This window comes from Nocardioides islandensis, assembly GCF_015352455.1.
Classification (GTDB): domain Bacteria; phylum Actinomycetota; class Actinomycetes; order Propionibacteriales; family Nocardioidaceae; genus Nocardioides; species Nocardioides islandensis.
Genome location: NZ_JADKPN010000018.1, coordinates 1 through 98504 on the forward strand (window position 1 = coordinate 1; position 98504 = coordinate 98504).

A 98504-nucleotide genomic window follows, 5' to 3' on the forward strand; every position below is an offset into this window, starting at 1 on the left:
CCTCGACCAGCGGTCGGCGTGGTCTCGTGACGGGGCTTCGTCCCTCCTCGACCAGCGGTCGGCGTGGTCTCGTGACGGGGCTTCGTCCCTCCTCGACCAGCGGTCGGCGTGGTCTCGTGACGGGGCTTCGTCCCTCCTCGACCAACGGATGTGACGGGACTTCGTCCCTCCTCGACCAGCGGAGGCGGAGGGCGCGAAGTCCTTCCGTAAGCAGCGAGCACGTGAACCCAACTGCCTCGACCGGGGTCGACACGGCTGGCAGCATGCCGCCATGTCCCTGGTCGCGCGCGAGGTGGAGCTCGGGGCGATCCGGCGGCTGGTGGCGGGGGAGCCGGGGGAGGGCGTGCGGGCGCTGGTGCTCGAAGGAGCGCCCGGGATCGGCAAGACCAGCCTCTGGGAGCAGGGGGTCGCGTGGGGGCGTGAGCACGAGCGACGGGTCCTGGTGGCGCGCAGCAGCCAGGCGGAGACGGGGCTGTCGTTCGCGGGGCTGATCGACCTGTTCGACGGGGTGGACAGCGACGAGCTGGACGCCGTACCCGGGCCGCAGCTGCGGGCGCTCGAGGTCGCGCTGTACCGCGCCGACCCGGGCGACCGGCCGCCCGAGGCACAGGTGATCGCGCTGGCCGTCCTCGCGGCGCTGCGACTGCTCTCCGAGCACCACCCCATCGTGGTGGCGCTCGACGACGTGCAGTGGCTGGACAGCACGTCGGAGGAGGCGCTGGCGTTCGTCGCCCGCCGGCTGCGCAGGGAGCGCGTCACGTTCCTGATGACGCGCCGGCCCGGCCGGCGTACCGCGCTCGAGCGCGCTCTGCCCGACGACCACGTCGACCACATCGTCGTCGGCGGGACCACGTTGGCCGGGACCCGCGAGATCCTCGCGACCCGGCTCGGGCTGCGGTTGCCGCACCACCTGCTGCGCCGGGTGCACGAGACGACGGCCGGCAACCCGCTGTTCGCGCTCGAGCTCGGGCGTCAGCTGGCCACCCGCGACCCCGGCACGCTCACCGGCAGCCTGCCGATCCCGGACCACGTGGACGACCTGCTGGGGGTGCGCGTGGCCGACCTGGAGAGGCCCGTACGCCGCCTGCTGCTGGCCATCGCCCTGGAGCCCGACCTGAGGGTGTCCCAGCTGCGCGAGCACGCCGGCGGAGCCGCCCTCGACGGCGGGGTCGAGGCCGGTGTCGTGACCGTCGACGGCGAGCGGGTCCGGGTCGCGCACCCGCTCATCGCCGCGGCCGCCCAGCGCCAGGCGAGCCAGGAGGAGCTGTGGGAGCTGCACCGCCGCATCGCCGACGTCGTCGCCGAGGAGCACCGCCGGGTCCTGCACCTGGCGCTGGCCACGCCCGAGGCCGACGAGGCGCTCGCGCGCCGCCTCGACGTCGCGGCCGCGGTCGCGTCCGCCCGCGGCGCCACGCGGCTGGCCATCGACCTGGCCGCCCACGCGTTGCGGTTGACGCCGCCTGACGTGGTGGACGACGACCGGGTGCTCGCGCTGGGCCAGCACCTGCACGACGCGGGGGAGAAGCAGCGGCTGACCGACCTGCTGGGCGAACGGGTCCTGGCCCTGCCGCCCGGCGCGCCGAGGGTGGCGGCGTACACGATGCTGACCGAGGGTGTGGTCACCGGCAGCGACGAGATCAACCAGCTGCTGGAGAAGGCGCTGGCCGAGGCCGGCGACGACCCGCGGCTGCGCGGTCTGGCGCTCGCGTTCCTCGCCGAGAACGAGGCGGTCGTCGAGGTTCAGGGGCTCGAGCGCGCCGACGCCCGCGCCAGCGAAGCGGTGGCTCTGAGCGAGCACGGCACGCTCGACGAGCAGCGCACCGCGATCACCACGCTGACCTGGACCCAGGCGCTGCGCGGTCATCCGGTCGACCACCTGCTGCGGCGGCACCAGGGTCTCTCGGCCGACGGCACCTACCTGGCCCGTCACCCCCAGCGGGTCGCCGGTCAGCGGCACGTCTGGCGGGGCGAGCTCTCGGTCGCCCGACAGCTGCTGACCGACTTCCGGGACGCCTCGGAGCAGTGGGCCGATGCCTACGCGCATGGCCGACTGCACCTCTGCGAGCTGGAGCTGCGCGCGGGCGGCTGGGACGAGGTCGAGCGGATGCTCGACGAGTGGGCGCAGTCGACGGACAGCGCGTTGCTGCAGTGGCCGATGTACGAGCGCTGCCGCGGCCTGCTCGCCGCGGGGCGGGGCGACGTCGAGGAGGCGCGTCGCTGGGCCGGCCGCGCTCGCGACATGGCGGAGCAGACCGGCGTGCGCTGGGACTGGCTGGAGTCGAGCCGTGCCCTCGGCCAGGCCGCGCTGCTCGCCAAGGACCTCCCGGAGGCCGTGCGTCACCTCGGCGCGGTGTGGGACCACACCGTTCGCGAGGGCGTGCTCGACCCCGGCGCCTTCCCGGCCGGCCCCGACCTGGTCGAGGCACTCATCGAGAGCGAGGACGTCGACGGGGCGCGGCGCGTCAACGACACCCTCGCCGACCGGGCCGGCCACCAGGACCATCCCTGGGCGCGTCACGGTGCCCGGCGCGGTGCGGCGCTGCTCGCCGTCGCCGAGAAGGGGTACGACGACGACCTCGGCGAGGACCTGGCGGCGGTCGCGGCGGCGTACGGCGAGCTCGGCCTGGCCTTCGACGAGGCCCGTGCCGTCCTGGCCCTCGGCCGGGCCCAGCGGCGCGCGAAGAAGTGGGGCGCCGCGCGCGAGACGCTCGAGCGAGCGGTCGCGGTCTTCGACGAGCTGGGATCTCCCGGCTGGGCCGACGACGCGCGCGCCGAGCTGGAGCGGTCCGGTGCCCGGCGGTCGGCGACCGAGGGACTGCTGACCGCGACCGAGCGCCGGGTCGCGGACCTCGCCGTCGAGGGCCTGACGAACAAGGAGATCGCGCGCACCCTCGTGGTGACCGTCAACACCGTCGAGTTCCACCTCCGCAACACCTACGCGAAGCTCGGCATCCGCTCACGGGTGCAGCTGGCGGCCGCCCTGCAGGGCACCGACGACCAGCAACCGTAGGGGCCTTCGCACGTCCCTTCCTGGGGTCGCCCTACGGCATTTCCTCGGGTACTCCGTGGTTTCGGCGCGCCCGTCCTCCCCGCGACCGTTGAGGCAAGCAATCCACAGGCCCAACGAGAGAACAGGCACCACCATGACGATCACCACCACCGACTACCGCGCACTCCGCGACAAGCAGCAGCAGGTCTGGAGCAGCGGTGACTACAACAAGATCGCGGCGATCACCGTCCCGGTCTCCGAGCACCTGGTCGAGCACGTGGGCGTCGAGCCCGACATGCGCGTCCTGGACGTCGCGACCGGCACCGGGCACGTCGCCCTCGCCGCCGCCCGCCGGGGCGCCGAGACGTTCGGCATCGACTACGTCCCCGAGCTGCTCGACATCGCCCGCCGCCGCGCGGCCGCCGAGGAGATCGAGGTCGAGTTCGCCGAGGCCGACGCCGAGAGCCTGCCGTACGCCGACGCGTCGTTCGACCTGGTCCTGTCGGCCATCGGCGTGATGTTCGCCGCCGACCACGCCCAGGCCGCCCGCGAGCTGGTCCGGGTGTGCAAGCCCGGCGGCCGCATCGCGCTGGCCAGCTGGACGCCCGAGGGCTTCGTCGGCGGCATGCTCGCCACCGTCGGCCGCCACGTGGCGCCGCCGCCCGGCGCGCAGCCGGCCACCCGCTGGGGCATCCAGTCCGTGGTCGCCGACCTGCTCGGCGACCAGGTCACCGACGTCACGTCCGTGACCGAGCGCGTCCGCCAGCGGTTCGGGGCCGCGGAGGACTTCGCCGACCTGTTCCTCACCTACTACGGGCCGACCTTCTCCGCCGCGCAGCGGCTGGACGAGGAGGGCCGGGCAGCGCTCCGCGCCGACCTGGTCGCCCTGGCTCGCTCCTTCGACCAGCACTCGGACTGGGACGACGACGAAGGCGTCGTCCTGGACTGGGAGTACCGCATCGTCACCGCCACCCGGCGCTGACTCCACCTCGAGAAACCAAGGAACTGTCATGAACAGCAGCAAGACCCACCGCATCCGCTTCGTCCTGCTCCTCGCCGCCGGGATGGTCGTGGCCAGCGCCGCCACCGCGGGCGCCGCGGACCTGCTCACCGGCCAGGACGTCAAGAACGAGTCGCTGACCGGCCGCGACGTCCGCAACGGCACCATCTCCGGTGCCGACGTCAGGGACGGCTCGCTCACCAAGGACGACTTCAGCGGAACGCTCGCAGGCCCGCAGGGTCCGCAAGGCCCCGAGGGCCCGGCCGGACCGAAGGGCGCGACCGGCGCGACCGGCGCCCAGGGACCGATCGGTCTGCCCGGCCAGACCGGCCAGCAGGGACCGCCCGGCATCAGCGGCCTCGAGTACGTCGTGACCGGCAACAGCGTCGCCGGGAAGGCGACCGAGTTCTGGCAGGCCGACTGCCCCGCGGGCAAGAAGGTCCTCGGCGGCGGCGTCTCCAGCACCGAGCCGACCCTGGTCCTGGTGCGCGAGAGCGCGGCCCTGGACTTCGGTGCCGGCTGGTACGTCGGGGTCTACAACGACAAGGCCACCGCGCAGAACAGCTTCGCCTGGGCCGTGTGCGCCACGGTCCAGTGACCGGGCAGTGACCCACCAGAACCACAACTGAATACCGGGGGGACCGCCGTCGGGCTGGTCCGGCCGCCAGGGGGGTGCGGCCGGACCGGCCCGATCGGCGTACCTCGGGTCACCGGGTCACGTGACGGGACTTCGTCCCTCCTCGACCAGCGGGATCAGGCGAGCAGGCGCTCGGTCCAGCGGGGCTCGTACGCCGGGTGGGCGCCGTACCCGTAGAGCAGCAGCCGCAGCTCGCCTCGGTCCGGCAGCCGGCCGGCGGCCAGCCGGCGCAGCAGCGCGTCGATCGCAGCCACCTGGACCGCCATCCCGGGCCGGCCGCGCGCCCAGATGCGGGCCAGGTCCTCGGTCAGCCGGTCGGTCAGGAAGTCCAGCAGGTCGTCGTCAGCCATCGTGCTCATCCCTCGCGAGCTCGTCGTGGTGACCGGGACAGGTCGTCCCGGCGGGAAGGCAGGTCTTCGGACTCGTGGGCGTGTCCCGGAGGACTCCTACTGGACGTCGCTTCCCAGGTCCCGTGGACCCAGTGCCTGTGACGCCGGTCGTTCCCACTCACCGCTGCGGGGCAGTCCCGGTCTCTCACCGGGTTCCCTCTTGCGAGGACCGGTCTCACGACCGGTCCAACCTTCGTGGCGGTGAGTCTAGGTGCACTGGTCCGGACCGGGCGCAGGCGCTCGCAGCGGTGGCTCGGCAAAATCTCGGCGGGTCTTCGGGAGTCGCCCATGCGGTGCCGGACGGCGTGTCAGCATGAGCGCGGCTCCCGACGACCCCCCCACGCACGGGAGCCGGAGGCGGGGGCGGACGACCCCGATCGAACTGGCCGGGTCACCCGCCCTCGCCTCACCTTCTAGCCGGCCGCGGACTTCTCCGGCGCCCCGTCGTCGTCCTGCTGGCGGGTGAAGAACGAGATCCGGCCGTCGGCCTCCATCACGGCGTACTCGATCTCGGCGGTGTGGCGGATGCCCTCCTCGCGGGCGGCGACCAGCAGGTCGGCGAGCCCGAGGCGTTGCGTGCGCATGTTGGCCTCGACCGGCCGGCCGTCCTGGAACACCACGAGCGCTCGCCCCGTGACCAGCGGCCGCACCCGCGGGAACCGCCACTGCACCCACGACAGCGAGAGCGTGAGCAGGGCGAAGGTGCCCACCGCCAGCATGCCGCCCGTGAGGGAGTAGTCCTGCTGGGTCACGGCCTGCTGCACGAGGTCGCCCATGGTGACGTAGAGCAGCAGCTCGAAGGTGCTCAGCTCCCCCAGCGTGGACCGTCCGACCGCCCGGGTGACGACCCACAGGAAGACGAAGACGACGGCGGCGCGGACGACGAGCTCCATCAGCGGCCTCCCGACCTCATGGCTGCCACCGGCGACGTCACGGGAGCAGCCTGGTCCGGAAGTCGACCGACGCCACGGTGCGGCCGTCGGCGGTGACGACGCCCAGGGTGCCGGAGCGGCCCTGCTGGCTCGCGGGCTGGATGTAGGCGTCGTAGGAGAGCACGAAGGTGTCGCCGCCCGGCGCGTCGAAGGTGAGGTAGAGCGTCTGGCCGTTGCGCACGCTGGAGGACGCGTCCGGGTGGAAGCCCTGGGTCTCGTAGATGTCCAGGTAGTCGCCGGTCAGCGCCAGCGTGATCGTGTCGGCGAAGCCGCCGTCCGCGGTGACGGTCACCTCGAACGGCACGTCCAGGCCGCTCCGGGCCACCGAGGCGTACCGCAGCGAGAGGTGGTAACCGTCCTGCGCGGCCGTCGCGGTGGTCGTGTGCACCCCGAGGTAGCCGCTCAGGCCGACCAGCACGAACACGAACAACGCGGCCAGCACGACACGGCGACCCCAGATCGCGCGGGCCGGGTCGATGCCCTCGAGGCCGCTCAGCGTCGAACCGGGCACCTCCACCCTGCCGGTGTAGCACCCCGCACGGGGTCACCCGGCGGGACACGCCGCGCGGCTGCGCGCTGCACGCTCGCGCTCGAAACCGGGCCGACCTGTCGGCTCCTCAGGCCACGGACCAGACGCCCGCAACGGCGGCGACCGCCGCGGCGAGGCACCGCAGCCTGTCGACCAGCTGCAACCGGCGCACGAGCGCAGGGTCGCGGTCCTGGAGCCGGCTGTGCAGCGGTCCGGCGAGAGTGGCGGTCAGCCCCGTCGCGGCAAGGGTGCCGGCAGCCGCGACGGCGAGCGGGACCGGTGCCAGGTCACCCGGGTGCACCAGGGCAGCGGCGCAGACCGCGACGGCCCCGGCGTACACGACCACGACCACGGGCGTGATCCGACGGGCGTGGGCAGCGTGGGCCGCTCGCCAGCCATCTGCGGGCACCGCGGCGAGCGCCGGGTAGACCACGAAGGTGACCGTGACCTGGAAGCCTGCGTGCAGAGCCAGAGCCCCCACGAACACGGCTCGCCAGGCGTCCCCGTCCACGTCGGCAGGGTAGACGTGCGGGCCGGAGCCGCTCGGGTCCGCCTCCTATGCTGGAGCGACACGACCCGGACAGGGGACACCCGATGACCACCAGGACCGGCGCCCCCGCGGCCGCGCCGATCGCCCTGATCGGAGCCGCCCACCCCGGACCCACGGTCGCGGTCACCACGGTGATGACCGTGCTGGCCGTCGCGCTCGGGCAGTCGGCCGACCGGGTGGTCCTGGTGGCGCTCGCGGTGCTCACCGGCCAGCTCAGCATCGGCTGGAGCAACGACCTCGTGGACGTACGCCGCGACCGCGAGGTCGGCCGCGAGGACAAGCCGCTCGCGACCGGTGCGGTGTCGACCCGGACGGCCACGATCGCCTGCGGCACCGCCGTCGTGCTGACCGTCGTGCTGTCGCTGGCCTGCGGACTGCTCGCGGGCGTGGTGCAGCTGGTCGGTGTCGCGGCCGGCTGGGCCTACAACCTGGGGGTGAAGGCGACGGTCTGGTCGTGGGCGCCGTACGCCGTCGCGTTCGGCGGCTGGCCGGTGTTCGTGTGGCTGGCGGGCGACCCCGGCTCCCCGCCACCGATCTGGCTGCCGGTCGCGGGCGCGTGCCTCGGGGTCGGCGCCCATCTCCTGAACGTGCTGCCCGACATCGCCGACGACGCGGCGACCGGCGTGCGGGGGCTTCCTCACCGCCTGGGCGCCGCCCGCCTGCCGGGTGCCGCACTGCTGGTGCTGCTGGCCGGGACGGTCACGGCTCTCGTGGGTGCCGACGCCCCGCTCGTCGCCGTGGTGGCCACGCTCGTCGCCGTCGGCGCTCTCGGTGTCGTCGTGCTGCGCGGTCGTGGGCGGGCGCCGTTCGCGGCCGCCGTCGGGATCGCCCTGGTCGACGTGGTGCTGCTGGTGGTCGCCCTGTGAATGGGCCTGTGACCTCGTGGGACCTGGTCGTGGTCGGCGCCGGGCCGGCGGGCTCCGCGGCTGCGCTCGGCGCGCTGCGGGAGGACCCGTCGCTGCGCGTGCTGCTGCTGGACCGCGCGTCGTTCCCCCGCGACAAGAGCTGCGGGGACGGCGTCGCCCCGCACGTGCTCGACGTGCTCGGGTCCGTGGGCGCGGCCGACGTCGTCGACGGCTGGGTGCCGCTGCGGCACCTGGAGCTGGCCCGCGGCACGACGCGGGTCGAGGGACCGATGGCGCGCGAGGTGTACGTCGTGCCGCGCGAGGTGTTCGACGCACGCCTGGTCGAGCACGCCCAGCGCGCGGGCGCGGTGCTGGAGCGGCGCCGGGTGCGGGAGGTACGGGTCACGCCCGAGGGTGTCTGCCTCGACGGCGAGCTGTCCGCGCCGGTCGTCGTCGGTGCCGACGGCGCGCACTCGGTCGTGCGACCCGTGCTGGTCGGGGACGGGCGGGAGCCCCGGGCGATCGCGATCCGGGGGTACGCGCCGACCGCCGCGCACCGCGTCGGCAAGCAGGTCATCCGCTACGGTCCGCGCGCCCAGCCGGCGTACGCCTGGGCCTTCGACCGCGGCGACGGCTGGAGCAACGTCGGGTACGGCGAGCTGTTGCCCGGGCCCTCCAGGGGAGAGTCGCCCAGCCGCGCTCTGCTGCTCGACCAGCTCGAGGAGCTGTTGCCCGGCACGGTCGCCGACGGCCAGCAGTGGAAGGGCCACCACCTGCCGCTCTCCGGCTGGCGCTGGCGCCAGCCCGACGGACCGGTGCTGCTGGCCGGGGACGCCGCCTCGCTGGTGAACCCGATGACCGGCGAGGGCATCTACTACGCGGTCGCGACCGGCGTCCTGGCCGGGCGATCGGCCGCGCGGGCGTTGGCCGGCGGGTCGCCCGAGGATGCGGGGGCCGCGCACCGCGCCGCCGTACGTCACCTGCTCGGCCGGCACCTCAAGCACACCTGGACTGCCGCCCGGCTGTCGCGGGTACCCGCCGTCGTCGACGCCGGCATCCGGGCCGCCGCCCGGGACCGGCGGTCCTTCGACACACTGGTCGAGCTCGGCCTCGGCGACGGCCGCATCGGCCCACGCCTCGCCGGCGGTCTCGCCCGGCAGCTGATCCGTCCCCACCGCGAGGAGCACCATGCCGATCCTGTCCGTCCGTAGCGCCCTGCCGGGCCATCGCTACCCGCAGGCGCAGCTGACCGACGCCTTCGCGGGGCTGGTCACGCGCGGGGGCCTCGACGAGGCGGTGCTGCGGCGCTTCCACCGCAACGCGGGCGTGGAGTCGCGGCACGTGGTGCTGCCGTTGGAGGAGTACGCCGAGCTGGGCGACTTCGGGGCCGCCAACGACCGCTTCATCGAGCACGCCGTCGAGCTGGGCTCGCGGGCGCTCGAGGACGCGCTGAAGGCGGCCGGCCTGACGCCCTCGGACGTCGACATGGTCGTGTCGACGACGGTCACCGGCCTGGCCGTGCCCTCGCTGGAGGCCCGGATCGCGTCCCAGGTCGGACTGCGGCCGGACGTGAAGCGGATGCCGCTCGTCGGCCTCGGCTGTGTGGCCGGTGCGGCCGGGATCGCACGTGTGCACGACTACCTGCTCGGCCACCCCGACGACGTGGCCGCGCTGGTCGCGGTCGAGCTCTGCTCGCTGACGGTGCAGCGCGACGACGTGTCGGTGCCGAACCTCGTCGCGAGCGGCCTGTTCGGCGACGGGGGCGCGGCCGTGGTGATGGCCGGCAGCGCACGACGTACCGGCCCGGTCGACGTGGTGGCGACGCGCAGCCGGCTGTACCCGGACTCCGAGCGCACCATGGGCTTCGACGTGACGGGCGGGGGTCTGCGGATCGTGCTCGACGCCGAGGTGCCGGTGCTGGTCGAGAGGTACCTGCGCGGCGACGTCGACGAGTTCCTCGCCGACCACGGCCTCACGCGCGGCGACCTCGGGTGGTGGGTCTGCCATCCCGGCGGTCCGAAGGTGATCGAGGCGCTGGAGTCGGCGCTGGAGCTGCCGCGGTCGGCGTTGCAGCTGACGTGGGACTCGCTCGCGCGGGTCGGCAACCTGTCGTCGGCCTCCGTGCTGCACGTGCTCGAGGACACGCTGCGCGACCGGCCGCCGGCTCCCGGGTCCTACGGGATGCTGCTCGCGATGGGTCCCGGCTTCTGCTCGGAGCTGGTGCTGCTGCACGCGACGGCGGCCTGAGCCATGGCCTCCCTGACTGCGTTCACCGTCCTCGTCGCCCTCGTGGGCGTCGAGCGGCTGGCCGAGCTCGTCGTGTCGAAGCGCAACGCGGCCTGGAGCTTCGCGCGTGGCGGCGTGGAGTCGGGCTTCGGGCACTACCCGTTCATGGTCGTGCTGCACACCGGCCTGCTGGTCGGCGCGCTGGTCGAGGCCTGGGTGGTGCGACCGTCCGTGCCGTCGGTCCTGGCGTGGGTCTTCGTGGTCCTGGTGCTGCTGTCGCAGGGGCTGCGGTGGTGGTGCATCACGACGCTCGGGTCGCGCTGGAACACCCGCGTGATCATCGTGCCGGGGCTGGCGCCGGTGACGGGCGGGCCGTACCGCTGGCTGCGCCATCCCAACTACGTCGCGGTCGTCGTCGAGGGCGTCGCCCTGCCGCTGGTGCACCTGTCGTGGGTGACGGCGCTGGTGTTCACGGTGCTCAACGCGTTCCTCCTCCGCGTCCGGATCAGGGTCGAGGACGAAGCGCTGTCCACGTTGCCGGTGGCATCCCGTGCGTGATCTCGTCGTTGCCGGGGGAGGGCCGGTCGGGCTGGCCACCGCGCTGTACGCCGCCCGTGCCGGGCTCGACGTCGTCGTCCGCGAGCCCCGGCCGGTGCCGGTGGACAAGGCCTGCGGAGAGGGGCTGATGCCCTCGGCCGTCGAGGACCTCGAGGCCCTGGGCCTGTCCCTGCCCGGCGTGCCCCTGACCGGCATCCGGTACCTCGACGGGCGGCGTTCGGTCGACGCGCCGTTCGCCGCGGGGCCGGGACGCGGGGTTCGTCGAACCGCCCTGCACGCGTCACTGGCCGCGGCCGTGGCCTCGGCCGGGATCCCGGTCGAGCCCTGTGCGGTCTCGGTGGTGACCCAGTCGTCCGACGGGGTGGTCGTGGACGGCTCACCGTTCCGCCACCTGGTGGCCGCGGACGGTCTGCACTCGCCGGTACGTCGGATGCTCGGCCTCGAGGCACCTCGCCGAGGTCCGCGCCGGTTCGGGCTGCGCCGGCACGTCGCCGTCGAGCCGTGGACGTCGTACGTCGAGGTGCACTGGTCGCCGCACGCCGAGGCGTACGTGACGCCGGTGGCCCCGGACTGCGTGGGGATCGCGGTGCTGGCCTCGGACGGGGGTTCCTTCTCGTCGCAGCTGTCCGCGTTCCCGTCACTGGTCGCCCGGGTCGCCGACGCCTCGGCGTCGAAGGTGCTGGGTGCGGGCCCGTTGCGGCAGCGGGTGACCCGGCGGGTCGCGGGGCGCGTGCTGCTGGTGGGTGACGCGTCCGGGTACGTCGACGCGCTGACGGGTGAAGGCATCGCGCTCGGGCTGGCGCAGGCGCGGGCGGCGGTGGCGGCCATCGTCTCCGGTGACCCCGCGTCGTACGAGCGCGCGTGGCAGCGCCTGTCGTGGCGGCACAACCTGCTGACGTCGACGCTGGTGTCGGTGTCGTCGCGCCCGGTGCTGCGTCGTGGCCTGGTGCCGGCGGCGTCCGCGCTCCCCGTCGTGTTCCGGGCCGCGGTCAACGAGCTGGCGCGGCCGGCATGACGTCGCCCGAGCAGGTGGTGCTGCTGGCCGAGGACGGTACCGCGGTGGGTACGGCGGACAAGGCGACCGTGCACCACGCCTCGACGCCGCTGCACCTCGCGTTCTCGTGCTACGTGCTCGCGGACGACGGCTCGTTGCTGGTGACGCAGCGGGCGTTGGCGAAACGCACGTTCCCCGGCGTCTGGACCAACTCGTGCTGCGGGCACCCGTCGCCGGGGGAGTCGCTGTCGTCGGCGGTGGTCCGGCGGGTGGCTCAGGAGCTCGGACTCGGGCTGAGGGACGTCCGGCTGGTGCTGCCCGGGTTCCGGTACGTCGCGGAGATGCCCGACGGCACCCGCGAGAACGAGATGTGTCCCGTCTTCACCGCCCGCGCGGTCGGCTCGGTGGAGGTGGACCGGTCCGAGGTCGAGGCCTTCGTCTGGGAGCCGTGGCCCGAGTTCCGCGCCGCGGTTCTGTCCGGCGCTCGTGACGTCTCCTCCTGGTGCCGTGAGCAGGTCGCCCAGCTCCCGGAGGACCTCGCGTCCGCTGAGTCTCGGCCGTTCTCCGAGCTCCCGCCTGCCGCGCAGGTGTAGCGCCGCCGCTGGTCGAGGAGGGACGAAGTCCCAGCTGGTCGAGGAGGGACGAAGTCCCGTCACGAGGCCTCCGCAACCACCGCTGGTCGAGGAGGGACGAAGTCCCGTCACGAGACCTCCGCAACCACCGCTGGTCGAGGAGAGACGAAGTCCCGTCACGAGACCTCGGCTCGGCCGCCGCAGGGGTTGCGGTGGTGAAGAACGAATGGGGTGGCCGGTCGCCGTAGGTGGGGGCGGTGGCCAGCTGGAGGCCGTGCCCGCTGGCAGGTCCGCCGATGGTCGACCGCTGTGGTCACCGCCCGAAACATCACCCGGATCGGTCTAGGTCGAGGAGGGACGAAGCCGTGCCGCTCGCTGGTCGAGGAGGGACGAAGTCCCGTCACGAGACCTCCGCTCACGCTCCGCGTGGGGTGCGGCTCGTCAAGAACGAACAGTGGTGGCTGGTCGCCGTAGGTGGTGCCGGTGGCCAGCTGAAGGCCGTGCGCGCTGGCAGGTCCGCCGATGGTCGACCGCTGTGCTCACCGCCCGAAACAACCTCCCCAAAATAGTTGGCCAGATTCACGGAATCCCTTGTGGACAGAGGGTTCTGAGGCCCGACCACTGTCGGTGGTCGATGCTTGTATTGATCCATGTCCAGCACGTACGCCGCCCCGCTCGATGCGGTCGAGCACGCGCTGGACGACCTCGCCACCATCGCTCCGGACTACCGCAGCACCGGTGAGAAGAAGGACGCGCTCATCCGGCTCTCCCGGATCGTGGCCCGGGTCGAAGCCGAACGGATCCGGATCCTCGCCGTCTCCGAGGACATCGCGGTCGAGACCGGGGCCCGGTCCACCGCCCACTGGCTCGCCGCCGAGACCCGCGACGGCATCGGCCAGGTCCGCCTCCGCGAGAAGCTCGCCCGGGATGGAGGCGAGCCGATCACGGCCGCGATGGGTGAAGGTGCGGTGAACGTCGCGCAGGCGCGGGAGATCGTCGACGCCCTCCAACGCCTCCCCAAGAACCTCGACCCCGAGCTCCGCGCCAAGGGCGAGGCCTATTTGATCGGAGAGGCCGCCCACTTCGGACCACCCGAGCTGCGACGCCTCGGGGCCAGGCTGCTGGAGGTCATCGCCCCCGAGGACGCCGACGAGGCGGAGTACCAGCGACTCCTGGCCGAGGACCGCCGCGCCCGAGCCGTCACCCGGCTCACGTTCCGCGACCGCGGCGACGGTTCGGGAGACCTCCACGCCCGGATCCCGATGCCCGTCCTGAACCGGCTACGGACCTACCTGGAGTCCTACACCTCGCCCCGTCGTGGACCGGTCGGCGGCGTGCTCGGGGACGAGGTCGACCAGCTGCCCGCTCCGCGGCGTCGTGGTGAGGCGTTCTGCGCCCTGCTGGAGAACCTCCCCGCCAACGCCCTGCCCAAGCACGGCGGCACCGCCACCAGCGTGATGGTGATGATCACTCTCGACGCGCTGCGCTCGGAGACGGGCCTGGCCGAAACGACCACTGGCGACACCCGGACCGCAGACCACGTCAGGAGGCTGGCCTGCCAGGCCGGCATCATCCCCGTCGTCCTCGGCGGGAAGGGCGAGATCCTCGACCTCGGCCGATCCAAGCGCCTCTTCACCGGACCCCAACGCAAAGCCATGGCCCTCCGCGACCGTGGATGCACCGCCGACGGCTGCACCATCCCCGCCGCCTGGTGCGAAGCCCACCACCACCAACAACCCTGGACCCAGGGCGGGAAGACGAACCTCGCCGACGGCAAGCTCCTCTGCCCCTTCCACCACCACCGCGCCCACGACCCCGCCTGGCAGACCCACCACCACGCCAACGGATCCACGACCTTCTACCGGCGGACGTGAGAGGCTCAGCCCATGGCCGGACATCGGGTCGAGGCGTCGAGGTACGTGGCGCTGGCGCCCGAGGCGGCCTACGACCGGCTGCTGGCGACGCCGCTGCCGGAGATCTTCTGCCGGAGGTACGCCGCCTTCCCGGCCATCTCGGCGGTGCCCGACCAACCGGCGGACTGGGGGATCCTGGGCCAGGTGCGCACGATCGAGCTCGCCGACGGCGGGCGGATCCGCGAGACCCTGACGATCGTCGAGCGGCCGCACCGGTTCGGCTACGTGCTCGACGACATCCAGGGCGCGCTGCGGCCCTTCGTCCGGACGGTCGACGGGGAGTGGTCCGTGACGCCGGAGGGCGAGGGGTCGCGCATCGGGTGGACGTGGACGTTGCACCCGAAGAGGTCACCGGCGCGGCTGACCATGAGCGTCATCGGTCGGATGTGGAAGGGGTACGCCGACCGGGCGCTCGCCGAGATCGACAAGATCCTGACCGACAGCCGCTAGGCCCGCCCGTCGTCCTCCCCGGCGCGCCACCCCGCGAAGGCCTCCAGCAGGTGCGTGCGGGCAGAGACCGAGATGCTCTCGGCCGGCAGCGACCCGAGCAGCGTCATCGTGGTGCGGAACTGGTCGAGGTACCGCTCGCAGCCGGGACAGAGCTCCATGTGCCGCTCGAACTCGGCGCGGTCGCCCTCGGGCAGGTCGCCCTCGAGATAGCTGGTGACCAGCTCGACGAACTCCTGGCACCTCATCGCGCCACCTCCAGCTCCGAGGAGTCGGTGAGGTACCGCTCCAGGTGCGCACGTACCGTGCTCCGGCCGCGGTGCAGCAGCACCCGCTGGTTGCCCGGGCTGATGTCCAGCAGCGTGGCCACCTCCTCCGCGGACTGTCCGTCGAGGTCGCGCAGCGAGACCACGACGCGCTGTCGCTCGGGCAGCGCGGCGACCGCGCGGCGTACGACGTCGAGCACCTCGCGCGAGAGCAGCGAGTGCTCCGGCCACTCCTCGGGGAAGGCCCGCCACCCGCCGGGGTGCGGGTCGCCCGGACCCTGGAACCTCGTGGGGTCCACGCTCGGTGAGTCCTCGTCGTCGGAGACGAGGCTGGCGAACGGGACCGTACGGCGCTCGCGGACACCGCGGGTCTTCGCCTGGTTGAGCAGAATCTGGTACACCCACGTGCGCAACGAGGACTCCGCCCGGAACGACGGCAGACCCCTCAGCACCGCCAGCCAGGTCTCCTGCACGACCTCCTCGGCCACGCTCTCCGACGGCACGTGCGAGCGCGCCAGCCGGAGCATCGATCCCGACCAGCCGTCGACGAGCGAGGCGAAGGCGGTCTCGTCACCGGCCAGCAGCGCCTCCACGAGGTCGCGATCGCCGGCAGACACGGTCGCAACGTAGCGCTCGGTGAGCACGAGCGTCACGACCGGTACTCGGGATTCTCCCAGTCGAACCGCGTGCCGGCGTTCCACTCCGACCGCTGGTTCCCGTACCCCGGTACGCCGCCGGCCTCCTTCAGCAGCTTGGCCAGGTGCAGGAGGTTCCACGTCATGAACGTCGTGTTGCGGTTGGTGAAGTCGTTCTCGGGGCCACCGCTGCCGGGGTCGAGGTACGACGGCCCGGGCCCGGCCTCGCCGATCCAGCCGGCGTCGGCGTTGGGCGGGATCGTGTAGCCGATGTGCTGGAGGCTGTAGAGCACGTTCTGCGCGCAGTGCTTGATGCCGTCCTCGTTGCCGGTGATGATGCAGCCGCCCACGCGGCCGTAGTACAGGTACTGGCCCTTGTCGTTCAGCTCGCCCGAGTGCGCGTACAGCCGCTCGATGAGCACCTTGGTCTGCGAGGAGTTGTCGCCCAGCCAGATCGGGCCCGCGACCACGAGGATGTCGCTGGCGATGATCCCCGGGAAGAGGGACGGCCAGTCGTCGTTCTCCCAGCCGTGCTCGCGCATGTCCGGCCAGACACCGGTGGCCACGTCGTGGTCGACCAGGCGGATCTCGTCCACGTCGACGCCGTGCTTGCGCATGATCGCCGCGCTCGCGTCGACCAGGCCCTGGGTGTTGCTCACCTCGGGGCTGCGCTTGAGGGTGCAGTTGACGAAGGTCGCGCGCAGGCCGGAGAAGTCGTGCCCAGAAGTCTGCTCGTCGGTCATGCCGCTGAGTCTGCGCAGACGGCCCGGCGTTACACATCCCCTCGCGATCGGACGTCAGCAGTTCGTCACAACCCGATCCCGTAACGACGGGCGGTCCCGCACGACGAAGTGGGCCGAGGCCATCCGGCCCTCCACCGTTGAAAGGACATCCCATGCGCACCTCCGCCCTCGTCCCGGCTCTCGCCCCAGCAGTCGCCTTGGCTGCCACCGCCGTCCTCGGCCTCGGCGGCACCGCCCAGGCGGCGCCGGGCGGCATCGTCGGGCACGTCTACGAGCCCACCAACGCCGCGGCCGGCAACGCCGTCGCCGTCTTCGACCGGTACGCCGACGGCTCGCTCGAGCCGGCCGGCTCGGTCGCCACCGGCGGGCTCGGCGCCGGCGCCTCGCTCGCGTCGCAGGGGGCGATCACCCGCGACGGCGACCTGCTGTTCGTGGTCAACGCCGGCGACGACTCGGTCTCGGCCCTGTCCACCGACGGTGGCCTGGCGCGGACCGACACCATCGCCACCGGCGGTGACCGGCCGGTCAGCGTGACCGTCCGCAACGGCATCGGCTTCGTGCTCAACCACGACTCCGACACCGTCACCGGGTTCACCTACAGCCGCTCCGGCGACCTCACCCCGGTGCCCGGCGCTACGCGCGCTCTGACCCCGAAGGCCGGCGGCGGCCTCACCGACGCGGCCCAGCTGCAGCTCAGCCCGGACGGCCGGACCCTGGTCGTGACCGAGCGCTCGGGCACGATCGACACCTTCGACGTGCGCGGCGGCAGGCTCGGCGACGCCACGTCGCACCCGTCCGCCGGTGCCGTGCCCTACGGCTTCGACTTCGACCGCCGCGGCACGCTCGTGGTGTCCGAGGCGTCCGGCTCCGCCTCGTCGTACCGTCTGGCCGCCGGGTTCCGGGACGTGACGGAGGCCCTGGTCGACACCCAGGCCGCGGCCTGCTGGCTGGTCGTGTCGGGCGACTACGCGTGGGTGGTCAACGCCGCCAGCGCGTCCGTCTCCACCTACCGCATCGCCCACGACGGCTCGCTGACGCTGGTCGACGCGGTGGCCGCGACCACCGGCGCCGGCCCGACAGACGCGGCCGTCTCGCCCGACGGCGGTAGCCTGCACGTCCGGATGCGCGACGGCTCGGTGTCCTCCTTCGCGATCGGCGCGGGCGGCACGCTGACCTCGCTCGGCTCAGCGTTCGAGGCCACCACGTTCGGTGTGGCCGGGCTGGTCGCCGACTGATCCGGGGACCCGCCTGACAGGCTGGAATCCATGAGAGTGCTGCTGACCGGCGCCGCCGGGTTCATCGGGTCGGCGGTCGCTCGCCAGCTGGGCGTCGAGGGGCACGAGGTCGTGCCCCTCGACGTCGTGCTGCCCCAGGCCCATCGCGTCGACCCCGACGTCCCCGGCCTGCACCGCCTGGACGTCCGCGACGCCGAGTCCTGGGCCGACCTGCTCGACGGCGTCGACGCGGTCTGCCACCAGGCCGCGCTCGTGGGCGCGGGCGTGACCGTGGCCGACCTGCCGTCGTACGCCGCCCACAACGACCTCGGCACCGCGGCGCTGCTGGCCGCGATGGCCGACCGTGGGGTCACCCGGCTGGTGCTGGCCTCGTCGATGGTCGTGTACGGCGAGGGGCGCTACGCCTGCCCCGAGCACGGCGTCGTCGCCCCGCCGCCGCGGGCGCTGGCCGCCCTGGACGCCGGCGACTTCGAGAACCACTGCCCGACGTGCGGGCGCCCCCTCGGCTGGGAGGCCGTGGACGAGTCGGCGCGGCTCGACCCGCGCAGCTCGTACGCCGCGAGCAAGGTCGCCCAGGAGCACTACGCCGCCGCGTGGGCCCGGCAGGCGGGCGGGTCGGTCGTGGCCCTGAGGTACCACAACGTCTACGGGCCGGGCATGCCGCGGGACACGCCGTACTCCGGCGTCGCGGCGATCTTCCGCTCCTCCCTCGAGCGCGGCGAGCCGCCGCGCGTCTTCGAGGACGGTGGGCAGGCCCGCGACTTCGTGCACGTCGAGGACGTGGCCCGCGCCAACCTCGCCGCCCTCGGGGCGGTGACCGACAGCGAGGGCTTCGCGGCGTACAACGTCGCCTCCGGCTCGCCCGTGACCATCCTCGAGGTCGCGCGCCTCGTCGCGCGCGGGACGGGAGCCGACGTCGAGCCGGTCGTCACCGGTGAGTACCGATCAGGCGACGTCCGCCACGTCGTCGCCTCGCCCGCGAGAGCCCAGCAGGGCTTGGGGTTCCGGGCCTTGATCGGTCCCGAGGAAGGCCTCCCGGCCTTCGCCACCGACCCGTTGCGGCCCTAGCTCACCAACCCGTCGCGAGCAGGTGCTGCACGAGCAGCGCGACGACCACCTGCACCGCCAAGCCACGTCGCCGCCACGACTCCGGCAGCAGCGCGCAGCCGACCAGCAGCCACGGCACGAACGGCAGCCAGATCCGCTCCACCTCGGCCCGGCTCATCTGGGAGACGTCGGCAGCGGCGACCATGGCGACACCGCCTGCGACGAGAAGCCACACCGACCGGGTTGCCGCGATCGGGCGGCGGGACAGCGTGTGCGCGACCCCGGCGAACGCCAGCGGGCCCGCGCTGAGGGCGAGCGCCGCGAGGTTGCCCCACATCCAGTACGCCGCGGGACGGTTGTGTGCGACGCCCGCCCAGTAGCGGTCGTGCAGGACCGGGAGCGCCTCCCACCAGGAGTAGCCGAACGGCACGAACGCCAGCACCACGGCCAGCGCCGCAACGGCAGCGGGCACGAGCGGCCGCCAGGTACGGGCGACCACGAGCACCGCCAGCGCCAGCAGGGCAAGGAGCGGCAGGCCGTAGGAGCACATCACGCACCAGCCGAGGAGCAGGCCAGCGAGCACGGACCACAGAAGGGATCGACGGACCGCGCCCAGCGCCAGCGCGCACAGGCCCCAGGCCGCGAACGCCGCGAACATCGCGTCCGCCGACACGCACTGCCACACCGCGGCGGGACCGATCACCAGGAACGGCGCGGCCTTCCGTGCGGCGTCCTCGGCGTCCAGCACGCGCAGCGTCTGCATGACGGCGACCGCGGTGGACGCGGCCAGCACGGTCACCACGAGCCCGGCCGCCAGCCCGCTGCCGAGCCCCAGCCGCACCATCACCACGAACGACGTCAGGGCACCGGGCGGGTGCCCCGCGATGTGCACGGGCCACTGGCCTCCGGGGGCGTCGACCGGGATCCGGCTGACGTACTCGTCCAGCGTCGCGGGCAGGTCCGTCGTGGCCCGTGCGGTGTCGAGGTACTCGTAGGAGGAGTCGAGGATCTTGCCGATCCCGTCCGGCCCGTCGACGAGCGCGAGCGAGAGCATCCAGGCGAGCCCCGCGGCGTACGACGCGAGCAGCAGGCGGGCCCAGGTGATCCGGGTGGCCAGGTCGACGGCGTACCGGCACGACAGCACCGCGAGGACCACCGCCGGCACCGTGCCCCCACCGACCCGTGGGTCCCACTCGGCGTGAAGGGGCGGGAACCACCGCACGTGGACGTCCCAGTCGAGGACCGCCGGCAGGGCCATGCCGAGGGTCGCGAGCAGCAGGGCCAGGCCCAGCCCGGCCCAGGCGGCTCTGGACGTCCGGGGCACGGCCCGAGCGTAGGCGTCAGGACTTCGTAACCGCCGGGGCCACCGGTACACGGGTGGCCGTCCCTACGGTGGCAGGCATGGATCTCGACCCGGCAGACGCAGGGGCGTGCGACCTCGTGCTGCCGTGTCGCGACGAGGGGCCCGCGCTGCGCGCGCTGCTCCCGCGCGTGCCCTCGGCGTACCGCGTGATCGTGGTCGACAACGGCTCGACGGACGACACCGCCGACGTGGCTCGCGACCTCGGCGCGACCGTCGTGAGCGAGCAGAAGCCCGGGTACGGCGCCGCGGTGCACGCCGGGCTGGAGGCCGCGACCGCGCCGTACGTCGCGTTCATGGACGGCGACGGATCGTTCGACCCCGACGACCTGGCGCCGCTGCTCGCGGACGTCCGTCACGGTCGGGCCGAGATCGCGGTCGGCCGCCGCCGCCCGGTGGGCAGCGGCACCTGGCCCTGGCACGCCCGCGCCGGCAACGCGCTCGTCGTGGCCTGGCTGCGGCGGCGGATCGGGCTCCCGGCCCACGACATCGCACCGATGCGGGTGGCCGGCCGGGAGGCGCTGCTCGCGCTCGGCGTGCGCGACCGCGCCTTCGGCTACCCGGTCGAGCTGCTGCAACGCGCCGTGGCCGCCGGCTGGCGTTTCGCCGAGCACGAGGTCGGGTACCACCCGCGCGCCGAGGGCACGCGGTCCAAGGTCTCCGGCTCGGTGACGGGCACGCTGAAGACGGCCCGCGACTTCGCCCGGGTGCTGCGATGAATACCCCACGAAGTCGCTCGGCTCCCCCGCTGCGCTCCTCCGCCTCACGACTTCGCGGGGACCCCAAGAGCAGCGCCAACGTTCTGCTGGTCGCCAAGGCGCCGGTCGCCGGGCGGGTCAAGACCCGGCTGGCCGCGACCGTCGGCGCGGACCGGGCGGCCGCGCTGGCCGCGGCGGCCCTGCTCGACACCGTGCGTGCCTGCGTCGCCGCGGTGGGTGCGGCTCGTTGCCGCCTCGCCCTGCACGGCGACCTCGGCACGGCCGTGGACGGCGACCGGCTGACCGAGGCCGTCGCCGGATGGACGGTGCTGCCGCAGCGTGGCGACGGGTTCGCCGAGCGGCTGGCCCACGCGCACCTGGACGTGGCCGGCGACGGACCGGTCGTGCAGATCGGCATGGACACCCCGCAGGTGACGGCCGAGCACCTGTCCGGGCTGGCTGACCTGCTCGACGAGCACGACGCCGTGCTCGCCGACGCCGAGGACGGCGGCTGGTGGGCCCTCGGCCTCTCGGACCCGCGTCACGGGGCGCGGCTGTCGGAGGTGCCGATGTCGGAGCCGACGACGGGCGCGTCGACCCGCCGGACGCTGGAGCGGGCCGGCCTGGGCGTCGTACGGGGTCCGCTGCTGCGTGACGTCGACACGGCCGAGGACGCCGAGGCGGTCGCTCGCCGGTGTGCACCGGACTCGGAGTTCGCCCGGGCGTGGGAGCGGCTGCGATGACCGACCAGCACCCGGTGTCGACGGTGTTCACCGAGGCGTACCGCGTCGGCTCGTGGAGCGGCGTGATCGACGGGGACGACGCCGTGCTCGACCTCTGCGCCGGCCCGACGCTCGACGTGGGGTGCGGTCCGGGCCGGATGACGCACCTCCTCGCCGAGCGCGGTGCCATCGTGCTCGGCATCGACGTCGTGCCCGAGGCCATCTGGCGCACCCGCGACCGCGGCGCGGTGGCGATGCTGCGCGACGTCTTCGACCGCGTGCCGGCCGAGGGGCGGTGGGGGACCGTGCTGCTGGCCGACGGCAACCTCGGCATCGGCGGCGACCCGTGCCGCCTGCTCACCCGGCTGCGACACCTGCTCGCGCCCGGTGGCCTGGTGGTCGCGGACGTGGCGCCGCCCGGCACCGGCGTGCGCACGGGCACCGTCCGGCTGACGGCCGGCGGCCTCACCTCCGAGCCGTTCCCGTGGGCCGTGGTCGGCGCGGACGCCGTGGACGAGGTGGCCCGCGACGCGGGGTTCGCCACGACGACCCGGGACATCGGGGGGCGCTGGGTCGCCGTGCTGGAGGCCGACGCCGCATGAGGTCCCTCGCTCACCCGCCCCTGCCCGAGCAGCGCGACTTCCCGTCGCGGCTGCACCACCCGCGCGTCGCCGCGCGCCTCGGCGCGTGGCTGGGCATCTGCTTCTTCGTCGCCTTCGCCACCGGGCTCGTCAGCCACCTCGCGCAGCAGCCCGACAGCTGGCTGCCGAGCCGGCCGGTCTGGGGGTACCGCGTCACGCAGGGGATCCACGTCGCCGCCGGGACCGCGTGCGTGCCGCTGCTGCTGGCCAAGCTGTGGACGGTCTACCCGCGGTTCTGGATCCGACCGCCGCGTCAGCTCCGGGAGCTCGCCCTGCACGGCGCCGAACGCGCCTCGATCGGCGTGCTGGTCGCGGCGGCGGTCTTCGAGCTCGCGACGGGGCTGGCGAACGTCACGACCTGGTACCCGTGGTCGTTCTCCTTCCGGCCGACGCACTTCGCCGTGGCCTGGGTGGCGGTGGGCGCGCTCGTCGTGCACATCGCCGTCAAGCTGCCGGTCGTGCGCGCGGCGCTGGCTCCGGCGGCCGCCGACGAACCGGAACCGCCCGGCGAGGGACTCTCGCGCCGCGGACTCGTGCGCACGGCGGGCGTCGCCTCGGTCGCCGCCGTCGTCCTCACGGCCGGAGGCACGGTGCCGTGGCTGCGTCGGGTGGCGGTGCTCGCCCCGCGGTCGGGCACCGGCCCGCAGGGCATCCCGGTCAACAAGTCGGCGCACGCCGCCGGCGTGACGGCGACGGCGACGGACCCGGCGTACCGGCTCGAGGTCAGGTACGGCGAGACCTCGGTCTCCCTGTCCCGTGACGACCTGCTGGCCATGCCGCAGCAGACCTCCGGTCTCCCCATCGCCTGCGTCGAGGGCTGGAGCGCGCACGGCGAGTGGACCGGCGTCCGGCTGCGCGACCTGCTGGACGCGGTGGGTGCGCCGCGCGGCCGGTCCGTCGAGGTGTCGTCGCTGCAGGAACACGGGCCGTTCCGTGTCACGCACCTGCCGCACCAGTACGCCGACGACGACCTCACCCTGCTCGCGCTGGCCCTCGACGGCGAGCCGCTGTCGCTGGACCACGGGTTCCCGTGCCGCTTGATCGCCCCGAACCGCCCCGGCGTGCTGCAGACCAAGTGGGTCCGGTCGCTGGAGGTGCCGGCATGAGGATCCGCATCCTGCTGGGCGGCCTCGGCCTGGCCGTGGCGGCGTACGGCGCCTGGCTGCTGCTCGGCGACGACCTCGCCGACCTGGTCACGATCGCCGTCTGGCTGGCGGCCGGGGTGGTGCTGCACGACTTCGTGCTCGTACCTCTGACGCTCGGTGTCTCCTGGCTCGGCCTCCGCGTGCTGCCCGGCGGCAGCCGGGCGGCGGCCTCGGCCGGCCTGGTGGTCCTCGGGACGCTGACCGTGCTGGCCGTGCCGGTGCTGGGCCGGTGGGGGGCCAACACCGACAACACCACGATCCTGGACCGCCACTACGGTCTGGGGTGGCTGGCGGTCGCCGGCCTCACCATCATGGGTGTGCTGCTCGTCCTGGTCGCGAAGAGGAGGTCCGGTGGCCCGGGTGCTCGTCGTCGATGACGACCCGACCGTCCGCGAGGTCGTGGTGTCCTACCTGCGCGCTGCCCAGCACGAGGTGGACGAGGCCGCCGACGGCGAGTCCGTGGCCGGCCTGATGCGCGATCGTCCGGCCGACCTGGTCGTGCTGGACCTGATGCTCCCGGGCATCGACGGGCTCGAGGTCTGCCGGCGGCTGCGCCAGGTCAGCGACGTACCCGTGATCATGCTGACCGCGCTCGGCTCGGAGACCGACCGCGTCGTCGGGCTGGAGCAGGGCGCCGACGACTACGTGACCAAGCCGTTCAGCCCGCGCGAGCTGGTGCTGCGCGTCGAGTCGGTGCTCCGGCGTGCGGGGGAGCGGACCACCACCGAGCAGGGCCGGCTGGAGGACGGCGACCTCGTCGTCGACCTGGCCCGGCACGAGGTCACGCTGGACGGGCGGGTGCTGTCCCTGACCGCCCGGGAGTACGACCTCCTCAAGTTCCTGCTTGCGCACCCCGGCACGGCGTACTCGCGCGAGGAGCTCCTGCAACAGGTCTGGGGCTGGTCCTTCGGCGACCAGTCGACCGTCACCGTGCACGTCCGCCGCCTGCGGGAGAAGGTCGAGCGCGACCCGACCATGCCGGAGCGCCTGGTCACCGTGTGGGGTGTCGGCTATCGGTGGGAGCCCCGTGCGGGAGGCACGCAGTGACCCACGACCAGCTGGCGATCATCGGCATCGGCGCCGCCTGGGCCGGCTCGGTCGGCGTGCTCGGCCTGGCGGTCGCGTACGCCGCGCGGCACCGGTCGTTCCGCTGGCAGATCGGCGTGGTCGGCGTGACCGCCGTGCTGGCCGTCGTGGCCGGCGTGGTCGGCACGGCACGAGCCATGTTCCTCTCCAACCACGACCTGTCGGTCGTCCTGTGGGTGGTCGTGGTGGCCGGGGTGGTGGCCATCGCGGTCTCGGCGATCGTCGGGATGGCCTTCGCGATGTGGTCGCGCTCGATCCGCGACGACGCCAAGCGGTTCGGGGACAGCGGACACTTCGAGGCCCGCTCCCGGGGACCCGCCGAGCTCCAGCAGATCTCCGACGAGCTGGCGATGACCGCCGAGCGGCTACGGGAGTCGCGCGCCCGCGAGCAGCGTCTCGAGGAATCCCGGCGCGAGCTGGTGTCGTGGGTCTCCCACGACCTGCGCTCGCCGCTCGCGGCCCTCCGGGCGATGACCGAGGCGCTCGAGGACGGCCTGGCCGACGACCCGTCGCGCTACCACCGGCAGATCCGCGCCGAGGTCGACCGGATGGTCCGGATGGTCGACGACCTCTTCGAGCTGTCGCGGATCCACGCCGGCGTGCTGGCCCTGAACCTCCAGCCGGTCGCGCTGGGCGACGTGGTCAGCGAGGCCCTGGCGGGCGCCGACCCGGTGGCCCGCGCCGGCGGCGTCCGTCTCGGTGGTCGCGTCGACGACGGGCTGTTCGTCACCGCCGACCCCGCCGAGCTGTCCCGGGTCGTGTCGAACCTGCTGATGAACGCGATCCGGCACACGCCGGCCGACGGCGTCGTCGAGGTCACCGGCAGGGCGGTGGACGACGGCATCGAGCTCAGCGTGACCGACGGCTGCGGCGGCCTGTCCAGCGAGGACATGGCCCGCGTGTTCGACGTGGCCTGGCAGGGGAGTGCGGCGCGTACGCCGGCCGCCGACGACCCCCGGACGCCGGTCGCCGGTCGCGGAGCCGGTCTGGGTCTGGCCATCGTCAAGGGCATCGTCGAGGCGCACCGCGGCCGCGTCGCGGTCGCCAACCACGACCCCGGGTGCCGGTTCGTGGTGACGCTGCCGACCTAGCGGTCAGGTGAGGCGTTCGAGCCGACCGCGCAGCTTGGCGGCCCGGTGCGCGTTCCCGGTGAGGGCGACGTACTGCTCGCCGAAGATGGCCAGCAACGCGTCGTCGAGACGGCGGACCGCGCCGGCGGGGTAGTTGTAGCCCATCCGCCGGTGGACGTCCTCGCCGTCGACCGAGTCCAGCAGGACGTCGAGCTCGTCGAGCGAGGTGATGCCGAGCTCCAGCAGCAGACCGGCGATCCAGCTGTAGTGGTCCGTGCGTGACCAGCTGGCCTCGGCGTACTTGCCGGTGAGGTACGTCGTCAGCTCCTGGGTGCCGATGCGCGGGTCGCCGGGGTCGGCGTTGGGGCGGGCGTCGCTGGCGGTCTCCTGGAGGCGGTCGCGGATCGCGCTGAACTCGCGGTCGGCGAGCTCGAGCAGACCCGCGGCCAGCGTGAACCGGCGGTCGAGGTCGGCGGAGTGCTCCAGCGGGACGGTGCCCTTGTAGCGGATGTCGTGCTCGAACTCCGCCCACGCGTGCTGGAGCACCGTCCGCACCTGGACCGACGCGCGACGGCCGGCGAGGTTCTCGTGCGGCGGCTCGGGAGTGCCGGCCGGCGTGATCACCAGGTGGCGGCTGGCGTAGCCCCAGTGGCCCTTCTCCGCCGTCTCCTGCCCGAGGTCGCGGTCGTCGAGAACCTCGAACTGGTCGGAGAGCAGGTCCACGGCCGCCCGCACGTCGTCGCCGAGGTAGGTGATGACGCGCAGCCCGATCTGGTCGGTGATCTCCTCGAGCGGGTCGGCGTACTCCGGCTCGCCGTCCACCTCGCGCAGTGCCTTGGCGGCGAACGACACCACCGTCTTGGTGCGCCCCGTGACGCTCAGGTAGTTGATGCCGGCGTCGTCGAGCACCGAGGTCAGCAGCTCCAGGAACCCCTCGGTGGCCTCCTGGAGGGCCGGTCGCAGCGCGGCGTACGTGCGGATCGCCTGCCGGGCGGCGTCGGGCGTGGTCGTCGGCACGCCGCCCAGCCTGCCGTACTCGGCGCCCAACGGCTCAGCGGCGGGGCGCCAGGGTGAGCACCTCGGCGCCGTCGTGCGTGATGGCGATGGTGTGCTCGCTGTGGGCCGTGCGGCAGCCGGTGGCGCTGCGCAGCGTCCAGCCGTCGGCGTCGGTGACCAGCTCGTCGGTGTCCGCCATCACCCACGGCTCCAGGGCCAGCAGGAGGCCCGGCCGCAGGCGGTAGCCCCGGCCGGGGCGTCCGTTGTTCGCGACATGGGGGTCCTGGTGCATCGTCGAGCCGATGCCGTGCCCGCCGAACTGGGTGTTGACGGGGTACCCGGACTCGGTGAGGACCGTCCCGATGGTGTGCGAGATGTCGCCGATGCGGGTGCCCGGGCCGGCGACGGAGATCGCCTCGGCGAGTGCGCGCTCGGTGACGCCGATCAGCGCGGCGTTCTCCGGGAGCCGGTCCTCTCCGACGACGAAGCTGATGGCCGAGTCGGCCGCGACGCCGTTCAGCGACACCGCGAGGTCGAGGGTGAGCAGGTCGCCGTCAGCCAGCGCGTGGTCGTACGGCCGGCCGTGCAGCACGGCGTCGTTGACGGACGTGCAGATGTAGTGGCCGAACGGTCCGCGCCCGAACGACGGCTCGTAGTCGACGTAGCAGGACTGAGCGCCGGCCTCGTCGATCAGGCCGTGCGCCCATGCGTCGATCTCCAGCAGGTTCGTCCCCACGGTGGCGCGTTCCCGGATCGTCTGCAGGATGTCGCCGACGAGCGCGCCGGTGTCGCGGGCGCGCGCCAGCCGGTCGGCGTTCAGGATCTCGATCACGCGCGCTTGTCGGGGGCATAGGCCATGGGCGCCGCCAGCAGGGCTCGGCGCAGCCGGATGTCCTGGAGGATCTCGCGGGGGATCGGCCACCCCAGGCTCTCGAGGTCCTCGGCGTAGGCCTCCAGGGCACCGAGCGTGAGCCCGCGACGGTAGGTGAGCTCGAGCGAGCTGACGCCGGCGCGCACCCGCACGTCCTGCTCGTCCTCGCGCGCGGTGACGACGGCGGCGAGCCGGTCGGGCAGGCCGAGACGGCAGCTGAGGTCCCGCGGCGAGATCGGTCCGGAGCGCGTCATCGGGCAGCCTCTCCGCCGTCGGAGGTGAGCATCCGGATGGCGGCTCACGTACGGCGACTGAGGCCAAGGTACGCCGGTCGTGGGTATGTGCGCTTTCGTCTCCCTGAGACCCCGTGTGTCAGACTTGCTGCGTCGGCTCGGTCCGTTCTGTGGCGAGCCCGATGATTCAGTGTCCTTGGCTGTCGGCTGTGGCATCGATTCCCACCGCGCAGGACACCATTCACCGGCTGGAGCATTCCATGGGCGACCTGCCCCGTCTCCTTTCGGCACCTCGTCGGACCCGCACGGTGCGGGACCCCGACGCACGCTCTTGAAAGGAGCACACCATGGTTGAAGGAACCGTCAAGTGGTTCAACGCTGAGAAGGGCTTCGGCTTCATCGCGCAGACCGACGGTCCGGACGTCTTCGTCCACTACTCGGAGATCGCGGGCCAGGGGTTCAAGAACCTCGAGGAGAACCAGAAGGTCGAGTTCGACGTCGCCCAGGGCCCCAAGGGTCCCCAGGCGATCGGCGTCCGCGCCGTCTGATCCCGGATCCAGGAAGGTCCGCCGAGCACGGCTCGGCGGACCTTTCGCATGTGTAGCAGGATCCCCAGGGTGAAGAAGTACGTGCTCTTCGACCACGACGGCGTGCTGGTGGACACCGAGCGCTGGTACTTCGCGGCCGGAGCGCGCGCCCTGGCGGAGGTGGGGGTGACCCTGGACCAGGACCAGTACCTCCGCGACATGAGCCGGGGACTGGGCACGTGGGCGGCGGCCAGGGCCGCGGGCGTCGACGAGCAGACCATCAGCCGTCAGCGCGAGCGGCGCAACGCGTACTACCAGGAGCACCTGCGGACCGAGGCCATCGAGATCGACGGCGTCGTCGAGGCGCTCGCCGAGCTGGCGGCGTACGTCCGGATGGCCGTCGTCACGACGGCGCGACGCGTGGACTTCGACCTCATCCACCGGGACCGCCCCATCAGGCAGTTCATGGACTTCGTCCTGGCCCGCGAGGACTACGTGCAGGCGAAGCCGCACCCGGAGCCCTACCTGACCGGCCTGATGCGCTTCGGAGGCACCCGCGAGGAGACCCTGGTGGTCGAGGACTCGTCGCGAGGGCTGGGCTCGGCGGTGGCCGCCGGCATCGAGTGCGCCGTCGTCCACCACGACTTCACGCAGACCCAGGACTTCTCAGGGGCTGCCCATCGCATCGGCTCCCTGGCCGAGCTGAAGGACATCGTGCTCAGCTGAGACCGGACGGCACCCAGCCGCGGGTGCCGACCAGCGTCGCGGGGTTCTTGCCGGGCGGGTTGAGCGAGTACGCCCGCAGCTCCGACCAGTCGAAGAGCGACCTGACCGCCTCGAGCGAAGCCGGCTCGACGCGCTCGAAGGCCTGCACGGCCACCAGGAGCGGTCGGCCCGCCAGGCCGGCTTCGAGGTGGTCGACGATCTCGCCCACGGGGGGAGTGGTGCGGCCCAGGTCCAGGCCGGTCGCCGGGTCGAAGGCGTGTCCCCAGGGCGGCCCCACGAAGAGGACCACCACGCCGTCGGTAGGCACGTCGAGGTCGTCGAGCGCGTCGGCGTAGCTGCCGTTGCGGACGTCGATCGGGCGTCCGACCAGGTCGAGGTTGTGCCGCGTGTGCCGCCAGATGACCGGGTCGAGCTCGACGCCGACGGCGAGCGCGTCGGGGAGGGCGCGGTGCATCCAGTACAGCGTGTTCGCCGAGCCCGCGAAGGGGTCGAGGACCAGCGTCGTAGGCTCGGGCGCCGTGCCGGCCACCTCGGCGACGTCGGCGGCGATGAGCTCGGAGAGGCTGTCGCGCGTGCACTCGACGACCGTTCGGCCGAGCAGCCGGATCCCGCGCTGGTACCACTCGCCCGGGGTCATGCCGTACAGCGAGATCGCGTCCGGGTCGGCGAAGGTCGCGGCGCCGTAACGGTGCACCTGGTCCAGGTCCAGCACCGATTCCCGCAGCGGTCCGAAGAGCACGTGGTTCCGGTCGAAGACCGCCGGCTCGTCCCGGCTCCCGGAGTGCACGTCGACCATCCTGACGTACGCCGCCACGTTGTCGTGAAGCTTTGGGCAGACGGTGGCACGATGTCGTGATCGGGAGCGAGCTGGTGACTGTCTGGGAGAGGACTGGGGGTTCCTTCGATGACGTCCGATCTCCGTTCGATCCAGGGCCTGATCGAGGATGTCCGCGCCGTCATGGACTCGGACACGGCCACCCTCCTTGTGCTCGACGAGACCGGCACGGTGCTGGAGCCTGCGGCATCGTCCGGCCTGGGTCGTCGCTGGCGCGGCGCGACCCATGTCCGTGTCGGCACGGGATTCGCCGGGAAGGTCGCCGCGCAGCGGCACCCGGTGGTCCTGGACCAGGTCGACGAGCTGACCGTCGTCAACCCCATCCTCCGGGACTCCGGGATCCGGCGGCTCCTCGGCGTCCCCGTGTTCGGACCTGAGGGGCTCCTGGGGGTCCTGCACGTCGGGAGCATGGGGGCGCGCGTCTTCGATGCCGGCGACACGGCACGCCTGGAAGGGCTCGCGGCCGACATCGGGCAGCGGCTCGCGGAGCTGAGCAAGGACGACGCCCATCTCGCCGCCCTCACCCTGCAGCGCAGCCTGCTGCCCGCTGCTCCGCCGTCGATCGAGGGTCTCGACGTGGCCGTCCGCTACCTCCCGGCCGAGGGCGACCTCGGCGGCGACTGGTACGACATCTTCGTCCTGCCCAACGGCAAGGTCGGACTCGTCATGGGCGACGTCGAGGGTCACGGTCTGCACTCCGCCGTGGTCATGGGTCGTCTGCGGAGCGCGCTCCGCGCCTATGCGCTCGAGCACGACGACCCGGCCGAGGTGCTGAGCCGGCTGGACCGCAAGCTGTGCCACTTCGAGGGCGGGACGACCGCGACCGTCCTGTACGCCGTGGGTGCGCCGCCCTACGACACCATGCTCGTCTGCACCGCCGGCCACCCGGCGCCGTTGATGGCGCGCAGCGGACAGTCCGAGGCCCAGGAGGTAGCCGTACCGCCGGGACTCATCCTGGGCTTCAACCCGGAACAGGAACGCCAGAGCCACCAGCTCACCCTCGAGCCCGGAGCCGCCCTCGTCCTCTACACCGACGGCCTCGTGGAGCGGGTCGGCCGGCCCGGCACGAACCCGGACGGGTGGAGCGAGCGCCACTCCCTCGTGCGCCGTTCCTTCCGGAGCGACCAGGACGCCGAGACGATCTGCACCCACGTCATCGCCGCAGGACTGGGCGACGAGAGCGTCGAGGACGACGTCGCGGTGATCGCCCTGCGCCGGATCGGCTGAACGCGTCGGGGGTGCGCGGCCGCCCGGTGGGTACTGCCCACGAGGGACCGTCCCGAACGCGAGATCAGGAGCGAGCCGATGACCTCCTCGGACCAGAGCACGCTAGGCCTCGACCGCACCGAGGCGACCACGCCGGCCCCCGACGACCCGCGCAAGCCGGACGACCCGACGGACCTGCACCGACGGACCTGGACCTATGTGGTGCGGAAGGTGTGGCGGGAGTTCGGGGACGACCAGTGCACCGACCTCGCGGCCGCGCTCACCTACTACGCCGTGCTGGCCCTCTTCCCCGCGGCGATCGCCCTCAGTGCGGTGCTCGGCCTGGTGGGACAGTCACCGGAGAAGTCGGTGCAGACGGTCCTCGACGTCCTCTCACCGCTCGTCTCGCAGGACACGTTGGGCACCATCAGGCCGGCGCTCCTGGAGCTGGCCGGGTCCCAGACGGCTGGGCTCGCCCTCGTGCTGGGCCTCGTCGGTGCCCTGTGGTCCGCGTCGGGCTACGTCGGTGCGTTCGGGCGGGCCATGAACCGCATCTACGAGATCGGTGAGGGACGCCCCTTCTGGAAGCTGCGTCCGACCCAGCTCCTCGTGACGCTGCTCGCCATCCTGCTCGTGGCGGCGGTCCTGGTGATGCTGGTCGTCAGCGGCCCGCTCGCCCAGTCGATCGGCGACCAGATCGGGCTCGGCAACCAGGCCGTGCAGGTCTGGGACATCGCCAAGTGGCCGGTGATGGCGCTGGTGGTCGTCCTGATCGTCGCGATCCTCTACTACGCCACGCCGAACGTGCAGCAGCCCAGGTTCCGCTGGATCTCGGCCGGCGCGGCCGTGGCCATCCTGATCTGGCTCGCGGCCTCGGCGGGCTTCGCGTTCTACGTCGCCAACTTCGCGTCGTACAACAAGACCTACGGCTCGCTCGCCGGCGTGGTCGTGGGTCTGGTGTTCCTGTGGCTCACCAACGTGGCCCTGCTCCTGGGTGCCGAGATCGACTCGGAGATCGAGCGTGGGCGTCAGCTGCAGGCCGGCATCGCCGCGGAGTCCGAGCTCCAGCTCCCCGCACGCGACACGCGGAACATCGAGAAGGCCGCCCAGAAGCAGGCGGACGACGTCGCTCGGGGCCGGCGCCTCCGTCGGGGAGTCGGCCGGCGTCGCAGCGACCGCTAGCGGGTCACGCGGCGTTCGCGCTGTCGGCACCTTCGGGTTGGTCGACGAGGTGTCGCAGGCGAGCCAGGATGTGCCGGATGGTTCGCGACACGTGGGACTGGCTGATGCCGAGGTGGCGACCGATCTCGCTCTGGCTGCGCTCCTCGACGAACCACATGCGTAGGACGTCGTTCTCGGCCGACGTCAGCTGGGCCAGGGCCGGGGCCAGGACCGCACGCGCTTCGGCGGCGTCGAACGCGCGGCTCGTCGTGCTGTCGACGAGGCGGTCCACACCGCGGAGGTCGTCGACACCGGGCACGGGCGAGTCCAAGGAGGTGGGGGCGAAGCAGCCGCGCACCTGGACGGCCTCGCGCACGGCCTCGACGGTCACGCCGAGGCGTGCGGCGATCTCGATGTCGTCCGCCGTGCGCCCGCTGCGGGGGTCGATGCGGAGCTGCTCGCGCTCGACGCTCGGTTGCAGCTCCTGCACCGGTCGGGGCGGCCTCACCATCCACCCGTAGTCCCGGAAGTACCGCTTGATCTCCCCGGTGATGCACGGCACGACGTAGGACAAGAAGTGGTGCCCCCCGCGCGGGTCGTACTGGTGCGCCGCTCGCACCAGCGCGAGGCAGGCCGCCTGCTCGAGGTCCTCCAGTGCACAGCCGCGGCCGCGGTACCTGAACGCGATGCGATGCGCGACGGGGGTGTTGAGCACGACGATCTCGTTGATGAGTGCGGCGCGTGCGTCGTCGTCCAGCTCCTGGTCGCCTCCGTGGAGACGACGCATGAGGTCGTCGGTCAGCTCCTGACGACGTGCGCGGGTGGACACCCGCGTCGACGCGTCGTGGCCGGAGACGGAGGGGGCCGTGTGCATGAATCATCCTTGAAGTCGATGGGTGCGCCATCGAGGTCTCGGATGGTGCGACATCTGCGATGTCGTCGCAGGACGAGCCTACGGCGGTTTCCGAGGACGTCCTACGCCCGAGCGGGTGTGATGACATGGCCCCAGCAGGCGGGGTGCTCATCGGCCGCCGTCGCTCGGTGCAGCTGTCCAGGAGTCACCTCGACGTCGAGGACGGTCGTCCGTCGATCCCACCGAGCACGTCGTGGGCGACGTCCAGGAGGCGCCGCCGGGACGTCCGGGCCTGGGCCCGCATCAGCTGGAACGCGTGGTCCGGGGTGCTGCCCTGGAGCTGTGCCAGCGCACCCTTCGCCTGCTCGATCACCACGCGACTGTCGAGTGCTCCTTGCAGCTGGTCACTGAGCCTCTCGGCTCGGGAGATGCTGCGCTCCTGGATGATCGCGATCGTCGCGATGTCGGCCAGCGCCTGGACGATGCTGACGTCGTGCGGTTCGAACACGGTGTGGTGACGACTGAACAGGTTGAGAGCGCCGAGCCGCTGTGTCCGCAGGCGCAGCGGGAAGGCGTGGACGGAGCGCAGGCCCGCGGCCTCTGCCCCGGGCGCGAACACGGGCCAACGACCGCCCGCGCTGGACAGGTCGGCGTTGACCACAGGGGCGCCCGAGACGAAGCAGTCCAGGCACGGACCCTCGGAGTTCTGGAGCTGGAGGAGCTCGAGCATCTCGCCGGTGTGGTTGGAGGCGGCCATGAACCGCAGGACGTCCTGGTGGTCGGCGAGCAGGAGTCCGACCGCGTCGGCCCCGCTCACCTGCGCGGCTCGCTCGGTCAGGTTGTGCAAGAAGTCGACGAGGTCGAAGTCGTCCACGAGGGTGTCCGCGGCCTCGATGAAGAGGTCGGTCAAGCTCTGGATCGAGATCATCCGCGGGTCACCGGTGCTCGTCCCTGCCGACCATCGTGGACGGCCAGGCGACGTGGTCGTGCTGCACAGCCCAGACGACCGCCTGCATGCGCCGTGACACGCCTATCTTCCGATAGGCCGAACGGATGGAGGTCTTGACGGTGTTGACACTCAGGTAGCTGTGGTCGGCGATCTGGCGGTTGGTGAACCCGGCCGCGATCAGCGAGACGATCTGCCCCTCCCGCACCGTCAGGCTGTGGGCCCGCGACGCGCCGTTCGAGACGGTCCGGAGCCGCTGGGCCGGGTCCGGTGCGTCGAGGCTCACCCATCGTCCGGCGTGGATGCCCTCGAGCCCGTCCACCAGGACGTCGACGTCCAGTCCCTTGGAGAGCCAGCCACGCAGGGGCCAGCCGGCGGCCTTCAGCCGATCGGGCCCGGACAGCCCCGAGGCGGCCGCCCAGGTGTAGACGACGACCCCGTCGGCGGACATCGCGTCCAGGAGGTCGGCGACGTCGGTGATGTCGTTCAGGTGGAGGTGGGGGTCGACGAGCACCAGGTCGGCGTCCGCGAGACCATCGACCACCGACACGCGGTCGGCGTACGAGCGCAGCAGCCTCCGCAACCCGAACGTCGACAGCGGGTCGCCGTCGGCGAGTCCGACGGTCAGCCTGCCCTCTCGCCCACCACGCATCGTGCGCTCCTCCGTCGGCACCAGAGCGGCGAAGAATTGGTGCACGAGGTTGTCGCAAGCAGTCCCCGTGTCGCGATCTTCTCGCCGCGCCACCGGGGTCCGGGGTGACACCACGTCGTGTGGGTACTCCGAGAGTACTCGGCACCGGCGCGCGCGTCGCTCTCCCGGCAGGACGGGAAGCGTGGACCTAGGGTGGCGGGAACCGAACCGACGTACGTCCACGACAGGGGCCACGATGGGGAGCTCGCTGGACAGCATGCGCACCGAGCTCAACACGGCTGTCAGCGGCGCAGCGCCCGGCATCCCGGCCGCCACGGAGCTGTGCCTGGCCTGTGTCGGACTCCTCGGGGTGGACGGGGTCGCCGTGTCGATGGTGCACGAAGGTGCGTCCCGAGGGACGTTCGGCTCCAGCAACGCGGCCAGCCGGCGCCTCGACGAGTACCAGTTCACGTTCGGAGAAGGCCCGTGCCTGGACGCCGTCTCCACTCGCGACGCCGTGCTGGCTCCCGACCTGGACTCGTCCGAGGAGCACCGGTGGCCGGCCTTCACCGGGGCCGTCCTGGATGAGGGGATCCACGCCGTCTTCGCGTTGCCGATCATGGTGGTGTCCCTGTGCGTCGGGGCACTCGACCTCTTCCGCGCCGGACCAGGACCGCTCGCGGGAGAGCAGCTCGCGGGGGCGCTGATCGCCGCCGAGCTGGCGTCCGCACCGCTGCTCGACATCATGGCGACCGCCAAGGACGCGCAGGGCCTCGACGACGACCTGTTGTCGGAGGGGGAGGCCGGCTGGGGGAGCCTCGCCGAGCTGGACCGCATCGAGGTCTACCAGGCGACCGGGATGGTGATGGCGCAGCTGCAGGTGGACGCCACCGAGGCCCTCGTGCGGCTGCGTGCGCACGCCATCGCGACCGGCCAGACCGCGAGCCAGGTGTCATGGGCGATCGTGGAACGACGCCTGGTCCTGGAGCGGGACGATGATGGCAGCGGCAGGAGGACACCATGACCGGCACGGGCAGCGACCACACGAGCACTCGGGAGCGCGACATCATCCGGGCGTTCGTGGACCTCTCCAACGAGCTGGTGGACGAGTACGACGTCGTCGACATGCTCGTCCGGCTGACCACCAACTGCGCGGGCCTTCTCGACATCGAGTCGGCGGGCCTCCTCCTGGCCGACCCGCGCGGCGTCCTGCACCTGGTGGCGTCGTCCTCGGAGCGCGCCCACCACCTCGAGATCTTCCAGCTCCAGCGCGACGAGGGTCCGTGCCTGGACTGCTTCCACACCCGTGAGGCCGTCGTCGTCCCGGACCTGGCGGCGGAGGAGGAGCGCTGGCCGCAGTTCTCGCGGGCTGCCCGCAGCGTCGGCTTCCAGTCGGTGCATGCGCTGCCGATGCGTCTGCACGACGCCGTGCTCGGAACGCTGGGGCTGTTCGGTGACGACCCGGGCCGGCTGGAGGACGACGACCTGGCGCTCGCGCAGGCACTCGTGCACGTGGCGAGTGTGGCCATCGTGAACGAGAAGTCGGCCGCCGACAGGGCGACGGTCAACTCCCAGCTCCAGCTGGCCCTGACCAGCCGCGTCGTGGTGGAGCAGGCCAAGGGCGTGATCGCCCAGGTGGGCTCGCTCGCGATGGACGATGCTTTCGCGGTGCTGCGCCGATACGCGCGCGACGAGGGGCGCAAGCTCAGTGACGTCGCCGCGGACGTCGTCGCCCGCGAGCTGTCCGGTGACGTCGTCCTGGCCCACGCTCGGGCTGTGGCGCTCCTGCCCTGAGGCCGGCGGGACGGCGGGCGCCACCCCCAGGCGCTGACCGGCGTCGAGGCATCAGCGATGGGCCCCCCGGGTACCGTCGGATCAACATCGCTCCGTGACCCCGAGCGCTCCATCCGAGCACGCTCCGGAGGTCCGCGATGAGCGGCACGACGTCCAGCAGTCTCCCGCCGCGGACCAGGCCGGCCGCGGCGGGCGCCGGCTCCTACACCGAGCTGGCCGCCCGCATCCGTTCCAGCGGGCTGATGCGCCGCCGGTACGGCTGGTACTGGAGGCGGATCGGTCTCACCGTCCTCGCGTTCGTGGGGATCTGGGTCGGCGTCGTCCTGGTGGGGCACTCCTGGTGGCAGCTGGTCCTGGCCGCCGCCCTCGGGGTGGTGGTGACCCAGTTCGGGTTCCTGGGCCACGACGCCGCGCACCGCCAGATATTCGTGTCGGCGGCCTGGAACGACTGGACGGCCCGCCTGCTGTCGGGAGTCTTCGCCGGGCTCTGCCTGGGCTGGTGGAAGGGCAAGCACGCCCGCCACCACGCGGACCCCAACAAGGAAGGGCGCGATCCCGACATCGCCGCCGGCGCGCTGGCGTTCACCGCCGACGTGGCGGCGTCCCGGTCGCACGGCGGCGCGGGCTGGTTCGTGCGCCGGCAGGGCTGGCTGTTCTTCCCGCTGCTCACCCTGGAGGGGCTGAACCTCCACCAGGCCGGCCTGCGCCACGTGATCGCCGACAGGGGCGTGCCGCACCGACGGCTCGAGGTCGCGCTCGTCTCGACCCGCCTCGGCCTGTACGTCGCGGCGCTGCTGTGGCTGCTGCCGGTCGGCCACGCGGCTGCCTTCTTCGGGGTCCAGATGGCGGTGTTCGGCGTGTGCCTGGGCGGTTCCTTCGCGCCCAGCCACAAGGGCATGCCGATCGTGCCGAAGGACATGCACATCGACTTCCTGCGCCGGCAGGTGCTGATGTCGCGCAACGTCCGCGGGGGCACGGTCGTGGACGTGGCGATGGGGGGACTCAACTACCAGATCGAGCACCACCTCTTCCCGAGCATGCCCCGCCCCAACCTGAAGGACGCGCAGCCGATCGTGCGGGAACACTGTCGCCGCCAGGGCGTGGCCTACACCGAGGCCGGACTGTTCGAGTCCTACGGCATCGTCGTGCGCTACCTCAACGACGTCGGCCTCAACGCCCGCGGCCCGTTCGAGTGCCCGCTGGCGAGCAGCATGCGCTGACGATCCCGGTCCGGATGGCCCGTACGCCCTGGGGCCGTGGGGCTGCGGGGTCCGCCGCTGGGTACCCGGAGCCCATGTGGTTCCTGGGCCTGCTGATCGTGATCGCGCTGGTGATCTGCTCCCGGCCGCTGCCGATGCCGCCGCGTCACCGGGCCGAGAAGGCCGTCGCTCCACGCTCCGCCGAGTAGGCCGGAGCGGGACGTCGCCCCACGCACACCGCCCCCGCCCTGTGGGGGCGGGGGCGGCAGGTCGTGCAGTGTCTAGCGGGTGGTGCGGGTGTCGTCGTCGTAGAAGTCGCGGCTGCCGGACTTGGCCAGACCGCGGCTGACCAGATAGCCGACGGCCATCAGCGTCACGTAGAACCACGCGTCCTGGGCCCCGAACTCGTCGGAGACCTGGGCCGCGACGAGGACGGCGATGACGCCGGCCACGAGGACGATGAGCTCGGAGGTCTTCACCGAGGCCTTGGTCTCGGTGCTGATGCGCCGGTCGGCGACATGGGTCTTCTCGGCCGACTGGGTGGTGGAGTAGGTGGTGTTCGACATGGTGGAGCTCCTTGCTCTGGTGACCGGGGCCGTTGCCCGGCGGGAGGCGGCGCGTCGCGGTCGGCATCGGTGATGCCTCGTGCATTCGTCACCCGGTGGGCGGATGGCCCGACAGACGTGGGTGGTGCGTCGACTCGCTGGTTCCAGTGTGTCCGGGGGCAGGGGTATGTCACTACACCCTGGCGGGGGAGCGGACGAGCTCCGTCACCGTGACAGCCGACGCGCAACGGTGAGCCAGACGTCCGGGTCGACGACCATCCCCAAGTGGGTCGACCGGACCTCGACGTGGTCGACGTGGAGGGAGTGGCGGTCCAGGCAGCTGCGCCAGCTGACCACTCCGTCGCGGCGGCTGAGGACCACGGTGATCGGCACCTGCAGCGGATCGGTGCGGTCGCGACGCTCGGCGTACGACGCCAACCGGTCTCCCTCGTCACGTCGGACGAACCGCGCGCCCGCCGTGTGGGCCGTGCCGCCGACGACGGGCGTGCCGAAGGTGACCAGACGCCGGACCGCCTCGGGGTGGCGTCGTGCGACCTCGCGGGCCACGACGCCGCCCAGGCTCCAGCCCACCAGCGCTACCGGTCCTGCCGCATCCGCACGCTGGAGCACCAGTCGCTCGAGCCGGCGCACGTCGCCGCGCACGTCGCCGCGGTTGCGTCCGAACCCCCAGCCGCGTGCGTCGTGACCCAGGCTCGCGAGGTACCTCCGCAACGGCGTCATCAGTGACTCCGGCGCCGCGAAGCCCGGCACGTCGATCACCGGCGCGCCTTCCCACGGAGCTCGGGGCGCGGCCCGGAGGCGTCGTCGGGCCACCGCCAGCCGGTAGCCCTGGCCGGCGGCGGTGAGCTCGCCGAAGCCGAGACGGAGAGCAGGAGGCCCTGACGCGGCGGGATGGTCCTCGGGCGCGATCAGTCGGGTGCGGTCGCTCCAGCCGAGGAGGCCGGTCAGGTCGGCAGCGGTCACCGCTACGACGTACCCAGCACCACCGGGGGTCAACCCGCGATCCCGGTCACACCCGTTCCAACCCGCGACACCGGGTTCACCCGCACAGGTGGTTCTTGCGCTGGGCCGCAGAAACACCGGCCGAACCGGGGCTGCCGACCCGAGGGCGGGTACCCCGAGGACTCACCACACATGGAGGAACCAATGACCACCACCCCAGGTATCCACCGGGACGACACCGCTCCTTCCACGACGACCGAGGAGGGCAGGAAGGTCGCCGGAGTCGCGGCCGAGGAGGCCCAGCACGTGGCCGGCGAGGCCAAGGACCAGGTACGCCGCCTGGTCGACGAGACCCGCGACCAGGCCCTCGACCAGGCCACCACGCAGCGCGACCGGCTGGTCGACACGCTCCGCACCTTCGGCGACGACCTCGACACGATGGCCTCGAACGGCGGGACCTCCGGTCTGGCCGCCGAGGTCGCCCGCCAGGCCGCCGACCGGGTGCGCTCGTTCGGCAGCAGTCTCGACGGCCGTGAACCCGGCGAGATCCTCGACGACCTGCGCGGCCTCGCGCGGCGCCGGCCCGGGATGTTCCTGCTCGGCGCGCTGACCGCCGGCCTCGTCGTCGGCCGGCTGGCCCGCGGCGCGGCCTCGTCCTCGGGCGACCACGCCGGCCCCAGCACGAGCGACGTCACGGCGGAGCACCCCGTCATGACCACCTCGAGCACGACGTACCCGACCGTCGACCCGCTCGCGACGAACGTGCCGACCTCCTCGACGTTCGAGGAGCCTGCGGTCTACCAGGACGCCCCGCGATGAGTGGGCCGGACATCAGGACCGGGGGCGCACCGGGCCAGGACCGCAGCCTCGGCGAGATCGTGCACGACATCGCCGGCGACCTGAGCACGCTGGTGCACCAGGAGCTCGACCTCGCCAAGACCGAGATCAAGCAGGAGGCGGCCCGGGCGGGCCGCGGAGCAGGTCTGCTCGGCGGTGCCGGCGTCGCCGGCCTGCTGACCCTGATCTTCGCGTCGCTGGCGCTGACCTACCTGCTGGACAACTGGCTGCCTGCCGAGGCAGCCGCACTCATCGTGGCCGCGATCTGGCTGGTCGCCGCCGCAGTGCTCGCGTCATCGGGCCGCAAGGCCCTCAAGGAGACCAACCCCGCGCTGCCCGAGACGCAGCGCTCACTCAAGGAGGATGCCCGATGGGCCAGTCAACAGAAGAGCTGAACAGCGAGATCGCCGGCACGCGTCAGGCCCTGTCGTCCGACCTGGACGCGTTGCAGGACAAGGTGAGCCCGAGCGCGATCATCGAGCGCCGCAAGGCCGAGGCCCGCGGACGCCTGTCCGGCATCAAGGACAGCGTGATGGGGAGCAGCAGTGCAGCGACCTCGTCGGTCGGCGACACCGCCCACGGCGCCGTGCGGTCGGCGGAGAGCTCGGTGCAGGGGAGCCCGCTCGCCGCGGGCCTCGTCGCCTTCGGCACCGGCCTGCTCGTGGCCGCTCTCGTGCCGGCCAGCGCCACCGAGGCGAAGGCCGGCCAGAAGCTGGTCGACACCGCCAAGGAGCACGGCCAGCCCGTGGTCGACCAGGCCAAGGCCGCCGGCCAGGAGCTCGCCGAGGGTCTGAAGGGCCCGGCCACGGATGCGGTCCAGGAGGTCAAGGACACCGCCCAGCAGTCGGCCGGGCGGGTCCAGGACCAGGGCCAGTCGTCGGTCGAGAACGTCCGGTCCGACCACCAGGTCTGACCGCCCCGAGCCGTACGCCGGCCCCCACGGTCGGCGTACGGCTCAACCGGCTCCGGCAACGTCACTCTCACGCCACCGTCATCGGATCGAGGTATGTCATGGCCAGCCCCGCTGACGGGTACTCGTCACCTGTGGGGAAGACCGGTCCGTTGAGGATCTGCCTGATCGCCTCGAGCCGCTTCCCGATCAGGGAGCCGTTCGCCGGCGGGCTCGAGGCGCACACCTTCGCCCTCGCCGGCGAGCTGCACCGGCGTGGCCACGTCATCTCCGTGTTCGCAGCACCCGGCTCCCGCCTGGGGTTCCCGGCCGATGAGCTGGGCGTGTCGTCCTTCCGCCAGAGCGCGGCGGCGCGGGCCGACGTGGGCGCCCCGCCCCAGCGCTGGATGGAGGAGCATCACGCCTACCTGGGGCTGATGCTGAGGCTCGCGTCCCACGGCGCCCGGGACTTCGACGTCGTGGTCGACAACAGCCTGCACCACCTGCCCGTGGCCATGGCGCCGGCCGTCCCCGTCCCGATGGTGACGATCCTGCACACCCCACCCCTGCCCTGGCTCGAGTCCGCCGTGGACGTGGCGGGGTCGACGGGCACGTTCGTGGCGGTGAGTGCCGCGATGAGCCGCGCGTGGGCCCACGCGGTGCCCTCGACGACCATCCGCAACGGGGTCGACCCGGCGCGCTGGACGCCGGGGCCGGGCGGACCCGACGCGGTGTGGTCGGGCCGGATCGCGCCCGAGAAGGCCCCTCACGAGGCGCTGGACGCCGCCCTGCTGAGCGGTCGAGCGATCACCCTCGCGGGGCCGGTCATGGACCGTGGCTACTTCGACGCCGAGATCGGCCCTCGCCTGGGGCCCCGCGCCAGGTACGCCGGCCACCTCGACCACACCGCCCTCGCCCAGCTGGTCGGAGCGTCCGGCGTGGCCCTGGTGACTCCCACCTGGGACGAGCCCTTCGGGCTGGTCGCGGCCGAGGCGATGCTGTGCGGCACACCGGTCGCGGCGTACGCCCGCGGGGGACTGGTCGAGGTCGTCGCACACGAGACCGGCCGACTGGCAGGCGCGGACGACGTCGAGGGCCTGGCCCTGGCTGTCGACGCGGCGGCTGCACTGGACCGCGTGGCCGTGCGTGCGCACGCCGAGTCGGTGCACGGTCTCTCGCGGATGGTCGATGAGTACGAGCGGCTCTTCGGCGACATGCTCTCCGGGCAGGCCGCCGCATGATCGGCTACTACGTGCACCACGTCGGAGCCGGGCACCTGAACCGGGCCCGCGCCGTCGCCGAACGGAGCCGGGTCACGGTCACGGGGCTGTCGTCCCTCGCCGAGCCAGCGGACTGGCCGGGTCCGTGGGTGCGCCTCGACCGCGACGACCTGGCCGAGACGCCGGCCGACGTCACGGCCGGCGGCCTGCTCCACTGGGTACCCCTGGAGGACACCGGTCTGCGCCACCGGATGTCCGCCATCTCCGCCTGGATCGCCGCGGAGCGACCTCGGCTGGTCGTCAGCGACGTCTCGGTGGAGGTGGCGCTGCTGGCCCGGCTGCACGGCGTGCCGGTCATCTCGGTGGTTCTCCCCGGCGACCGGGGGGACCCGGCCCACCGCGCCGGCTTCGCCGTCAGCAGCGGACTGGTGGCCGCCTGGCCCCGACGTGCCGTCGGCATGGTGCGAGGACTGACGTCGGCGGACCAACGCCGGCTCCAGCACCTGGGCGGGCTCTCCCGGCTCCCGGTCGCTGGCATCAGGCCTGCGGCGGGAAGCGCCCGGACGGTGCTGGTCCTCTCGGGCCGTGGAGGCGGGCATCCGAGCAGGGACGAGGTCGCCGCCGCGGCCGCCGATGCGCCCGAGTGGCGCTGGCGGGTGCTCGGCGGCTCGGGCCAGTGGAGCGACGATCCCTCCGGAGCGCTGGCGGCTGCCGACGTCGTGGTGCTGCAGGCCGGGCAGAACGCCGTGGCCGACGTGGCGGCCAGCCGACGACCCGCGGTCGTCGTGGCGGCCGAGCGCCCGTTCGGCGAGCAGGTCGCCACCGCCTCGGTGTTGGAGGGGGACTCCTGGCCGTGCCGGGTGCTCCCGACCTTCCCGTCGAGCGGGTGGCCCGCCCTTCTCGACGAGGTCGCCGCCCTGGACGGGTCGACGTGGAGCGCGTGGTGCGACGGCGACGCCGCCGACCGCTTCGCCGGCTACCTCGAGTCGTTCGTCCTGGCGCCGGCGGGCCGGTCATGACCCCCCGGGTCGCCGTGGTGACCATCGCCCACGGCCGGCACCGACACCTCGAGCGCCAGCACGCGTCCCTGGCAGCGTCGAGCGTGCTGCCCGAGATGCACGTGGTCGTGGCCATGGACGACGTCGTCCTCGAGCGCTGGCGTCCGGATGGTCCGCTGAGGACGCAGGTGCTCCGCAGTCCCACAGGTCGGCACGGCCTGCCGCTCGCAGCCGCTCGCAACCGTGGCTTCGAGCACGCGATCGCCGCCGGTGCGGACGTGGTGATCGGGCTCGACGTCGACTGCCTGGTCGGCCCGCGCACGGTCGCCGGCTACCGCGACGCCGTACGCGACCAGCCCGACGTCCTGTGGTCGGGCCCGGTCACCTACCTCCCTCGCGAGGCTCGCGAGTGCGCCCTCGAGGACCTCGCGGAGCTCGACGCCCCGCACCCGGCCCGACCTGCGCCCCGACCTGGTGAACGCACCCTCGACGGCAACCCCGACCTCTTCTGGTCCCTCTCGTTCGCGGCGCACGCCACCGGATGGGCGGCGGTGGGCGGGTTCTGCGAGGAGTACGTCGGGTACGGCGCCGAGGACACCGACCTCGGGTGGTCGTGGGCGGCGTCCGGCCGCTCGCTCGGGTGGGTGGGGGACGCCCGCGCCTATCACCAGCACCACGAGAGCGAGAACCCTCCGGTGCAGCACCTCGACGACATCGTGCGCAACGGCGAGGTGTTCGCCCGGCGATGGGGTCGCTGGCCGATGGAGGGCTGGCTGGCCCAGTTCGAGCAGATGGGCCTGGTGTCCCGCGAGCCGGACGGGTCGTGGGTTCGGACCGCGAGCGAGGCAGCCCGATGACCGAGCTCCTCACCGCGCGCGCGACCGGATCGCGCCAGGTCGTGGTCGCCTCCGTGCCCTCCGGCCACGTGTACGTCCGGCACCTCGCCGCCGAGGACGAGTCCCAGGTACGCCGGCTGCCGGATCCCGATCCGGCCGACCCGCAGCGCTCGGCGGAGCAGGCCTGGTGGCCGCCGGTCATGCTCGACCCTGCGTGGATCCGCGCGGCCGAGTTCGACGTCTTCCACCTCCAGTTCGGGTTCGACGCCTGGAGTCCCGACCGGCTCCACGAGGTGGTCGCGGCACTCCGAGCGCGCCGCAAGCCCTTCGTGTACACCGTGCACGACCTGCGCAACCCGCACCACGAGGCCCGCGAGCTGCATGACGCCCAGCTCGACGTGCTGGTGCCGGCGGCGGACGCACTCGTCACCCTGACCGACGGCGCGGCCGCGGAGATCCTGCACCGGTGGGGGCGCGCGGCCCACGTCGTACCGCACCCACACGTCGTCGACCTGGATCTGATGGACACGATCCGCGCACGGCACGTCGCTTCCTCTGGCGCCCCGCGGGTCGGCCTGCACGTGAAGAGCCTGCGGTCGGGGATGAGCCCCGAGCGGCTGCTCCCGACCCTGCTGCAGTTCGCCGCGGCGACTCCCGGCGCCGTGCTCCAGGTCAACGGGCACCGGGACGTCCTGGAGCCGACCGGCGCCCGGTACGACGAGGCGCTGGCCAGGCGGCTGCGCGCGGCGGCCGACGACGGCCTGGTCGACCTCCGCGTGCACGACTTCATGTCCGACGACGAACTGTTCGACTACCTCGCCTCGCTCGACGTGTCCGTGCTGCCCTACCGCTTCGGGACGCACTCGGGATGGCTGGAAGCCTGTCGTGACCTGGGCACCACCGTGGTGGCGCCCAGCTGTGGGCACTACGCCGACCAGGGGTCGGTCGTCACCTACGAGCACGACGAGGACCGCTTCGACGCCGCCTCCCTGCACCGGGCCCTGCAGCAGGCTGTGGCCCAGCCCGGCCTGGGTGCCATGACGGCGGGAGAGCGGCGGGCCCAGCGCGCTGGGGTGGCCGCCTTCCACGTGGGGCTCTACCGGGAGCTGATGGAGCGCACCCGCCGTTCCGGCGGCTGACCCGGGTCAGCGCGGCCGGATCGGGTACCGCTTGCCCATGACTCCTTCTTCGAGCTCCGCCGCCCGCGGGCGGTCGCCCCGGTGAGCCGCAACGTACGCACGGTCGCGGCCACCCCCTCGGCGGTGTGGCAGGTGCTGTCGGACGGATGGCTCTTCCCGGTCTGGGTGGTCGGCGCCTCGCGGATGCGTGAGGTCGACGGCCACTGGCCGGAGGTCGGGGCCAAGCTGCACCACTCGGTGGGGATCTGGCCGGCCCTCATCAACGACAACACCGAGGTGCTGGAGGCGCTGCCCGACCACCTGCTGCGGCTGCGGACCCGGGGGTGGCCGGCCGGCGAGGCGGAGGTCGTCCTCCGCCTCGAGGCCGTCGGCGCCGGCACCCGGATCACCCTCGACGAGGACGCCGTCCAGGGGCCCGGGTCCTTCATGCCTCGCGCCCTGCGCACCCCCGCACTCGCGTGGCGCAACACTGAGACGTTGCGACGGCTGGGCTTCGTCGTGGAGAACCGACAGGAGGGCGCGGCGTGAGGGCGCTGACGTGGCAGCCGGTGACGAGCCTGGTCGGCCGGTGACCTCGCCGAGCTACGACGCCGTGGTGGTCGGCGCCGGGCCCAACGGCCTGGTCGCCGCCAACCGGCTGGCCGACGCCGGCTGGTCGGTCGTCGTGCTCGAGGCCCAGCCCAGCGTCGGCGGCGCGGTCCGCAGCGACCGCGACGTGCACCCGGCCTTCGTGCACGACACCTTCAGCTCCTTCTACCCGTTGGCAGCCGCGTCGCCGACACTCACGTCGTTCGACCTCGAACGCCACGGTCTGCACTGGCGGCACGCGCCCGCCGTGCTCGGTCACCCGCTGCCGGACGGGAGCTGGGCGCTCCTGCACCGCGACCGGGAGGTCACGGCCGGCCTTCTCGAGGGGCAGCACGCCGGCGACGGTGACGCCTGGCTCGCCCTCTGCGCCACCTGGGACCGGATCGGCAGCCAGCTGGTCGAGGGACTGCTGACCCCGTTCCCACCCGTACGGGTCCTGCCACGCCTGGCCCTCGGGCTCCGACGCGCCGGCGGACTCGGCACGGTGCGGTCGCTGCTGACGCCCGTGGAGTCCCTCGGGAGGCAGCTGTTCGGCGGTGTCCACCCTCGTCTCCTGCTGGCGGGCAACGCCGGCCACGCCGACATCCCGCTGGACGCTCCCGGGTCCGGCCTGATGGGCACGCTGATGTCGATGCTCGGTCAGACCGTCGGGTTCCCCGTGCCCGAGGGTGGCGCCGGCGCGCTGGCCTCGGCCCTGGCGGACCGGTTCACGGCGCTGGGTGGCGAGATCCGGGTGGGGAGGACGGTCGAGCGGGTGCTGGTCGACGGGCGCCGGGCCACCGGCGTGCGCACGGCGGACGGCGAGCGGTACGCCGCGCGGCACGCCGTCATCGCCGACGTGGTCGCGCCGCGCCTCTACGGCGGGCTGGTCCGGCCCGAGGACCTGCCGCCGAGCGTGCTGCGCTCCATGGCGCGCTTCGAGCTGGACCCGGGCACGGTCAAGGTGGACTGGGCCCTCGACGGCCCCGTGCCCTGGGCGTCGCCGCCGCCGTACGCACCCGGCACCGTGCACGTCGCCGACTCGCCCGAACAGGTCGCCGAGACGTTCGCGCAGATCGCCGCCGAGCACATCCCGGCCGACCCCTTCCTGCTGGTCGGCCAGATGTCGACGGCCGATCGCACCAGGTCCCCGGCGGGCACGGAGTCCCTGTGGGCCTACACGCACGTCCCGCAGGGCACTGCGGGCGACGCCGGTCGCGAGGGCATCCGCGGCGTCTGGGACGACGACGACTGCCAACGGTTCGCCGATCGCATGCAGGCCCGTCTCGAGCGACTCGCGCCCGGGTTCGGCAGCAAGATCCTGGCCCGGCGCGTGCTCGGGCCGCGACAGCTCGAGGAGCGGGACGCCAACCTGGTGGGCGGGGCCATCAACGGGGGGACGGCCCAGCTGCACCAGCAGCTGGTGTTCCGACCGGTGCCCGGGTGGGGTCGGGCGGAGACCCCGATCCGGGGGCTCTTCCTCGGGTCGGCGTCGGCCCACCCGGGCGGAGGCGTGCACGGCGCCTGCGGCAACAACGCCGCCCGCGCTGCGCTCGCGCACCGTCGGCTGCGGCTGGGCCGGCGCTGATCCCACCCGCGGGACTGGCCGCGCGCGTCCTGGGTACCCGGAGGACCTACTCGACCTGGAGGTCCCATGCCTGCGTCCCGCCCCCGCACCACCGCGTCCACCGACGCGATCGTCCTGCTCAAGAACGACCATCGCGAGATCAAGAAGGTCTTCGCCGACTTCCAGCGGCTCGGCGACGGTGCCCTGAAGTCCAAGCAGCGCCTGGTGGACAAGATGATCGAGCTGCTCACGGTGCACACCTACATCGAGAACGAGGTGATGTACCCGCGGGTCCGCGCCCTGCTGCCCGACCTCGAGGACGACATCCTGGAGTCCTACGAGGAGCACCACGTCGCGGACGTCCTGGTCGTGGAGCTGGCCGGCATGTCCGCCTCCGACGAGCGCTTCACCGCCAAGACGACGGTGCTCATCGAGAACGTCACCCACCACATCCAGGAGGAGGAGGACGACTGGTTCCCCCAGGTCCGCAAGGGCCTCGGGCGCAAGGCCCTCCAGGAGATCGGCCAGGAGATGGCCGATGCCCGCAAGTCCGCACCCCGCCGGCCGTCCCAGCCGAGCGCGTTGAAGAAGACCGTCGACGCCATCATCGCCTGACGGCGGGAGACACGTGCGCACCCGCCGGCCGGGTGAACCTCAGCCGGGGCGCTGCGCGGCGTCCATCAACGGTTTCGCCAGCACGCCGTGCAGGAGGACCGAGGCCACGACGGTGAAGGCGACGGTCGACCACAGCCAGTCCTGTCCGAGCTCCGGGGCCTGGCCGGCGGCGTACGCGAGGTAGTAGATGGAGCCCACACCTCGCACGCCGAAGAACGCGGTGGCCCAGCGTTCGCGTCGGTCCAGGCCGCCCACCTCGTGGTCCGGCCGACGCCGCGCCGACAGGGCGAGCAGCGCGGATCCGGGCCGGACGACGAGGAGCAGCGCCAGGCCGATGCCCACCCCGCGCCAGTCGAGGCTGCCGAGGAGCCCACGGGTGAGCGCGATGCCCAGGACCAGGAGGATGAAGAGGGTCAGCAGTCGCTCGAGCCGCTCGACCACCTGGTGCATGGCCGCGTGGTAGTCGTGGCTCCGCTCGGCCGAGCGGAACGTCATCGCGCAGGCGAAGACCGACAGGAAGCCGTATCCGCCGGCCACGTCGCCGAGCCCGTACGCCGTCACCAGGGCGGCGACGGCCAGCAGCGACTCGCCGCGCTCGGCGACCCGCAGTGAGTCCCGGCGGGAGCGGAACGCCACCCGCGCGAGGAGCCAGCCGACGCCGATGCCGACGAGCACCCCGACGACGACCTTGCCGACCAGGTACCAGCCCAGCCACTCGGCCCACCAGCCGGAGATCGAGCCCTGGGTGGCGAGCAGGATCGCCAGGTAGACGAACGGGAACGCCAGGCCGTCGTTGAGGCCGGCCTCGGAGGTCAGGGCGAAGCGGACGTCGTCCTGCTCCACCTCGTGCTCGCCGGTGCTCGGTCCGGCGACCTGGACGTCGGAGGCCAGCACCGGGTCGGTGGGTGCGAGGACGGCGCCGAGCAGCACCGCGGCCGCGGGCGCCAACCCCGCCGCCCATCCCAGGAGTGCCACCGCCGCGATCCCGATCGGCATGGCGATCACCAGCAGCCGCCAGGTCGCCGACCACCCGCCGTACGTGGACCGGCGCAGGAGGTGTAGCGGTCGGTCCAAGGCCAGCCCGACGCCCATCAGCGCCACCAGGACGGTCACCTCGGTGACGTGCTCGATGACCGCGCCGTTCGACTGCGGGTCGAGGGGGAGACCGTCCGGGAGCGGGGTCAGCCCGAGCAGCAGGCCGACGCCGACCAGCACGATCGCCGGCGAGAGCGGCCAACGGCTCAGGAGGTCCGGCAGGACCACCGCCAGCAGCAAGGAGAGCCCCGCCACGACGTAGGTCAGGTCGGCACTCATGGCACCACGGAGTACCCGGTATCCGGCACGTCATGCCGGCACCATCGCTCTGCGTGGATCCGGTCAGGCCGCAGGGCCTCCCACCCGCACCCGGTCGTCGGTGACGGGTCGGGTGGCCGGCTCGGTGACGATGCCGTGGCGGACCGCCCAGAGCACGGCCTGCGACCGAGAGCGTGCCTGGATCTTGCGGTACGCGGCGCGGATGTAGGTCTTGATGGAGTTCGTGCTCAACGACAGGGTCTCCGCGATCTCGTGGTTGGTCAGGCCGGCGGCGATGAGACCGATGACCTCGTGCTCGCGTGGTGTGAGACCCACCTGCCGGGCGGCCGAGGAGTCGTCCGCGACCTTGCGTACGACGGTCTCGCCCGAGGCCACAGCGCGCAGCGCGTCGGCGAGCTCGTCCGCGGGGAGGAGCTTGGACACGCAGCCGGCGGCCCCGTGGGCCAGCGCGATCGCGACCATGTCGTCGGGCAGCTGCCAGGAGTAGACGACGACGCGTCCTCCGGCCGGCCTTCCGACCAGGCGGTCCAGGGTGACTTCGGACAGCGGCAGGCGGGCGAACGTGTCGTGCAGCGTCACGTCCACGAAGGTGGCCAGGCCCCCGCCGGGGCTCGGCGGCACGAGCGCCAGGTCGTCGTACGGCGCCAGCATCGCCGCGAGGCCGAGGGTCACCAGCTCGGGCTCCTCGGCGACCGCGACCCGGACCGGCGTCGCGGAGGGCTTCGTCTGCGTCATGGCGACGAGGTACCCGTTCGGGCGAATCCGATTCCCGCACCCCGGGCAAGACTGGCCGGATGGGGAGCGTGCGGGTCGGCATCTCGGGATGGCGGTACCCGGGGTGGCGCGGTGACTTCTACCCGCGCGGCCTCCCGCAGCGACGCGAGCTCGAGTACGCCGCCGGGCGGCTCGGGACGGTCGAGATCAACGGCTCCTTCTACTCCCTGCAGCGGCCGGACTCGTACCGGCGCTGGCGCAGCGAGGTGCCCGGCGACTTCGTCTTCGCGGTGAAGGGCGGCCGGTACATCACCCACCTGAAGCGGCTCCGGGACGTGCACACGCCGCTGGCCAACTTCTTCGCCTCCGGCGTGCTGGCCCTGGGTCCGACGTTGGGTCCCTTCCTCTGGCAGCTGCCCGAGCGGTTGGCCTTCGACCCCACGGTGCTCGACAGCTTCCTGAGCCTGCTCCCGCGGACGACGGTCGAGGCCGCGAGCCTGGCCGCCCACCATGACGAGAAGGTGCCGGACGAGCGGACCGTGCTGGAGGCCGAGGACGACCGGCCGCTGCGGCACGCCTTGGAGTTCCGCCACCCGTCGTTCGCATCCGAGGCGGCGTACCGGGTCCTGCGCGAGCACGGCGTCGCCGTCGTGGTCGCCGAGTCGGCCGGCCGGTGGCCGCGGGTCTTCGAGGTGACATCCGACCTGGTGTACGTGCGGCTGCACGGCGACCGGGAGCTCTACGCCAGCGGGTACTCGCCACGTGCGCTGGACGAGTGGGCGGAGCGCTGCCGTGCGTGGGTGGCCGACGGGCTCGACGTGGTCGTGTACTTCGACAACGACGCGAAGGGCTTCGCGCCGCACGACGCGGTCGCGCTGCAGCGGCGACTGACGTGATGGACGGCTGGTCGTGCCCCGCGTGGGTACGTTCGAGGCATGAGCGCATCGGACCCGAACGACGTCCAGGAGTCCACACCCGGTTCGTCCGGTCCCGAGCGGGCCGAGGGAGGGATGGGCGTCAGCAGCGAGCGGACCGGGTCGACCGGTCCCGGCCAGCACACCACCGACGGGCTCAGGGACACCTCGACCGACGACTCCGACGTCCCGCGCGAGGACCTGCCGCCCGAGCAGCGCCCCGACGTCGATGAGGAGAACCCCGTGGGGATCGAGCCGAAGGCGGGGTATCCCTCGCTGGACCCGCGCAGCGACGCCTGAGCCCGGGGCTCAGTCCTCCCAGGGCGGGGAGTCGTCCATCTTGGCGTAGTACTTGGCGAGGTGGCTCTTCACGCGGTCGCGGTCCCGTGCCGGGAGGTCGACGCCACCGCGACCGCCGACCATGACGTTGCCCGCGGCCATCACGCCGCGCGGTACGGCGACGAGCTTGCCGTCGACCACGTCGGCGACGAGCAGCTTGTACGCCGTGAAGTTCTGCTGCTTGTCGGCGTCGTACCAGACGTGCGCGTCGCGGTACTTCTGGTTCGGCTCGTCCTCGGCGCCGGCCCAATGACGCACCCGCTTCTCGGCGGCGTCCCCGTCCCACTCGCGGTCCCTGTCCGCCAGCGGCAGGTCCTGGAAGCCGGTCACGGCCATGTCGATCTCCTTTCAGGCATCTCCTGCCAGTACGTCTCCGGCCTCAGACGCGGGGCAGGACCTCGCGCCCGTAGAACTCGACCATCGCCTGGTGGTGCGGGCCCATGTTGGCGACGTACAGCTCGTCGTACCCCGCCTTCTCGTACTCACGGACCTGCTCCAGGTGCGCCTCCGGATCCTTGCCCGCCACCACGGACTCGCGGGTGCTCTCCTCGGTGACCAGCTGCGAGGCCTGCTCGAAGTGCTTGGGGGATGGCAGCACCTGGGCGAGCTCGCCCGGCAGGCCGCTGTTGGCCCAGAGCCGGTGCGCGTGCGCGACGCCCTCGTCGACCGTGTCGGCGTACGCCACCTTGGTACCGGCCTGCGCGGGCTTGCCGCCCGTCGCCTCCTTGAAGCGCTGCACCAGCTCGGGGTCCGCCTGCGTGGAGATGTACCCGTCGCCGATGCGGGCGGCGACGTCGGTGGCCTTGGGGCCGAAGCCCGACACGTACACGGGCGGCGGCTCGTCGGGGAGCGTGTAGATGCGCGCGTGGTCGACCCGGTAGTGGGTGCCGGTCCGCGTCACGAAGCCGCCCTCCCACAGCTCCCGCATCAACGCGACCGCCTCCTCGAGCATCTCCAGACGGGTGTCGATGGACGGCCAGACGTCGCCGAGCACGTGCTCGTTGAGGGCCTCGCCGGTGCCGACGCCGAGGGTGAACCGACCGTTGGTCATCACGGCCGCGGTGGCGGCCGCCTGCGCGACGATCGCCGGGTGGATGCGCACGGTCGGGCAGGTGACGGCCGTGGTCACCGGCAGGGAGCACGCCTGGGAGATCGCGCCGATCACCGACCAGACGAAGGGGCTCTGGCCCTGCTCGTCGTTCCACGGGTGGAAGTGGTCGCTGATCCAGAGTCCCTCGAACCCGGCGCGCTCGGCGGCCACGGCCTGGGCGACCAGGTCGGCCGGTCCGTACTCCTCGCAGGACAGGAAGTATCCGATCTTCACGCGCCGGATGTACCCAGGTGGGTGACTCCTATCCGTGCCCGGCGGTCACGAGTGGGAGGCCTTGCCACCCTGGCGGCCCGCCTTCTTCTTCTGCGCGGTCGTGCCGCCCTGGCTGCTGTCGCTCTTCTTCGTGGACTTGCCACCGTGCTTCGACGCGTCGGGGGAGTTGGCGATCCTGGCCGCCCGTTCCTTCGACATGCCCTTGTCCTTGAGAGCCTCGTACTGCTTCTCGTTCTTGACGTGTGCCGCCTTGCCCGGCATCGCGCACCTCCTCGGATGAAAGAGGTCCCGTACCCCACTCACGCAGAGGCATGCCGACCTGACAGAATCCGAGCAGCGGCCGCCAGGCTGCGACTACGAAGGCTCAAACAACGGGCCCGCGGTCTTGATGCACGACTGAGGGCACGTGACGCCGACGGGACGCGACATGACGTTGTTGGCCCGCGCAGCGCGGGACATCCATGCGGCGGCGACGCCCGCCGAGCAGCTGGCCGTCATCGTCGCCAGCGCCGCGGAGGCCCTTCCGGGCATCGACCACGTCGGCATCTCCCGGGCCTATGCCGACGGGCGCCTGGAGACCGTGGCCGCCAGCGACGACCTCGTGCGTCGGTTCGAGGAGCTCGAGCGCAAGCACGCCGAGGGGCCGTGCATGTACGCCGCCCTGGACGACGCCGTGGTGAGGTCGGTGCCGGCGCGGTTCGAGCAGCGCTGGCCGGCGTACATCAAGGATGCGCTCCAGTTGGGGCTGAAGGCCCAGATCGGCATGCGGCTGCACACCGACGACAACGAGATGGCTGCGCTCAACCTGTACTCGACGACGACCGAGGAGCTCACCGGCGAGACCGAGGACCTCGCCGAGCTCTTCGCGGCGTACGCCGCCATCTCCCTTGGTCGCACGATGACCGAGAGCCACCTCAACTCCGCCCTCATCACGCGCCGGGTCATCGGCCAGGCCACCGGGATCATCATGGCCAGGTTCAAGGTCTCCGACGAGCGAGCCTTCAGCTACCTGACCCGGCTCTCCAACAGCCGCAACGTCAAGCTGCGTGAGATCGCCGAACGGATCGTCAGCGAGGCCAACGACGAGGCCAACGACGAGGCCCACGACGAGGCCCACGACGGGGCCTGACGACGGGCTGACGACGGGCTGACGACGGCATTGACGACGGGCCCGAGGCGACGTCGGCGACCCCTGAGCCTCACCCGGCAGGGCGTAGTGGGTCGCGCGTGGACCGGGCTAACTTCGAGGAACGCCCTGGGGTCGCCACCCGACCCCGACTCCGGCTCCTGACGAACCTCCTGCTCGAACAGCGCGGCAGGACCGCCCCGTGACCCGAGGGAACACATGTCCCGCCTGGACGACGTCGGCCGTGCACCCTCCGGCCGAGCACCCCACACCTGCACCACCGTCGACAAGGTCAGTGCTGTCGACGACGCCGAGCGTCGTCGGCTGACCGACGAGGCGTTCGCCCGTTGTCACCGCCCGGGCGTCGACGCCGAGACCCGCCGGCAGGCCATCGACCAGGTCGTGTTGAGCAACGTCGGCGTGGCTCGCGGCCTGGCCGCCGCCCACCGTGACAAGGGCGTGCCGCGCGAGGACCTCGACCAGGTCGCGTACACCGCCCTCGTGGCGGCCGCGCAGCGGTTCCGCCCCGGCGAGGGCCGTGACTTCTTGTCGTTCGCGGTGCCCACCATCCGTGGCGAGCTGAAGCGCCACTTCCGGGACTACGGATGGACCGTGCGTCCGCCACGACGAGTCCAGGAGATCCACCTCCAGGTGCTGACAGCGCGCGACGCGCTGGCGCAGCGCCTGGATCGGGCACCCACGCCGCACGAGATCGCCAGCGAGCTCGGGGAGTCCGACCTCCACGTGGCCGAGGCCCTGCGACTGGACGGATGCTTCGCCCCGTCCTCGCTCGACCAAGCCGTGGGAAGCGGCGACGGGACGCTCGGCGACCTGCTGCCCGAGGCTGAGGAGCACGTGTACGACGCGGCGGACGCGCGCGTCATGCTCGGCCCGGCGATCCGCAGGCTCGGGCGCCGGGACCGTGACGTGCTGCGCATGCGCTTCTTCGAGGGGCTCACCCAGCAGGAGATCGGCGAGCGGCTCGGCGTCACCCAGACGCAGGTGTCGCGCATCCTCACCCGGATCACCGGCGAGCTGCGCAAGGCCGTGACACGTGAGGAGGACAGGGAGACGGTGCTGGCCGGCTGAGCGTGGATCCCTGTCGCGGGGGCACAGGGCACCGGAGCCGAGGTGGTGGTCCGTCTGCACGCCGCCGGTCCGGGCGCCGAGGTCGAGATCCGGGCGTTCAGCGCACGTGCGGCAGCGTCATCACGAACCTCGTGCCCCGCTCGTCCGTGGCCGGGACGTACTCGACCTCGCCGCCGTGGCGACGGGCGATCAACCGCACGAGGTACAGGCCCAGCCCGCTGGCCCGGTTCGGGCCGGCACTGGCGAACATGTCGAACAGTCGTGGCGCCAGCTCCGGTGGGATGCCCTCGCCGCGGTCGGAGACGGTGATCCGGACGGAGAGCTCGTCGGAGCTGACCGACAGGCTCACAGGCGGACTGCCGTGCCGCACGGCGTTGTCGAGGAGGTTGTCCAGGGACTGGCCGAGGCGCACGGCGTCGACCAGCAGGACGACGTCGGTCGGTTCTCGCAGCTCGATGTCTGCGCCCGGGTGGAGGTTCCTGGCCCGTGCGACCGCTCCGGCGAGGATCTCGCTCAGTGTCGTCTCGACGAGCTGCATCTCCAGCCGTTCGGCGTGCAGGCGGGACGCCGTCGTCAGGTCGCGGGCCAGCCGGTGCAGTCGTTGGGCGCTGGAGCCGATGCCGTCGATCGTCTCGTCGCGCTCGTCGGCCGAGAGCGTCGGCCACGACGAGCGCAGCAGGCGCGCCGACCCGTCGATCACGGCGGTGGGGTTGCGCAGCTCGTGCGCGGTGAGGGCGAGCACCTCGGTCTGCCGGGCGATCAGCTCCTGGCGCTCACGCTCGGCGTCGCGCTGGTCGGTCCGGTCCCGGGTGACCTTGGCGAACCCCCGGTGCTGTCCCCGGTCGTCGTACACGGGGGAGATCACCACGCTGGCCCAGAACCTGGTGCCGTCCTTGCGCACCCGCCAGCCCTCCTCGGCCAGCTGGCCGTCGGCCAGCGCCGTCTGCAGGTTGCGCTCGGGGTGCCCGTCCTCTTGTTCCTCGGGGAGGTAGAAGACACGGAAGTGCCGGCCGATGATGTCGTCGGCGGCGTAGCCCTTGATGCGGGCCGCACCGGCGTTCCAGCTGATGACCTGGCCGTGGACGTCGAGCAGGAAGATCGCGTACTCGCGGACGCCGCGCACCAGCAGCCGGAACCGCTCCTCGCTGCGCCGCAGGTCCTCCTCGGCCGCGCGCTGGTCGGTGACGTCCTGGACCTGGGCGAAGACGTAGAGGAGGCGTCGCTCGCTGTCGCGGATGGGCGCGAGGGTGACCATGACCCTCCCGGGACCGCGGGCGCCTTCCGGCAGGTCGTGCTCGAAGGACGCCTGCTGCCCCCCCGCAGCGAGAGCCTCCAGCTCCCGGTCCAGGTCGTCGCCGTGGCCGCTGGCCAGCTGGCCGTAGTCGACCCCGACGAGCTCCATCGGCGTGGCCCTGAACAGCGTGGCCAGCGCCTGGTTGGCGCGCACGATCCGTCCGGCGATCGTCAGGGTCGCCATGCCGATCGCGGCCTGGTCGAACAGCTCGCGGAACGACGCGACGTGCTCGTCCAGGACGGCCTGGCCCTCGTGGAGCGCGGCCTCGTCGGCGGCAGCCTCGTCGTCGAGGAGGCGCAGTCGAGAGGTCGGGCGGGCACCGGCCGGTACCCGGTCCTGGAACAGGCCGGCCAGCCGCGCCGGGATCTGGTCGAGAGGCGTGGACTTCTCGACGAAGGCGGCGGCGCCCAGCTCGCGCGCACGTGCGGCGAGGCGCACGTCCTCGAAGCCGCTGAACATCACCACGGCCGTGTCCGGACACAGCGCGACGATCGCGGGCAGAGCCTCCAGACCGTCCATCCGCGGCATGGAGGTGTCGAGCAGCAGCAGGTCCGGCCGGTGCCGGTACGCCAGCGCGATGGCCCGGTCGCCGTCGCCGCACTCCGCGACGACCTCGAACGAGCCCGCCGCCTCCAGCGCTCGACGGAGCAGGCGACGTACGTCGGCCGAGTCGTCGACGAGCACTACGCGCACCCGTGTGTCGTCCACACCCCCACTGTGCCCACCCGGGACGGTCCGATGCGCTGGACGGGGAGGTGCAGGGGTATTGCGCCACACCCTGGAGGTGGGATAATCCATCCACCTTCGACGAGCCCTGGGCGGCCCGAGCGCCCACTCACGCAGCCGAAGCATCGACCGTCCGGGCCCGTCGGCCCCGCATCGTCGGGGCCCCGTTCCTCTGTCACCAGGCGCCCCCAGGGGTGAGGTCCGCGTGCGAGCGCCCTGCCATGGTCGAGGGAAGGAGGGCCGACGATGGTGGGAACCAGGCACGCACGCGTGGTCGTGGTGACGGGCGCCTCGGCAGGCGTCGGGCGGGCCACGGCCATCGAGTTCGGACGCCAGGGCTGCGCGGTCGCCCTGCTGGCGCGCGGAGCGGTGGGACTGCGTGCGGCGTGCGACGAGGTGCGCGCGGCGGGTGGCACGGCGACGTACGTCGAGGTCGACACCAGCGACGGGCGGGCGGTCGAGGCGGCGGCCGACCGTGTCGAGCGCGAGCTGGGACCGATCGACATCTGGGTCAACGTGGCCTTCACGTCGGTCTTCGCGCGCTTCGTCGACATCGAGCCCGACGAGTTCGAGCGCGTCACCGACGTGAACTACCACGGGTACGTCAACGGGACGCGGTCCGCTCTGCGCCGGATGCTGCCTCGCGACGCCGGGGCGATCGTCCAGGTCGGCTCGACGCTGGCCTACCGAGGCATCCCGCTCCAGTCGGCGTACTGCGGCTCCAAGCACGCCACCCAGGGTTTCCACGAGTCGCTGCGCACCGAGCTGCTGCACGACGGCAGCAAGGTGAAGGTGACCATGGTCCAGCTGCCCGCGCTCAACACGCCGCAGTTCGCCTGGGTCCGGTCGCGACTGCCCGACCAGGCCCAGCCGGTGCCGCCGATCTACGAGCCCGAGGTGGCGGCTCGCACGATCGTCTGGGCGGCCGAGCACCCGAACCGGCGTGAGTACTGGTGCGGCGAGACCACGGCGCTGACCCTGCTCGCGAACGCCGTCGCCCCTGGGCTGCTCGACCGGTACCTCGGCCGCACCGGCGTGAAGGCGCAGCAGACCGGGCAGCCACGGGACCCCGACGATCCGGACAACCTGTGGGAGCCGTTGGACGGCGAGGGTGGTCGCGACTTCGGGACCCACGGCGCGTTCGACGACCGTTCGAAGGCCCACTCCCCGCAGGCGTGGGCGTCCCGGCACCACGGGGCGGTCTTCTCGGCTCTCGGTGCCATGGCGGCCGTGGGGCTGGCCGGCCTGGCCCGGCGCGGACGCTGAGGAGACGACGTGCGCATCACCGAGACCAGCGACCTGTGGTGGAAGACCGCGGTCGTCTACTGCCTGGACGTGCAGACGTACATGGACTGGGACGGCGACGGCATGGGCGACCTGCAGGGCCTCGCCGAGCGGATCGACTACCTGGCCGACCTCGGCGTCACCTGCCTGTGGCTGATGCCCTTCTTCCCGACCACCGACCGCGACGACGGCTACGACATCACCGACTACTACGCCGTGGACCCGCGGCTGGGCACGTTCGGGGACTTCGTCGAGGTCGTCCGCACCGCCCGCGACCGCGGCATGCGGGTGATCATCGACCTGGTCCTCAACCACACCTCGGACAAGCACCCGTGGTTCCGCGCGGCCCGGCGCAGCCACACGTCGCCGTACCGCGACTTCTACGTCTGGCGCACCGAGGAGCCGCCGGACACCTCGGCCCAGGTCGTCTTCCCCGACAAGGAGGACAGCCTGTGGCAGTACGACGACTCCGCCGGCGCCTGGTACTTCCACCGCTTCTACCGCACCCAGCCCGACCTCAACATCACCAACAGCCGGGTGCGCGACGAGATGCTCAAGATCATGGGCTTCTGGCTCGAGCTGGGCATCTCGGGCTTCCGCGTCGACGCCGTGCCGTTCCTCATCGACCCCGAGGGCGTGGATGCCGAGACCAAGCGCGCGTTCGGTGACCCCCACGACCACCTACGCGAGCTGCGGTCCTTCCTGGAGCGGCGCGTGGGCGATGCGGCCCTGCTGGGCGAGGTGAACCTGCCCTACCCCGACCAGCGCGCGTTCTTCGGCGGTGACGACGCCGACGAGCTGACCATGCAGTTCGACTTCATCGCGATGCAGAACCTCTACCTGTCGCTGGCGCGCCAGGACGCCCGTCCGCTGGTCCGCGCGCTGAAGCGAAGGCCACGGACCGCTCGCGAGTCGCAGTGGGGGACGTTCGTCCGCAACCACGACGAGCTCACCCTGGACAAGCTGAGCGACCAGGAGCGGGAGGAGGTCTTCGCCGCCTTCGGCTCCGAGCCGAGCATGCAGCTCTACGGCCGCGGGCTGCGGCGCCGGCTGCCGCCGATGCTGGACGGCGACCCGCGCCGGCTGCGACTCGTCTACAGCCTGCTGTTCTCGCTGCCCGGCACGCCGGTGCTGTTCTACGGCGAGGAGCTCGGCATGGGGGAGAACCTCGACATCCCCGGCCGGCTCGCCGTCCGCACCCCCATGCAGTGGAGCAACACCCGCAACGGCGGGTTCTCCGACGCCGCGCCCTCACGGCTGCGACGTCCGCTGACCGAGGGCGGCTACGGTCCGGCGTACGTCAACGCCGCGGACCAGCGCACCGACCCGGACTCCCTGCTCCAGTTCATGCGCCTGCTCATCCGGCGCTACCGCGAGTCGCCGGAGCTCGGCTGGTCGACGTTCCAGCCCCTCGACCAGCCGCACCGAGACGTCCTGGTGCACCTGTGCGAGGTCGACGAACGGCGTCTGGTGGCCGTGCACAACCTGGCCAACGAGGGCCGCACGGTGCCCTTCACCGTGGAGGGGTGTGCCGAAGGAACGGTCCTCACCGACCTGCTCGAGGACGGCTGGTCGACGCGAGCAGGACGGGGTGGAGGCGTCGAGCTGTCGCTGGAGCCGTACGGCTCGCGCTGGCTGCGCGTGCTGGTCGAGGGCGATCGGCGCCTTCCGTAGGACGGGCCGGACGATGGCGCCGACACGACCGTCGTCACCGAACACGCGACCCGCCCGCCCTGCGGTGTGATGATGTGCCGGTGGACGGCGTGACGGGCCAGGACTGGGTGGATCCTGGCTTTCTCGAGTCCGTCGCCGACCCCGTGGTCGTGGTCGATCCACAGGGCGTGCTCGTGTTCGTCAACGAGGCGGCCAGGCGGCTCATCGGCCTCCGGCACGACCGCCCGTTGGGCATGCCGGCCGCCGAGGTCTTCGTCGAGGCGGCCGAGCGGGAAGCCTTCGAGGAAGTACTCCGATGGGTGCTCGGCGGGACGGCCTGGCAGGGCCCGATGGCCGTCGTGGGCCGCGACGGCCACCCCGTCGACGCCGAGGTCAGCTGCTCGGTCATGCGGCGAGGCGACGAGGTCGTCGGACTGGTGTGCCTCTTCACCCACCTCGGCGACACGCACAGCCGCGACCACACGGCCCGGAAGCTGGCCAAGCGACTCACCGCCCTCGCCAAGGTGGCGGCGGAGCTCGCCGTGGCCGAGGACCTGGAGACGGTCGCCGAGGTGGTCACGTTCGAGGCCGCCCAGGCGGTCGGTGCCACCGTGGGTTCACTGTCCCTGCTCGTCGACCCGGACACCCTGGAGCTGGTCGGGTTGCACGGCGGACGAGAGGGGGCGGCGGCTCGGTGGAGGCGGTTCTCGGTGCACGCCAACACCCCCGCAGGCGACGTCGCCCGGTCCGGTGAGCGACTGGTCCTCATCGGCCGCGACGCGATCGAAGCGAGGTACCCCGACCTGGAACGAGCGGCCGAGGGAGAGCGCAGCATGCTGCTGCTGCCCTTGCGCATGACCGGCCGCACGACCGGGGTGATGTCGTGGTCCTTCCCTGGACGGCGTCGTCTGGACGACGCCGAGATGGAGTTCTACGGCGTGCTCGCGGACTCGTGTGCCCAGGCGGTGGAGCGCATCCGAGCCCAGCAGGCGTCGGCGGAACAAGAGGCTCGGGTGCGGTTCCTGGCGGACGCGACCAGCAAGCTCGCGGAGAGCCTGGACTACCAGAGGACCCTCGCGGAAGTCGCGCGGATGGCCGTCCCGGCCTTCGCCGACTGGTGCGCGATCGACCTGGTCGACGATGCGCGCCTGCGCCGGCTCGCCGTCGAGCACGTCGACCCCGAGAAGGTGGCCATGGCCCTCGAGGTCGAGCGCCGGTTCCCGGCCGGACCGGAGGAAGGAGGCGCGTGGGCGGTCATCCGGAGCGGCGAACCGCTCCTGCTGCCCGAGGTGACGGACGAGATGATCGCGCCGGCCGCCCGGAGCGACGAGCACCTGCGCCTGCTGCTGGAGCTCCAGCTGCGCAGCGTCGTCATGACCCCGCTGATCGCGCGCGGGACGGTGCTGGGGGTGATGACCTGGGTGATGGCCGAGTCCGGACGCCACTACCAGCAGCTCGACCTCGACTTCGCCACGGACCTGGCCCGCCGCGCGGCCATCGCCATCGACAACAGCCAGCTCCACACCGACACGCTCGAGGCGGCCACCCGGCTGCAGGCCGCGGTCCTGCCGCAGCTGCCCGGCTCGGTGTCCGGGTGGGAGATCGCCTCCCACTACAGCCCGTCGGGGCGCACCGAGGTCGGCGGTGACTTCTTCGACGTCGTGCCTCTCGACGGCGATCGCGTCGTGGTCTTCGTCGGTGACGTGATGGGCCGTGGTGTCCGAGCCGCTGCGGCGATGGCCCAGATGCGCTCGGCCGTCCGCGCGTACGTCGCCGACGACCCCACGCCCCATGTCGTCTTCGCCAAGCTCGACCGGCTGTTCGCCTTCTACGACCTCGACCAGCTCGTCACCATGGTGTACCTCCTCGCCGAGGGGCAGTCGGTCCAGGTGATGGTCGCCGGCCATCCACCCCCGGTCCTGCTCCGCCAGGACTCCGGAGCCGAGCAGGTTGCGACCGTCCCGGGACGCCCGTTCGGAGCGGAGCCCGTCGAGCGTGTCGCCACGACCTTCGAGCTCGCCGACGGCGACGTCATCGTGGCGTTCACGGACGGCTTGATCGAGCGCCGTGGCGAAGCCATCGACGTCGGGGAGCGGCGCCTGCTCGAGGCGTTGACGGCACGGCGCGACTGCCGGCTGGCCGAGCTGCTCGCCAAGGTGGTCGCCGACGTCCAGGACATCACCCGCGACGACGACGTGGCAGCACTGGCCCTCCGACGCAGCGGCCACCATGGGTGACGGCGCCGTGCAGCCACGCCGGACCGTGACTCGCCGGCTGGCCCGGGACCAGGCCGCCATCGTCGACGCGCGACGGATGGTGGTCGAGCAGCTCCGGGACTGGGGCATCGCCGAGGAGCTCATCGACGAGATCGCCCTGACCGCCCACGAGCTCGTCGCCAACGCCTTCGTCCACGCCGTCCCCCCGGTCGACCTACGCATCATCCACGCCGGCTCGGAGCTCATCGTCGAGGTGGATGACCGGTCCCCGGATCGCCCGCAACGGCGATACTCGGCGCCGGACGCCGAGCACGGGCGTGGCCTCCAGGTCGTCGAGGCGCTGGCCACCCAGTGGGGGTCACGTCTCCACCCGACGACCAAGACCGTCTGGTCATCGCACGACATCCCCACCGAGTGAGGGCACACATGGGTCTGGCTGTCAGTACTGAGCGACATGGGGACGCCACCGTGGTCCGGCTCGAGGGCGAGTTCGACCTGTACGCGAGCGCCGAGGTGCGGCAGGCCGCCGATCCCGTCCTCGAGGACGGGGACCACCTGCTGGTCGACCTGACCGGGGTGACCTTCCTCGACTCGAGCGGACTCGGCACGCTCGTCGGGCTGCAGAAGCGCGCCAAGCTCGCGGATGCCCGGATGACCCTGTGCGGGCTGTCGCCCCGGCTGTACAAGATCTTCGACGTCACGGCTCTGCGCGCTGCCTTCACGTTCCTCCCGGAGGTGCCCGCGCTGGAGGAGCGGGAGCCCGGGGGAGGCGCGCCTACTTCCTGACCTGGACCGTGGTCGTGACTCTTGCGCGGCGCACCGTGGGACCGCCCCTGTAGACGACCTTGACCTGGTGCTCGCCCTTGCCGAAGTCGAGGAAGCGGGCGACGACGGTGCCGGCAGTGATCGGCACCGTACGACGAGGGCGCTTGTCGATCTTGACGAGGAGGTCGCCGGGCAGCGGGCCCACGACCCCGGGTGCGGTGCCGGTCACCGTGACCCGGATCCGGCCGCGTCTCGCCCAGGCCCGGACCTGGAGCAGGGCCTGGGTCTCCACGGGAGCGGTGGGGTCGAGGAACTGGCTTGCGGCGACGTACCCGGTGCGCTGGAGGTCGACGCGCACCGAGATCTGCTGACCGAGGTCCTCGGGGGCCACGACGCGGCTGCTCAGCGAGGGGTCGTCGCCGGTCGGCACGCCGTTGCGCATCCAGGTGTAGGTGACGGTGGCGTCGGGCGGTGAGAAGACGCCCGGCGTCACGGTCAGCGTCGCGCCCACGAGCGGGTCGCCGGCCATGGCGAACGGCGTGGTGATGGTGACGGGCGGCGTCTGCGCGGCCTGGATCCGCTCCGCGACCTGGCGACGTATCTCGCCCAGCTGGTCGTAGAGCAGCTGCCCCGGACAGGCCGTGTCGTTGGTGTCGCGATGCCCGTCGATGACGGGCAGCACCACCACCTCGTGCGCGGCGAACCGGTCGCTGCCCTCGGAGGTCACCGCGATGCTCCCCAGGGCGTCCCGCCCGTACATCGACAGCTTCCAGGCGGCGAGCTGCACCACCGCCGTCAGCGTCTCGGTGCTCGGGGCGACCGCCTCGTAGTTGCCGATGACCGCGATGCCCGTCGAGGTCGCGTTGAAGCCCAGCGTGTGGGCACCCCTCACCGGCCTGGCCGCGCCGCCCGCCCGTCCCACCCATGCGCGCCCGAACCGGTCGACGAGGAAGTTGTAGGCGATGTCGGACCAGCCCAACGAGTGGGTGTGGTAGCGGTAGATGCCCCGGAGCAGGGCGGGCACGTCGTCCTCGGCGTAGTCGTTGCTGTTGGCGGTGTGGTGGACGTGCACCTGCTCGATGGTGGTGTCGTAGCGCGGTCCGCCGTTGCGCCACGACTCGTCGGCGCCCCACACCGCGCGCCCCGACATCGCCGGCCGTGCGACGACCGTCATCGCAGCATCGGTACGGCGGAGCGGGTCGGCCGACAGCGCATCGGTGTCGCGTCGGCGGGGGTGCAGGAGCACGAGGGTGAGCCCGGCCGGCCGGTGGCCGTGGGCCTTGATGCGCACCCCGTCGGCGGGTCCGATCCACAGCAGCTGGGTCCCGGAGCGGCCGTGCCACTCCGGGTCGTCCTCGTCGGGGAGGTCGTGCAGCACCGGGACCGTCCGCCATGCCGACCACGTGCCGTCTCGGCGGGAGCTGACCTCCAAGCTCGGCGCCTCGGCGTCGCGGGGCCAGACGAACCCCACCATCGAGTGCGTCGTCGTCGGCAGTCGGGCCGACAGCCACCGGCCGTGGCCCACCTTCGGCAGCAAGTCGTCGCCCAGGGTCACCTCGAGGGCGGCCACGTCCGACCCCCCGTCGGCGCTCAGCTGGAGTCGGGGGAGGCCGGTGAAGTCCCCGCCGGCCGGACGGTCACCGGAGAGCAGGCCGGTCCGCGCCGCCACCGCCACGCCACCGACGCCCGCCGCTCCCGCCACAAGGGCCCGGAGCAGCGCGCGGCGTCGTGGCAGCTGGTCCGGCATCCGTCCAGAGTGCGGCAGACGACCGTCCGCACGTGGACGACCCGCCGGGCGGGTCGTGCCTCCCCGCGTGTTCGCCCTGGACGAACACCGGGCGGCTCCGGAACACGTCGACGGACCGGGGGGTTGAGCGCACATGACTCAAGTCTCCGAAGGGGAGGGCAACGTGTCCCACGAGAGCCTCCCCGTCCTGTTCGTCGCCGACGTGGTCGTGCTGCCGGGCATGGTGGTCCCGCTCGAGCTCGACGAGTCGTCACGGGCCGCCATCGACGCGGCCCGCGCGAGCAGTGAGGGCCGGCTCCTGATCGCCCCGCGCCTGGAGGACCGCTACGCGTCGTACGGCGTGATCGCGTCCGTGGAGCGGGTCGGCCGCTTCAGCGGCGGGAGTCCCGCAGCAGTTCTCAGGGCCGAGCGTCGCGGCCGCATCGGGACCGGTGTCTCAGGGCCGGGGGCAGCCTTGTGGGTCGAGGTCGAGCCCGTCGACGACCACGTCAGCGACCGCGCCCGTGAGCTCGCCGAGGAGTACAAGCGGTTGGTGGTCGCGGTGCTGCAGCGACGCGAGGCCTGGCAGGTCATCGACTCGGTCCACCAGATGACCGATCCCAGCGCGATCGCCGACGCCGCCGGGTACGCGCCGTACCTGTCCATCGATCGCAAGCGGGAGCTCCTCGAGAACCCGGACGTCGAGTCGCGTCTCGAGGCCCTGATCGGCTGGACGCGGGACCACCTGGCCGAGGCCGAGCTCACCGACAAGATCGGTGAGGACGTCCGCGAGGGCATGGAGAAGAGCCAGCGGGAGTTCCTGCTGCGCCAGCAGCTCGCCGCGATCCGCAAGGAGCTCGGGGAGGGCGAGCCCGACGGAGCCGACGACTACCGCAGCCGGGTGGAGGCGGCCGACGTCCCGGACGCCGTGCGCGAGGCCCTGACCCGTGAGGTCGACAAGCTGGAGCGCTCCAGCGACCAGAGCCCGGAGACCGCCTGGATCCGGACCTGGCTCGACACCGTGCTCGAGCTGCCCTGGAGCGTCAGGACCGAGGACTCCACCGACGTGCTGGCCGCCCGCGCCGTGCTCGACGCGGATCACCACGGCCTCGACGAGGTCAAGGAGCGGATCGTCGAGTACCTCGCCGTCCGGAGCCGCCGCGCCGAGCGCGGGCTCCAGGTCGTCGGTGGCCGTGGCTCCGGTGCCGTGATCCTGCTCGCGGGTCCGCCGGGAGTCGGCAAGACGTCGCTGGGTGAGTCGGTCGCGCGCACGCTCGGCCGGACGTTCGTCCGCGTCGCCCTGGGCGGCGTCCGCGACGAGGCCGAGATCCGTGGCCACCGCCGCACGTACGTCGGTGCGCTCCCCGGCCGGATCGTGCGGGCGATCAAGGAGGCCGGCTCGATGAACCCGGTCGTCCTGCTCGACGAGGTCGACAAGGTGGGCTCGGACTACCGGGGCGACCCCGCTGCGGCGCTGCTCGAGGTGCTCGACCCGGCACAGAACCACACGTTCCGCGACCACTACCTCGAGCTCGACCTGGACCTGTCGGACGTCCTCTTCATCGCCACCGCCAACGTGGTCGAGCAGATCCCGTCCGCACTCCTGGACCGGATGGAGCTGGTCACCCTCGACGGCTACACCGAGGACGACAAGGTCGCCATCGCCCGCGACTTCCTGCTGCCCCGGCAGCTCGAGCGCGCCGCGCTGACCGCCGACGAGGTCACGATCACCGACGCGGCGCTGCGCCAGATGGCCGCCGACTACACGCGCGAGGCCGGCGTACGACAGATGGAGCGCCTCCTCGCGAAGGCGCTGCGCAAGGCCGCCACCCGTCTGGCGACCGGTGCGGAGCGGGTCGACATCGACCTCGCCGACCTGAAGGATCTGGTCGGACGGCCGCGGTTCACGCCGGAGGCCCATGAGCGCACCTCGGTGCCCGGGGTTGCCACCGGGCTCGCCGTCACAGGACTCGGCGGTGACGTGCTCTTCGTCGAGGCGTCCGCGCACGACGGTCCGGCCGGCCTGACCCTGACCGGACAGCTCGGCGACGTGATGAAGGAGTCCGCGCAGATCGCGCTCACCTTCGTCCGCAGCCACGCGGCCGATCTCGGGGTCGACCCGGCTCTCCTGGACCGGGCGATCCACGTGCACGTGCCCGCAGGGGCGACACCGAAGGACGGCCCGTCCGCGGGTATCACCATGGTGACCGCACTGGCCTCACTCGCCAGCGGCCGTCCGGTGCGTTCGGAGGTCGGGATGACCGGCGAGGTCACCCTCAACGGCCGCGTGCTGCCGATCGGCGGGCTGAAGCAGAAGCTGCTCGCTGCCCAGCGCAACGGCCTGACCGAGGTGTTCGTCCCGCAGCGCAACGAGCCGGACCTCGACGACGTACCGGCGGACGTCCTGGAGGCGCTGACCGTGCACCTGGTGGGCGACGTCCTGGACGTCGTGCGGGGAGCACTGGCGCAGGAGGACGTGGCGACCGCCGCGGCCTGACTCGCCCGGCCTGACTCTCACGGGCTGGCTCTACGCTGCGCTCATGGTGCACCTGCTCCTGGTGGAGGACGACGAGGCCATCCGGCGCAGCCTCTCGCGCGGCCTGGTCGAGCAGGGCGCCACGGTGTCGACGGCCGGCACGGCGGTGGAGGCGATCCAGGCGTTGGCCGTGGAGAAGCCGGACGCCGTGGTGCTGGACCTGGGTCTGCCGGACCTGGACGGCGCCGACGTCCTGGCGCTGATCCGGGCGCAGAGTGACCTGCCGGTGCTCATCGCGACCGCGCGGGACGGTGACCGCGAGATGGTGCGTCTGTTGGACGCCGGGGCGGACGACTACCTGGTGAAGCCCTTCTCCGCGGCCCAGGCGATGGCACGTGTCCGGGCGGTCCTGCGGCGGGTGGCGGGGGAGGAGCCGGAGCAGGGCCGCGAGGTCGTCGTCGGAGGCTTGGTCGTGGACGTGGTGGCGCGCACCGTGACGCTCGACGGGCGGGAGCTGGAGCTGAACCGCAAGGAGTTCGACCTGTTGCTGGCTCTGGCGTCCCGGGCCGGGCAGGTCGTCTCCAAGCGCCAGCTGTTGGCGGAGGTGTGGCAGCAGCCCTGGGGTGGAGCCGACCGGACCGTGGACGTCCACCTGTCGTGGCTGCGCCGCAAGCTGGGGGAGACGGCGGCCGAGCCCCGGTACCTGCACAGTGTGAGGGGAGTGGGCGTGAAGCTCGTCGACCCCCGGGCGGACGCCGCCGAGTCGTGACCCTGCGCGCTCGTGTCCTGAGCCTGGCCGTCGGGGCGGCGACGGTGGTGCTGGTGCTGTTCGCCGTTCCCCTGTGGCTGCTGGAGCAGCGTGCCGCCTCCTCAGACCTGGAGGACGCGGCGACCGTGGCGGCCCGCGGGGTCGCCGACTACGTCTCGGCCGGTGGCAGCGGGAGCTCGCTGCGGGCCTACGTCGAGCGGGTCGATGGCCGCGAGGACGTGGTACAGGTCGCGGTCGTGGACAGCGCAGGCACGACGTACGGCCCGGACCTCCCGGGAGCGAGCGCGAACGCGAAGCAGCCGCTGCCGGGTGGCCGCGAGTCGGACGGTGACCGCGACCAGGACGGGTTCCTGCCGACGTCCGGGGTCGACGTGGACCGGGTGGCCGGGGGACGCCTGGTGCGCATCGGCGTCACGACCGACGACGGTCCGGCCGTCGTGCTCGCCTACGCCGCCGATGACGAGGTCACCGCCGTGGTGACCCGTCGCCTGCTCCCGCTGGGCGCGGCGGCGCTGCTGGTGCTGCTGCTGGTCGGCGCGGCGGCCGAGTTCGTCTCGCGGCGCCTGGTCCGCGACCTCGACCGGACCGCCGACCTCGCCGACACCATCGCCGAGGGCGATGCCATCACGCGCATCCCGGAGACAGGACCGCCCGAGGTACGTCGCCTGGCCGGCGCCTTGAACGAGCTGGCCGGCCGCATCGACGAGCTGCTCGCCGCGGAGCGGGAGACGGTGGCGGACATGTCGCACCGGCTCCGTACGCCGCTGATGGCCCTGCGCCTGGACGTCGAGGCGCTGCCACCGGGTGAGGTCGCGGTCGAGCTCGAGCAGCACGTGACGACGCTCGAGCGCACCCTGACCGCCGTCATCGACCAGGCACGCCGCTCGCAGCGCGAGGGCATGCGGGCGGTGTGCCTGCCGTCGCCGGTCGTCGCGGCCGCAGTCGAGTTCTGGAGGCCCCTGGTCGAGGACCAGGGCCGGTCGATGGCCGTCGACGTGGTCCAGGACCTGCCGCAGGTGCACTGCGCCGGTGACGACCTCCGCGCGGCCGTGGACGCGCTCGTCGAGAACTGCATCGCCCACACGCCCGACGGCACTCCGGTCGAGGTCCGTGCGCTCCTCGGCGGCACCGGCGCGGCACGACGGGTCGTGGTCGAGGTCCGCGACCGCGGACCCGGGCTGCCGACCGGAGCCCTGCGGCGCGGCCGGAGCGACCGAGGCTCCAGCGGCCTCGGTCTCGACATCGCGCGCGGTTGCGCCCGATCGTCCGGTGGCGACCTGGTCGTGGAGCCCGAGCAGGTCGGCGAGGACACCTGGACCGTCGTCCGACTCGAGCTCGGGCTGGCGGGACAGGCGGCACACAGGCGCATTTGACCCGGATTTGAGGTGCGGTTGGGGGAGGTTTGAGTCGGGCGGAGCGACTCTCGTCCCATGAACTCCCGCACCGGCATCCTCGCCCGGGCCCGGATGGCCACCCTCGGTCTGGTCGTCGCGGCCGCCTCGGCCACCGGCGCCCTCACCGTGGCCGCGTCCCAGGCGACCGGGGCGGCCCAGGGCACGGTCGTGAACGGCGCGACGACCACGACGAGCGGCTCGGGTTCCCACACCAGCACCGGGCGCGGCAACGGCGCCGGCGGCGGCAGCGGCTCGTCCCAATCCCAGTCCCAGTCCCAGTCCCAGTCCCAGGCGCAGTCCCAGCCGGTAGCGGGGAGTCATTCGTCATGAGCTCGGTGCAGTGGCGGGACTGGTCGTGCACGGTGCGTGTGGTGCTGGCCGACGGCCGGGACCCGCACGAGGCCCCGGCGAGCGACACCGCCGACCGTGTGCACGTCGTCGTCCGCGACCTGATGCGCGCGGTCGAGCTCTCGGTGAGCCGCTTCCGCGAGGACTCCGACGTGTCCCGCGTCAACGACCGCCCCGGCGTGCTGGTCCCCGTCCGTCCGATGACCGTCTCCCTGGTCGAGCTGGCCCTGAGCGCCGCGTCCGCGACGTCGGGGGCGTGCGACCCGACGGTCGGCCTCCACGTGCGCGCGGCCGGGTACGACGACGACATCGGCCAGGTCCGGCGCCGAGACCCCGCCGCCGTCCTCCCGTCGCTCCAGGTCCGCCGGGCGGACTGGACCGAGGTCCGGGTGGACCCCGAGCTCGGCCGGGTCGGCGTACCGTCCGGCCTCGCCCTCGACCTGGGGGCAACGGCCAAGGCCTGGACGGCCGACGAGGCCGCCGCCCGCTTGGTCGCCGCGACGGGGTACCCGGCGCTCGTGGCCCTGGGCGGGGACCTTGCGGTTGCCGGCGACGGCCCGTCGTGGCCGGTGCTGGTGAGCGAGCACGAGGGCCGGCCCGGCCAGGTTGTCACGGTGACGTCCGGCGGTCTGGCCACCTCCTCCACGGCCGGCCGGCGCTGGCTGACGAGTGCGGGGGAGCAGCACCACCTGATCGACCCGGCGACCGGGCGACCCGCCCGAGGCCCGGTCCGCACCGCGTCGGTGCAGGCCGACTCCTGCCTGCGGGCCAATGCCCTAGCCAGCGCCGCGATCGTCTGGGGTGCCGACGCCCAGGAGCGGCTCACCGGGTCGACGAGCCGGCTCGTCTTGACCGACGGCACCGTCCTCACGACCGGCGCCTGGACCGAGGACGTGGCGGCATGACGCTGTGGTTCCTGGCCCGCGCCGCCGGCTTCGTGGCCCTGATCACCGCCACGGTGACCGTGTCGCTGGGTGCGCTCGGTGCCGCCGCCCGGCCGACGGGTGGCCGCGTGGACGCTGCCCACCTCGACCGTCGCGTGCTGGCCCAGCTCGTCCATCGTTCCGCCGCTGTCCTGACGCTGGCCATGCTCGCGCTGCACGGCGTGCTCCTGGTGGTCGACCACTACGTCGCGGTCTCCTGGGCCGGCGCCCTCGTCCCGTTCACCGCGGGGTACCGCGCGGTCGCTCTCGGCCTGGGCACCCTGGGGCTGTACGGGTTCCTGGTCGCGGCGGGCACCGGTGCACTGCGCGGTCGACTGGTCGCGCCCAGCCCGCGCGCTGCCCGCATGTGGCGCGGGGTGCACCTGTCGGCGTACGCCGCCTGGTTCCTCGCCATGGGCCACGGCATCCTCGCCGGCACCGACACCGGTCAGCGGTGGGCACTCGCCCTGTACGTCGGGTGCGCGGGTGCGGTCACCGCCGCCGCAGCGACGCGGTGGCTGGCGGTGCTGCGGCACCGACGTTCCCCGTTGCCTCAGGCACGTCGCTGGGCCACCCCGCCGACGGGAGCGTGGCGATGACCACGACGCCGTTGCGAGGTGCAGGAACCCATGTCGACACCTGGCCGCCCGTCTGGGTGCTGGGCGCCGCCCACGTGCTCGCGGGCACGTCCGGCGGCCGGCTGGACCTGTCCGCGCACCGCGAGACCCACGGACTGCCTCGTCGTCGCGACCGCGACGAGCTGGTCCGGGACGCTCAGGCCGTGCGGCTCGTGGGTCGCGGCGGGGCCGCCTTCCCCGTGGCCACGAAGCTGGCCGGCGTCCCGGTCGGCAGCCGCACCCACGTCCTGGTCAACGGCAGCGAGGGCGAGCCCGCGAGCCACAAGGACCGAACCCTGATGCGGCTCGCCCCGCACCTCGTCCTCGACGGCGCCCTCGCCGTGGCGCGGGCCTTGGAGACCAGGCGGGTGACGGTCGCGGTCGGGGACGCCGCGTCGTACTGGTCCCTGCGCAACGCCCTGGACGAGCGGCCCGACGGCGACGGGGTGCGTGTCGCGTCGCACCGGCACGGGTTCGTCGGGGGCGAGATCCGGGCGGTGGCCCGGGCGATGTCGGGAGACGTGGCCCGGCCACCGGGCCGGCGTGTCCTTCCCACCGTGCACGGTGTCGACGGCCGGCCGACGTTCGCCTCCAACGTCGAGACGTTCGCCCAGCTCGCCGTCCTGCTCGGGCGCGGCGTGGACGCCTTCGCCTCGGTCGGGGACCCGGACGAGCCCGGGACCACGCTGCTGACGCTGATCGGCGACGTCGATCACCCAGGAGTGGTGGAGGTGCCCACCGGGTTGCCGCTCTCGGCCGTCGTCGGTGAGCGGGTCGGCCCGCTGCTGGTCGGGGGGTACCACGGCACCTGGATCGCCGGACCCGGCGACCTCGTGCTGAGCCGGCCGGCCCTCCGCACGGCCGGAGCCCCGCTCAACGCCGGCGTGCTGGCCCGCCTGCCCCACGACACCTGCGCACTGGGCGAGGTCGCGGCCGTGAGCCGCTGGCTGGCCGGCGAGTCGGCGGCACAGTGCGGCCCGTGCTTCTTCGGGCTGCCCTCGATGGCCGACTCCGTCGGCCGCCTGTGCGCGGGGGAGGACGTGCGCTCCGACATCGCGCGCCGCGTGGGTCTCCTGCCCGGACGAGGTGCCTGTGCCCACCCCGACGGATCCGCCGCCTTCGTCCGCTCCGCCCTGGCGGCCATGCCCGACGAGGTGGACGCCCACCTCCGCAACCGCGGCTGTGGCCGACCGGTCAGGCGCGCCCTCCCGGTCGGGGTGAGGGCGGCATGAGGCTGGAGATCGACTGGACCCGGTGTGACGGTCACGGACTGTGCGCCCGGCTGCTCCCCGAGCGCATCGGTCTGGACGACGCCGGCTTCCCGGTCCTGGGCGACCGGATGGTGGAAGGCGACGACCTCACCCACGCACGGCGGGCCGTGAGCGCCTGCCCACGCCTGGCCCTCAGGCTCGAGCGCGCCCCGACACCCGCACCCCGCTGAAACGACCGCACCCGGACGAAAGGGATCAACCAACGTGTTCGACCTCATCAACGGCCTCCCCGTGCACGCCCTCGTGGTGCACGCCGTCGTCGTGCTCCTGCCCCTCGCCTGCCTGGGCACCCTGGCGATCGCCGTGAAACCGGCCTGGCGCCGGCGGTACGGCGTGCTCGTGGTGGCGTGCGCGGCCGCGGCCACGGTGCTCATCCCGGTGGCGACCTCCAGCGGCGAGGCCCTCGAGCACCGCGTCGGCAACCCCGGCGAGCACGCCGAGCTGGGTGACCAGCTGATCTGGTTCGCGATCCCCCTCCTCGTCACGTGTGCGGCGCTCGTGTGGCTGGACCGACGCGCGCGTGCGTCCGGGCACGACTCGGCCGACCGCGTGGACACGCCCGCCGATCCGAAGCGAAGGACGTTGACGATGGCGGTCGCCGTCCTCGCCGCCGTCGCGTCGCTGGCCACCTCGGTGCAGGTCTACCGGGTCGGTGACTCCGGCGCCCGCGCCGCATGGGGCAACCGGGTGTCGGCCGGGTCCTGAGCCCACGGCCGCCCGCCTGTCGTCTCAGCAGGCCCACATCTCGTGGCCGTCGACCAGCGTCCGGGTCACCGCGAAGTCGTCGTCGAGCACGATGACGTCCGCGGCTGTCCTCGGGCGCAGGGTGGCCAGGTCCTCGCGCCCGATCAGCCGTGCCGGCGTCGTCGTCGCGGCGCGCACGGCCTCGGTCCACGGGATCCCGATGCCGATCAGGTTGCGGACGGCCTTGTCCATCGAGAGGACGCTGCCGGCCAGGGTTCCGTCGGGCAGACGGGCGGCGTCCTTCGAGACGATGATCGTGCGGTCGCCCAGCCGGAACTCACCCGTCGACCTCGGCGCCGCTGCGATGGCGTCGGTGACGACGGCGAGCCGTCCGCGAGCCGCCCGCCACGCGAGCAGCACGGACTCCCGCGACAGGTGGACGAGGTCGGGGATCAGCTCCACGGTCACGTCCTCGCGGGTCATGGCCACGGCCGAGATCCCGGGATCGCGCGAGCCGAACCGTCGCTGCGCGTTGTGCAGGTGGGTGACGGAGCGGGCCCCCGCGTCGAAGGCCTCGTGGGCAGTGGCGGCGTCGGCGTCGGTGTGGCCGATGGAGACGAGCACGTCGTGCTCGAGCAGCCACCGGAGCAGGTCGAGGCCACCGGGCAGCTCGGGCGCCATCGTCATCGTCGTCACGACGCCGCCGGCGCACAGCCGCTCCGCCACGGCGAGGTCGGGAGCGATGATCCAGCGCTCGTCGTGGGCGCCCTTGAACGTCGGCGAGATGAACGGCCCCTCCAGGTGCGCGCCGAGGACCCTGCAGCGCACCTGTGGCTGGGCCTTGGCGACGACGTCGATCGCGTCGACCAGGTCCTCCACGGGGGAGGTGACCAGGGTCGGCTGGAACGCCGTGACCCCGGTCGACAGCAGCACGTCACCGGCGTGCCGGTAGCCGTCCACGTCGGCGGCGAGGAAGTCCACGTCACCGAAGCCGTTGACCTGCAGGTCGACGTACCCGGGTACGGCGACACCGGTGCGGCCGGCCGGCGACACCCCGACCGAGGTGATCAGGCCCTCCTCGATCTCGACGTCACCGTGGACGACCTCGCCGTCGACGAGTGCGGATGAGACTCCCAACCTGGTCATGACAGCCCCTTCATGAGGTCACAGCAGAGGCACCTGCTGCCGGTAGTGCTTGAACAGGTCCGCGTTCCGCTCGGCTCCGCCGGCGACGTTGGAGGAGGTGAAGATCGGCAGCTGGACGCCCTTGTCGGCGGCCAGGTCGGCCAGCCGCACCAGCAGCAGGTTCCAGATGTAGATCCCGCAGAGGGACGAGAGCCCAGCGGTGGTCGCGCCGTCCGCGGTCGGGTACGCCGCGTCGCCGTACGGCACGAGGGTGTCGATGACGAAGTCGGCGACGGCGTCGATCTTGTGGTCACCGCGCAGCGGGGCCTGGGTGAGGTGCGGCATCGAGACCACGGCGACGACGGGCGTGCCGTTGGTGTGCAGCTCGTCGGCCAGCTCCACGGGGACGGCGTTGACGCCGGAGTTGGAGAACACGAAGGCGAGGTCCGAGGGCGTGGGGTGGTAGCGGTCGACGAGGATCCGGGCGAACCCGGACGTCTTCTCGGCCAGGGAGCTGTCCTCACCGCCGTGCAGCGGGAGCAGTCCCGGGTGGTACAGCGGCTGCACGCAGGCGAGCCCACCCGCCCGGTAGAAGGACTCGAGCATCAGCGAGATCGAGTGACCGGTGCCGCCGACGTAGATGAGCCCGTCGGAGGAGATGACGTCGAGCATCTTGGCCGCGACGCGGTCCAGGACCTCCTCGTTCGTCTCGGCCACCCGGGCCAGGTGGGAACGCATGTGCTCAGCGAACTGGCGTGCGGACATCTTCGATCACCTCGTTCAGGACAGCCACGGCGTCGCCGTTCGACGTCGCGGCACGGAGCTTGTCGCCGAGGCCGTCCGCGAGCCGGTGCGCCAGCGCGGACAGCATGCCGGCGTGCGCGTCGTGGTCAGGGGAGGCGAAGGCGAGGACGACGTCGACCGGGTCGTTGGCGGCGTGGCCGAACCGGACGGGGACGGCGAGGGTGACGGCCGTCAGCGCGACCGCGCGCGCCCCGTCCTCCGGACGCGCGTGTGCGAGAGCGACGCCGGGAAGGGCCACGATGTACGGGCCCTGGTCACGCACGATCTGCACGCACCGGTCGGCGTACGCGGGCGTCGCCGCGCCCGTGTCGACCAGCAGCTGGGCCGCCGCATGGACTGCGTCGGCCCAGTCGCCGGCCGTGACGTGCACCCGAGCCCCGACGGTGGGAGGAGTCTGCGCGTCCCCCCATCCCGCCGAGCTCAGGCCGGCCAGGATCTTCTCCCGCATCTCGACCTTGTCGATGAAGTTGTCGACGGTGACCACGATGGGGACGCGGCCGTCGACGAACTCACTGGTGTGCATGCTCTGGCCGATCAGCATGTCGGCCGGCATGCCGCGTGCTGACGAGACGTCCGTGGCCAGGACGTGGGCGCGGAGACCCAGGGCCTTGAAGACCTCCTCGGCGGTCATCCGCATGATCAGGGACGTTCCCATCCCTACGCCGCAGACGGTGATGACCTCGAGGTCCTCGTCCACGCCCTTGCGTCCTGGCATCGGACTCACCTTCCTCGTCAGACGTGGTGCAGCTCACGCTGCTCGGACGGAGCGGCTGCGACGGGCTTCTGCCCCTTGAACCGCTTGTACAGCGAGTAGCCGCCGTACGCGACCGCCAGGCAGAGCAGCCAGCCGAACACCGTCACGAACCCCTGGTAGCCGTCGGCGAAGCCGAACGGGTGCCGGACGAAGAGGATCGCCCAGTTCACGATGTACCAGTCGGGGTCGGCGAGGGTCGCCATCTGCGGCCCGGTGTTGGTGAGCAGGTGCCAGGTGATCGCCTGTCCGAACCCGAGGAACAGGCCGTTGGCCGCGCCACCCGCGACAGCGCCCGGCCAGCCTCCGTGCTTGTTGCCGAAGACACCGGCCGCGCCGCCAGGGAAGAACAGCATGATCATCGGCGGCACGAGCACGAACCCGCCGAACCAACCCAGAGCGGGGAACAGCCACATCAGCACCAGGAAGACAGCGGTGCTCGACAGGAAGCCGATCATCACCGCGGTGGGCGAGTACGGGAACACCGTCGGGCAGTCCAGAGCCGGCCGCGTACCCGGGATCAGCTTGTCGCTGATTCCCTTGAACGCCGGGACGATCTCGGCGAGGAACATCCGCACGCCGAACAGCAGGATCGCGATACCGGCGGCGAACCGCAGCGCGGACACGATGGCCCACACCCACGGGTTCATGGTCGCGCTGTACGTGTCGGCCTGGGCGTTGTAGACCGCAGGGTCCGCGAACGCCATCGACACCAGCATGATCGCCATGATCACGACGGCCGTGCTGACGTTGACGTCCTTGAAGAACGACAGCCAGCGAGGCATCTTCAGCTTCTCGGTGTCCTGCTTCTCGGGGTCACCGATCTTCTCGCCGATCGCCGCGCCGATGTAGGCCGCGGAGGCGCTCGTGTGTCCGTAGCCCCAGTCCTGGGACCCGATGACACGCTCCATCTTCTTCTGCATCACGATGGGCTGGATCGTCCAGTACGTGGCGACGATCGCCGACCCGATCAGGATCATCGTCCACTTGCCCATGCTTCCCCAGCCGGCCGTCAGCGAGGCCGTGACGACCACGCTCATCCAGAACATGAGGTGACCGGTCAGGTAGACGAACTTGAGCTTCAGCACGCGGACGAGAAGCAGGTGCATCAGGAACGCGACGGTGATGACCATCGCGATGACGGACCCCTTGTCGGCCATGAACTCGTCGAGGGTCACCCCTGATGTCGGGGGTTCCTTGCCGAAGGCACTCGCGGTGATCGCCTGGAAGGCGCTGAGGCCCCCGACGAACACCCCGATGCCGATGAACATCGCGTAGACGCCGACCGTCGCCCGGATGGCGCCCGAGAGAATCTCCTCGAACCGCTTCTTCTGCAGAAGCAGCCCCACCACGACGATGAGTCCGATCAGGATCGCGACCTCGTTGAACACGTTGTTGGCGATCCACTCCAAAGTCTTCTCAAATCCGTTCACAGACGCCACCTCCCAGCAACACGCAGAAGACTCCTACTGCGATCGTGGTGGCCCGGCGCGGTCCGGGTGCAGAGTCCAATAGCCCCAGATCCTGGGCAGTTCGTCCCCCGGACACCACAAGGCCCCGGACACCGCTGCGTCCGGGGCCGAGGGTCCTCGGCATCCGGGAGTGCGCGAGGTCCTCAGGAGTACGCCGTCAGCTCCTCGGAGCGGTACGGACGGGTGGGCTCCACCGAGCGCCTGCCCGGGACGGCCAGCTCGGGCGTGACCAGGACCGGCGAGCTCGCGTGCGCGATGGCCGCGCGGACGACCGGGCCCAGGTGGCTCGCCAGGGGGAGGCGGTGGTGCCGGCGCCCCATGACCACGAGGTCGGAGGTCCGGGCCGCATCGAGGATCGCCTCGACGGGTGGTGCGTGCCGGATCTCGACCGAGACGCTCACGTCGGGGAACTCCGCGCGCAGCGACCTCAGCACCGGTTCGAGCTCGGCGCGGCTGCGGGCGGCCCAGTCGCTGCGCATCGTCTCGTCGACGACGGCCACGTCGAACCCGGAGGCGAGCCACCAGGCATGCAGCACGACCAGCTCCTGGGACCGCGTGCGAGCCTCCTCGAAGGCGATCCGCAGCAGGCCGGGTGCCTCCACCGGGTCCTGCACCGCCGCCGTGACGACCGTGGAGGACCCCGGTGTCCAGCCTTCGGGAACGGAGACGACGGGGACGTGGGCCCGTCCCGCGACACCCTGGACGATCGACCCCGTGACGAAGCGGTGGAGGGGGTTGAACGCACGGTGCTGGAGCACCAGCATGCGGTCGCCCACCGTCCCCCGGACCAGGTCGTCCACCACCCAGCCGTCGTCGATCAGGTGCCCCGTGACGGACACGTCGTCGCCTGCCAGGTGGGCAGCCGCGGCGAGGGCCTTGTCGAGGACCTCCCTGGAGGCTTCCATCGCCGCGCCGTACCCGCCGGCGTAGGCCTGGACTCCCGGCAGCTGGAGCACGTGGACCAGGTGGACCGGTCGCCCGGTACGCCGCGCCTCGATCACGGCGTACTGCAGGGCTGCCTCTGCGCCGTCGACACCGACGGCGACGACGATGGCGTCGCGTGCGACGTTCATGTCGGGTTCCTCTCTGTGCGGTGGGCCCAGGCCCGGCTCAGCGCTTGATGACGACCTTCAGGGCCTTCGTCTCGGCCGCACGGCCGAACGTGTCGTAGGCGTCGAGGACCTGCTCGAACGTGAACCGGTGGGTGGCGAAGTCCTCGGCTGCGAGCTTGTGCTGGGCGACCAGCTTGAGCAGCATCGGCGTGGTGTTGGTGCTGACCAGCCCGGTCGTGATGGAGAGGTCCATGATCCAGAGGTCCTGGAGGGCCAGCTCGACGGGAGCGCCGTGCACGCCCACGTTCGCGACCGACCCGCCGGGACGGACGATCTTCGTGCACGCGTCGAAGGTCTGCGGGATGCCCACGGCCTCGATCGCCACGTCGACGCCGAAGCCGTCGGTCATGGCCTTGACCTGGTCGATCCAGTCCGCGTCGCCGTTGTTCACCACGTCGGTGGCGCCGAACGCCTTGGCCTTCTCGAGCCGGTTGGCGTCGAGGTCCAGCGCGATGATGCGGGCGGCTCCGTAGAGGCTCGCGGTCATGATCGACGCGAGCCCGACCGGTCCGGCACCCACCACGGCGACGACGTCGCCGGGCTTGACCTTGCCGTACCGGACGCCGATCTCGAACCCGGTGGGCAGGATGTCGGACAGCATGACCGCCGCCTCGTCGCTGACGCCGGCGGGGAGCTTGTAGAGGGAGTTGTCACCGAACGGCACCCGGACGTACTCGGCCTGGGTCCCGTCGATGAGGTGCCCGAGGATCCAGCCGATGCCGGAGGCGCCCTCGTCGGCCAGGCAGTGCGCGTACAGGCCCTGGTGGCAGTAGGAGCAGCTGCCGCACGAGCAGATGCAGGAGATCAGCACGCGATCGCCGACCTCGACCGTGGAGACGGCGGAGCCGACCTCGGTGACCGTGCCCACGCCCTCGTGGCCCAGGATGCGTCCTTCGGCGACGGCCGGGACGTCTCCCTTGAGGATGTGCAGGTCAGTACCGCAGATCGTGGTCGTGTCGACCCGGACGATGACGTCCGTGGGTTGCTGGATCTGGGGGTCCGGCACCTCTTCCCACGCCTTCTTGCCAGGGCCGTGGTACACGAGCGCCTTCATGACTGAGTCTCCTTCGTCTCGACGGCCGCGCTGCGATGACCGGCATCCGCTGACCACGTTCAGTCTTCGCCGGCGGCGTGGGCCCGTGGAGGGCCGAAGGTCCCGAGCGCCACCTGCAGACGTCCCGACGAGAGCGCCGTACCCCCTAGGGCTGACTGCGTCGCGGGTCCGGGTGCAGGCGGCCGGGGTCGGGCACCGCAGCGGGGACGTCGCCGAGCGTGACGAGGCGATCGACCAGGTCGAGCCCGACGTGGGCGTGGGTGATCCAGAGGACGGCCCGCTCACGAGACCCCGAGAGCACCTCCTCGGCGAGGGCCAGCGCGGTCGGGTGGTCGAGGTGGGCGGTCGGCTCGTCGAGCACGAGCACGGGGTGGTCGGCCAGCAGGGACCTGGCCAGGCCGATCCGGGCGCGTTCGCCGCCCGAGACTCCGGCGTGCCCTTCGCCGATCCACGCGTCGAGTCCCTCGGGAAGGGAGTCGAGCCATCCGCCGAGGTGCGCCCGTCGTAGCGCGGCTTCGACCTCGTCGTCGGTGGCATGGGGCCTCGCCAGCCGGACGTTCTCGACGACCGTCGTGGCGAAGACGTGGGGGTCGTCGTCGACCAGTCCGACGCGGCTGCGTACGTCGTCCAGGGAGATCGAGCGAGCGCTGACCCCGCCGACGTCGACGACGCCCTCGGCCGGGTCGAGGAACCGCAGCAGCAGCGCGGCCACCGTGCTCTTGCCCGTCCCCGAGGCTCCGACCAACGCCACTCGCTCTCCGTGGCGCACCGTCAGGGAGGCGGGGGTCGTGAGGGGGCCGTGTGGCTCCCACCGGGCCCGCGCCGAGACGAGCGCCACGTCCGACGAGGTCGGGATGCCGGTCGCCACGGTGTCGCGCACGGCAGGCGCCGTGGTGGCCAGGCGGTCGAGTCGTGCGGCGGCCGCGGCGGTGCGGACCGAGAGGGCGCCGGCATCGGGGACGGCCGCGGCGACGTCGGCCAGAGCCAGGGGTACCAGCACCAGGAGCGCGAGCATGGGGGCCGACAGCTCGCCCGCGCGCAGACCAGGGGCACCGACGGCGGCCGTCGCCGCCATCGCGGCGCCGCTCGTGACCAGCACCAGGGCGCGGGCCGCACCGAGCCAGGTGGCCGCGCGGCGCCCGGCGGAGCCGAGTCGGTCCGCGACGGCCGCGATCCTGGCGGTCGCGGTGTCCGTGGCCTGCCACATGCGCAGCTCGGTCGCCACCTGGGCGGTGTCGAGGACGGCGGTGGAGAGCTCGGCACGGGCCGCCACCAGGTCGCGCTCGGCCCGACGCGCGCCGAACCGGGCGAGGTACCAGCCGCCCGCTCCGGCGACCAGCGCGCCGATGCCGATCGCACCGGCAGCAGCCGGGAGGACGAGCGCAGCGACGGCGGCGGCCAGTGCGGCAACCAGGACGTAGGAGCGGACGGGGGCGCGCACGCGGAGCTCGCGGTCGACCTCGCAGTCCACGTCGTCGACGATGGAGCTCAGGACGTCACCCCGGCGGCGGCCGAGCCGGGCGGGCACCAGGGGGACGACCGCGTCGTAGACCTGGACCCGCCGACGCGCGAGCATCCTCAGGGCCGAGTCGTGCGACCGCACCCGCTCGACGTACCGCAGCACGGGTCGCGCCAGTCCGAAGGTGCGGACGCCGACGATCGCCACCAGGAGCGTGAGGACCCCGGGGCGGGTGGAGGCCTGGACGATCAACCAGCCGGCGGTGGCCGTCAGGGCGACACCGGACGCGGACGCCAGGGCACCGACCAGCGTGCTGGCCCAGAGCGGCCACGGATCCCGGGAGACCGGCTCCGCCGGTGCCCGAGGCGGCGTCGGTGCGGCCGCGCGCGGCTCCGAGGGGGCCGGTGGTGCGGAGCCTTGCGGGGCGGCGGGCCGTCCGAGCTCGAGCGTCCGATCCGCCAGCGCCACGATCGCGGCACGGTGGGCGACCACGACGACGGCCGACTCGCGACCGAGCTCGACGATCGTGTCGGCGATGACCCGCTCGGTGAGGTCGTCGAGATGGGCGGTGGGCTCGTCGAGCAGCACCCAGGGCCGTTCGGCGAGGACCACCCGCGCCAGGGCGAGTCGCGCCCGTTCCCCGGCCGAGAGCGTCGCCCCGTCCTCCCCGAGGACGGTGTCGATACCCCGAGGAAGGGCACGCACACGCTCTTCGAGCGCCACCCGTCGCAACGCCTCCCAGAGCCGGTCCGCATCGGCGAGCGGGGCCGCCAGCCGCAGGTTGTCGGCCACCGACCCCTCGACGAACACGGGCCGCTGGGGGAGCCAGGCCACCTGCTCCTGCCACAGTCGGCCGCCCACGCGACGCCCACCCGACAGCAGCCGGCCGTGCGTGGGCTCGACCAGGCCGGCCAGGGCGGCGAGCAGGGTCGACTTGCCGCAGCCGGACGGTCCGGTGACGACGGCGACGCCCCGAGCGGACAGTGTCGTGTCGAGCGGCGCGAGTGCTGGGGTCGCGCGGCCCGGGTAGGTGACGCCGAGATGGTCCACGACGAGGTCGGCGCCCGGCGCCGCGGCGCCACCGTCCTCCGCAGCCGGCTCGTGCTTCGCCTCGAGCAGGGCGTGCGCCGCCTCGAAGGTCGCCACGCCCTCGGCGGCCGCATGGAACTCCGCACCTACCCGCCGCAGCGGCCAGTAGGCCTCGGGCGCGAGCAGCAGCACCACCAGCGCGGTGTGCAGCCCCAGCGAGCCGGCCGCGAGACGCACGCCGACCGTCACCGCCACCAGCGCCACCGACAGCGTGGCGACGAGCTCGAGGACTGCGGACGAGGCGAAGGCGATCCGCAGCGTGCGCATGGAGGCTTCCCGGTACCTCTCGGTGACCTCGCCGATGCGCTCGGACTGGGCGCGGGCCCGGCGATGGGCGACCAGCGTCGGCAGTCCCTTCATCACGTCGACGAAGTGACCCGACAGGGCGCCCATGGCGGCCCACTGCTCGCGGGCGCGGTCCCGGGTGGCCAGCCCGATCAGCGCCCCGAACACCGGGACGAGCGGCAGGGTCGCGAGCACGATCACGGCGCTCAGCAGGTCCTGGGTGGCGATGGCGATGACCGTGAGCGGCGGCAGGACCCCGGCGAGGACCACGGCCGGCAGGTAGCGCGTCACGTAGGGCTCGACCGCGGTCACGCCGCGGGTGACCAGCACCGTGAGCTCGCCGCTGCGCCCGACGGTCCCGGGATCGGCCGCGACGGTCATCAGCTGCCGGCGCAGGTCGGTGCCGACGGTGGCGGCGGCCGCCGCCGAGCAGACCTCGCCGCCCCACGTGACCAGGCCGCGCACCGTGAGGACCGCGACCACCGCCCACGCCGCCGTACGCAGGTCCTCGCCGCGGACCGCGGCGACGACCAGGTCGGTCACGACCCAGGCCTGGAGGACGACGAGCAGGCAGGTGACCAGGCCGCCGGCCAGCACGCCGGCGAGCGGCCGAGCGGCGGGTCTCAGCAGACGACGCAGCCGCGGGTCCGAGGGCCTCACGACACCGAGGACGACGAGGCGTCGGCGGCCTGGGGGATGTGGTGCACGGAGATCCGCTTGCGGAACACCCAGTAGGTCCAGCCCTGGTAGGCCAGCACGACGGGCGTGAAGACCACCGCCACGATGGTCATGATCTTCAGCGTGTAGTCCGTGGCGGCGGCGTTGGTCGTGGTCAGGCCGAGACCGCCCGACAGGCTCGTGGGCATGACGTCCGGGAACAACGCCAGGAACAAGCCTGCCACCCCGACGGCGAGCGTCACGAAGGTGCCGAGGAACGCCCAACCCTCACGCCCGGCCCGGACGGCCAGCAGCCCGGCGACCAGGGCGCCGGCGGCCAGCACGAAGGCGACGGCCGAGCCGAAGGTCCCGGTGTCGAGCTGGGTCCAGAACAAGAAGGCCACGGCGACCGCCGCGGCGGCCAGACCCACCTTCCACGCCAGCTCGCGTGCGGCATGCCTGATCCGGCCGTCGGTCTTCAGGCTGATGAACATCGCGCCGTGGGTGAGGAAGAGCAGCAGGGTCATCGCACCGCCCAGCAGGGCGTAGGGGTTGAGCAGGTTGAAGAACCCGCCGACGTACTCCTTGTCGGCGTCGATGGGGACGCCGCGCAGGATGTTGGCGAACGCGACGCCCCAGAGGAGGGACGGGACGAGGGACCCGATGACCAGGGCGAGGTCCCAGCGGCTCCGCCAGGCGCTGTCGTCGCGCTTGGCGCGGTACTCGAAGGCCAGGCCGCGGACGATGAGGGCGACCAGGATCAGCAGCAGCGGGAGGTAGAAGCCGCTGAAGAGCGTGGCGTACCACTCCGGGAAGGCCGCGAACGTCGCGCCGCCGGCGACCAGGAGCCAGACCTCGTTGCCGTCCCAGACCGGACCGATCGTGTTGATGAGGACGCGGCGCTCGGTGTCGTCCTTGGCGAGGACCGTCAGCAGCATGCCGACCCCGAAGTCGAACCCCTCCAGCGCGAAGTAGCCCATCCAGAGGACGGCGATGAGGGCGAACCAGATCGTGGTGAGTTCCATGGCGAGCTCCTCAGTACGCGAAGGCGAGCGGCCGGTCGGCGTCGCCGTCCGGGTCGTGGACGTCGGTCGTCTCGGGTGCGGGGTCGGCGCCGCGCGCGATGTAGGTGAACATCAGCTTGACCTCGATGACCGCCAGCACGGCGTACAGCAGCGTCAGCAGCGTCAAGGAGGTGGTGACCTCGAAGGTGCTGACGCCGGGCGAGACGCCGGACGCGGTGGTCATCAGCCCGAAGACCGCCCAGGGCTGGCGTCCGATCTCGGTGAAGACCCAGCCGAAGGAGTTCGCGAGCAGCGGCAGGAACGGCAGGCAGAGCGCGGCCCACATGATGGTCCTGCCTCGCGGCCTCCGCCCCCTGCGCGTCGCGAGCAGGAGCCAGCCGGCGACGACGGCGGCGAGGACGCCGGTGCCGATCATCAGGCGGAAGGTCCAGTAGGACAGGGGGATGTTGGGGACGTAGCTGCTCGGTGAGTAGTACTTCTCGCCGGGGTCCTGCCCGTAGGTCTGCTCGTACTCCTCACGCAGCTGGTTGACCCCCTTGACCTTGCCGTCGAGGTCCCCGGTGGCCAGGAAGGACAGCAGCCCGGGCACCTTGATCGAGAACTTCTCCTCGCTCCCGTCCAGGCTGCCGACGGTCAGCAGTGAGAAGCCGGCGTTGGTCTCGGTCTCGTAGAGCGCCTCGGCGGCTGCCATCTTCATCGGCTGGACGTCGGTCATGATCTTGCCCTGGATGTCGCCGGTCACGGCGACGCCGACCGCCGCGACGAGCGCGACGGCGGCACCGGTGCGCAGCGCCAGGCGGTAGAGACCGTCGTCCTCCCGCTTGCCGCGGACCAGCTGCCAGAAGGCGATGCCGACGACGAAGGCGGCGCCGGTGAGGTACGCCGACAGCACGACGTGAGGGAAGGTCACCAGCTGCACCTTGTTGAACAGCACGGCCGCGAAGTCCTCCATCTCGGCGCGGCCGGTGTCGGGGTTGAACCGGTATCCCACCGGGTGCTGCATCCACGAGTTGGCGGCCAGGATGAAGTAGGCCGAGAACAACGTGCCCAGGTGCACCAGCCAGATGCATGCGGTGTGCACCTTGCGGGGCAGGCGGTCCCAGCCGAAGATCCACAGGCCCAGGAACGTGGACTCCAGGAAGAACGCGAGCAGGCCCTCGACGGCCAGCGGGGCACCGAAGATGTCTCCCACGAAGCGCGAGTAGTCGCTCCAGTTCATGCCGAACTGGAACTCCTGCACGATGCCGGTCACCACGCCGATGGCGAAGTTGATCAGGAAGAGCTTGCCGAAGAACCTGGTCAGCCGCAGCCAGCGCTCGTCGTCGGTGCGGACCCAGGCCGTCTGGTAGCCGGCGACGATGGCCGAGAGCCCGATGGTGATGGGGACGAACAAGAAGTGGTAGACGGTGAGGATGGCGAACTGCCACCGGGCGATGTCGGTCGGGTCCACGGGGAGTCCTGTCTCGGGCACGGTCAGGTGGTCGGATCCCAACGTAGGAAGGGGCCGAGGCAGGCCCCCACGGCGGAACGTCCCTCGGCCCCGGGACGTTGGTCCCGACGTTCCGGGGTCTCCGGCGTCGTGGGCGTCTCGGGGCTAGGAGGGTCCCGTGGCCGACCAGGCCTTGCGGATCGAGGTCTGGATCCGTGCCACCGCGTGGAGGCTGTCGTGGAGGTAGCGGCGCCGCAGCGGGTCCAGCGACGCGGGCAGGACGTGGCTGTCGGCCCGCTCGCCGCTCGCGAGGGCGGCCAGCTCCTGGTCGAAACGCAGCTGGAACATCTGCTCGAACGCGGCGACGAGGTCCTCTGCCTCGCCGCTGGTGAGGAGCCCGCATGCGGTGCCCCGCCTGATGCGGTCGACGGTCGACCCGGTCGGGTCGCCCGCGGCGAGGGCCATCCACCGCCCGAGCAGCACGACCGGCCACAGCGCGCCGCGCTTGAGGTCCAGCCGTCCCTTGTGCGGGCCCGTGCGCTCGACCACGAACTCGTGCAGCCGGCCCCGCGCCGGTCGCGCGTCCAGGGTGAAGCCCAGGAGCGCGTCGAGGAAGGTGCGGTCGCGGGTCGCGCGCAGCATGGACCGCATCAGGTCGCTGCCGAGGTCGACGTGGGTCAGCGCGCGGTTGTCGGCCACGATCGAGGCGAGCAGGAGGGCGCCCGTGGACTCGGGGTGGCTGGTCCAGCGGCGCGTGGCCTCGGCCCAGTCCTCCGCGGAGCGGCTGAACAGGGTCTCCGTCGCGTTGGCGCCGTCGGGGCACCTCGGCAGGCCGCACGCCTCGAGTCCCTCCAGCACCGTCTCGGCATGCGCCATCACCTCGTGCGGCCGGTCGGCGAGGGCAGCGGGCCACGCCAGGGCGGTGTCGACGTCGGAACGGGGAAGCGCCTCGCGGCGGGCCGCCGAGCCGAGGAGCAGCCAGGAGACGCTGCTCACGAGCGCCGGGGCGGGAGTCAGCTCCACCACGCGCTGCACCACCAGGTCGCGCACGGCGGAGAGCACGCCGCACACCTGGAGCGCCGGGGTGCCGTTGTCGGCCATCTCCAGGACGCTGTCGTCGAGCGTGGAGGTCGCACCGCGGAGCTCGTCGAGGCTCTGCGCTCGAGCGACCCGGTGTCGTACGAGGAGGGGATCGCGCACCTCCGCCGAGGCGAGATCGACGAGCCTCACGACGCCGACCGGGTCGCCGGTGTCAGAGGTCACGACGAGGTGATGGATGCCGTGCTCGACCATCTGCAGCAGGGCCGCCGGGGCGTCGGCGTGCTCGTTGACCGTCCGGACGGGGACCGAGCAGATCGCGCCGACCTCGGTGTCCCGGGTGAGGGCCGCGTCGGCGAGCGACGCGCGGAAGTCGTGGTCGGTGGCGATGGCGAGCCCATCGGGCAGCTGGACCAGCACGCACGAGTCGTCCGCGTCGTGCAGCAGCCGGGCAGCCTCGCCGACGGTTGCCCGCGGACCCGCCCAGACGAGCGGCCGCATCCTCATCCGGACCGTCGAGGCGCCCCACTCGCCCCCGAGGGTGGTGCGTTCTCCCATCGCGCGTGCCTCCCTGGAGGAGTGGCCGGCCGCGACCGAGGATACTGACTCGGTCGCTCACCGGTCCCGGCGCGCCTCGTCGGGCCGGTCCTCCAGGTCGTCGAGCCATCCGCCGTGGTGCCGGGCCGCCCACGAACGGCGGACCCGGCCGAACACCATGCCGACCAGCGCGTGATTGGTCGACGGGTTCACGACGGCCATGAAGACGTGAGCACCCAGCAGCACCGCGGCGACCACGACCGCCGTGGCGTGCGGTCCGGCGGCGTCGTCGCCACCCGCCGACAGCGCGCGGATGCCGGTGTAGATCACCACGGCGACGGCTGCGGACAGTGCCCACGCGAGGCCCTTCTGCGCCGGGTTGAACATGCCGTACTCGTGACGGTCGCGGTCACCGAGAGGACGCCGTACGTGGTCGCGGATCCACAGGGCGTCGCGCCGGTCGACGCTGAACAGCTGCGCCGCGGCTCGCAGGAGCGCCCGTGTGTTGCCGAGGACCAGGGCGGCGAGAAGTCCCGTGCCGAGCAGGACGACGGCGCCCCAGTGGACCGTCAGGAGGGGACCCGACTCCGCCTCGTCGTCGCCGAGGGCCAGGCCCGTGCCCAGCGCCACGGCCACCATGAGCACCGTCCACCAGTGCGCGAACCGCTCGGTCAGCCCGAATCGCGATACCCACTCCGCCTCGTCGGGTGTCCGGCTCTGTACTCGTTCCTTCACCGCGCCTGGCCCGGTCATCGCACTACCGCCTCTCGCGTCACGTGACCCGTCACCTCCAGAGCAGCACTCCGGGCGCCGGGCGGGCAGAGGCCTACTGCCCGAGCGGCAGGGCGAAGGGTCCCCTGGGTCCGCGGGTCGGTGCCAAAGGTCCCGTGCGTGCGTGACCTTCGAGGGTGAGACCGACGGGTCGCCGGGCGCACGATGTGGGGAAGAAGGGTGGTGACGGACATGTTCGCAAGCGACCGCTGGGACCCGGACCGCATGATGGACGGCTCCTACGGGGGCATGATGGGTGGCGGCGCGTGGGTGATGCTCCTCCTCTGGATGCTCCTGCTGGGGCTGGTCGTCGCGGCCGTCGTCTGGGCGGTCAGGGTCTCGGACGTCCGGGCGTCCAGCGGGACCTCCCACGACCGTCCACGTACCCCGTCGCCGCGGGAGGAGCTCGACCTGCGGCTGGCTCGGGGAGAGGTCAGTCCCGAGGAGTACGAGACCATCCGGGCGCTGCTCGGCTCCTGACCGCGGGAGAACCCCCGCGGCGCCTCAGGCGTCGGCCGGGCGCCACGTCCAGCCCGCGATGTCGGGCATGTCCTCCAGGTGCTCGCGGATGTACCGCTCGTGCTCGGCGAGGCGATGCGCGCACAGCCGGCGCAGCACGTCCCAGCCGTCCGGCCGTCGGGTGGCCCGCCGCAGGACCTCCTGCGCCAGGTGGTACCGCGACATCCGGTTGAGCACGACCATGTCGAACGGTGTCGTGGTGGTGCCCTGCTCGCTGAAGCCCCGGACGTGGAAGCGGCCCGGGTTGGTGCGCCCGTGGATCAGCTGGTGGATCGCCCGCGGGTAGCCGTGGAAGGCGAACACGACGTGCTTGTCGGACGTGAACAGGTCGTCGAACTGGCTGTCGGCGTACCCGTGCGGGTGGTCGTTCTCGGGCAGCAGGGCCATCAGGTCGACCACGTTGACGAACCGGACCTTGAGGTCGGGCACGTGGTCGCGCAGCAGCTCGGCGGCCGCCAGCGCTTCCTGGGTCGGCACGTCGCCTGCGCAGGCCAGCACGATGTCCGGCTGCTCGTCCTCGGCACAGCTGCCCGCCCAGGTCCACACGCCGGCGCCGGTGGCGCAGTGACGGTGTGCCTCGTCGAGGGTGAGGTACTGCAGGTGCGGCTGCTTGTCGACCACGACCAGGTTCACGTGGTCGGTGCTGCGCAGGCAGTGGTCCATGATCGACAGCGTGCTGTTGGCGTCCGGCGGCAGCCACACCCGCACCACGCCGGGCGACAGGGGCAGCATCGCGTCGATGAGTCCCGGGCCCTGGTGGGAGAACCCGTTGTGGTCGTTGCGCCAGCAGGTCGAGGTGAGCAGCACGTTGAGCGACGACACGGAGTCACGCCATGGCAGCTCCTGGGCGTGCTGGAGCCACTTGACGTGCTGGATCGTCATGGATGCCGACACCATCGCGAACGCCTCGTACGTCGCGAAGACGCCGTGCCGTCCGGTGAGCGTGTAGCCCTCCAGCCAGCCCTGGCACAGGTGCTCGCTGAGCACCTCCATGACCCGGCCGTCCGCGCTGAGGTGGTCGTCGGTCTCCAGCACCTGCCCGACGAAGCACCGGTCCGTCACGTCGAAGACGGCCTGCAGCCGGTTGCTGGCGGTCTCGTCTGGCGAGAAGAGCCGGAAGGTGCCGCCGCCGTCCGGTCGCGTCGTGGCGGCGTACAGGTCGCGCATCAGCTCGCCCGACGAGAACGTGTTGCTGACGCGCGCCTGGCCCGGTGCGTCGACGGGCACGGCGTACGCCGCGAGGTCGAGTTCCGGCAGGTCCTCGCGCAGCCGCCCGCCGTTGGCGTACGGCGTGGCCGACATGCGGCGGTCGCCCCGAGGTGCCAGTGCCTTGAGCTCGGGGACCAGCCTCCCGTCCTCGTCGAAGAGGGTCTCGGGTGCGTAGGACCGCAGCCACTCCTCGAGCATGCGCAGGTGGTCGGGGTTCTCGGCCAGTCCCGACAGGGGGACCTGGTGGCTGCGGAAGGTGCCCTGGACCTGGACGCCGTCCACGACGTCGGGGCCGGTCCACCCCTTGGGCGTGCGCAGCACGATGGCGGGCCACGGTGGCTGCGCCTGCGGCGAGCCACCGGAGCGACCCGCGGCTCGCATCGACTCGATCCGGTCCTGCGCGCCGCGCAGAGCGGCGTACAGGGCCGGGAAGACCTCACGCGGGTCGTCGCCGGCGACGAGGACCGGGTCCCAGCCCTGGCCGCGCAGGTAGGCGAGGATGTTCTCGTCGGGGCTGCGGCCCAGCAACGTCGGGCCGGCGATCTTGTAGCCGTTGACGTGCACGATCGGCAGGACTGCCCCGTCGCGCCGTGCGTTCAGGAAGGCGGGCACGTGCCAGGAGCCGGACAGCGGCCCGGTCTCCGCCTCGCCGTCGCCGACCACACAGGCGACCGTGAGCCCGGGGTTGTCGAACGCCGCACCTGCCGCGTGCACGAGGGCGTAGCCGAGCTCCCCACCCTCGTGGATGCTGCCCGGCGTCTGGACGCTGACGTGGCTGGGCACCCCTCCCGGCGAGGAGAACTGGCGGAACAGGGCGCGGATGCCGGTCGCGTCGTCGCCGACGTGCGGGTAGATCTCCGAGTACGTCCCTTCCAGCCACCCCGCGGCCACGAGCGCGGGACCACCGTGTCCGGGTCCGGTGACGTAGAGCCAGTCGCTGTCGGTCTCGCGGATCACCCGGTTGATGAGGGTGTAGATCATCGACAGCCCGGGGCTGGTGCCCCAGTGGCCCAGCAACCGCGGCTTGATGTCCCGGAGCGTCAGTGGCTCGCGCAGCAACGGGTTCTCGCGCAGGTAGATCTGGCCGACGGTCAGGTAGTTGGCGGCCGCCCACCAGCGCAGGTCGAGCTCGAGCTCGTCGTCGTCGTAGGTCCAGCGGTCGAGGTGGGTGGGCAGGGGCGATGTGGTGACGGACTCGGGCACGGGGACCATGACACCATTGGCCGCGCGGTGCGATCCAGTGACCTTGGTCCATATCGGTCCGGGTCCAATGGACTCGCGGCACGGGTGCCCGGCGTGCGCGTCAGACGTCTGCGCGACGATGCCGTCCGGGCTGCAGCGGGCCGGCCGCCGCGCGCACGGGGGGTACCGGCTGCATGACTCGCTCGATGAGCGCAGTGACGGCGGCGCTCACGGAGTGCAGCTCGCCTCCCACCTCGTGGGCGACCTCGGCGTCCGTGAGGCCCTCGAGGACCAGGGCGAGCAGCTGCCGTTCATCCCCGGTCAGCGGAGGCTGCAGCTCGTCCGCGCCCCGCATCAGCTGCTGGCTCACCCGCGCCATGGCCGTCGGTTCGATCAGGGTCTCGCCGGCGCCGACCTTCCGGATGGCGGTCGTGATGTCGGAGCTGCGGGTGAGCTTCACGACGTACCCGGAAGCCCCTGCCAGGATCGCGGCCATCAGCGCCTCGTCGTCGCCGGAGGACGTCAGCAGCAGTCCGCGGACCGACGGGTCGGCGGAGCGGACGGCGCGACAGACCTCGATCCCCGTCCCGTCCTGGAGCCGGAGGTCCAGCACCATCACGTCGACCCCGAGCCTCGGGATGGTGAGCATGGCGTGACGTGCGGATCCGGAGTCGCCCGCGACGTTGATGTCCGTCGCCGGGACGAGCAGGTCGCGAAGCCCCTGCCGGACGATGTCGTGGTCGTCGAGGAGGTAGACGTGCAGGTACTTCGAGACGTAGTTCGCCATCGGCCCGTTGTACCCCCGGGACGTACTTCCCACCAGCAGGCTCGACGAGGACTCACGTCAGCGCAACGGGCCAGCTCCCGACGGCGAACACGAGCACGGCGGCGTCGAACAGGATGCCCAGGCTCAGCCACGGGTGGAAGAACAGGATCTTGAGCGCCAGGCCCAGGAGAGCCGCGGCCGTGGCGACGAGCGGCACCGTCCACCCGGACCCGAGAGCAACCGCCAGTCCGGCGACGACGTAGGCGACCGCGGCGGCGACGGCCAGCCAGACAGCCGTCCGGTGGATCGTCGTCGGCGGCACACGGGTCGCGGCCAGCACCGCCGAGTGATCCGGCGCGAAGGGTGCCGCATGCTCGGTGTCAGCGGGTGCCGGCGGCAGCCACACGGCCAGGTGCGCCAGACCGTGCGCGACCAGGAACGCCGCGAGGAGCCACGACATCACCGGTCACCGCTCGTGCGTCCGACCCTCCGCAGCGGCACCGCGATGAGGATCACCGAGGCGACCAGGGTGAGGCCGGCGATCGAGAGCATGACGGCGACGATCCAGGGCAGGGCGGGGACCTCGGCGCCCGCGGTCACCACGACGTCGACGCCCTTGCTGGCATCGGCGTTCATGACGAGCACCGACCAGTCACCGTTGGTGGGCTCCCACGTGAGCTCCTGGGTGCCCGGACCGGCGGACGTCGTCGCCCAGAAGTCCTGCGACGCCGGTGCTCCGGGTCGTCCGTCGCCGGCCGTCGTCCGGTACACGCCGTCTCCGTCGCGTACGTCGACGAGCGTGACGTGCTCCACCCCGGCGAGGTAGGTCTCGACGTCGGACGTCGGTGCGATGCCGATGAAGACGTCCGCGGACTCGCCGGCCGAGGCGGTGATCTTCAGGTCACCCAGCAGCGCGGCCGGGGGCAGCTCCCACGGAGCGCCGACCTGCATCTGCTCGCCGGACAGGATGGCGTAGGTGGACGTCTCGAGCGTCTGTTCCGGGCTCATCAGGAAGCCGTTGTCGTCGCGGAGCGTGTGGTCGGCGACGAGCAGTCCGACTCCGGGCACGAGCAGGCCGAGGGTGACGACGGCGAACACGCAGCCGGCGACGACCGAGGTGATCCGGCCCGTCGTCCAGCGTGAGGTCGTGCGCGGCAGGGGCGGTGCCCCGGTCGGCGCAGGAGGAGTCGGCGCAGGAGCAGCCGGCGCCTCAGGAGTCGGCGCAGCAGGAGTCGACGGTGTGGGTGCGGGCGCGAAGGTGACCGTGCCCGTGCCGCCCTCGTGGCCCCCCTGGTCGAGACGGAACGGCGGATACGTGTCGGTCATCAGGGCCGCGTAGCCGGCGACCCGGAGCACCCACCGGTTCAGTCCGAGGAGGAGGTCGAACAGGGCCTGCGGGTAGCGACCGGTGACGAGCAGGACGACGCCGGCCACGCACGCCAGCAGCGGGATCAGCCCGGTCGCCAGCAGCCGGGACCGGTCGTCGGCGTTCTCGAAGAAGTAGCCGGCGCCGCCGACGAGCAGGCCCACGACCAGGTAGTGGGGGATGGCGAGCAGCCACCACTTGACCAGGACGAGGCCACGGGAGAGGCGCTCGGGGTAGTCCACCTGGAGGTGGGCGGGGTAGTCGGCCACCTCACGCAGGGTGAACGGCGGGTAGCGGTCGGTGCCCAGCGCGCCGTAGGCGTAGTAGGAGACGCGCCACTGCCAGCGGAGGACGCCGACGTTGAACTCGAAGATGCTCCGTGGGTAGCGGCCGGTGAACAGGATCGCGAAGAAGGCCACGACGCTGAGGACGACGAACGCGATCCAGAGGAACGCGAGGACGACGTAGTGCGGGATCACCAAGAGCCACTTGAGGAGCCACAGCCAGCGACTCATCTTGTTGTCGAGCTCGGCGTCGACATGGACCGGGTACGTCACGGCGCTCATCACAGAACAACTCCTTCGGTCGTCCCTCTCATCGTCGCGACGACGTCCCGGGTGCTCCCAGGGGCGCTGGTCGGCTCGCGTGGGGACCTAGGTCATGGAAGTGGCTGAGACCAGGCCCGGCGCCCCGGCAGCTCGGACATCGGGTTCCAGCCGGCGCCGAGCCGGCGTCCGGTGAGCTCGGTCAAGGGCAGCGTGACGAGCAGGGGGCGGTCTCCGCCGGCCCAGGGCTTGGGCTCCCACCCCCAGGGGAGGCGGGCCACCTCGTCGGGATCGTCCGCGATGGTCGTCGTGCCGCGGGCCATCACGCTCCAGCCGCGGTGAAAGGTGTAGTCGACGTGGTCGATCTCGAACGCGACGCGCACGCCGCGGCCGTGCGTCGCGAGCAGGCCGTTCGTCGCCGTGCGGATGAGGATGGCGCTGTCCGAGACGGCGTAGTTGACCGGTACCACAGCTGGTCCGTGCGGCGTTGACAGCCCGATGCGTCCGAAGACTCCTGAGCGCAGGAGGGCCTGACACTCCGAGTACGTCAGCTCGTAGGGGACGGCCATGTCGCACTCCAGGGCATCCGGGGGGCATTCGTCGATGTCAGGTCGCTCGCGGACCCCCCGTGGGTGTCGTCGACGATCCTCCGAGCCGGCCGGGGTCACCAGGGCATGAGGTCCCGGTACGGCGGGACTCCCAGATTCAGGCACACGGGAACCCCTCGGGAACCGACGAGCTCCGGGCAGGGCAGCGGCCCGGACCCCGGGGTCCGGACCGCTGAGTGGCAGTGACGGGGGACGCGTCAGGTCACACCGACACGAACCCCTGGACCAGTCCGATCACGGCCACCACCGACGTGGCGGCGACGACCGCGACCAGGATCTTCTCGACGCTGGTGAACACGGGCTTGTGGCTCTCCACCCGCGCCCAGACGAACAGCGCCGTGCCGACCAGGTAGAACAGGCCGGCGACCAGCACGTACTCCCACCCGCCGGCGTACACCAGCCAGACCGCGTAGCCCAGGGCCACGGCACCGACCAGCAGGTCGCGCGTGCGCCCGTGCCCGTCGGCGTACGTCTCACCCGTCAGGGCCAGCTTCACCTGGTACGCGGCCGACCACAGGTACGGCAGCAGGATCAGCGAGGTGGCGAGGTAGATGAGGTCGGTGTAGGTGTTCTCGTTGACGAGCGTCCACAGCAACATGGCCTGCACGCACAGGTTCGTCAGCCACAGCGCACTGACGGGGGCGCCGTGGACGTTCTCCTTGGCCAGCCCCTTCGGTACGACGTGGTCCAGGGCCGGCAGCCGCAGGATCTCGACGGCCAGCAGCACCCAGGCGATCAGCGCACCGAGCAGGGAGACCACCAGCCCGGCGGAGATGAAGCCGGCGCCCCACGAGCCCACCTCGTTCTCGAGAAGCCCGGCCATCGACGGGTCGGAGAGACCGGCGATGTCGGCCTGTGCCATCAGGCCGTAGGCGAGCAGGTTGACCGCGAGCAGCAGCGCCAGCACGCCCGCGAAGCCGAGCACGGTGGCCCGGCCGACGTCCTTGCGCTCCCGGGCGCGCTGGGAGTAGACGCTCGCACCCTCGATGCCGATGAACACCCAGACGGTGACCAGCATCATGTTCTTGACCTGGTCCATCGTGGTGCCGAGCCCGGCGTCGTGGCCCCAGACGTCAGCGGTGAAGATGCCGGAGCTGAACCCGACGGCGGCGATCGCGATGAAGGTCAGGATGGGGACGACCTTGGCCACCGTGACGACCACGTTCACCGCCGCGGCGTTCCTGACGCCGCTGACGGTCAGGAAGTGGACGAGCCACAGCAGGACCGAGGCACCCACGATGGCGGTGGTGGTCGTGCCTCCGTCGAAGCCGTCGAACCAGTAGCCCAGGGTGGCCATCAGCAGCACCAGGTAGGCGACGTTGCCCACCCAGGCACTGATCCAGTAGCCCCATGCCGAGGTGAAGCCGACGTACTCGCCGAAGCCGGCCCGCGCGTAGCCGTAGACGCCGCCGTCGACGTCGGGCTTGCGTTCCGCCAGTCCCTGGAAGACGAAGGCCAGCATCAGCATGCCGGCGCCCGTGATCAACCAGCCGATCAGCAGCGGACCGGGGGCCGCACTCCCGGCCATCTGGGAGGGCAGCGCGAAGATGCCGCTCCCGATCATGGACCCCACCACGAGGGCGGTGAGGGCGGGTAGTGCCAGCCCGGCGGCCGAACGACGCTTGGTCGCCCTCGGCGTGCTGGGACCAGGCCTCGTCACTTGGACGGTCATCTGTGGCCTCCTCAGTCAGCAGACGGCAGGAGGGTCCTGCTCTGGTCCCAGGCTTCTCCCCGCTGTGCCGCTCCGGGCAGGGGCGAAAGTGCCGCCCGAACGGGTCCTTCGGCACGCTGACCCGGCGGCTCGAGATCGTGCCCACGGACCCTCGACCCAGGGACTTCTGGCCCATCTGCGCAGCAGGGCATCGGCTGGAAGGTGGGGGGAACCAAGCGAAGGGGGCACGCCGCCATGAACCTGCACGTCGACTCGGAGGTTGGTCGCCTTCGACAGGTGATCCTGCACCGACCCGACCTCGAGCTGAAGAGGCTCACCCCGACCAACCACGACGAGTACCTCTTCGACGACGTGCTCTGGGTCAGCCGGGCCAAGCAGGAGCACGACGCGTTCGCGCAGGTGCTGCGCGAGCTCGGCGTCGAGGTGCACATGCTCGACCAGCTGCTGTGCGAGACCCTGGCGATCCCCGAGGCGCGCAAGTACGTGCTGGACGAGGCTCTCGACGAGCGGGTCTACGGCCCGATGGCGCTGGACAGCCTGCACCGGGTCTTCGGCTCGATGGACGACGCCGAGCTGGCCAGCTTCCTCATCGGCGGGATGACCAAGCGCGAGCTGCTCGACCGCACCGACGAGCCGAGCTCGGTCGTCGTGCAGGCCCTGGCCCTGGACGACCTGCTGCTGCCTCCGCTGCCCAACCACATGTTCACGCGGGACACCTCGGCCTGGATCTACGACGGCGTGTCCATCAACGCGATGCGCAAGCGGGCCAGGATCCGGGAGACCATCCACTACGAGGCCATCTACCGCTGGCACCCGTTCTTCGCCGACGCACGGTTCAACGTCTGGTCCGAAGGAACCGTGAACGGACAGGCCACGACGGAGGGCGGCGACATCCTCGTCCTCGGGCGCGGCGCCGTCCTGGTCGGCATGAGCGAGCGCACGACACCCCAAGGCGTCGAGCGGCTGGCCAGGAGGCTCTTCCGCGCCGGCGCCGCGTCGAGGATCGTCGCGCTGGCCATGCCCCAGAAGCGAGCGTTCATGCACCTGGACACGGTCATGACGATGGTCGACGAGCACACGTTCACCAAGTACGGCGGGCTCGGGATGCTGCCGTCGTACACCATCGAGCCCGGTGACGCCGAGCACGAGCTCACGGTGACCTCGCACCCGGCCGAGGACATGCACGGTGCGATCGCGCGCGCCCTGGGCATCGAGCAGATCCGCGTCCTGTCCGCCACCCAGGACGTCCAGGCCGCGGAGCGCGAGCAGTGGGACGACGGGTGCAACGTCCTCGCCGTCCGGCCCGGGGTGGTCGTCGCCTACGAGCGCAACGTCACCACCAACACCTACCTGCGCAAGAAGGGCGTCGAGGTCGTGACGATCCAGGGCAGCGAGCTCGGTCGTGGCCGCGGTGGCCCCCGCTGCATGACCTGCCCCATCGAACGAGAAGGGATCTGAGCACGATGGCGTTCAACCTCCGCAACCGCAGCTTTGTCAAGGAGGTGGACTTCACCCCGCAGGAGTGGACCTTCCTCCTCGACCTGGCCGCCGACCTCAAGCGCGCGAAGTACGCCGGCTTCGAGCAGCCGCGACTGACCGGCAAGAACATCGCCCTGATCTTCGAGAAGACGTCGACGCGCACGCGGTGCGCGTTCGAGGTCGCGGCGTTCGACCAGGGAGCCCGCGTCACCTACCTCGACCCCTCCGGCTCCCAGATCGGCCACAAGGAGTCGATGGCGGACACCGCCCGCGTGCTCGGGCGGATGTACGACGGCATCGAGTACCGCGGGGCCGCGCAGGCCGACGTCGAGACGCTGGCCGAGCTCGCCGGGGTGCCGGTGTGGAACGGCCTGACCGATGAGTGGCACCCCACGCAGATGCTGTGCGACATGCTCACCATGCGCGAGCACTGCGACAAGCACGACGGCGAGATCGCCTTCGCCTACCTCGGCGATGCCCGCAACAACGTGGGCAACTCGCTGCTGGTCGCGGGAGCCATGATGGGGATGGACGTGCGCATCGTCGCGCCCAGGTCGCTCTGGAACCACCAGGACGTCGTCGAGAAGGCGCAACGCATCGCCCAGGAGACCGGGGCCCGCATCCTCCACACCGAGGACGTCCACGAGGGCGTCGCCGGCGTCGACTTCCTCTACACGGACGTCTGGGTGTCCATGGGCGAGCCCAAGGAGGTCTGGGCGGAGCGGATCGACCTCCTGCGGCCGTACCAGGTCGACATGGCCACCGTGAAGGCCACCGGCAACCCGGCCGTCAGGTTCATGCACTGCCTGCCGGCCTTCCACGACCGTCACACCAAGGTGGGGGAGGAGCTCTTCCAGCAGACCGGGATGGAGGCACTCGAGGTGACCGACGAGGTGTTCGAGTCAGCGCACTCGATCGTCTTCGACCAGGCCGAGAACCGGATGCACACCATCAAGGCCGTGCTCGTGGCCACGCTGGGAGCCTGAGGTGCGCATCGTGGCCGCCCTGGGCGGAAACGCGCTGCTCCAGCGGGGGCAGAAGCCCGACGCCGAGGTGCAGGAGGCCAACGTACGACGCGCGGTCGAGGCGCTGGCCCCGCTTGCGGAGGAGCACGAGCTGGTCGTCACCCACGGCAACGGCCCCCAGGTCGGTGTCCTGGCCCTGCAGAGCGCGTCGGACCCGCACCTGACCACGCCGTACCCGTTCGACGTCCTGGGCGCCCAGACCCAGGGGATGATCGGCTACTGGATCCTCCAGGCGATGCAGAACCGCCTGCCCGGTCGGCAGGTCGCCGCGATCATCAACCAGACCCTCGTCGAGGCGGCCGATCCCGCCTTCGCCGACCCGACCAAGTTCGTCGGCGAGATGTACACCCGCGAGGAGGCGACCCGACTGGCCGCAGAGCGCGGCTGGACCGTCAAGGCCGACGGCGCCGGCTGGCGACGCGTCGTCGGGTCGCCGCGACCTCGCCGGGTCGTGGAGACCCGCCTGATCAGGTTGCTGCTGGAGAGCGGAGCAGTCGTGGTCTGCGCGGGAGGTGGCGGGGTTCCCGTCATCCGTGACGAGCGCGGCGAGCTGCGGGGCGTGGAAGCCGTGGTCGACAAGGACCTGACCAGCGCCGTCCTCGCCGAGGCGCTCGACGCCGACGTGCTGCTGGTCGCCACCGATGTCGAGCACGTGATGCGGAACTTCGGCCGACCGGACCAGGCACCCATCCTGCGCGCGACACCCGCGGACCTCCGGCGCCTCGACTTCGCCGGCGGGTCCATGGGGCCCAAGGTCGACGCCGTGTGCCGCTTCGTCGAGCGGACGGGAGGGATGGCGGCCATCGGTTCGTTGGACGACGCATCGGCCATCGTGGCGGGTCGGGCCGGAACCCTCATCACGCCCAGCGGTGAGTACGACCGACTCTCGACGTCGCCCGGTCGTGTGCCTGAGGCCGCGCGATAGCGCGTTCCCAGGCACACGACCCGAGCGATCGGTCGGGTATTCCGTCGTCGAGTGACCTGAAAGCCATCGGAATCAGGGTTGCCAGGGTGCGAGAGGGGTCAGTCGACCTCGCGTGGCGGTAGCGGCGACCGATCGCTCGTCGACTCCCTAGGTGTACCCGGCCATCACGTTGGTAGCAGGCGGCTGATTGGGGGGTGGCCTCCGAGTGCGCTGTGACGGCGTTGAGTGTTGTAGTGCTCGAGCCAGGGGGC

Annotated in this window: 101 protein-coding genes and 1 riboswitch; of the genes, 59 read left to right on the forward strand and 42 right to left on the reverse strand. The window is 72.3% G+C overall.

The window, feature by feature from the left end; genetic code table 11:
- Window positions 1-271: 271 nt before the first annotated feature.
- From ISU07_RS21415 to ISU07_RS21425, 3 genes are all read left to right on the forward strand, one after another.
- Entirely contained in the window at window positions 272-3010 is a 2739-nt protein-coding gene (locus ISU07_RS21415) for a helix-turn-helix transcriptional regulator (protein ID WP_194708885.1), read from the forward strand.
- 133 nt (window positions 3011-3143) lie between these two features.
- Window positions 3144-3971 carry a class I SAM-dependent methyltransferase gene (locus tag ISU07_RS21420; protein ID WP_194708886.1) on the forward strand — a complete coding sequence of 276 codons (828 nt, stop codon included), beginning with the start codon at window positions 3144-3146 and terminating at the stop codon, window positions 3969-3971.
- A 28-nt stretch (window positions 3972-3999) separates the two neighbouring features.
- Complete coding sequence (locus tag ISU07_RS21425; protein ID WP_194708887.1) at window positions 4000-4587, forward strand: collagen-like triple helix repeat-containing protein; 588 nt, start codon at window positions 4000-4002, stop codon at window positions 4585-4587.
- A gap of 155 nt (window positions 4588-4742) precedes the next feature.
- Here the strand turns inward: ISU07_RS21425 and ISU07_RS21430 are convergent, their stop codons facing one another.
- From ISU07_RS21430 to ISU07_RS21445, 4 genes are all read right to left on the reverse strand, one after another.
- Window positions 4743-4976 (reverse strand): hypothetical protein, encoded by a 234-nt coding sequence (locus ISU07_RS21430; protein WP_194708888.1) that lies wholly within the window; start codon window positions 4974-4976, stop codon window positions 4743-4745.
- A 40-nt stretch (window positions 4977-5016) separates the two neighbouring features.
- Window positions 5017-5225: riboswitch (cobalamin riboswitch) on the reverse strand.
- A 203-nt stretch (window positions 5226-5428) separates the two neighbouring features.
- Entirely contained in the window at window positions 5429-5908 is a 480-nt protein-coding gene (locus ISU07_RS21435; protein ID WP_194708889.1) for a DUF421 domain-containing protein, read from the reverse strand.
- A 37-nt stretch (window positions 5909-5945) separates the two neighbouring features.
- Window positions 5946-6464 carry a hypothetical protein gene (locus ISU07_RS21440; RefSeq protein WP_194708890.1) on the reverse strand — a complete coding sequence of 173 codons (519 nt, stop codon included), beginning with the start codon at window positions 6462-6464 and terminating at the stop codon, window positions 5946-5948.
- A gap of 100 nt (window positions 6465-6564) precedes the next feature.
- Window positions 6565-6987, reverse strand: coding sequence for a hypothetical protein (locus ISU07_RS21445; protein ID WP_194708891.1), 423 nt, complete (start codon window positions 6985-6987; stop codon window positions 6565-6567).
- An 83-nt stretch (window positions 6988-7070) separates the two neighbouring features.
- Between ISU07_RS21445 and ISU07_RS21450 the strand changes: the two genes are divergently transcribed.
- The 8 genes from ISU07_RS21450 (at window position 7071) to ISU07_RS21485 (ending at window position 14584) form a co-directional block, all read left to right on the forward strand.
- Window positions 7071-7892: a UbiA family prenyltransferase gene (locus ISU07_RS21450; RefSeq protein WP_194708892.1), complete on the forward strand. Its 822-nt coding sequence runs from the start codon at window positions 7071-7073 to the stop codon at window positions 7890-7892.
- An 8-nt stretch (window positions 7893-7900) separates the two neighbouring features.
- Window positions 7901-9082, forward strand: coding sequence for an NAD(P)/FAD-dependent oxidoreductase (locus ISU07_RS21455; RefSeq protein ID WP_323742749.1), 1182 nt, complete (start codon window positions 7901-7903; stop codon window positions 9080-9082).
- A complete protein-coding gene (locus tag ISU07_RS21460) occupies window positions 9060-10118 on the forward strand; it encodes a type III polyketide synthase (RefSeq protein WP_194708893.1) in 1059 nt (352 codons plus the stop codon). Before ISU07_RS21455 ends, ISU07_RS21460 begins: the two co-directional genes overlap by 23 nt.
- A gap of 3 nt (window positions 10119-10121) precedes the next feature.
- Window positions 10122-10655: an isoprenylcysteine carboxyl methyltransferase family protein gene (locus ISU07_RS21465; protein WP_194708894.1), complete on the forward strand. Its 534-nt coding sequence runs from the start codon at window positions 10122-10124 to the stop codon at window positions 10653-10655.
- Window positions 10648-11670, forward strand: coding sequence for an NAD(P)/FAD-dependent oxidoreductase (locus ISU07_RS21470; RefSeq protein WP_194708895.1), 1023 nt, complete (start codon window positions 10648-10650; stop codon window positions 11668-11670). The genes ISU07_RS21465 and ISU07_RS21470 overlap by 8 nt, the downstream gene beginning before the upstream one ends.
- Window positions 11667-12242, forward strand: coding sequence for an isopentenyl-diphosphate Delta-isomerase (idi, locus tag ISU07_RS21475; RefSeq protein ID WP_194708896.1), 576 nt, complete (start codon window positions 11667-11669; stop codon window positions 12240-12242). Before ISU07_RS21470 ends, idi begins: the two co-directional genes overlap by 4 nt.
- Before the next feature lie 629 nt (window positions 12243-12871).
- The gene (locus ISU07_RS21480; protein ID WP_194708897.1) at window positions 12872-14095 is read left to right on the forward strand and encodes an HNH endonuclease signature motif containing protein; all 1224 of its coding nucleotides are present in this window, start codon (window positions 12872-12874) and stop codon (window positions 14093-14095) included.
- 12 nt (window positions 14096-14107) lie between these two features.
- Window positions 14108-14584 (forward strand): SRPBCC family protein, encoded by a 477-nt coding sequence (locus ISU07_RS21485; protein ID WP_194708898.1) that lies wholly within the window; start codon window positions 14108-14110, stop codon window positions 14582-14584.
- Here ISU07_RS21485 and ISU07_RS21490 read toward each other — a convergent pair.
- The 3 genes from ISU07_RS21490 to ISU07_RS21500 are packed head-to-tail and all read right to left on the reverse strand — an operon-like array spanning window position 14581 to window position 16225.
- Entirely contained in the window at window positions 14581-14829 is a 249-nt protein-coding gene (locus ISU07_RS21490; protein ID WP_194708899.1) for an anti-sigma factor family protein, read from the reverse strand. The genes ISU07_RS21485 and ISU07_RS21490 overlap by 4 nt on opposite strands.
- Window positions 14826-15464 carry an RNA polymerase sigma factor gene (locus ISU07_RS21495; RefSeq protein WP_323742750.1) on the reverse strand — a complete coding sequence of 213 codons (639 nt, stop codon included), beginning with the start codon at window positions 15462-15464 and terminating at the stop codon, window positions 14826-14828. The genes ISU07_RS21490 and ISU07_RS21495 overlap by 4 nt, the downstream gene beginning before the upstream one ends.
- A gap of 32 nt (window positions 15465-15496) precedes the next feature.
- Window positions 15497-16225, reverse strand: coding sequence for a flavodoxin family protein (locus tag ISU07_RS21500; RefSeq protein WP_194708900.1), 729 nt, complete (start codon window positions 16223-16225; stop codon window positions 15497-15499).
- 152 nt (window positions 16226-16377) lie between these two features.
- On the opposite strand from ISU07_RS21500, the gene ISU07_RS21505 reads away from it, so the two are divergent.
- Together ISU07_RS21505 and ISU07_RS21510 are read left to right on the forward strand one after the other, a co-directional pair.
- Window positions 16378-17460: a lactonase family protein gene (locus tag ISU07_RS21505; RefSeq protein ID WP_194708901.1), complete on the forward strand. Its 1083-nt coding sequence runs from the start codon at window positions 16378-16380 to the stop codon at window positions 17458-17460.
- Between the two features lie 30 nt (window positions 17461-17490).
- Window positions 17491-18528: an NAD-dependent epimerase/dehydratase family protein gene (locus ISU07_RS21510; protein WP_194708902.1), complete on the forward strand. Its 1038-nt coding sequence runs from the start codon at window positions 17491-17493 to the stop codon at window positions 18526-18528.
- Between the two features lies 1 nt (window position 18529).
- On the opposite strand, the gene ISU07_RS21515 is transcribed toward ISU07_RS21510, so the two are convergent.
- A complete protein-coding gene (locus tag ISU07_RS21515; RefSeq protein ID WP_323742751.1) occupies window positions 18530-19831 on the reverse strand; it encodes a hypothetical protein in 1302 nt (433 codons plus the stop codon).
- 77 nt (window positions 19832-19908) lie between these two features.
- On the opposite strand from ISU07_RS21515, the gene ISU07_RS21520 reads away from it, so the two are divergent.
- The 7 genes from ISU07_RS21520 to ISU07_RS21550 are packed head-to-tail and all read left to right on the forward strand — an operon-like array spanning window position 19909 to window position 25250.
- Window positions 19909-20586 (forward strand): glycosyltransferase family 2 protein, encoded by a 678-nt coding sequence (locus ISU07_RS21520; RefSeq protein ID WP_194708903.1) that lies wholly within the window; start codon window positions 19909-19911, stop codon window positions 20584-20586.
- On the forward strand, window positions 20583-21308 hold the full coding sequence (locus ISU07_RS21525) for a TIGR04282 family arsenosugar biosynthesis glycosyltransferase (protein ID WP_194708904.1): 726 nt from the start codon (window positions 20583-20585) through the stop codon (window positions 21306-21308). Before ISU07_RS21520 ends, ISU07_RS21525 begins: the two co-directional genes overlap by 4 nt.
- Window positions 21305-21889, forward strand: a complete 585-nt coding sequence (locus ISU07_RS21530; RefSeq protein WP_194708905.1) for a class I SAM-dependent methyltransferase — start codon at window positions 21305-21307, stop codon at window positions 21887-21889. The genes ISU07_RS21525 and ISU07_RS21530 overlap by 4 nt, the downstream gene beginning before the upstream one ends.
- Window positions 21886-23034, forward strand: a complete 1149-nt coding sequence (locus ISU07_RS21535; RefSeq protein WP_194708906.1) for a molybdopterin-dependent oxidoreductase — start codon at window positions 21886-21888, stop codon at window positions 23032-23034. The genes ISU07_RS21530 and ISU07_RS21535 overlap by 4 nt, the downstream gene beginning before the upstream one ends.
- Entirely contained in the window at window positions 23031-23450 is a 420-nt protein-coding gene (locus tag ISU07_RS21540) for a hypothetical protein (RefSeq protein WP_194708907.1), read from the forward strand. Before ISU07_RS21535 ends, ISU07_RS21540 begins: the two co-directional genes overlap by 4 nt.
- A complete protein-coding gene (locus ISU07_RS21545) occupies window positions 23425-24120 on the forward strand; it encodes a response regulator transcription factor (RefSeq protein WP_194708908.1) in 696 nt (231 codons plus the stop codon). Before ISU07_RS21540 ends, ISU07_RS21545 begins: the two co-directional genes overlap by 26 nt.
- Entirely contained in the window at window positions 24117-25250 is a 1134-nt protein-coding gene (locus tag ISU07_RS21550; RefSeq protein WP_194708909.1) for a sensor histidine kinase, read from the forward strand. The genes ISU07_RS21545 and ISU07_RS21550 overlap by 4 nt, the downstream gene beginning before the upstream one ends.
- A gap of 3 nt (window positions 25251-25253) precedes the next feature.
- On the opposite strand, the gene ISU07_RS21555 is transcribed toward ISU07_RS21550, so the two are convergent.
- From ISU07_RS21555 to ISU07_RS21565, 3 genes are read right to left on the reverse strand one after another with little or no spacing between them, the layout of a single operon-like run.
- Window positions 25254-26246 carry a GTP pyrophosphokinase gene (locus tag ISU07_RS21555; RefSeq protein ID WP_323742752.1) on the reverse strand — a complete coding sequence of 331 codons (993 nt, stop codon included), beginning with the start codon at window positions 26244-26246 and terminating at the stop codon, window positions 25254-25256.
- Between the two features lie 34 nt (window positions 26247-26280).
- Window positions 26281-27057, reverse strand: a complete 777-nt coding sequence (map, locus tag ISU07_RS21560) for a type I methionyl aminopeptidase (protein WP_194708910.1) — start codon at window positions 27055-27057, stop codon at window positions 26281-26283.
- Window positions 27054-27350 (reverse strand): hypothetical protein, encoded by a 297-nt coding sequence (locus ISU07_RS21565; protein ID WP_194708911.1) that lies wholly within the window; start codon window positions 27348-27350, stop codon window positions 27054-27056. Before ISU07_RS21565 ends, map begins: the two co-directional genes overlap by 4 nt.
- Window positions 27351-27676: 326 nt before the next feature.
- On the opposite strand from ISU07_RS21565, the gene ISU07_RS21570 reads away from it, so the two are divergent.
- A complete protein-coding gene (locus ISU07_RS21570) occupies window positions 27677-27877 on the forward strand; it encodes a cold-shock protein (RefSeq protein ID WP_194708912.1) in 201 nt (66 codons plus the stop codon).
- 69 nt (window positions 27878-27946) lie between these two features.
- The gene (locus tag ISU07_RS21575; protein WP_194708913.1) at window positions 27947-28582 is read left to right on the forward strand and encodes an HAD family hydrolase; all 636 of its coding nucleotides are present in this window, start codon (window positions 27947-27949) and stop codon (window positions 28580-28582) included.
- Here ISU07_RS21575 and ISU07_RS21580 read toward each other — a convergent pair.
- Window positions 28575-29369, reverse strand: a complete 795-nt coding sequence (locus ISU07_RS21580; RefSeq protein ID WP_194708914.1) for a TRM11 family methyltransferase — start codon at window positions 29367-29369, stop codon at window positions 28575-28577. The genes ISU07_RS21575 and ISU07_RS21580 overlap by 8 nt on opposite strands.
- 117 nt (window positions 29370-29486) lie before the next feature.
- Here ISU07_RS21580 and ISU07_RS21585 point away from each other — a divergent pair, with 117 nt between their 5' ends.
- Both ISU07_RS21585 and ISU07_RS21590 read left to right on the forward strand, forming a co-directional pair.
- Entirely contained in the window at window positions 29487-30644 is a 1158-nt protein-coding gene (locus ISU07_RS21585; protein WP_194708915.1) for a PP2C family protein-serine/threonine phosphatase, read from the forward strand.
- A 78-nt stretch (window positions 30645-30722) separates the two neighbouring features.
- The gene (locus ISU07_RS21590) at window positions 30723-31805 is read left to right on the forward strand and encodes a YihY/virulence factor BrkB family protein (protein WP_194708916.1); all 1083 of its coding nucleotides are present in this window, start codon (window positions 30723-30725) and stop codon (window positions 31803-31805) included.
- Between the two features lie 4 nt (window positions 31806-31809).
- On the opposite strand, the gene ISU07_RS21595 is transcribed toward ISU07_RS21590, so the two are convergent.
- The 3 genes from ISU07_RS21595 to ISU07_RS21605 form a co-directional block, all read right to left on the reverse strand.
- Window positions 31810-32658 (reverse strand): sigma-70 family RNA polymerase sigma factor, encoded by an 849-nt coding sequence (locus ISU07_RS21595; protein WP_194708917.1) that lies wholly within the window; start codon window positions 32656-32658, stop codon window positions 31810-31812.
- A gap of 184 nt (window positions 32659-32842) precedes the next feature.
- Complete coding sequence (locus tag ISU07_RS21600) at window positions 32843-33547, reverse strand: GAF and ANTAR domain-containing protein (RefSeq protein WP_228522375.1); 705 nt, start codon at window positions 33545-33547, stop codon at window positions 32843-32845.
- A gap of 25 nt (window positions 33548-33572) precedes the next feature.
- Window positions 33573-34235, reverse strand: a complete 663-nt coding sequence (locus ISU07_RS21605; protein ID WP_228522376.1) for a response regulator transcription factor — start codon at window positions 34233-34235, stop codon at window positions 33573-33575.
- A gap of 235 nt (window positions 34236-34470) precedes the next feature.
- Here ISU07_RS21605 and ISU07_RS21610 point away from each other — a divergent pair, with 235 nt between their 5' ends.
- From ISU07_RS21610 to ISU07_RS21620, 3 genes are all read left to right on the forward strand, one after another.
- Window positions 34471-35238 (forward strand): ANTAR domain-containing protein, encoded by a 768-nt coding sequence (locus tag ISU07_RS21610; protein ID WP_228522377.1) that lies wholly within the window; start codon window positions 34471-34473, stop codon window positions 35236-35238.
- A complete protein-coding gene (locus ISU07_RS21615) occupies window positions 35235-36008 on the forward strand; it encodes a GAF and ANTAR domain-containing protein (RefSeq protein WP_194708919.1) in 774 nt (257 codons plus the stop codon). The genes ISU07_RS21610 and ISU07_RS21615 overlap by 4 nt, the downstream gene beginning before the upstream one ends.
- 137 nt (window positions 36009-36145) lie before the next feature.
- Entirely contained in the window at window positions 36146-37228 is a 1083-nt protein-coding gene (locus ISU07_RS21620; protein WP_194708920.1) for a fatty acid desaturase family protein, read from the forward strand.
- 260 nt (window positions 37229-37488) lie between these two features.
- On the opposite strand, the gene ISU07_RS21625 is transcribed toward ISU07_RS21620, so the two are convergent.
- Together ISU07_RS21625 and ISU07_RS21630 are read right to left on the reverse strand one after the other, a co-directional pair.
- Window positions 37489-37773 carry a hypothetical protein gene (locus ISU07_RS21625; RefSeq protein WP_194708921.1) on the reverse strand — a complete coding sequence of 95 codons (285 nt, stop codon included), beginning with the start codon at window positions 37771-37773 and terminating at the stop codon, window positions 37489-37491.
- Window positions 37774-37977: 204 nt separating this feature from the next.
- Window positions 37978-38736, reverse strand: a complete 759-nt coding sequence (locus tag ISU07_RS21630) for an esterase/lipase family protein (RefSeq protein ID WP_194708922.1) — start codon at window positions 38734-38736, stop codon at window positions 37978-37980.
- Between the two features lie 183 nt (window positions 38737-38919).
- Here ISU07_RS21630 and ISU07_RS21635 point away from each other — a divergent pair, with 183 nt between their 5' ends.
- The 10 genes from ISU07_RS21635 to ISU07_RS21680 all read left to right on the forward strand — a co-directional run bounded on the left by ISU07_RS21635 (window position 38920) and on the right by ISU07_RS21680 (window position 47383).
- Complete coding sequence (locus ISU07_RS21635) at window positions 38920-39534, forward strand: hypothetical protein (RefSeq protein ID WP_194708923.1); 615 nt, start codon at window positions 38920-38922, stop codon at window positions 39532-39534.
- On the forward strand, window positions 39531-39947 hold the full coding sequence (locus tag ISU07_RS21640) for a phage holin family protein (RefSeq protein WP_194708924.1): 417 nt from the start codon (window positions 39531-39533) through the stop codon (window positions 39945-39947). Before ISU07_RS21635 ends, ISU07_RS21640 begins: the two co-directional genes overlap by 4 nt.
- A complete protein-coding gene (locus tag ISU07_RS21645; protein WP_194708925.1) occupies window positions 39923-40465 on the forward strand; it encodes a DUF3618 domain-containing protein in 543 nt (180 codons plus the stop codon). Before ISU07_RS21640 ends, ISU07_RS21645 begins: the two co-directional genes overlap by 25 nt.
- Before the next feature lie 98 nt (window positions 40466-40563).
- On the forward strand, window positions 40564-41682 hold the full coding sequence (locus ISU07_RS21650; protein WP_194708926.1) for a glycosyltransferase: 1119 nt from the start codon (window positions 40564-40566) through the stop codon (window positions 41680-41682).
- Complete coding sequence (locus ISU07_RS21655) at window positions 41679-42680, forward strand: glycosyltransferase family protein (protein ID WP_194708927.1); 1002 nt, start codon at window positions 41679-41681, stop codon at window positions 42678-42680. Before ISU07_RS21650 ends, ISU07_RS21655 begins: the two co-directional genes overlap by 4 nt.
- Window positions 42677-43516, forward strand: coding sequence for a glycosyltransferase family 2 protein (locus ISU07_RS21660; RefSeq protein WP_194708928.1), 840 nt, complete (start codon window positions 42677-42679; stop codon window positions 43514-43516). Before ISU07_RS21655 ends, ISU07_RS21660 begins: the two co-directional genes overlap by 4 nt.
- Window positions 43513-44634, forward strand: a complete 1122-nt coding sequence (locus ISU07_RS21665) for a glycosyltransferase family protein (protein WP_194708929.1) — start codon at window positions 43513-43515, stop codon at window positions 44632-44634. The genes ISU07_RS21660 and ISU07_RS21665 overlap by 4 nt, the downstream gene beginning before the upstream one ends.
- Before the next feature lie 81 nt (window positions 44635-44715).
- Window positions 44716-45162, forward strand: a complete 447-nt coding sequence (locus ISU07_RS21670; RefSeq protein WP_194708930.1) for an SRPBCC family protein — start codon at window positions 44716-44718, stop codon at window positions 45160-45162.
- Window positions 45163-45202: 40 nt separating this feature from the next.
- The gene (locus ISU07_RS21675; RefSeq protein WP_194708931.1) at window positions 45203-46789 is read left to right on the forward strand and encodes a phytoene desaturase family protein; all 1587 of its coding nucleotides are present in this window, start codon (window positions 45203-45205) and stop codon (window positions 46787-46789) included.
- Window positions 46790-46855: 66 nt separating this feature from the next.
- Window positions 46856-47383, forward strand: a complete 528-nt coding sequence (locus ISU07_RS21680) for a hemerythrin domain-containing protein (RefSeq protein ID WP_194708932.1) — start codon at window positions 46856-46858, stop codon at window positions 47381-47383.
- Between the two features lie 39 nt (window positions 47384-47422).
- On the opposite strand, the gene ISU07_RS21685 is transcribed toward ISU07_RS21680, so the two are convergent.
- Together ISU07_RS21685 and ISU07_RS21690 are read right to left on the reverse strand one after the other, a co-directional pair.
- Entirely contained in the window at window positions 47423-48697 is a 1275-nt protein-coding gene (locus ISU07_RS21685) for a cation:proton antiporter domain-containing protein (RefSeq protein WP_194708933.1), read from the reverse strand.
- Between the two features lie 63 nt (window positions 48698-48760).
- Complete coding sequence (locus ISU07_RS21690) at window positions 48761-49432, reverse strand: helix-turn-helix transcriptional regulator (RefSeq protein WP_194708934.1); 672 nt, start codon at window positions 49430-49432, stop codon at window positions 48761-48763.
- A gap of 59 nt (window positions 49433-49491) precedes the next feature.
- Between ISU07_RS21690 and ISU07_RS21695 the strand changes: the two genes are divergently transcribed.
- Both ISU07_RS21695 and ISU07_RS21700 read left to right on the forward strand, forming a co-directional pair.
- Entirely contained in the window at window positions 49492-50307 is an 816-nt protein-coding gene (locus tag ISU07_RS21695; RefSeq protein WP_194708935.1) for a DUF72 domain-containing protein, read from the forward strand.
- Window positions 50308-50346: 39 nt separating this feature from the next.
- Entirely contained in the window at window positions 50347-50625 is a 279-nt protein-coding gene (locus tag ISU07_RS21700) for a hypothetical protein (protein ID WP_194708936.1), read from the forward strand.
- Window positions 50626-50634: 9 nt separating this feature from the next.
- Here the strand turns inward: ISU07_RS21700 and ISU07_RS21705 are convergent, their stop codons facing one another.
- From ISU07_RS21705 to ISU07_RS21715, 3 genes are read right to left on the reverse strand one after another with little or no spacing between them, the layout of a single operon-like run.
- Window positions 50635-51000: a hypothetical protein gene (locus ISU07_RS21705; protein WP_194708937.1), complete on the reverse strand. Its 366-nt coding sequence runs from the start codon at window positions 50998-51000 to the stop codon at window positions 50635-50637.
- 43 nt (window positions 51001-51043) lie between these two features.
- On the reverse strand, window positions 51044-51988 hold the full coding sequence (locus tag ISU07_RS21710) for a TIGR03557 family F420-dependent LLM class oxidoreductase (RefSeq protein WP_194708938.1): 945 nt from the start codon (window positions 51986-51988) through the stop codon (window positions 51044-51046).
- A 45-nt stretch (window positions 51989-52033) separates the two neighbouring features.
- A complete protein-coding gene (locus tag ISU07_RS21715) occupies window positions 52034-52249 on the reverse strand; it encodes a DUF7218 family protein (protein ID WP_194708939.1) in 216 nt (71 codons plus the stop codon).
- Between the two features lie 166 nt (window positions 52250-52415).
- Here ISU07_RS21715 and ISU07_RS21720 point away from each other — a divergent pair, with 166 nt between their 5' ends.
- Window positions 52416-53117 carry an ANTAR domain-containing protein gene (locus ISU07_RS21720; RefSeq protein ID WP_194708940.1) on the forward strand — a complete coding sequence of 234 codons (702 nt, stop codon included), beginning with the start codon at window positions 52416-52418 and terminating at the stop codon, window positions 53115-53117.
- 216 nt (window positions 53118-53333) lie between these two features.
- The gene (locus ISU07_RS21725; RefSeq protein ID WP_194708941.1) at window positions 53334-54203 is read left to right on the forward strand and encodes a sigma-70 family RNA polymerase sigma factor; all 870 of its coding nucleotides are present in this window, start codon (window positions 53334-53336) and stop codon (window positions 54201-54203) included.
- A 97-nt stretch (window positions 54204-54300) separates the two neighbouring features.
- Here the strand turns inward: ISU07_RS21725 and ISU07_RS21730 are convergent, their stop codons facing one another.
- Complete coding sequence (locus ISU07_RS21730; RefSeq protein ID WP_323742753.1) at window positions 54301-56205, reverse strand: PAS domain S-box protein; 1905 nt, start codon at window positions 56203-56205, stop codon at window positions 54301-54303.
- A 264-nt stretch (window positions 56206-56469) separates the two neighbouring features.
- Between ISU07_RS21730 and ISU07_RS21735 the strand changes: the two genes are divergently transcribed.
- The 5 genes from ISU07_RS21735 (at window position 56470) to ISU07_RS21755 (ending at window position 62162) form a co-directional block, all read left to right on the forward strand.
- Window positions 56470-57489: an SDR family oxidoreductase gene (locus ISU07_RS21735; RefSeq protein ID WP_194708943.1), complete on the forward strand. Its 1020-nt coding sequence runs from the start codon at window positions 56470-56472 to the stop codon at window positions 57487-57489.
- A 9-nt stretch (window positions 57490-57498) separates the two neighbouring features.
- The gene (locus ISU07_RS21740; RefSeq protein ID WP_194708944.1) at window positions 57499-59181 is read left to right on the forward strand and encodes an alpha-amylase family protein; all 1683 of its coding nucleotides are present in this window, start codon (window positions 57499-57501) and stop codon (window positions 59179-59181) included.
- Between the two features lie 80 nt (window positions 59182-59261).
- A complete protein-coding gene (locus tag ISU07_RS21745; RefSeq protein WP_194708945.1) occupies window positions 59262-61397 on the forward strand; it encodes a SpoIIE family protein phosphatase in 2136 nt (711 codons plus the stop codon).
- Window positions 61390-61794 carry an ATP-binding protein gene (locus ISU07_RS21750; RefSeq protein WP_194708946.1) on the forward strand — a complete coding sequence of 135 codons (405 nt, stop codon included), beginning with the start codon at window positions 61390-61392 and terminating at the stop codon, window positions 61792-61794. The genes ISU07_RS21745 and ISU07_RS21750 overlap by 8 nt, the downstream gene beginning before the upstream one ends.
- 8 nt (window positions 61795-61802) lie before the next feature.
- Window positions 61803-62162 carry an STAS domain-containing protein gene (locus ISU07_RS21755; RefSeq protein WP_194708947.1) on the forward strand — a complete coding sequence of 120 codons (360 nt, stop codon included), beginning with the start codon at window positions 61803-61805 and terminating at the stop codon, window positions 62160-62162.
- Here the strand turns inward: ISU07_RS21755 and ISU07_RS21760 are convergent.
- A complete protein-coding gene (locus ISU07_RS21760; RefSeq protein ID WP_194708948.1) occupies window positions 62152-63888 on the reverse strand; it encodes a peptidoglycan recognition protein family protein in 1737 nt (578 codons plus the stop codon). The genes ISU07_RS21755 and ISU07_RS21760 overlap by 11 nt on opposite strands.
- A 163-nt stretch (window positions 63889-64051) precedes the next feature.
- Here ISU07_RS21760 and lon point away from each other — a divergent pair, with 163 nt between their 5' ends.
- The 9 genes from lon to ISU07_RS21805 are packed head-to-tail and all read left to right on the forward strand — an operon-like array spanning window position 64052 to window position 72370.
- Window positions 64052-66364, forward strand: a complete 2313-nt coding sequence (gene lon / locus ISU07_RS21765) for an endopeptidase La (RefSeq protein ID WP_323742754.1) — start codon at window positions 64052-64054, stop codon at window positions 66362-66364.
- Between the two features lie 43 nt (window positions 66365-66407).
- Window positions 66408-67112: a response regulator transcription factor gene (locus ISU07_RS21770; protein ID WP_194708950.1), complete on the forward strand. Its 705-nt coding sequence runs from the start codon at window positions 66408-66410 to the stop codon at window positions 67110-67112.
- Complete coding sequence (locus ISU07_RS21775) at window positions 67109-68485, forward strand: HAMP domain-containing sensor histidine kinase (RefSeq protein WP_194708951.1); 1377 nt, start codon at window positions 67109-67111, stop codon at window positions 68483-68485. The genes ISU07_RS21770 and ISU07_RS21775 overlap by 4 nt, the downstream gene beginning before the upstream one ends.
- A 57-nt stretch (window positions 68486-68542) precedes the next feature.
- Window positions 68543-68836, forward strand: coding sequence for a hypothetical protein (locus tag ISU07_RS21780; protein WP_194708952.1), 294 nt, complete (start codon window positions 68543-68545; stop codon window positions 68834-68836).
- Window positions 68833-69759, forward strand: a complete 927-nt coding sequence (locus ISU07_RS21785; protein ID WP_194708953.1) for an FAD:protein FMN transferase — start codon at window positions 68833-68835, stop codon at window positions 69757-69759. Before ISU07_RS21780 ends, ISU07_RS21785 begins: the two co-directional genes overlap by 4 nt.
- Window positions 69756-70376 (forward strand): ferric reductase, encoded by a 621-nt coding sequence (locus tag ISU07_RS21790; RefSeq protein WP_194708954.1) that lies wholly within the window; start codon window positions 69756-69758, stop codon window positions 70374-70376. Before ISU07_RS21785 ends, ISU07_RS21790 begins: the two co-directional genes overlap by 4 nt.
- On the forward strand, window positions 70373-71626 hold the full coding sequence (locus tag ISU07_RS21795; RefSeq protein ID WP_194708955.1) for an NADH-ubiquinone oxidoreductase-F iron-sulfur binding region domain-containing protein: 1254 nt from the start codon (window positions 70373-70375) through the stop codon (window positions 71624-71626). The genes ISU07_RS21790 and ISU07_RS21795 overlap by 4 nt, the downstream gene beginning before the upstream one ends.
- Entirely contained in the window at window positions 71623-71835 is a 213-nt protein-coding gene (locus ISU07_RS21800) for a ferredoxin (RefSeq protein ID WP_194708956.1), read from the forward strand. The genes ISU07_RS21795 and ISU07_RS21800 overlap by 4 nt, the downstream gene beginning before the upstream one ends.
- Window positions 71836-71869: 34 nt before the next feature.
- Window positions 71870-72370, forward strand: coding sequence for a DUF2231 domain-containing protein (locus tag ISU07_RS21805; RefSeq protein ID WP_194708957.1), 501 nt, complete (start codon window positions 71870-71872; stop codon window positions 72368-72370).
- Window positions 72371-72394: 24 nt separating this feature from the next.
- Here ISU07_RS21805 and nagA read toward each other — a convergent pair whose 3' ends face one another.
- The 11 genes from nagA to ISU07_RS21860 all read right to left on the reverse strand — a co-directional run bounded on the left by nagA (window position 72395) and on the right by ISU07_RS21860 (window position 86939).
- Window positions 72395-73495, reverse strand: coding sequence for an N-acetylglucosamine-6-phosphate deacetylase (gene nagA / locus ISU07_RS21810; RefSeq protein WP_194708958.1), 1101 nt, complete (start codon window positions 73493-73495; stop codon window positions 72395-72397).
- A gap of 18 nt (window positions 73496-73513) precedes the next feature.
- Window positions 73514-74212, reverse strand: a complete 699-nt coding sequence (locus ISU07_RS21815) for a sugar isomerase domain-containing protein (protein ID WP_194708959.1) — start codon at window positions 74210-74212, stop codon at window positions 73514-73516.
- Between the two features lie 4 nt (window positions 74213-74216).
- A complete protein-coding gene (locus tag ISU07_RS21820) occupies window positions 74217-74993 on the reverse strand; it encodes a PTS sugar transporter subunit IIA (protein ID WP_194708960.1) in 777 nt (258 codons plus the stop codon).
- Window positions 74994-75010: 17 nt separating this feature from the next.
- Entirely contained in the window at window positions 75011-76462 is a 1452-nt protein-coding gene (locus tag ISU07_RS21825; protein ID WP_323742755.1) for a PTS ascorbate transporter subunit IIC, read from the reverse strand.
- Window positions 76463-76644: 182 nt separating this feature from the next.
- A complete protein-coding gene (locus ISU07_RS21830; RefSeq protein WP_194708961.1) occupies window positions 76645-77574 on the reverse strand; it encodes a universal stress protein in 930 nt (309 codons plus the stop codon).
- Between the two features lie 37 nt (window positions 77575-77611).
- Window positions 77612-78667, reverse strand: a complete 1056-nt coding sequence (locus ISU07_RS21835; protein ID WP_194708962.1) for a zinc-dependent alcohol dehydrogenase family protein — start codon at window positions 78665-78667, stop codon at window positions 77612-77614.
- Between the two features lie 145 nt (window positions 78668-78812).
- Window positions 78813-82160 (reverse strand): thiol reductant ABC exporter subunit CydD, encoded by a 3348-nt coding sequence (gene cydD, locus ISU07_RS21840; RefSeq protein WP_194708963.1) that lies wholly within the window; start codon window positions 82158-82160, stop codon window positions 78813-78815.
- On the reverse strand, window positions 82157-83182 hold the full coding sequence (gene cydB, locus ISU07_RS21845; protein ID WP_194708964.1) for a cytochrome d ubiquinol oxidase subunit II: 1026 nt from the start codon (window positions 83180-83182) through the stop codon (window positions 82157-82159). Before cydB ends, cydD begins: the two co-directional genes overlap by 4 nt.
- A gap of 10 nt (window positions 83183-83192) precedes the next feature.
- Complete coding sequence (locus ISU07_RS21850; protein ID WP_194708965.1) at window positions 83193-84632, reverse strand: cytochrome ubiquinol oxidase subunit I; 1440 nt, start codon at window positions 84630-84632, stop codon at window positions 83193-83195.
- A gap of 144 nt (window positions 84633-84776) precedes the next feature.
- Complete coding sequence (locus tag ISU07_RS21855) at window positions 84777-86207, reverse strand: putative nucleotidyltransferase substrate binding domain-containing protein (RefSeq protein ID WP_194708966.1); 1431 nt, start codon at window positions 86205-86207, stop codon at window positions 84777-84779.
- A 57-nt stretch (window positions 86208-86264) separates the two neighbouring features.
- Window positions 86265-86939 carry a cytochrome b/b6 domain-containing protein gene (locus ISU07_RS21860; protein ID WP_194708967.1) on the reverse strand — a complete coding sequence of 225 codons (675 nt, stop codon included), beginning with the start codon at window positions 86937-86939 and terminating at the stop codon, window positions 86265-86267.
- Window positions 86940-87149: 210 nt separating this feature from the next.
- On the opposite strand from ISU07_RS21860, the gene ISU07_RS21865 reads away from it, so the two are divergent.
- Window positions 87150-87437 (forward strand): SHOCT domain-containing protein, encoded by a 288-nt coding sequence (locus ISU07_RS21865; RefSeq protein ID WP_228522379.1) that lies wholly within the window; start codon window positions 87150-87152, stop codon window positions 87435-87437.
- Window positions 87438-87461: 24 nt separating this feature from the next.
- Here ISU07_RS21865 and ISU07_RS21870 read toward each other — a convergent pair whose 3' ends face one another.
- The 6 genes from ISU07_RS21870 to arcD all read right to left on the reverse strand — a co-directional run bounded on the left by ISU07_RS21870 (window position 87462) and on the right by arcD (window position 94824).
- Complete coding sequence (locus tag ISU07_RS21870; protein ID WP_323742756.1) at window positions 87462-89888, reverse strand: phosphoketolase family protein; 2427 nt, start codon at window positions 89886-89888, stop codon at window positions 87462-87464.
- 100 nt (window positions 89889-89988) lie between these two features.
- The gene (locus tag ISU07_RS21875) at window positions 89989-90654 is read right to left on the reverse strand and encodes a response regulator (RefSeq protein ID WP_194708969.1); all 666 of its coding nucleotides are present in this window, start codon (window positions 90652-90654) and stop codon (window positions 89989-89991) included.
- Between the two features lie 52 nt (window positions 90655-90706).
- Window positions 90707-91096, reverse strand: coding sequence for a hypothetical protein (locus tag ISU07_RS21880; RefSeq protein WP_194708970.1), 390 nt, complete (start codon window positions 91094-91096; stop codon window positions 90707-90709).
- The gene (locus tag ISU07_RS21885) at window positions 91093-92565 is read right to left on the reverse strand and encodes a DUF4389 domain-containing protein (RefSeq protein WP_194708971.1); all 1473 of its coding nucleotides are present in this window, start codon (window positions 92563-92565) and stop codon (window positions 91093-91095) included. Before ISU07_RS21885 ends, ISU07_RS21880 begins: the two co-directional genes overlap by 4 nt.
- Before the next feature lie 92 nt (window positions 92566-92657).
- On the reverse strand, window positions 92658-93113 hold the full coding sequence (locus tag ISU07_RS21890) for a pyridoxamine 5'-phosphate oxidase family protein (protein ID WP_194708972.1): 456 nt from the start codon (window positions 93111-93113) through the stop codon (window positions 92658-92660).
- A 241-nt stretch (window positions 93114-93354) separates the two neighbouring features.
- Complete coding sequence (gene arcD / locus ISU07_RS21895) at window positions 93355-94824, reverse strand: arginine-ornithine antiporter (protein ID WP_194708973.1); 1470 nt, start codon at window positions 94822-94824, stop codon at window positions 93355-93357.
- Between the two features lie 276 nt (window positions 94825-95100).
- Here arcD and ISU07_RS21900 point away from each other — a divergent pair, with 276 nt between their 5' ends.
- The 3 genes from ISU07_RS21900 to arcC are packed head-to-tail and all read left to right on the forward strand — an operon-like array spanning window position 95101 to window position 98253.
- The gene (locus ISU07_RS21900; protein WP_323742757.1) at window positions 95101-96282 is read left to right on the forward strand and encodes an arginine deiminase; all 1182 of its coding nucleotides are present in this window, start codon (window positions 95101-95103) and stop codon (window positions 96280-96282) included.
- 5 nt (window positions 96283-96287) lie between these two features.
- Window positions 96288-97289 carry an ornithine carbamoyltransferase gene (argF, locus tag ISU07_RS21905; RefSeq protein ID WP_194708975.1) on the forward strand — a complete coding sequence of 334 codons (1002 nt, stop codon included), beginning with the start codon at window positions 96288-96290 and terminating at the stop codon, window positions 97287-97289.
- Between the two features lies 1 nt (window position 97290).
- Complete coding sequence (arcC, locus tag ISU07_RS21910) at window positions 97291-98253, forward strand: carbamate kinase (RefSeq protein WP_194708976.1); 963 nt, start codon at window positions 97291-97293, stop codon at window positions 98251-98253.
- Window positions 98254-98417: 164 nt separating this feature from the next.
- Here arcC and ISU07_RS21915 read toward each other — a convergent pair.
- Window positions 98418-98504 (reverse strand): integrase core domain-containing protein (locus ISU07_RS21915; protein ID WP_194708884.1); only part of this gene is annotated, 87 nt, incomplete at its 5' end.

Coding starts and splice junctions, on each gene's coding strand:
- ISU07_RS21415 (WP_194708885.1), top strand. CDS start 272: ATGTCCCTGGTCGCGCGCGAGGTGGAGCTCGGGGCGATCCGGCGGCTG.
- ISU07_RS21420 (WP_194708886.1), top strand. CDS start 3,144: ATGACGATCACCACCACCGACTACCGCGCACTCCGCGACAAGCAGCAG.
- ISU07_RS21425 (WP_194708887.1), top strand. CDS start 4,000: ATGAACAGCAGCAAGACCCACCGCATCCGCTTCGTCCTGCTCCTCGCC.
- ISU07_RS21430 (WP_194708888.1), bottom strand. CDS start 4,976: ATGGCTGACGACGACCTGCTGGACTTCCTGACCGACCGGCTGACCGAG.
- ISU07_RS21435 (WP_194708889.1), bottom strand. CDS start 5,908: ATGGAGCTCGTCGTCCGCGCCGCCGTCGTCTTCGTCTTCCTGTGGGTC.
- ISU07_RS21450 (WP_194708892.1), top strand. CDS start 7,071: ATGACCACCAGGACCGGCGCCCCCGCGGCCGCGCCGATCGCCCTGATC.
- ISU07_RS21460 (WP_194708893.1), top strand. CDS start 9,060: ATGCCGATCCTGTCCGTCCGTAGCGCCCTGCCGGGCCATCGCTACCCG.
- ISU07_RS21465 (WP_194708894.1), top strand. CDS start 10,122: ATGGCCTCCCTGACTGCGTTCACCGTCCTCGTCGCCCTCGTGGGCGTC.
- idi (WP_194708896.1), top strand. CDS start 11,667: ATGACGTCGCCCGAGCAGGTGGTGCTGCTGGCCGAGGACGGTACCGCG.
- ISU07_RS21480 (WP_194708897.1), top strand. CDS start 12,872: ATGTCCAGCACGTACGCCGCCCCGCTCGATGCGGTCGAGCACGCGCTG.
- ISU07_RS21485 (WP_194708898.1), top strand. CDS start 14,108: ATGGCCGGACATCGGGTCGAGGCGTCGAGGTACGTGGCGCTGGCGCCC.
- ISU07_RS21490 (WP_194708899.1), bottom strand. CDS start 14,829: ATGAGGTGCCAGGAGTTCGTCGAGCTGGTCACCAGCTATCTCGAGGGC.
- ISU07_RS21500 (WP_194708900.1), bottom strand. CDS start 16,225: ATGACCGACGAGCAGACTTCTGGGCACGACTTCTCCGGCCTGCGCGCG.
- ISU07_RS21505 (WP_194708901.1), top strand. CDS start 16,378: ATGCGCACCTCCGCCCTCGTCCCGGCTCTCGCCCCAGCAGTCGCCTTG.
- ISU07_RS21510 (WP_194708902.1), top strand. CDS start 17,491: ATGAGAGTGCTGCTGACCGGCGCCGCCGGGTTCATCGGGTCGGCGGTC.
- ISU07_RS21520 (WP_194708903.1), top strand. CDS start 19,909: ATGGATCTCGACCCGGCAGACGCAGGGGCGTGCGACCTCGTGCTGCCG.
- ISU07_RS21525 (WP_194708904.1), top strand. CDS start 20,583: ATGAATACCCCACGAAGTCGCTCGGCTCCCCCGCTGCGCTCCTCCGCC.
- ISU07_RS21530 (WP_194708905.1), top strand. CDS start 21,305: ATGACCGACCAGCACCCGGTGTCGACGGTGTTCACCGAGGCGTACCGC.
- ISU07_RS21535 (WP_194708906.1), top strand. CDS start 21,886: ATGAGGTCCCTCGCTCACCCGCCCCTGCCCGAGCAGCGCGACTTCCCG.
- ISU07_RS21540 (WP_194708907.1), top strand. CDS start 23,031: ATGAGGATCCGCATCCTGCTGGGCGGCCTCGGCCTGGCCGTGGCGGCG.
- ISU07_RS21565 (WP_194708911.1), bottom strand. CDS start 27,350: ATGACGCGCTCCGGACCGATCTCGCCGCGGGACCTCAGCTGCCGTCTC.
- ISU07_RS21570 (WP_194708912.1), top strand. CDS start 27,677: ATGGTTGAAGGAACCGTCAAGTGGTTCAACGCTGAGAAGGGCTTCGGC.
- ISU07_RS21585 (WP_194708915.1), top strand. CDS start 29,487: ATGACGTCCGATCTCCGTTCGATCCAGGGCCTGATCGAGGATGTCCGC.
- ISU07_RS21590 (WP_194708916.1), top strand. CDS start 30,723: ATGACCTCCTCGGACCAGAGCACGCTAGGCCTCGACCGCACCGAGGCG.
- ISU07_RS21595 (WP_194708917.1), bottom strand. CDS start 32,658: ATGCACACGGCCCCCTCCGTCTCCGGCCACGACGCGTCGACGCGGGTG.
- ISU07_RS21605 (WP_228522376.1), bottom strand. CDS start 34,235: ATGCGTGGTGGGCGAGAGGGCAGGCTGACCGTCGGACTCGCCGACGGC.
- ISU07_RS21610 (WP_228522377.1), top strand. CDS start 34,471: ATGGGGAGCTCGCTGGACAGCATGCGCACCGAGCTCAACACGGCTGTC.
- ISU07_RS21615 (WP_194708919.1), top strand. CDS start 35,235: ATGACCGGCACGGGCAGCGACCACACGAGCACTCGGGAGCGCGACATC.
- ISU07_RS21620 (WP_194708920.1), top strand. CDS start 36,146: ATGAGCGGCACGACGTCCAGCAGTCTCCCGCCGCGGACCAGGCCGGCC.
- ISU07_RS21625 (WP_194708921.1), bottom strand. CDS start 37,773: ATGTCGAACACCACCTACTCCACCACCCAGTCGGCCGAGAAGACCCAT.
- ISU07_RS21635 (WP_194708923.1), top strand. CDS start 38,920: ATGACCACCACCCCAGGTATCCACCGGGACGACACCGCTCCTTCCACG.
- ISU07_RS21640 (WP_194708924.1), top strand. CDS start 39,531: ATGAGTGGGCCGGACATCAGGACCGGGGGCGCACCGGGCCAGGACCGC.
- ISU07_RS21645 (WP_194708925.1), top strand. CDS start 39,923: ATGGGCCAGTCAACAGAAGAGCTGAACAGCGAGATCGCCGGCACGCGT.
- ISU07_RS21650 (WP_194708926.1), top strand. CDS start 40,564: ATGGCCAGCCCCGCTGACGGGTACTCGTCACCTGTGGGGAAGACCGGT.
- ISU07_RS21655 (WP_194708927.1), top strand. CDS start 41,679: ATGATCGGCTACTACGTGCACCACGTCGGAGCCGGGCACCTGAACCGG.
- ISU07_RS21660 (WP_194708928.1), top strand. CDS start 42,677: ATGACCCCCCGGGTCGCCGTGGTGACCATCGCCCACGGCCGGCACCGA.
- ISU07_RS21665 (WP_194708929.1), top strand. CDS start 43,513: ATGACCGAGCTCCTCACCGCGCGCGCGACCGGATCGCGCCAGGTCGTG.
- ISU07_RS21680 (WP_194708932.1), top strand. CDS start 46,856: ATGCCTGCGTCCCGCCCCCGCACCACCGCGTCCACCGACGCGATCGTC.
- ISU07_RS21685 (WP_194708933.1), bottom strand. CDS start 48,697: ATGAGTGCCGACCTGACCTACGTCGTGGCGGGGCTCTCCTTGCTGCTG.
- ISU07_RS21690 (WP_194708934.1), bottom strand. CDS start 49,432: ATGACGCAGACGAAGCCCTCCGCGACGCCGGTCCGGGTCGCGGTCGCC.
- ISU07_RS21695 (WP_194708935.1), top strand. CDS start 49,492: ATGGGGAGCGTGCGGGTCGGCATCTCGGGATGGCGGTACCCGGGGTGG.
- ISU07_RS21700 (WP_194708936.1), top strand. CDS start 50,347: ATGAGCGCATCGGACCCGAACGACGTCCAGGAGTCCACACCCGGTTCG.
- ISU07_RS21705 (WP_194708937.1), bottom strand. CDS start 51,000: ATGGCCGTGACCGGCTTCCAGGACCTGCCGCTGGCGGACAGGGACCGC.
- ISU07_RS21715 (WP_194708939.1), bottom strand. CDS start 52,249: ATGCCGGGCAAGGCGGCACACGTCAAGAACGAGAAGCAGTACGAGGCT.
- ISU07_RS21720 (WP_194708940.1), top strand. CDS start 52,416: ATGACGTTGTTGGCCCGCGCAGCGCGGGACATCCATGCGGCGGCGACG.
- ISU07_RS21725 (WP_194708941.1), top strand. CDS start 53,334: ATGTCCCGCCTGGACGACGTCGGCCGTGCACCCTCCGGCCGAGCACCC.
- ISU07_RS21735 (WP_194708943.1), top strand. CDS start 56,470: ATGGTGGGAACCAGGCACGCACGCGTGGTCGTGGTGACGGGCGCCTCG.
- ISU07_RS21750 (WP_194708946.1), top strand. CDS start 61,390: ATGGGTGACGGCGCCGTGCAGCCACGCCGGACCGTGACTCGCCGGCTG.
- ISU07_RS21755 (WP_194708947.1), top strand. CDS start 61,803: ATGGGTCTGGCTGTCAGTACTGAGCGACATGGGGACGCCACCGTGGTC.
- ISU07_RS21760 (WP_194708948.1), bottom strand. CDS start 63,888: ATGCCGGACCAGCTGCCACGACGCCGCGCGCTGCTCCGGGCCCTTGTG.
- ISU07_RS21770 (WP_194708950.1), top strand. CDS start 66,408: ATGGTGCACCTGCTCCTGGTGGAGGACGACGAGGCCATCCGGCGCAGC.
- ISU07_RS21780 (WP_194708952.1), top strand. CDS start 68,543: ATGAACTCCCGCACCGGCATCCTCGCCCGGGCCCGGATGGCCACCCTC.
- ISU07_RS21785 (WP_194708953.1), top strand. CDS start 68,833: ATGAGCTCGGTGCAGTGGCGGGACTGGTCGTGCACGGTGCGTGTGGTG.
- ISU07_RS21790 (WP_194708954.1), top strand. CDS start 69,756: ATGACGCTGTGGTTCCTGGCCCGCGCCGCCGGCTTCGTGGCCCTGATC.
- ISU07_RS21795 (WP_194708955.1), top strand. CDS start 70,373: ATGACCACGACGCCGTTGCGAGGTGCAGGAACCCATGTCGACACCTGG.
- ISU07_RS21800 (WP_194708956.1), top strand. CDS start 71,623: ATGAGGCTGGAGATCGACTGGACCCGGTGTGACGGTCACGGACTGTGC.
- nagA (WP_194708958.1), bottom strand. CDS start 73,495: ATGACCAGGTTGGGAGTCTCATCCGCACTCGTCGACGGCGAGGTCGTC.
- ISU07_RS21815 (WP_194708959.1), bottom strand. CDS start 74,212: ATGCGTTCCCACCTGGCCCGGGTGGCCGAGACGAACGAGGAGGTCCTG.
- ISU07_RS21820 (WP_194708960.1), bottom strand. CDS start 74,993: ATGCCAGGACGCAAGGGCGTGGACGAGGACCTCGAGGTCATCACCGTC.
- ISU07_RS21830 (WP_194708961.1), bottom strand. CDS start 77,574: ATGAACGTCGCACGCGACGCCATCGTCGTCGCCGTCGGTGTCGACGGC.
- ISU07_RS21835 (WP_194708962.1), bottom strand. CDS start 78,667: ATGAAGGCGCTCGTGTACCACGGCCCTGGCAAGAAGGCGTGGGAAGAG.
- cydB (WP_194708964.1), bottom strand. CDS start 83,182: ATGGAACTCACCACGATCTGGTTCGCCCTCATCGCCGTCCTCTGGATG.
- ISU07_RS21855 (WP_194708966.1), bottom strand. CDS start 86,207: ATGGGAGAACGCACCACCCTCGGGGGCGAGTGGGGCGCCTCGACGGTC.
- ISU07_RS21860 (WP_194708967.1), bottom strand. CDS start 86,939: ATGACCGGGCCAGGCGCGGTGAAGGAACGAGTACAGAGCCGGACACCC.
- ISU07_RS21865 (WP_228522379.1), top strand. CDS start 87,150: ATGTTCGCAAGCGACCGCTGGGACCCGGACCGCATGATGGACGGCTCC.
- ISU07_RS21875 (WP_194708969.1), bottom strand. CDS start 90,654: ATGGCGAACTACGTCTCGAAGTACCTGCACGTCTACCTCCTCGACGAC.
- ISU07_RS21885 (WP_194708971.1), bottom strand. CDS start 92,565: ATGAGCGCCGTGACGTACCCGGTCCATGTCGACGCCGAGCTCGACAAC.
- ISU07_RS21890 (WP_194708972.1), bottom strand. CDS start 93,113: ATGGCCGTCCCCTACGAGCTGACGTACTCGGAGTGTCAGGCCCTCCTG.
- arcD (WP_194708973.1), bottom strand. CDS start 94,824: ATGACCGTCCAAGTGACGAGGCCTGGTCCCAGCACGCCGAGGGCGACC.
- argF (WP_194708975.1), top strand. CDS start 96,288: ATGGCGTTCAACCTCCGCAACCGCAGCTTTGTCAAGGAGGTGGACTTC.